The sequence below is a fragment of the Mesorhizobium sp. M0019 genome (assembly GCF_040323975.1).
Lineage (GTDB): Bacteria > Pseudomonadota > Alphaproteobacteria > Rhizobiales > Rhizobiaceae > Mesorhizobium.
In genome coordinates, this window is record NZ_JAMYVK010000018.1 from 1 (window position 1) to 114,677 (window position 114,677).

The following is a 114,677-nucleotide window of genomic DNA, read 5'->3' on the forward strand; positions in this document are numbered from 1 at the left end:
TGGCATCCCGAACCCCCTCGCGCAAAAGCGCAAAACTGTTCGCGATGTCCTCGCACATCTGTTCGCGATGTCCCCAGTCCAAACACCCCTGTGGGAGAAGGTGGATCGGCGCGCAGCGCCGAGACGGTTGAGGGGTGCTGGACGGAGTGCTGCCGGTGCCAAGCTGGAGCACCCCTCATCCGACCGAGCTTCGCTCGGCCACCTTCTCCCACAGGGGGAGAAGGGAGAGGCGCTGCTGCTGCCCCCGCTCCTCAAGCCCCCGCGCTATACGCCGCGATCGCCGCCATATTCACGATGTCGCTGTCCTTGGCATTCAGCGAGACGATCTGAACCGGCTTGTTCAGGCCGACCAGCAGCGGGCCGATGACGGTCGAGCCGCCGAGCTCCTGCAGCATCTTGGTCGAGATGGAGGCCGAGTGGAAGGCCGGCATGATCAGCACATTGGCCGGGCCGGTCAGCCTGATGAACGGGTACTGCGCCATGGCGCGGGCGTTGAGCGCCACGTCGGCGGCCATCTCGCCGTCATACTCGAAATCGACGCGGCGCTTGTCGAGGATGCGCACCGCTTCCTGGACGCGCTCGGAGCGTTCGCCCTGCGGATGGCCGAAGGTCGAATAGGCGAGCATGGCGAGCCTCGGCTCGTAGCCCATGCGGCGGGCGAAGCCGGCGGCCTCCTCGGCGATGTCGGCGATCTCGACGGCATCAGGCATGTCGTGCACCGCGGTGTCGGCAACGAGGACGGTGCGACCCCGCGCGAGCACGATCGACACGCCGATGACGCAGTGGCCGGGCCTTGCGTCGATGACGCGGCGGATGTCGTCGAGCGCCGTCGAATAGTTACGGGTAACGCCGGTGACGATGCCGTCGGCATCGCCCAGCGCCACCATGCAGGCGGCGAAATGGTTGCGGTCGTTGTTGATCAGCCGCTGGCAGTCGCGGAACAGAAAGCCTTTGCGCTGCATGCGCTCGTAGAGATAGTCGGTGTAGACCGAGTTGCGCCGCGACAGCCGCGCATTGATGATCTCGATGCCTTGCTTGCCGAGATCGATGCCGGCATTCCTGGCGTTTTCCTTGATGATGTCGTCGCGGCCGAGCAGGATGGCGGTGCCGAGCCGCTGGTTCACATAGGAGACGGCGGCGCGCATCACCTGCTCCTCCTCGCCCTCGGCAAAGACGATGCGCTTGGGCTGGCGGCGGACGCGGTCGTAGATGCGCTGCAGCGTCGAGGCGATCGGGTCGCGGCGGGCGGAAAGCTCCTGCGCGTAGCGGTCGAGATCGAGGATCGGCTTGCGCGCGACGCCGGAGTCCATCGCCGCTTTGGCCACCGCGATCGGAATGGCCGAGATCAGGCGCGGGTCGAACGGCACCGGGATGATGTAGTTGGGGCCGAATTTCGGCCGCATGCCCTGATAGGCGGCGGCGACGTCGTCGGGCACGTCCTGGCGCGCCAGTTCGGCGAGCGCTTTGGCCGCGGCGATCTTCATGTCGTCATTGATGGTGGTCGCCCGCACATCGAGCGCGCCGCGGAAGATGTAGGGGAAGCCAAGCACGTTGTTGACCTGGTTGGGATAGTCGGACCGTCCCGTCGCCATGATGGCGTCGGTGCGGATCTCGGCGACCTCCTCAGGCGTGATCTCGGGGTCGGGATTGGCCATGGCGAAGATGATCGGGTTCTTGGCCATCGACTGCACCATTTTGGTGGTCAGCGTGCCCTTGGCCGAGAGGCCGAGGAACACGTCGGCGCCGTCCAGCGCCTCGGCCAGCGAGCGCGCGCCGGTTTTCACGGCATGCGCCGATTTCCACTGGTTCATGCCTTCGGTGCGGCCCTGGAAGACGACGCCCTTGGTGTCGCACAGGATGATATTTTCTGGCGCAAAGCCCATCGCCTTCATCAATTCGATGCAGGCGATGCCGGCAGCACCGGCGCCGTTGCAGACCATTTTCGTGGTCTTCATGTCGCGGCCGGTGATTTCCAGCGCGTTGATCAGGCCGGCGGCCGAGATGATGGCGGTGCCGTGCTGGTCGTCATGGAAGACCGGGATGTCCATCAGCTCGCGCAGCCGCTGCTCGATGATGAAGCACTCCGGCGCCTTGATGTCCTCGAGGTTGATGCCGCCGAAGGAGGGGCCGAGAAAGCGCACGCAGTTGATGAATTCGTCGGCATCCTCGGTATCGACCTCGAGGTCGATGGAATCGACATCGGCGAAGCGCTTGAACAGCACCGCCTTGCCTTCCATCACCGGCTTCGAGGCCAGCGCGCCGAGATTGCCGAGGCCGAGGATAGCGGTGCCGTTGGAGATGACGGCGACCATGTTGCCGCGAACCGTGTAGTCGAAGGCGCGGCTCGGGTCCTCGGCGATGGCGAGAACCGGAACCGCGACGCCCGGCGAATAGGCGAGGCTGAGATCGCGCTGCGTCGCCATCGGTTTTGTGGCGACGATCTCCAGCTTGCCCGGACGCCCCATGGCGTGGAATTCCAGCGCCTCCTGGGCGCTGACGGAGGGCCCGTTGCTCTCGGTTTTCTTGGCCATGGTACTTTTGGTTTCCTCGCCCGTACGGCACCGCTTGAGATGGGTGCGCATGCTTTCTTTTGTGGAAGGTTCGGGATTAAGGCTACACTTCGCCGCTGTAAACCGCCAAGCATGGCTTGGAAAATTTTGGAAGCAGCTTCTTGAACGACGAGACGCCCATTCGAAGCGACAACGCCACGCCGGCCTTCGCGCCGGCGACGCCGATGATGGAGCAGTATATCGAGATCAAGGCGGCGAACCCGGATTCGCTGCTGTTCTACCGCATGGGCGATTTCTACGAACTGTTCTTCGACGATGCCGAGAAGGCAAGCCGGGCGCTCGGCATCGTGCTGACCAAGCGCGGCAGGCACCAGGGGCTCGACATCCCGATGTGCGGCGTACCGGTGCATGCCGCCGACGATTATCTGCAGAAGCTGATCGGCCAGGGGTTCCGCGTCGCTGTCTGCGAGCAGATCGAGGATCCGGCGGAGGCCAAGAAGCGCGGCGGCAAATCGGTGGTGCGCCGCGACGTGGTGCGGCTGGTAACGCCCGGCACCATCACCGAAGACAAATTGCTGGCGCCGTCGGAATCGAGTTTTCTGATGGCGCTCGGACGGGTCAAGGGCGGCAGCAGCGATACAAGAGGCGGGGAGCGCGGAAGCGCGACAGGGAACCAAGGAAGTTTCGCCCTAGCCTGGATCGAGATCTCGACCGGTGTCTTCCGCGTCGCCGAGACAACCGCCGACCGGCTGCTCGCCGATGTCTTCCGCGTCGATCCGCGCGAGCTGATCGTCGCCGAACCGGTGTTTTACGACCCGGAGCTGAAACCGGTCTTCGACGTGCTCGGCCGTGTCGCCAGCCCGCAGCCGCCGTCGCTGTTCGATTCGGCTTCGGCCGCCGGCCGCATCGCCCGCTTTTTCGAGGTGGCAACGCCGGATAGTTTCGGCACGTTTTCGCGCGCCGAACTGTCGGCGATCTCAGGCGTCATCGCCTATGTCGAGAAGACGCAGAAGGCCGAGCGGCCGCCGCTGTCGCGGCCGCAGCGCGAGGAGCAGGGTTCGACGCTGTTCATCGACCCGGCGACGCGCGCCAATCTGGAGCTGCTGCGCACGCTGTCCGGCAGCCGCGACGGGTCGCTGTTCAAGGCGATCGACCGCACGGTGACCGGCGGCGGCGCAAGGCTGCTCGCCGACCGCTTGATGGCGCCGCTGACCGACCCGGCGGCCATCGCCGCAAGGCTGGACTCGGTGTCGTTCTTCCGCTCCGAAACGCGCCTCTGCCAGGCGGTGCGGGCAAGCCTGAAGAGCGTCGCCGACATGCCGCGGGCACTGTCCAGGCTGGCGCTCAACCGCGGCGGTCCGCGCGACCTCGGCGCGCTGCGCGCCGGTTTCGAAGCGGCCGGCGCCATCGCCGAACTGTTCGGCCAAACCGCCTTGCCGGGCGAACTGGCCGCGGCGTTGGGAGCTATCAAGGCACTGCCCAGTGAACTGGCGACGCATCTGGCACAGGCGCTCAGCGACGAGCTGCCGTTGCTCAGGCGCGACGGCGGCTTCGTCCGCGGCGGCTACCACGCCGAACTCGACGAGATGCGGGCACTGCGCGACGAGTCGCGAAAGGTGATCGCCGGGCTGGAGCGTTCGCTGATCGACGAGACCGGCATCCGCTCGCTGAAGATCAGGCACAACAATGTGCTGGGCTATTATATCGAAGTCACCGCTAACCACCATGCGCTGATGACCGGCAGCGACGGCGCCAAGGCGCGCTTCATCCATCGCCAGACCATGGCCAACGCCATGCGCTTCACCACCACGGAACTCGCCGAACTGGAAACCAAGATCGCCAACGCCGCCGACCGGGCGCTGGCGATCGAGCTTGCCGCTTTCGAGGCGCTGACGGCGGAAGTGGTCGGCCAGGCCGACACGATCCGTGCCGGCGCCGAAGCGCTCGCCGTGCTCGACGTTTCGGCCGCACTTGCCTTGCTTTCCGAGAGCGAGGCCTGGTGCCGGCCGCTGGTCGATGCGAGCCTTGCCTTCGAGATTTCGGGTGGACGTCATCCGGTGGTCGAACAGGCGCTGCGGCGTTCCGGCGAAGGCCCGTTCGTCGCCAATGATTGCGATCTGTCGCCGCAAGGCGATGCCAAGGCCGGCGCGATCTGGCTGCTGACCGGCCCCAATATGGGCGGCAAATCGACCTTCCTCAGGCAAAACGCGCTGATCGCCATCCTCGCCCAGACCGGCTCCTTCGTGCCGGCGGCATCAGCCCATATCGGCGTCGTCGACCGGCTGTTTTCGCGGGTCGGCGCCTCCGACGATCTGGCGCGCGGCCGCTCCACCTTCATGGTCGAGATGGTCGAGACGGCGGCGATCCTCAACCAGGCAGGCGAACGAGCACTGGTCATCCTCGACGAGATCGGCCGCGGCACCGCCACTTTCGACGGCCTGTCGATTGCCTGGGCGGCGGTCGAATATTTGCACGAGAAAAACCGCTGCCGCGCGATCTTCGCCACGCATTTCCACGAGATGACGGCGCTGGCCGGAAAATTGCCGCGGCTCTCCAACGTCACCATGCGGGTCAAGGAATGGGAGGGCGACGTGGTCTTCCTGCACGAGGTCGGCAAGGGTGCGGCCGACCGTTCCTACGGCGTCCAAGTAGCGCGGCTGGCCGGCCTGCCAGAGGCCGTCGTCGGCCGGGCCAAGGAAGTGCTGCACCAGCTTGAAGCAGGCGAGGTCTCGGGCAAGGCCAACCGTCTGGTCGACGACCTGCCGCTGTTTTCCGTGGCAGCGAAGCGGGAGGCGTCGAAGCCGGTGAAGAGTGATGGGCTGGGTTTGGCGCTAGCGGAGATCAATCCCGACGAGATGACGCCAAGGGAAGCGCTGGAGGCGCTGTACCGGCTGAAGGGGATGGTTGGGAAGTAGTGCTCGTCCGATAGCGCTCTACGGCACCCCCCTCTGTCCTGCCGGACAGAGGGGGTGTGACGGAACGCTGCTTTGGCTTGCCTTCCGCCCCACCCCTCAAATCATCGCCAGGCCCGACTTCCGCCTCGGCGGTGGGAAGGCGCGGTCAATTTCGGCGAAATCTTCGCTCGTGAGCTCAATCTCCAACGCCGCGACATTCTGCCGGATATGCTCCGGGCGGCTGGCCTTCGGAATGGCGATCACGCCCTCCTGCGCCATCACCAATGCAAGTGCGATCTGCGCCGGCGTCGCACCGTGGCGGGCGGCGATGGCATCTAACCTGGCGTTGCGCGCCAATACCCCCTGATCGACCGGCGAATAGGCCATCAGCGGCATGCCGCGTTGCCGGCTCCACGGGGCGAGGTCGAACTCGACGCCGCGCTGCGACAGATTGTAGAGCACCTGGTTGGTCTGGACGTTGCCGCCGGCCGGCAACCGGACCAGCTCCTCCATCTCGCCGGTATCGAAATTGCTGACGCCCCAATGGCGGATCTTGCCGGCCGCCTTCAACGCTTCGAACGCCTCTACCGTTTCCATCAAAGGCACGCTGCCCGGCCAATGCAAGAGATAGAGATCAATGCGGTCGGTGGCGAGATGCCTCAGGCTGTTCTCGCAGGCCCGTTTCACGCCGGCGCGTGAGGCATTGGACGGCAGCACCTTGGAGACCAGGAAAACCTCGTCGCGGCGCCCGGCGATGGCCTCCGCCACCACCTCCTCGGCGCCGCCGCTGGCATACATTTCGGCGGTGTCGATCAGCGTCATGCCGAGATCCAGCCCGAGCTTCAGGGCATTGGCCTCGTCGCCACGGCGGCGAGCGTCTTCGCCCATCTTCCAGGTGCCCTGGCCGAGCACCGGCACAGCTTCGCCGCAGGGCAGGGAGGTCGTTCTTATCGTCGATGGCATGGCATGCTCCAGTCCGAGGCCCGGATAGCACCATAGCCGCCAAGGGAAATCCAGGCGAAGCAGAAATCCAGGTGAAGCCTCTCGCCCGGATTCCCCGGCAGCGTGACGCCTACTTCGCCGGATGGGAGGCAAGCCAGTCCTGCATCTGCTTGATCTCGGCTTGCTGCGCGGCGATCACCGCTTCCGCCAGCTTGCGGATTTCCGGATCCTTGCCATTGGCGAGCTCGATCTTGGCCATGTCGATGGCCGCCTGGTGATGCGGGATCATGCCGCGGGCGAAATCGACATCGGCATTGCCGGAATATTCGATTGCCATCATGTCGGTATGCATCTTGTCCATCGCCGCCTTGTAGCCCTCGCTCGAGGGGCTCTGCGCGCCCATTGCGCCCATCTCGTGCTTCATCTCCTCGGCTTGTGCCGGAACACTTTCGAGGAAAACGGCAAGCAGCATTCCCGCCGCCATCATCAGCAGCACGATCTTCTTGGCCAAGGTCATTCATCGTCTCCTTTTTTGAACAGGGTCTATCTGGAAGTTTTACTCAGAGTTTCAACGTCCTGAGCCGCAATGCGTTGGCGATCACCGAAACCGAAGACAGGCTCATCGCCGCCGCCGCGAGCATCGGCGACAGCAGCGTGCCGGTGAGCGGATAAAGCACGCCGGCAGCAACCGGCACGCCGAGCACATTGTAGAGGAAAGCGAAAAACAGGTTCTGGCGGATGTTGCGGATCGTCGCGCGGGCGAGCGTCCTCGCCCTGACGATGCCGTTGAGATCGCCCTTGACCAGCGTAATTCCCGCACTTTCGACCGCAACATCGGCGCCTGTGCCCATCGCGATGCCGACATCGGCGGCGGCAAGTGCGGGCGCATCGTTGACGCCGTCGCCGGCCATGGCAACGCCGGCACCGCCGGCGCGCAATTCCTCGACCAGCGCGTTCTTCTGTTCGGGCAAGAGCCCGGCACGCACCTCGTCGATGCCAAGCTTGGCTGCGATGGCCTTGGCAGTACGCTCGTTGTCGCCGGTCGCCATGACGATCTTCAGCCCGCTGTAATGCAGTGCCTTGATCGCCTCGGCGGTGGTCGCCTTGATCGGGTCGGCGACGGCGACGAGGCCGGCGAGCCGGTTGCCGACAGCAACGAACATCGCGGTCTTGCCGTCGGCCTGCAGCGCCTCGGCGCGGGCCAGGACCGCCGCCGTGTCGATGCCGAGATCGGCCATCATCGCGGCATTGCCGAGCGCCACCTTCTGCCCCGAGACCGTGCCGGAAACGCCCTTGCCGGTGACGGCCTCGAAACCGCTCGCGTCGGGGACCTTCACGCCGCGTTCGCGGGCGCCGTCGACGATCGCCTCGGCCAGCGAATGCTCCGAGCCTTTTTCCAGCCCGGCGGCGAGCGCCAGCAGATCGTCTTGCGCCATGCCTTCGACCGCGATGACGTCGGTCAGCCGCGGCCGGCCTTCGGTCAGCGTTCCCGTCTTGTCGACGATCAGCGTGTCGACCGAGGCAAAGCGTTCGAGCGCCGCCGCTTCCTTGATCAGCACGCCGGCATGCGCGCCGCGCCCGGTGGCGGTCATGATCGACATTGGCGTGGCAAGGCCGAGCGCACACGGACAGGCGATGATCAGCACCGAGACCGCCGAGACGATGGCAAACACCAGGCTGGGTTCCGGTCCGACGATCGCCCAGGCGACGAACGCTATGATTGCGACCAGCACGACGGCCGGGACGAAGTAGAACGAGACGCGGTCGGCCAACCCCTGGATCGGCGCGCGCGAACGCTGCGCCTTGGCGACCAGCTCGACGATGCGCGCCAGCGTCGTCTCGGCACCGATCCTTTCGGCGCGCATGATCAGCGAACCGTTCCTGTTCAGCGTGCCGCCGGTGAGGTTGTCGCCTTCGGTCTTCTCGACCGGCAGCGGCTCGCCTGTGATCATCGATTCATCGATGGAAGAGCGTCCTTCGAGCACAATGCCGTCGACCGGCACGGCGTCACCGGGGCGGATGCGCAAGCGGTCGCCGGCCTTGACCGTATCGAGCGGCACGTCGTTTTCAGAACCGTCCGCACCGATCAGCCGCGCCGTCTTCGGCGCCAGGTCGAGCAGCGCACGGATCGCCGACCCGGTTTTCTCGCGGGCGCGCAATTCCAGCACCTGGCCGAGGAACACCAGCGCAACGATCACCGCCGCCGCCTCGAAATAGACCGGCACGGTGCCGTCATGGCCGCGGAACTGGTGCGGAAAGAGGCCTGGAAACAGCGTGGCGACGACGCTGTAGAGATAGGCGGCACCGACGCCGAGCGAAATCAGCGTCCACATATTGGGGCTGCGGTTGAGGACCGAGTCCCAGCCGCGGTGGAAGAACGGGAATGCCGCCCACAGCACCACCGGGCTGGCCAGCGCCAGCTCCAGCCAGACCTTCGCGCGGTCGTCGATGAAGGCCTGAAACGTCAGGCCGAGCATCGGCGCCATGGCGATGAGCAGCAACGGCACGGACAGCACCGCGCTCACCCAAAAGCGCCTGGTGAAGTCGACCAGTTCCGGGTTAGGTCCCTCGTCGCCGGTCGGCACGCCCATCGGCTCCAGCGCCATGCCGCAGATCGGGCAGGAGCCGGGCTTGTCGCGGATGATTTCCGGATGCATCGGGCAAGTGTATTGCGTGCCCTTGGGCATCGGCTGCGGCGCCGGCCTGTCGCCGAGATATTTTGCCGGCTCGGCTTCGAATTTCGCCTGGCAAGCGGCCGAGCAGAAATAGAAGCCCCGGCCCTCGTGCCGCAAAAAGTGCTTGGCCGTGGCGCGATCGACGCTCATGCCGCAGACGGGATCGGTTGCGGTCAGGTATTTTTCCGGCTCGGCGACGAATTTCGCGCGGCAGCTCTCGCTGCAGAAATGATAGCGATGGCCGTCATGCTCGGCCATCGGCTTGCCGGCAGCCGGATCGACGGTCATGCCGCAGACCGGATCGCGGACGACGGCGTCCGCAGCAGAGGAGACGCCCTTTGCCGAGCAGCAGCTGCCATGGGCGTGATGATGGTGATCGGAATGCGTCATGCCGAAAGCCCCTGTAGTTCGGTGTTGCGGCGGAGGTAGTGCTTCCAGTAACTGGAAGGTCAAGGGCTGTTTCGATTTTTCGCGCCTAAGCCCTAACCGAACCGGCCGCGGGCGCGAGATGATCGTCCTGTCGGCGGCCGTGGAGAACGCGTCCGTCCGCCCCATACCCAGCGCCGCGAAAACGCGCTATAGACGCCGCCGAAACGGCGAGGCCGAACGGCATTTATGGCAAGAATATCCCTGAAGCTCGAGGAACTGATCGACGGCGAAGCCTTGCGCCGCGAGATGACCGAACTGACCGAGGCGTCGGCAGGCGACGGCTCCGGCAAGGCCGCGCGCAGCGGCGTTCTCAAGCTTCTCAAAAGCCGGCTCGCCGACGGCCGCACGGTCGCCGAACGCATGCTGATGGACGATGGCAGCGGTACCGCCTGCGCCGCCCGGCTGTCGCATCTGATGGATGAGATCATCCGCGCGCTCTACGACTTCGCCGCCACCCATGTCTATCGCGTCAAAAACCCGTCATCGGCCGAGCGCATGGCGGTCGTGGCCGTCGGCGGCTATGGCCGTGGCACGCTGGCGCCCGGGTCCGACATCGACCTGCTGTTCCTGCTGCCCTACAAGCAGACGCCATGGGGCGAGCAGATCGTCGAATACATGCTCTACATGCTGTGGGACCTCGGGCTGAAGGTCGGCCACGCCACCCGCAACATCGACGAGTGCCTCAGGCTGTCGCGCACCGACATCACCATCCGCACCTCGATCCTGGAGGCGCGCTTCCTGTGGGGCGAGCAAAAGCTCTATGACGAGCTTTTGCAGCGCTTCGACCACGAGGTGGTGCGCACCACCGGCCCCGAATATGTCCAGGCCAAGCTCGCCGAACGCGACGAGCGCCACGCCAAGGCCGGCGAGAGCCGTTACCTGGTCGAACCCAACGTCAAGGACGGCAAGGGCGGCCTGCGCGACCTGCAGACGCTGTTCTGGATCGCCAAATATTTCTACCGCGTGCGCACCGGCGAGGAACTGGTCGACAAGGGCGTCTTCACCGACGCCGAATACAGGGAATTCCAGAAGGCCGAGGATTTCCTGTGGGCGGTGCGCTGCCATATGCATTTCCTCACCGGCAAGGCCGAGGAGCGGCTGCATTTCGACATCCAGCGCGACATTGCCGAGCGGCTGGGTTACACCACCCATCCCGGCCTGTCGGCGGTCGAACGCTTCATGAAGCACTACTTCCTCGTCGCCAAGGATGTCGGCGACCTAACCCGCATTTTCTGCGCCGCGCTGGAAGAAGAGCAGGCCAAGCATGTGCCGGGCTTCAACCGCATCTTCCTCACCTTTTCGCGCCGCAAGCGCAAGCTCGCCGGCACGGCCGATTTCATCGTCGACAACCACCGCATCAACATTGCCGACGACGAGGTGTTCGAGCGCGATCCGGTCAACCTGCTCAGGCTGTTCTGGTTTGCCGACAAGCATGGCCTGGAATTCCACCCCGATGCGCTGAAGCTGTTGACCCGTTCGCTCGGCCTCGTCGGCAAGGCGCTCAGGCGCGACGAGGAGGCCAACCGGCTGTTCCTCGATATCTTGACCTCGGACCGCAATGCCGAGCTCAATCTGCGGCGCATGAACGAGGCCGGACTGCTGGCAAAGCTGATCCCGGACTTCGGCAAGATCGTCGCCATGATGCAGTTCTCGATGTACCACCACTACACCGTGGACGAGCATTTGATCCGCTGCATCGGGGTGCTGGCCGAGATCGAGCGCGGCGACGGGGAAAAGATCCATCCACTCGCCCACTCGCTGATGCCGGGGCTGAAGAAGAGCCGCGAGGCGCTCTATGTCGCCGTGCTGCTGCACGACATCGCCAAGGGCAGGCCGGAGGACCATTCGCAAGCCGGCGCCAGGATCGCCCGGCGCATCTGCCCGCATATGGGGCTCTCGCCGGCCGACACCGAAACGGTCGCCTGGCTGGTCGAGAACCACCTCGTCATGTCTATGACGGCGCAGACCCGCGATCTCAACGACCGCAAGACGATCGAGGATTTTGCCGCCATCGTGCAGTCGGTCGAACGGCTGAAGATGCTGCTTGTGCTTACCGTCTGCGATATCCGCGGCGTCGGGCCCGGGGTCTGGAACGGCTGGAAGGGCCAGTTGCTGCGTACGCTCTATTACGAGACCGAGCTTTTGTTGACCGGCGGGTTTTCGGAGGTGTCGCGCGCCAAACGGACGGCGGCGGCGCGCGAACAACTGGCCGAGGCGCTTGCCGACTGGCCGGAAAAGGCCCGCAAGCGTTATGTCGGCCAGCACTACGAGAACTATCTGCTGGCGGTCGATCTTCCCGACCAACTCCGCCATGCCGAATTCATCCGCGAGGCCGATCACGCCGGCAAGAAGCTCGCCACCATGGTGAAAACCCACCAGTTCGAGGCAGTGACCGAGATCACGGTACTTGCGCAGGACCATCCGCGCCTGCTTTCGGTGATTGCCGGCGCCTGTGCCGCGGCCGGCGGCAACATCGTCGACGCGCAGATCTTCACCACCTCGGATGGTCGGGCGCTCGACACCATCCTGATCTCGAGGGAGTTCGACCTCGACGAGGACGAGCGCCGCCGTGCCGAGCGCGTCGGCCGGCTGATCGAGGACGTGCTATCGGGCAAGAGCTGGCTGCCCGAAATGATCGAGAAGCGGACCAAGCCGCGGCGCGGCGCCAAGGTTTTCCGTATTCCGCCACGCGCCGAGATCCGCAACACGCTGTCGAACCGTTTCTCGGTGATCGAGGTCGAGGGGCTGGACAGGCCGGGCCTTCTGTCGGAGATCACCGGCATGTTGTCGGACCTGTCGCTCGACATCGCCTCGGCCCACATCACCACCTTCGGCGAAAAGGTCATCGACACGTTCTACGTCACCGATCTCACCGGCCAGAAGATCGACAGCCCGTCGCGTACGGCGACCATCCGCAACAGGCTGATCGCGGTGCTCGAGGGCACGGCGTCCGAGCGCGGCAAGACCAAAACGGCCGCCGAGTGACTGTTACCTTCCATTTGCCCCAATCGCACAGGCAGTCTTCAAGCGCATGAGCCTTGTCAAGAAATTCGCCACGGTCGCTTCCGGCACGCTGATGAGCCGCGCCCTCGGTTTCGGCCGCGAGATGCTGATGGCTGCCGCACTCGGCACCGGGCCGATCGCCGACGCTTTCAACGCCGCCTTCCAGTTTCCCAACACCTTTCGCCGGCTGTTCGCCGAAGGCGCCTTCAATGCCGCCTTCGTGCCGCTGTTCGCCAAGGAGATCGAGACGCACGGCACCGACGGCGCCAAGCGCTTTTCCGAAGAGGTGTTCGGCGTCTTGTTCACGGCGCTTCTGGCGCTGACCATCGCCATGGAACTGGCGATGCCGCTGATCGTGCGCTACCTGGTGGCGCCGGGCTTTGCCGACACGCCGGGAAAATTCGAGACGACGGTGGCGCTGGCGACCGTCATGTTCCCCTACCTGATCTGCATGTCGCTCGGCGCCATGATGGCCGGCATGCTGAATTCGCTGCGCCGCTATTTCGCCGCTGCGGTGGCGCCGGTGTTCCTCAACGTCATCCTTATCGCCGTGCTTGCCTATGCCTGGTACAAGGGTTCGGACGCCCGCACCGTTGGTTTCGGCCTGGCCTGGGGCGTGCTGGCGGCCGGCCTGGTGCAGCTGGCGATCGTCTGGGCGGCGGTGCGCCATGCCGGCATTTCGATCGGCTTCCGGCGGCCGAAGATGACGCCGAACGTCAAGCGGCTGCTGATCCTGGCGCTGCCGGCGGCGATCACCGGCGGCATCACCCAGATCAACCAGCTGATCGGCACGGCGATCGCGTCGGCGCAGGACAGCGCGGTGTCGTCGCTGGCCTATGCCGACCGCGTCTACCAGCTGCCGCTGGGCGTCGTCGGCGTCGCCGTCGCCATCGTGCTTTTGCCGGAACTGTCGCGGGCGCTGAAATCAGGCAATCTGGTCGAGGCCGCCAATCTGCAGAACCGCTCGGTCGAGTTTACCCTGTTCATGACCTTGCCGGCGGCGGCCGCGCTGCTGGTCATGTCCGAGCCGATCGTGCGGCTGGTCTATGAGCGCGGCGCCTTTGCCGCCAACAATTCGACGCCGACGGTCGCGGCAATCCTGGCGATCTTCGGCCTCGGCCTGCCGGCCTTCGTGCTGATCAAGGCGTTCACCCCAGGCTATTTCGCCCGCGAGGACACGCGCACGCCAATGATTTTTGCCGCCATCTCGGTGGCGGTTAACATTACGACGGCGCTGACGCTGTTTCCGACCATGGGCGCGCCCGGCATTGCCGTTGCCTCCGCTGTCGCAGGCTGGGTCAATGCGGCGATGCTGCTCGCCGTGCTGATCCGGCGCGGCCATTGGGGCCGCGACGTGCCGCTCATGAAACGCATCCCGCGGCTGGTGCTGTCGGCGGCGGTGATGGCCGCGGCGCTCTATCTTGCCGAACACTGGTTCGCCGCAAGGCTCGGCTCCGGCTCGCCGCTGGTGATCAAGGCGGTAACGCTGCTTGCGCTCGTCGCCGGCGGGGCGCTGCTCTACTTCGTTACTGCCTTCGCCACCGGCGGCGCCGATTTCGGCATGATCCGCCGCAATATCGGGCGCAAGGGCTCCCAGCCGGTCAAGCAACAGTCTCCAGATCCGTGAAGCGGAATTCGTCCGCCGTCGAAAGCATCGGAACGGCATAGTAGCGCGCACAGGCGTAGTGGAAACAGTCGGCCATGTTCAGGCGGCCAGCGTTGTTGCGAAACCGCGATGCAGCCTCGACTGACAGAGATGCCGCGTCAGAGGCAGGCGGAAGCTCCCGCAAGGTGATTCCACGCTCTTCGAGAAAACGGCTGACTATCTTGAAGCTTGTGGCGACCGGGACGGCTAGCTTTTCCGATCGCGAAAGCGCCATCACGGCTTCCCAAACCGCGATAGCCGACGTGAACGGAGCCGACGCCTTCATGACCGCCTGCGCGCAGCGCGGGGCTTCGGTCTCGTTGCTCAGTATTGCAACGATAGCGGCTGCATCGATGAACATCAGTCTTCGCCGGACAATTCGTCGTAGACCGAGCGCGGCAGCGGCTTGCGCGCCTGCTCGCTCAGCTCAATCCCGAACTCGGCCCGGAGCCGTGCCGCCGTTTCCAGCGGCGTCTCGCGATTGCGTCGGCGCTCCAGAGCTTCGCGCATGGCGATCACGATTGCCTCGGTGATCCCGACACCTTCAAGCCTGGCAAAAGCCCGCGTCAGGCTGTCCGCTTCCTTGTTGTTGATGTTGATCGTCATTGTTTTGCTTCCGCTGTGTAGCAAATATTATGTAGCTATCTACATCAGTCGGTCAATGTGGCCCTAAGCCAAATCGAAGCGATTGCCGAGGTGAGCTATTTTGTTCTTGCCTTGTGCCGGCAGCTATGCTACCAATTTCGGTATGGTGCTGATTGGCGCCGAAGACCCGCCGCAAGGCGGGTTTTTGTTTCTGGTCGGCGCCATCCCCCTCAAACAGCCCCTGCGGCGTCTTAGTCGGCCGAAGCGCAAAGCCTGCGCGCCCAGTCAATACCCCTCTTGATCGCCTCCTCGCTCTCGTCCATAAGCGCGCCGTCGCAAGACTTTCGCCGCGCGCGAAACGGCCCTCCACAAGCCAGGGAAACACTATGACCGACCTCAACCAGCCCGCCTTCAAGCCGCTCGTCTTTTCCGGCGTCCAGCCAACCGGCAATCTGCATCTCGGCAATTATCTCGGCGCCATCAAGAAATTTGTCGCCCTGCAGGACACCTCCGACTGCATCTATTGCGTCGTCGACCTGCATTCGCTGACCGCACAGCTCGTCTATGAGGATCTTCAGGACCAGACGCGTTCGATCACCGCGGCGTTTCTCGCCTCCGGCATCGACCCGACCAAGCACATCGTCTTCAACCAGTCGCGGGTGATGCAGCACGCCGAGCTTGCCTGGATCTTCAACTGCGTGGCGCGCATCGGTTGGATGAACCGCATGACGCAGTTCAAGGACAAGGCCGGCAAGGACCGCGAGAACGCCTCGCTCGGCCTGCTTGCCTATCCCTCCCTGATGGCCGCCGACATCCTTGTCTACCGCGCCACCCACGTGCCGGTCGGCGACGACCAGAAGCAGCATCTGGAACTGACCCGCGACATTGCGCAGAAATTCAACAACGACTTTTCAGACCGCATCGCAGCGCTTGGCGTCGGCGTCGAGATGCAGGTCGGCGAGGAGACGGTGAACGGCTATTTCCCGCTGACCGAGCCGGTCATCGGCGGCCCGGCGGCGCGCATCATGTCGCTGCGCGACGGTTCGAAAAAGATGTCGAAGTCGGACCCGTCGGACCTGTCGCGCATCAACCTGACCGACGACGCCGATGCCATCTCGAAGAAGATCCGCAAGGCCAAGACCGACCCGGAGGATTTGCCCGGCGAACTGGACGGGCTTGCCGGCCGGCCGGAAGCGGAAAACCTCGTCGGCATCTATGCCGGCCTCGCCGAAATCTCGAAAGAGGCCGTCCTGAAGGAATTCGGCGGCCAGCAGTTTTCGGTGTTCAAGCCGGCGCTGGCCGATCTCGCCGTGGAAAAGCTGGCGCCGATCGCCGGCGAGATGCGCCGCATCTCCGCTGACGGCGCCTATGTCGACGCGGTGCTGCGGGATGGCGGCGAGCGTGCCGGCACATTGGCCGAAGCGACCATGAAGACCGTGCGCGACATTATCGGCCTGCTGCAAGGCTAATGCATGTCGCGCAAAAGTGTGCAGCGGTTTTGCGATAACGACATGCATAAAACAAGAACCTGAAGCGCGTCGCTGGTCGAACGCGACGCGCTTTAAGCTGCACCAACATTGCCACAGCCGCCGGTCGCTTGCGGGCGGGCTGTGGCGGTGGCAGATTGCGACCGAAACCATCGAACAGGGTGAATATGGTCTCCAAACGCCTCAGCCGCGAAGCCGGTCATCGCCGCAAGTTCCTGGCGATCATCGACGACACGCCCGAATGCGAGCGCGCCGTCGCCTACGCCTCGAAGCGGGCGCAAAGCACGGGCGGCGTACTGGTGCTGCTCTATGTCATCGAGCCGGATGATTTCCAGCACTGGCTGGGCGTCGAGAAGATCATGCGCGAGGAGGCGACCGCCACGGCGCGCGCGGCACTGGACAGCTACGCCAACAAGGTGCGCCAGAAGCTCGGCATCGAGCCGGAACTGGTGGTGCGCGAAGGCAAGCCGACCGAAGAGATCCACAAGCTGATCGAGGAAGACCAGGACATCGCCATCCTGGTGCTGGCGGCAGGCGCCGGCAAGGAAGGGCCTGGGCCGCTGGTCGGCGCGGTCGCCGGCAAGGGCGCCGCCTTTCCGATTCCCGTCACGGTGGTGCCGCAGAACCTGTCCGACGAAGAGATCGACAGCCTCGCCTGAGCGCGCCTCGCTCAAGGCAGGGGTAAAACATTCCGCCTGCCGCTACCGCCGGCGATGCCTTTCGCTTGAATGTCGGGCGGATAAAGCCTAATTAGAATAATTCCAAACTAGCTGCCCCAAACGGGCACGGAGACGGCCATGTTCATCCAGACCGAGTCGACGCCAAATCCGGCGACGCTGAAATTCCTGCCCGGCAAGGAAGTGCTGCAAGAAGGCACCGCCGATTTCCGCGATGCCGACAGTGCCGCGACGGCTTCGCCGCTCGCCGGCCGGCTGTTCGAAATCCCCGGCGTCACCGGCGTCTTCTTCGGCTATGATTTCATCACCGTGACCAAGGACGGCCCCGACTGGCAGCATCTGAAGCCGGCTATCCTCGGCGCCATCATGGAGCACTTCATGTCAGGCGCCCCGGTGATGGCCAAGGCCGGCCCCGCCGCCGAGACCAGCCAGACCGGCGAATTCTACGACAAGGCCGACGAGGAGCTGGTCGTCACCATCAAGGAGCTGCTCGACACGCGGGTGCGCCCGGCGGTGGCCCAGGACGGCGGCGACATCACCTTCCGCGGCTTCGAGAACGGCACCGTGTTCCTGCACATGAAGGGCGCCTGCGCCGGCTGCCCGTCGTCGACCGCGACGCTGAAGCACGGCATCCAGAACCTGCTCCGGCACTTTGTGCCGGAAGTGCAGCACGTCGAACAGGTCTCCTGACGCGCCGTTCCATCGTCAACGTCGATAGACAACAAAAAACCGGGCCAAAGTGCCCGGTTTTCTGTTTGCGACGTCTGTGTTGTTGCCTAGACGGTCCGCGTATAAGGGTTTTATATCACAATGACCTTGGCGCCGACCGAGGTGCGGTCGTAGAGGTCGATAATGTCCTGGTTCATCAGCCGGATGCAGCCCGACGACATCGCCTTGCCGATCGAATTCCATTCCGGGCTGCCATGCAGGCGATAACCCATGTCGCCGCCCTTGTTGAACAGGTACATAGCGCGCGCGCCGAGCGGGTTCTTCAACCCCGGGTCCATGCCACCGGCAAACTTGGCCAACTCCGGCTGCCGCTTGATCATCTGCGAAGGCGGTGTCCAGGTCGGCCATTCGCGCTTCAGCGCGATATGGGCGGTGCCGTGCCATTCGAAACCCTCACGGCCGACGCCGATGCCGTAGCGCATCGCCTCGCCGTCGCCCATGACGAGGTAGAGGAACTTGTTCTGCGTATCGACGATGATGGTGCCCGGCTTTTCCTTGGTGTCGTAGTCGACGATCTGCCGGCGGTATTTGAACGGCACCTTTTCGATCGGAACGCGCGGCAGGTGATAGCCGGCGTCGGTCACCGCGCCGTAGTTGTTGGTGAAGATCTGCGAGCCGATGGTGCTGCAACCGGCGACAGCCGTCGACAGCGCCAGGGCCGCGACGATTGCAAGTGACTTCATGCGCATGAAAAGGTCCGATGCCTACCCAAACAACAGCGGCTCGAGTCGGCCGCTTTTTTCATCTTCATTCATGCTGGCATTTGCTTTGCTTGCCAAGCGGGCGATGCCTATATCCTTGGGCTTGCGTGCTGGTAAACCTGCGACTATGGCATTTCGGCAACAGCCCCCGCAGGATTATGTTGCAAAATCAATGGGCCAGGAACAAGGACCAGGAGACGAAGAAATCACCCATGATGTCGGTGACGCTGCCCGGCGTTCTGGCCTGCGGCCAAGACCATCCGTTGCAACGAGGAGATCGGCCTGAGACGCGGCCGCCGCAGGGGAAAGTCCAGACGGGCCGGGTTCAATAAAGGACGCCGCGAAGCACGGTCCAAGCCAGAAGCCCGAACGTGCCGATCACCACCAATGCACCAAGGACCGTGCCGATCGTTTCAGGCAGTCCATCGGGGCGACCAGGATCGTCGGCCATTCAACTATCGATCATGACGTAGGCCGCACCAAACACGGCAAAGATAATTGCCCCAAGCACCGCCCAGCCTCTGATGGCCGGGCGGATTTCCTCCGGCGTCGCTGATTTCCGGTCGTCATCTTCCGTCATCTAATGCTCCTCGTAAAACACCGTAGCCGACATTGAAAGCGCACGCTGCCGGCGCTGCCAAGAGCCGCAGTGGACTCTTTTGCGCAAAAGTTTAGGAACGTGCGCAGTTCGCGAGCAAGCGTTACCAGCCTTCGACACTCCGCAAAGCGCGGGCGGCGGTCACGATCCCGGTGGGCGATACCGGATCGACTTGGCTTTCCCAAGGGCTTCCATCGTCTCTTCGACACTTAGCAGCACGGTGGTCTCGTAAGAGCTGAGCGCGCCTCCCGCACCGATGGCGAGCATGACGGATGCCATCGACACGTTGTCCGGCGCCTCCCATAGGTTCCAGCCATCGTACTCTCCGAAGGCATACCAGAACCCGTGCAGCTTTCCGCCGACCGACTCGATGTAGGAACGGGCAGCCTCACGTCTATCCTCGGGATTATCCATCAAGCGCGCCCAGGTTTCGGGCCTGTAGCTGAATCGCGTGAGATACATCGGCATGGTTCGTCTCCTCCCAGAGCTGCCCCCACCAAGACAGTTAAGCGCCCCAATCCGGGAGAACGCGAGTCGTTTCCGAGGCGTAGTACCGCTGGCTTAGTTGCGGGGCCGCTAATAGACCTGTTTCAATTGCCTTTCCCAAGGGGAGTAAGGTCAATGGCCGCATATCTCATTGCGGATGTAGACATAACCGACGCCGCCGTTTTCGAGGAATACCGCCGGGACGTGCCGGCAACCGAAGCCCGCTACGGGGGGAGGTACATCGCTCGCGGCGGGGCCACCAAAGTGCTGGAGGGCGATTGGGAACCTCATCGCCTCGTCATTGTCGAATTCCCGGACATGGCGTCCCTCCTGGCATGGTACGACTCTCCAGAATACGGCCGCCTCAAAGCCATCCGCGAACGCTGCGCAAAGACGAGAATTATTGCTCTGGAGGGCATGATGCCGGTTAGCTGAGGGCCGGGTCGATGACAATGGCAAATCTGAGTTGCCATATCTGGTGCGGCCCGGCGACGGGACAGGAGCATTCTGATATGAATCAGCAAGCTTTAAACTTGCGGGCGGGAAATGACGGCCAATGATGGGAGGATGACGCCGGAAGCACTCATTGACGGGACCTACAAATCAATATGACCCAACACCAGATCGGCAGGCGGTGTTGCAGCGTGACCTAGGGTTGTGTCATGGCATTGAAAATGCCGGCGCCAACTATCGCACATAAGGCTGCGGCCCCAAGCCCTCCCACAATGATGCACCACCAGGCGCGGCCATTTCCCCGAAGCACGGGATTCATTTTTATCATCCGTCGCGCCAGAAGCCCCTGGTAGAGTGCATAAGAAGACCCGAAACCGGCGAGCCAAATGACGGAAAATACGACGCCCCGCGTGAGCATCCTATTGAGCCTAGTCTGCTCGACCGTCAAACTTGCATTCTCAGTAACCATGCTTCGCCACCTTTTTGATTATGCTGCGACCACTATCGGGCCTGCAGCGGTGAATATTAGATCAACCGCGACGCCTCGCGAAAACATAGCTCCCCTCACCAGTAGGAAACGCATTCATAACGCGAGCGGCCCGCCTTGTGGAAGGGCGGGCCTTGTAGCGCCCGCTCCACAGTATTTTGCAGATTAGGTTTGTCAGCCAGATAATCGCCGCGACCGGGTTCAAACCGTGAACAAATCTGGCATGGTGCGGTAATGCCGATCATCTCACCTCTACCCCTCAATCCGCTCATCGACGGCCGCCAGTCGGAGCGCGCCATGCTGGTCAGGCGCGGCGTGCAGCGGCTGCTCAGGCAGATGGGCGCGCATGTCTTGCCCGAACTGTCGCTGGCCACCGGGCGCCGCGCCGATCTCGTGGCGCTGACCCGCCACGGCGACATCTGGATCATCGAGATCAAGTCCTCGGTCGAGGATTTCAGGGTCGACCGCAAATGGCCGGACTACCGGCTGCATTCCGATCGCTTCTTCTTCGCCACCCATCCCGGCGTGCCCCAGGAGATTTTTCCGCAGGAGTGCGGCTTCATTCTCTCCGACGGTTACGGCGCCGAGATTTTGCGCGATGCGCCCGAGCACCGCATGGCGGCGGCAACGCGCAAGGCGCTGATGCTGCGGATCGCACGCGCCGGTGCCTCGCGGCTGCTGGCGGCCGAGCTTGCCGGCGTGTCGGTGCCGGCGCTGGAGGGTGAGAGCGAGTAGGGGCGTTTCGCTCGTCGTAATTTTGGACGTCGCGCTGCCCCTCATCCGGCTGCCGCCACCTTCTCCCCGTATAGTGACGGGGAGAAGGGAGTAAGCCGGACAGCTATTCCACGATGCGGTAGATGTTCCACAGGCTAGGTGCCCGACACAACGTAGGGCTCGATCTCCTTGCCCCATTTGGCGTGCGCGTCGATCTTGCCGATCCTGGCGAAGAACGCCTCCAACTGGGCGAGGCTCTCGACCTGGTGGTGTGCCTCGACCGTCGCTTCGCGCGCGCCGATCGATCCGGTCATGATCTGGAACTTGAGGTCGTCGAGGCCGACCTCTGAGCCGATCTCGCGTTCTCATTCTTTAACAGTTCGAGCACGGTCTGCTTGTGCCCGAATTTTGCGTCGATCTACCACCTGGCACTGAACATCGCCGCCTCCTCACTCGTCCCACGCCTGCACGACGGTCTGCCGCGCGATCTGGCCGTTCTTCAGCTCCAGCATCGCCGCGCAGAACACCTTGGTCCCGTCCGGATAGGCGCACGCCTGGGTGAAGGCGAGATTATTGCCGTCGGCGATGGTGGTGTCGACCTTGTGGGTCATCGCCCGGCTGCAGATGTCGTCCCAGAACGTGGTGATCGCAGCGCGCCCGCGGATTTCGCGCGGCTTGCTCGGCGGGTTGTTGCGGTCGATCACCCGCACCAATGCGTCGTCGGCATAGAAGCTCGCCAGCAATTTTCCATCACGGCCCTCAATCGCCTTCTTGATCGCAGCCCCGTCTATCGTCTGTGTCTTGGTCAGCATTTTTTCCTCCATGGGCCCGTCTTCTCGGATCGGGTGGTTGCTTGATCAGGCACTGCCCGGCGCTCGCCGCCGGGCAGTGGCTTCTTCACTGCGACTTCGCCTTGACGGCCGCGAACACCTCGTCGGACTGCTTCTTGAAAGTGGCGAGATCGATCTGGCTGCCGTTGAGCATCGTCGACCAGTGGCGCACGATCGCCGCCATCGCCACCGCCTCCTTGATCTCCTCGTCGCTGGCGCCATTGAGCTTGGCCGCCTGCGTGTGGAAATAGATGCAGTACTGGCAGGGGATCTGCGAGGCGACGGCGAGGCCCATCAATTCCTTGGTCTTGCCGTCGAGCGCGGTGTTCGGGTTGAGCTGCACGCCCTTGATCTCGGCCCAGGCGCCGGCAACGGCGACGTCCGGCAGCGTCTTGAACATGTCCGGTACCGAGCCGAGCGTTGCCTGGATGTCCTTGTAGGCAGCGGTCGCCGAGGCATCCTCGGCCTTGGCAGGAACGATCGCCAACAGCGCGCCAACGCCTGCCGCCAGCACCAGTGATTTGAGTGTCGACTTCAGCATTTTATTCCTCCCTTCGCAGCGCCTTTCCCGGCGACATCCGCCTGGCCTGCATGGGACGAAGTGATAGCGCTTACGCATGCCCGGCCGCTTCGCCCGAAAGCGCCATGGCTCCTATGGCCCGTGCGGGCCAGCGTGCCGGGCCGAGAACGCCGCCGCCGCCGCCCGCGACGGCAGGTCCAGCTTGAGCAGAATATTGGCGACGTGGCGCTTGACGGTGTGTTCGCTCAGCTCGAGTTCGGCGGCGATCGCGGCATTGCTCTTGCCATCGGCGATGAGGTTCACCACCTCGCTTTCGCGCGCCGTCAGTGCGGCCGGCTCGGCAGCCTTGGCCTTCGGCCGGCAGGCCGGCTCCAGATGCTGTTCCGAGGTCGCCTGCACCAGCGCCAGCGGCTCATCCAGCTCGTCAAGCGCGATGCGCCCGGCGTCATTGAAATGAAGGCCTGAACCGGCGGCGAGGTCGGCGACCAGCCGCGAAGCGAGGATGTCGCCGCGCCCGGCATGCGCGGCAAGCTGCATCGTCACGCGCGCCGTCAACCCCGTCGGCGGCCCACGCAACTCGACCTCGCCGACATGCACGCCCTGCGCGCTGGCGACGCCCATCTCCTGCGCCGCATCGCGCAGCGCTGCCGCGCAGCGTACGGCCCGCGCCGGGCCGTCGAAGCGCACCATCATCAGCTCGCCATGCGTGCCGGCCGGGCGGCCGCCATGGCGCCCGACCAGCAGCCGCCATGTTTCCTGGAAACGCTGGCTGCGCTCGCTCCACATGCGGTCGCCAAGCCGCGCCGTGTCGTAGATCCGGGTGACCAGCAGTGCAGCCAGCACGCGCTCGGCCTCGGCAACGGCGCGCGCTCCGGTCAGGAATTCCTCGATCAGATCGGCCACCCGGTCGACATCGCCGGTCCAGATCGGGTGGTCGCGCCCGGCCACCTCGATCAGCCGCGAATTCGGGATATTCCTTGCCAGGAAGCGGCTGGCCTCCGGGTCGACGCGCGCATCGTTGCGGCGATGGACCAGCAGCGTCGGTGCGCTGATCGCCGCCAGCACGCCGCGCACGTCGATAGCTGCATTCATGCGGGCCAGGGCGATTGCCGCGGTCGGGCTCGCCGACAGCCGCTCGAAGCGCGCCCACCATGTGGCGAAACGCGGATCGTCGACGCGGCCGGGCGCGAAATGCGACAGGGTGGCGCCGGTGCCCCATGCGGTCTCCGCCGTCGCGATGAACGCCTCAAGGCGTTCCGGCGGCATCACCCATTTGTGGAAATGCGCATAGCCGCCATAAAGCGCCAGCGCCCGCGTCCGCTCCGGGTAGGTGGCGGCGAACAGCATTGCCATCGGCGCGCCTTCCGAAGCGCCGAGCAAGGCGGCGCGGCCGCTGCCGGTCGCATCCATCACCGCGCGTACATCGTCCATGCGGGTTTCGAGGCTGGGCAGGTGGTGGACATCGACGCGGTCGGACAGACCGGTGCCGCGCTTGTCGAACAGGATCAGCCGTGAGAACGCGGAAAGCCGCTTCAACAGCCGGGTGTAGCCCTCGTCTTCCCAGTGCAGGTCGAGATTGGAAATGAAACCCGGCACGAAGACGAGATCGAGCGATCCCTGGCCGACCACCTGATAGGCGATCCGCACGTCGCCACTGAGCGCGTATCGAGTTTCGATCGGCCTCACGAGTTGTCCGCCCGACCCGACGATTTCTTATCGCCGGATCATAGCAGAGGCGCGCGGATTGCGGCAGATGAAACTTTAGAGAGCGTGAATGTGGGCCCGCGGCGCCTACTTCTGTGACGCGGCGGTCGTCTCGGTGTTCGCTCCGCCGACGCTAAAACCTGCGCCCTCCGGCGCGCCCGGCCGCTTGATGTGTGGCGCGGCCGCGACGACAAGCTCGTTGAACCCCTCGCCACCGCTGTCCAGCATCTCGAACAATTGCCGGCGCATCCTCGGCTCCCAGAACTTGTTGATGTGCTCGGCGACGCCGGCAATGCCTTGCTCGCGCGGCTTGGAGTGGAAAAAGGCGGCGATCTGGTTGGCCATGCGAACCAGCTTTTCGCTGGTGCTCATGAGGTGGCCCTCGTCATGCGACATGCTTGGCAACTCCGGAAACCACTCGGTCAGGATGGGTGAAAATATCGAAATCGTCGCCGCGCACCAGCGCCACCAGCGTCATGCCGGAATCGTCCGCGGTGCGGATGGCAAGTGCGGTCGGCGCCGAGACGGCAATGATGACGGCCGAGCCGATCGCCGCGGTCTTCTGCACCATCTCGACCGAAACGCGCGACGTGACGACGACGGCCCCCGACCTGCCGTCGATACCGGCTTTGGCCAGCGCGCCAGCCAGCTTGTCCAGCGCGTTGTGGCGGCCGACATCCTCACGCGCCATGACGATGCCCTTGCCGGGGAGGTAAAAACCGGCGGCGTGGACGGCACCGGTCTCGGCGTGCAGCGGCTGCAGCTTCGACAAAAGCTTGACCGAGCGGACGATGTCATTGGCCTGAAGTGTAAGTTGCGACGCACTAACAGGCTCGACCGAGCGCATTGCCTCTTCGATGGATTCGATGCCGCACAGCCCGCAGCCGACCGGCCCAGCGAGCCTGCGCCGCCGCGCTTCGAAGCGGGTGTTGGCCTGGTCCTTCAGCCGGATCTGGATATCGATGCCGGCGCCGTGATCCTCGACCTCGATCGCTTCGATTTCGTCCGGCGAGGCAATGATGCCTTCGGTCAGCGAGAAGCCGAGCGCGAAATCCTCGAAATCAGCCGGGCTTGCCATCATCACCGCATGCGTGGTGCCGGCAAAGGAGAACGCCACCGGCGTCTCTTCCGGCACCATGCGGTTGGCGGCCGCAGTACCGCCGGCGCGGCGCGCCAGGCGGCTGATCTGTGTGACAGCACGACGTTTGGGCATCACGCGGCATCCCCCTCTGGCCTGCCCTCTTTGTCATCATTTGGCATCTCCCCCTCAAGGGGGGAGATCGGCAGTTCAGGCGTCGCAGCGCACCTTTCGACTTTGGTGATTGGCGAAAGTCGAGATGACATCCAATCTCCCCCCCTGAGGGGGAGATGGCCGGCAGGCCAGAGGGGGGTACTCCGGCACGAAACCAAAACCGCTACTCCGCTGCTTGCAGCGGGGCGATGCGGCGGCTTTGCTTTGCCTGCTCGTCATAGTCGCGCTGCCATTCCGACGGGCCGTTGGATGCACCCACCTGCACCGCGGTCACCTTGTATTCCGGGCAGTTGGTCGCCCAGTCGGAGAAGTCGGTGGTAATGACGTTGGCCTGGGTGTCGGGATGGTGGAAGGTCGTATAGACGACGCCCGGCGACACCCGCTCGGTGATCAGCGCGCGCAGCGTCGTCTCGCCGGAGCGGCTGGTCAGCCGCACCCAGTCGCCGTCGCGCAGGCCGCGATTTTCGGCATCGTGCGGATGGATCTCCAGCCGGTCCTCGCTATGCCAGACCACATTGTCGGTGCGCCGGGTCTGCGCGCCGACATTGTATTGCGACAGGATGCGGCCGGTGGTCAGCAGCAGCGGGAAGCGCGGTCCGGTCCTTTCGTCGGTCGCCACATATTCGGTGCGGATGAACTTGCCCTTGCCGCGCACGAAGCCGCCGATATGCATGATCGGCGTGCCTTCCGGCGACTTCTCGTTGCAGGGCCACTGCACCGAGCCCACCCGGTCGAGAAGGTCGAAGGAAACGCCGGCGAAACTTGGGGTTGTCTTGGCGATCTCGTCCATGATCTGGGACGGATGCGTGTAGTTCCAGCCGAGGCCGAGCGCCTTGGCGAGCTCCTGCGTCGTTTCCCAGTCGGCATAGCCGCATTTCGGCTCCATCACCTTGCGCACCATGTTGATGCGGCGCTCGGCATTGGTGAAGGTGCCGTCCTTCTCGAGGAACGTCGAGCCGGGCAGGAACACATGCGCGTAGTTGGCCGTCTCGTTGAGGAAGAGGTCGTGCACGACGACGCATTCCATCGCGGCGAGACCGGCGGCGACATGCTTGGTGTCGGGATCCGACTGCAGGATGTCCTCGCCCTGCACATAGAGCCCCTTGAACGAGCCGTCGACGGCCGCATCCAGCATATTGGGGATGCGCAGGCCGGGCTCGTCGTCGAGCTTGACGCCCCACAGGCTCTCATAGATGGCGCGCACCGCGTCGCCTGAAATATGGCGATAGCCGGGAAGCTCGTGCGGGAACGAGCCCATGTCGCAGGAGCCCTGCACATTGTTCTGGCCGCGCAGCGGATTCACGCCGACGCCCGGCCGGCCGATATTGCCGGTCGCCATGGCGAGGTTGGCAATGGCGATGACGGTGGTCGAGCCCTGGCTGTGCTCGGTCACGCCGAGGCCGTAATAGATCGCGCCGTTACCGCCGCGGGCGTAGAGCCGCGCCGCGCCGCGTATGTCGTCGGGATCGACATTTGCAAGCTGGCCGACCACTTCCGGGCTATTTTCCGGCAGCGCCACGAACGATGCCCAGTCCTGGAACTCGTCCCAGTCGCAGCGCTCGCGGATGAAGGCCTCGTCGAACAGGCCCTCGGTGACGATGACATGGGCAAGTGCGGTCAGCATGGCGACGTTGGTGCCCGGCTTCAGCGGCAGATGGAACTGCGCCTCGACGTGGGCCGAGCGCACGATGTCGGTGCGGCGCGGATCGAGCACGATCAGCTTGGCGCCCTCGCGCATGCGCTTCTTCATGCGCGAGGCGAACACCGGATGCGCATCGGTCGGATTGGCGCCGATCAGCAGGATCACGTCCGTCTGCTCGATCGAATCGAAGTCCTGCGTGCCGGCGGAGGTGCCGAAGGTCTGGCCGAGACCATAGCCGGTCGGCGAATGGCAGACGCGGGCGCAGGTATCGACATTGTTGTTGCGGAAGCCCTGCCGGACAAGCTTCTGGACGAGGTAGGTCTCCTCGTTGGTGCAGCGCGAGGAGGTGATGCCGCCGATCGAGGTGCGGCCGTACTGGTATTGGATGCGGCGGAATTCATTCGCCGTATGGGTGAGCGCCTCTTCCCACGACACTTCGCGCCACGGATCGCTGACCTTCTCGCGGATCATTGGTTTCAGGACACGGTCCTTGTGCGTCGCGTAGCCATAGGCGAAGCGGCCCTTGACGCAGGAGTGGCCGTGGTTGGCCTTGCCTGCCTTGTAGGGCATCATGCGGATGACCTCGTCGCCCTTGACCTCGGCCTTGAACGAGCAGCCGACGCCGCAATAGGCGCAGGTGGTGACGGTCGAGCGCTCGGGAAGGCCTTTCGCCAGCACGGTCTTTTCCCTCAGCGCATCGGTCGGGCAGGCCTGCACGCAGGCCCCGCACGACACGCATTCGGAATCGACGAACGCCTCGTGCATGCCGGCCGAGACCCTGGATTCGAAGCCGCGGCCCTCGATGGTCAGCGCGAACGTGCCCTGCACCTCCTCACAGGCTCGCACGCAGCGCGAGCAGACGATGCACTGCGTCGGATCGTAGGTGAAATACGGGTTCGATTCATCGCGGGCGATGTAATCGATGGTCAGCGAGCCATGGCCGGGCGCCACGCCGTTTTCCTGCTTGACGTGGTTGCGGCCGTCCACGCCATAGCGGTTCTCGGTCAGGCCGACCGTCCTGACGACCTTGTCGAACTCGCTGGCGCCAGTGCCGGCCTTCTCGCCCCACGCGGCAGGATGGTCGGAGACGTAGAGTTCCATCACGCCGCGGCGAATGGCGTCTAGCCGGTGGCTCTGCGTATGCACGACCATGCCTTCGCCGACCGGCGTCGTACACGAGGCCGGCGTGCCGCCGCGCCCGTCGATCTCGACGAGGCAGACCCGGCAGGAGCCGAACGAGTCCAGCATGTCGGTGGCGCAGAGTTTCGGGATTTCGACGCCCGCTTCCATCGAAGCGCGCATGATCGAGGTCCCCGCCGGCACCGTCACCGACTTGCCGTCGACCGTCAGCGTTACCTTTTGTTCCGCTTCAGAGGCGGGTGTGCCGTAGTCGATTTCCTGGACCAGCGATTTGATGTCGAATGCCGCGTTCATACCTGTCCGCTCCTATTCCGCTGCTTCGGCGACTGGCGTCGGCCGAAAGTCGTCCGGGAAATGGTTGAGTGCACTCATCACTGGATATGGGGTGAAGCCGCCGAGAGCGCAAAGCGAGCCGAACTTCATCGTGTTGCAAAGGTCGGTGACCAGCGCGATCTGCTTTTCCGGTTCGACGTTCTGGGCGAGCCGGTCCAGCACCTCGACACCGCGCGTCGAGCCGATGCGGCACGGCGTGCACTTGCCGCAGCTCTCGATGGCGCAGAATTCCATGGCAAAGCGTGCCTGCTTCAGCATGTCGGCGCTGTCGTCGAAAACGACGATGCCGGCATGGCCGATCAGCCCGTCCTTGGCGGCAAACGCTTCGTAGTCGAACGGCGTGTCGAACAGCGCGCGCGGGAAATAGGCGCCGAGCGGGCCACCCACCTGCACCGCTTTGACCGGGCGTCCCGTCGCCGTGCCGCCGCCGATATCGTCGACGATCTCGCCCAGCGTCATGCCGAACGCCGCCTCGTAGAGACCGGGATACTTGACGTTGCCGGCAATCTGGATCGGGATGGTGCCGCGCGAACGGCCCATGCCGAAATCCTTGTAGAAGGCAGCGCCCTTGTCCATGATCACCGGCACCGAGGCCAGCGAGATGACGTTGTTGATCACTGTCGGCTTGCCGAACAGGCCCTTGTGCGCCGGCAGCGGCGGCTTGGCCCGCACCTGTCCGCGCTTGCCTTCGAGGCTGTCGAGCAGGGCGGTTTCCTCGCCGCAGACATAGGCGCCGGCGCCGACGCGCACTTCCATGTCGAATGAATTGGCCGAGCCGAGCACATTGACGCCGAGCACGCCGGCCTTGCGGGCGATCTCGACGGCCTTCTGCATAACCGCCACCGCGTGCGGATATTCGGAGCGGATATAGATAAAGCCCTTGGTCGCGCCGGTGGCGATGCCGGCGATCGCCATGCCTTCGATCAGCACGAAGGGGTCGCCTTCCATGATCATGCGGTCGGCGAACGTGCCGGAATCGCCTTCATCGGCATTGCAGACGATGTATTTGCGGTCGGCCGACGTATCGAGCACAGTTTTCCATTTGATGCCGGTCGGGAAGCCGGCGCCGCCACGACCGCGCAGCCCGGACTCGGTCACCTGCTTGACGACCTCGGCCGGCGTCATCGCCACTGCATTCTGCAGGCCCTTCAGCCCGCCATGCGCCTTGTAGTGATCGAGCGACAGCGGATCGGTGACGCCGCAGCGCGCAAAGGTCAGCCGCGTCTGCCTGGCAAGGAACGGGATCTTGTCCGGTGCGCCCAGCCAGCGCTTGTGGTGGCCGCCGGTGAGGAAGCCGCAGTCGAACAGGCCTTTGACGTCGGAGGGCTTCACCGGCCCATAGGCGACGCGGCCATTAGCTGTTGCCACTTCGACCATCGGCTCGAGGAAATAGGCGCCCCGCGAGCCGTTGCGCACGATCTTGGCCTCGATGCCGCGCTCGGCCAGTTCCGCCCGAATCGCCTTGGCGACCTTTTCCGCACCGAGCGCCAGCGCGCCGGAATCGCCGGGAATATAGATACGCGGGATCATGAGCGCACCTCGGCAACGATCTCGTTGAGCTTTTCGTCGTCGAGCCGACCGATCACCTCCCCGTCCAGCATCGCCGACGGCGAGCAGGCGCAAAGGCCGAGGCAATAGACCGGCTCCAGCGTCACCGAACCGTCACGGGTTGTCTCGTGGAAGCCTATGCCCAGCAATGATTTGAGCTTGGCGGCGATCGCATCCGAACCCATCGACTGGCAGGCTTCCGCCTGGCAGAGCTTCAGCACATGGCGGCCAGCCGGCTGGCTGCGATAATCGTGATAGAAGGTCACGACGCCGTGCACCTCGGCCCTGGAAATGTTCAGCGCCTCGGCGATGACCGGCAGCGCGTCCTGCGGCACATAACCGAACTCTTCCTGGATACCGTGCAGGATCGGCAGCAGCGGGCCTTCGAGGCCTTTCAGCTCGTGGATGATCGCCGCGGTGCGCGATGCGATCTCGGTACTTGCAGGCTGCATCGTCATGCAGCGCCCTCCCTGGTCGTGGCGGTCTTCCGCTAAGTGGTTAGGAAATCAGAGGAAACCCGCTAAATCAATAAAGCCGATCCGTTGCTCGATAGAAATTTTCTATCGTTCGCGGTCACCAGCCTTGTCTAGCCTAGCGGCGGGCGCGGAAATCGTCCGCCAGCGCCATTGCCTCGTCCAACAGCGCCGAGACCAGTGGCGTGTGCGGTTCGCGCCGTGCCGCCACCAGCCCGACGGTGTGGCTGGCATCCGGCTCGACGATCGGGATAGCCCGGATCGGCTCGGAAAAGCCGAACGTTTCCGCAAGGTTAAGCGGCATGATGGACGACCATTTGCCGGTGCGGATATGCGAAAACAGCACGATCATCGAGTTGGATTCCAATGTCGGCCGCACCTGCACGCCGGCTTCGGCCAGATGCTGGTCGATGATGCGGCGGTTCTGCATGTCGGGCGTCAGCAGGCAGAGCGGCAGCTGACTGAGTTCCGCCCATGTCACTTTGTCGCGGTCGAAATAGGGGTTCCCGACGGCGGTGATCAGCTGGTAGCGCTCGTCGTAGAGCGGCACGCTGGTGACGCGTCCGAGCGGCTCGTTGTCGAGATAGGTGATACCGGCGTCGATGTCGAAATTGCCGAGCAGCGACAGCACCTCGATCGAGGTCCGCGACAGCACCGAGAAGGTGACGCCGGGATGCTTTGCCCGAAACGGCGTCGTCAATCGCGCCACCATGGCGAGCGCCGTCGGGATCGCCGCGATGCGGATGCGCCCCGACAGGCCGTGGCGCGCCGCCCGCATCTCCTCGCGCATGGTCCTGCTGTCGCCGACGATGCGGCGGGCCCACACCAACACCTGCTTGCCTTCCGGAGTCAATCCCTGGAAGCGCGAGCCGCGCAGCACCAGCATCACGCCGAGCTGGCCTTCCAGCTGCTTGATGCCGGCCGAAAGCGTCGGTTGGGTGACGCCGCACACCTCCGCCGCCCGGCCGAAATGTTCTTCCCTGGCAAGTGCTATGAAGAATTCCAGCTTATCGATCATGCCGTCGGGAGCCTGTCACGGACGCTGTGTCCGATTGTAGCGCGCAACGTCGTGGAAATCGCCTTCGGCCGCAAGCCGCGTGTGTAAATCGTCCGCATCCACATCTTTCAGCCGGCTTACTGTTTCCCGCGATGGAATGCGGCGCTATGTGAATGAGACGGGGTCGTGGACTGGACACGACGGGAGACCGAACATGCTGGGCTGGTTCCGCAAGCTGCTGCCGCGCGAAGATCGCTTCTTCGACCTGTTCGAGCGGCATTCCCGCACCGTGGTCGGCGGCGCCGAGGCACTGCAGCAGCTTTTGCAGGGCAACGACATCGACCGCTGGTGTCAGACGATCATCGATCTCGAGGACGAAGCCGATCAGATCACCGCGGAAGTGCTGCTGGCCGTGCGCCGCTCCTTCATCACGCCCTTCGACCGCGGCGACATCAAGGACCTGATCCAGTCGATGGATGATGCCATCGATATGATGCACAAGACCGTCAAGACGGTAAAGCTGTTCGAAAAGAAGGAATTCGATCCGCTGATGCAGGAAATGGGGGGCGTCATCGTCGAGGCCGCCAAGTTGGTGGCCGAGGCGATCCCGCTGCTCGGCAAGGTCGGGGCGCATACGGTGCGCCTCAACGCCATCGCCGAGGAAGTCATGCGCGCCGAAGGCCGGGCCGACGACCTGCACGAACAGGGCCTGAAGGACCTGTTCAAGCGGCACGGCCGCAGCGATCCTATGGCCTATCTGATCGGCAGCGAGATCTACGGCCAGCTGGAAAAGGTGGTCGACCGCTTCGAGGACGTCGCCAACGAAATCAGCGGCATCGTCATCGAGAACGTATAGTGGAAGCCGCGATAGCCTTTCCGGTGCTGGTCGGCCTTGTCGTCGTCGCGCTGTTCTTCGATTTCCTCAACGGCCTGCACGATGCCGCCAACTCTATCGCCACCATCGTCTCCACCCGGGTGCTGCGGCCGCATTATGCGGTGTTCTGGGCGGCCTTCTTCAATTTCATCGCCTTCATGTTCTTCGGTCTCCACGTAGCGGAGACGCTCGGAACCGGCATCATCGACGCCAGCATCGTCACGCCGGCAGTGGTCTTCGCAGCACTTGTCGGCGCCATCGTCTGGAATATCGTCACCTGGCTCGTCGGAATTCCGTCCAGCAGCTCGCACGCTCTGATCGGCGGTTTGGTCGGCGCCGGCGTTGCCAAGGCAGGCACCGGTGCCATCGTCTGGACCGGGTTGGGCAAAACGACGGCGGCCATCGTGCTATCGCCGGCGGCAGGTTTTCTGCTGGCGCTCGTCCTGATCCTCGCGGTCTCCTGGCTGTTCGTGCGGCGGACGCCGTTCGCCGTCGACAGCACCTTCCGCGTCATGCAGTTCTTTTCCGCCTCGCTCTATTCGCTCGGCCATGGCGGCAACGACGCGCAGAAGACTATGGGCATCATCGCCGTGCTGCTCTATTCGCAAGGCATGCTCGGCGCGAATTTTTACGTGCCGCTGTGGGTCGTCATCACCTGTCAGTCGGCGCTGGCGCTGGGCACGTTGCTCGGCGGCTGGCGCATCGTCCACACCATGGGCTCGAAGATCACCCGGCTGAACCCGATGCAGGGTTTCTGCGCCGAGACCGGCGGAGCGGTCACCCTGTTCGCCGCCACCTGGCTCGGTATTCCTGTATCGACCACGCACACGATCACCGGCGCCATCATCGGCGTCGGCGCCGCCCGCCGCGTCTCCGCCGTTCGCTGGGGCATTGCCGGTAACATCGTGGTGGCATGGATCGTCACCCTGCCGGCAACCGCGGCGATCGCGGCTCTCACCTACCTCGCGGTCGGCCTGGCATGGTGACAGCACCGTAGCACTGCGCGGCAGGCGATGCGCCGTATCTACCTATCCACAAGGTTCAGGATGTTGCCGTCCGGATCCTTGAACCATGCGACCTTCATGCCCTGACCGACATGAACATCGCCCTCCAGCGTCAGGCCTGGCATGTCGTAATGCTCGAAGGTCACGCCCTTCGATTTCAATGCCTCAACGATCTTGCCGAGTTCGTCGCCGACCGTCCATGTCACAGCCGTCGCCTTGTTGGTCCCAGCGAAGTTCGAACGGTAGACGTTGATGCTGGTGTCGCCGCTTTTATAGACGATCAGTTCGCCACCTTCATTGTGCACCTCTTTCAGGCCAAGGACCCCTTCGTAGAATGCCTTGGCCTTGGCCAGGTCCTTCACGGCGAGATTGGCCGTCGCGTTGCTGTTTGCGAGCATGATTCGTCTCCTTCCCTGGCTGTCATTCCATGCTCATGAAATAGGCTGCGTTGACGATTTGGCGACGGCTGCTCCCACTGGAAATGCCGTCATATGCTCGCTGCCTCCCCGATACGCCGCTGCAATTGGTGGTCCATCGCTTGGTTCTGTTCCGGAACTGCATTATCTGGAGCGGAAAAGTAGAGGAAAAACTCATGCCCGCCGCCAATGAAAACGTGACCAAGGAAATCGTTATCGAGCGCCTGAAGACGGTCAATGGGCCGGATTTCACCGGCAATATCGTCGACCTCGGCCTGGTTTCCGAGATTTTCATTGCCGATGCCAAGGTGTTCTTTTCGATCACCGTTCCCGCTGCCCGTGCCCAGGAGATGGAACCGCTGCGTGCGGCGGCCGAACGTGTCGTCAAGGCGATCCCCGGTGTTGCCGGCGCCGTGGTCGCGCTGACGGCGGAAAAGAAGGGCGGTGGCATGGAGGCGCCGGTTCCGCAAAGACCGGCTCAGAGGCCCGCTCCGCCGGCCGCACCTGCGCGTCCCGCGCCGCAGGCGCCCGCCTCGCACAGCCAGGGCAAGCGCGGCGTACCCGGCATCGAAGCGATCATCGCCGTCGCTTCCGGCAAGGGCGGCGTCGGCAAGTCGACCACCGCCGTCAATATCGCCCTTGGGCTTGCCGCCAACGGGCTGCGGGTCGGGGTGCTCGATGCCGACATTTATGGCCCTTCCATGCCGCGTCTGCTCAACATTCGTGGCAGGCCTCAGACCGTCGACGGCAAGATCCTGAAGCCGATGCAGAATTATGGCCTCAAGGTCATGTCGATGGGCTTCCTCGTCGATGAGGAGACGCCGATGATCTGGCGCGGGCCGATGGTGATGTCGGCATTGACGCAGATGCTGCGCGAGGTCGAATGGGGACCGCTTGATGTGCTCGTCGTCGACATGCCGCCCGGCACCGGCGATGCCCAGCTGACCATGGCCCAACAGGTGCCGCTGGCCGGCGCCGTCATCGTCTCGACGCCACAGGACCTGGCCCTGATCGATGCGCGCAAAGGCCTCAACATGTTCAGAAAGGTCGACGTGCCGCTATTGGGTATCGTCGAAAACATGAGCTATTTTCTCGCCCCCGATACGGGAAAACGCTACGACATCTTCGGCCATGGCGGCGCCCGCCGCGAGGCCGAGCGTCTCGGCGTCACCTTCCTTGGCGAAGTGCCGCTCGAGATGGGCATCCGCGAAAGCTCCGATGCCGGCACGCCAGTGGTGGTCTCCAAGCCGGATGGCGCTGAGGCGAAAATCTATCGCGACATCGCCGCCAAGGTCTGGGACCGCGTCAATGAAGAGCGCGGCGCGGCCGAGGCTGCAGTGCCGAGCATCGTGTTCGAGTGATGCGGATGTCCCTCCCCAAGTGGGCCCCTTGAGGGGGAGGGTGGCCGGAAGGGTCAGGTAGGGTCCGCGGCGACGCGCTCCAACTTTTCCGGGATAGCGGGCTGACAAACCACGATCCCGTCTAGCGCGGAGGCAGATGTATGTCTTTCGTACCAAAGAGCGGATTCGGATGGCGCGTGCCCCTTGCCTGCTCCCGCGCGTTGTCATATCGATTTGTCATACAAATACGGAGACCACGATGGCAGGCGCCCCCACCCACAAGAAAAAATTTCGCTCGCAGGAGTGGTTCGACAATCCCGACAATCCGGGCATGACGGCACTCTATCTGGAGCGCTACCTGAATTACGGGCTGACGCGGGCCGAACTGATGTCCGGCAAGCCGCTGATCGGCATCGCCCAGACCGGCTCCGACCTGTCGCCCTGCAACCGCCATCACATCGAACTGGCCAAGCGCGTGCGCGAAGGCATCGTCTCGATGGGTGGCATCCCTTTCGAGTTCCCTTGCCACCCGATCCAGGAGACCGGCAAGCGGCCGACTGCTGCACTTGACCGCAACCTTGCCTATCTCAGCCTGGTAGAGGTGCTCTACGGCTATCCGCTCGACGGCGTGGTGCTCACCATCGGCTGCGACAAGACGACGCCGGCCATGCTGATGGCCGCGGCCACCGTCAACATTCCGGCTATCGCGCTTTCGGTCGGCCCGATGCTCAACGGCTGGCACAAGGGCAAGCGCACCGGCTCCGGCACCATCGTCTGGGAATCGCGCCAGCGCCTGTCGGCCGGCGAGATTGGCTATGACGAGTTCATGGATATCGTTGCCTCCTCGGCGCCGTCGACCGGCTATTGCAACACGATGGGTACCGCCACCACGATGAATTCGCTGGCCGAGGCGCTCGGCATGCAATTGCCGGGCTCGGCCGCTATCCCCGCCCCCTATCGCGAGCGCGGCCAGATCGCCTACGAGACCGGAAAGCGCATCGTCGACATGGTGCATGAGGATCTGAAGCCCTCCGACATCATGACCCGTAAGGCCTTCGAGAACGCCATCGTCGTCAACTCGGCGATCGGCGGCTCGACCAATGCGCCGATCCACCTCAACGCCATCGCCCGCCATCTCGGCGTGCCGCTCGACAATGACGATTGGCAGAAGGTCGGCCTCAACATACCGCTCATCGTCAATCTGCAGCCGACGGGCGAATATCTCGGCGAGGACTATCACCATGCCGGCGGCGTGCCGGCCGTGGTCGCCGAACTGATGAAGGGCGGCCTGCTGCCCTATCCGGAAGCCATGACAGCTAACGGCAAGACCATCGGCGACAATTGCAGCGGCGCCGTCAACGAGAACCTCGACGTCATCCGCACGGTTGCCGAGCCGCTGAAAGCCAATGCCGGCTTCATCAATCTCAAGGGCAATCTGTTCGATTCGGCGATCATGAAGACCAGCGGCATCTCGCCCGAATTCCGCGAGCGCTATCTGTCGAACCCGAAGGACCCCGAAGCCTTCGAGGGCAACGCCATGGTCTTCGACGGCCCCGAGGACTATCACGCCCGCATCGACGACCCGGCACAGGGAATTGACGAGCACACCATCCTGTTCATGCGCGGAGCCGGCCCGATCGGCTATCCCGGCGGCGCCGAAGTCGTCAACATGCAGCCGCCTGCCTATCTGATCAAAAAGGGCATCCACGCGCTGGCCTGTATCGGCGACGGTCGCCAGTCGGGCACGTCGGGCTCGCCGTCGATCCTCAACGCCTCGCCGGAAGCCGCCATCGGCGGCGGCCTGGCGCTGCTGAAGACCGGCGACCGCGTCCGCATCGACCTGCGCAAGGGCACCGCCGACATCCTCGTCAGCGACGACGAGATCACGCGGCGCCGCGCCGAGCTGCAAAACAATGGCGGCTATCAGTATCCGAAGCACCAGACGCCCTGGCAGGAAATCCAGCGCGGCATGGTCGACCAGTTTTCCGAAGGCATGGTGCTGAAGCCGGCGGTGAAATACCAGGATGTGGCTCATACAAGCGGCGTGCCGAGGGACAATCACTGACCAGGGTCCGTCGCACGAGCCAGCCGCCGGTGCAGGCAATTTGCCGAGGTCAGCGCCAGGAGGGGTAGGGGTGGGGGTACATCGTAGAGCGAAAGCCTCGGCTTTCCACCTGCGATAGCCTGCCGTTAATGGGCAGAAATGCCCGGCACAGGGTTGGACGCGGTCATTTGTCAACAGCGATTGCTCCCGCGAGAACGGCAATGCTTGACAAGCGGGCGTGACAAATCCACGATCATCACAAGGGGTGCATCGCGACGACCCCGTGAGGCGTCAGCCCAACGTTCGCGTCCAAGCTTCTCTTTCAAGGAGGTGGACGCCATGCCGTCAACAACCGCTATCACTGTATCGCAACTGTCCCGTCTGATTGGGCTGCCGGGTGCACCCGCAATCATCGACGTCCGCATCGACGATGACTACAACGCCGATCCGCGCCTGCTGCCGGGGTCGGATCGTCGTGATTTCAGGAGTGTCTCGAACTGGGCTGCCGACTTCGTCGGCAGGCAAGTGACAGTCGTCTGCCAACAGGGAAAAAAGCTCTCGCAAGGCGTGGCCGCATGGCTACGGCAGGAGGGCGTTGCCGCCGAATCGCTCGATGGCGGGTTTGAAGCATGGCGCGATGCCAAGGGCCTTCTCGTTCACGCCGATAAGATACCGCCCGCCGATGCCAAGGGCCGCACCGTTTGGGTCACGCGTACGCGCCCGAAGGTCGATCGCATCGCCTGCCCCTGGCTGATCCGGCGCTTCATCGATCCTCACGCGGTCTTTCTCTTCGTCGAGCCGGCCGAAGTGGCGGCCGTCGCCGATCGCTTTCAGGCCATCCCTTTCGACATCGAGAACGTGTTCTGGAGCCACCGCGGCGAACGCTGCACCTTCGACACCATGATCGAGGAGTTCGGGCTCAAATCCGAAGCGCTCGATCGCCTGGCCACGATCATACGCGCTGCCGATACTGCGAGCCTCGATCTTGTTCCACAGGCGGCCGGGTTCCTGGCCGCCTCGCTTGGCCTGTCACGGATGTTTCGCGACGATCTGGAGCAGCTCGAGGCCGGCATGCTGCTTTACGATGCGTTCTTCCGCTGGTGCCGCGATGCCACCGAGGAGACGCATAACTGGCCGGTCGCCGGCGCAGTCAGTCTCGGCGCAGGCAAACCATCGTGAGCGCCGTCTTTTCGAAAAAGCCGGCGGAGATCCAGGAGCCCGCTGTGCCGAGCTTCCGGCAGGCCGTGAAGGTCTGGGCGAAAATCGGCGTGCTCAGCTTTGGCGGCCCGGCCGGGCAGATCGCGCTCATGCACAAGGAACTGGTCGAGGAACGGCGCTGGATCGGGGAACAGCGCTTTCTGCATGCGTTGAACTACTGCATGCTGCTGCCCGGCCCCGAGGCTCAGCAGCTTGCCATCTATATCGGCTGGCTGCTGCACAAAACAGTCGGCGGCCTTGTTGCCGGCATTCTCTTCGTTGTGCCGGGCGCGCTTGTTATGCTCGTCTTGAGCAGCCTCTATGCGCTCTACGGCGACATACCCTTCGTCGAGGCGCTGTTTTTCGGGGTCAAAGCGACGGTGCTCGCCATTGTCATCGAGGCGGTGATCCGGATCGGGCGACGTGCGCTGAAGAACCGGATCATGGTGTCGATCGCACTCGCCGCCTTCATCGCCATCTACGCGCTAAACGTGCCGTTCCCGCTGATCGTCCTGCTTGCCGGCCTGACAGGCTGGATCGGCAACCGCATTGCACCGGCATTTTTTTCCGGCACATCGCAGGGCAAAGGCGATGTTCCCGACATTAAGGGCGCGGTCGATCTGATGTTCGAGCGCGGCGAACTGACCCACGTCAAGCCGACGCGATGGCATGCGCCGCGCATTTTGGCGATCTGGCTGCCGATCTGGCTCGGGCCTGTTCTGCTGATCTGGGCTTTCACCGGCTCGGCCAGCGTGTGGACACAAATCGGTGGGTTCTTCAGTCTCATGGCGGTCGTCACCTTTGGTGGCGCCTATGCCGTGCTTGCCTATGTCGCGCAGGCAGCGGTCGAGTCCTTCGGCTGGCTCGCACCCGGTGAAATGGTCGACGGCCTTGGGCTGGCCGAAACCACGCCGGGCCCGCTGATCCTGGTCTTGCAGTTCGTCGGTTACATTGCCGCCTTCCGCCACTCCGGCGCGCTCGCCCCGCTGCTTGCCGGCGCGCTTGGGGCACTGCTCACACTGTGGGTGACGTTTACGCCGTGCTTCTTGTGGATATTCCTCGGCGCGCCCTACATCGAAGCGCTGCGCGGCAACAGGGCGCTGTCGGCGGCGCTCGGCGCGATCACCGCTGCGGTCGTCGGCGTCATCATGAACCTCGCGCTTTGGTTCGGCTTACACGTCATCTTCGGCGAAGTGCGCAATGTCGGGCTTGGAATGGACGTGCCGGTGCTTTCATCGATAGACTGGCGCGCGGCGCTGCTTTCCTGTGCCGCCATGATCGCCATTCTGAAGCTGAAAATCGGCATGCTGCCGACGCTTGCCGGATCGGCGCTGGCCGGTGTGTTGTTGCTGGCGGTGAGCGGGTAGAGCCTCAACCGCCCATGCCGCTGCGCGGCAGCTTGATCATATCGCCGAAGCGGGCGCGCAATTTGTCGTCGACCGGCTTTGGCACATGGCGCGGGAAGCGTTCGGCAAGCACGCGTTTCTTCTCGATGATCGCCCGCTGCAGGATATCGGGCCTGCCTTTCTCATTCCATTCCTTCGGCGAAAAGCGGTCGCCGACGGCCGGATAGAAATATTCGGTCTGCATCAGCCGCAGCGTCTGCTCGTTGCCGAGATAATGGCCCGGGCCCTTCAGGCAGACATCGGCAATCGTGTCGATCGACAGCGACTCGTCCGTCACTTCGATGCCGCGCACGCAGCGCAGGCAGTGGCCGAGCATGTCGTTGTCGATGATCAGGCTCTCAAGGCAAAAGCCGAGCAGCGAGGCGTGCATGCCGGCCGATTCGTAAACCAGGTTGAGGCCGGCAAGACCGGCCATCACGTCGGTTATGCCCTTTTCGTAGCCGGACTGAATATCAGGCAGTTTCGAATCTGTCATGCCGGCGGCCGAACCGCCCGGCAGGTCGTAAAATTGCGCCATCTGCGCGCAGGCCGCGGTCAGCACCGCCTGCTCGGCCGAACCGCCCGACATGGCGCCGGTCCGGAGATCCGAGACAAACGGCCAGGTACCGAAAATCGCCGGATGGCCTGGCTTGATGGCGTTGACGTAGATGAGGCCGACGAGGACTTCGGCGACCGCCTGCACCACGGCGCCGGCAATCGCCGCCGGTGCCGTCGCACCCGCCTGTCCTGCCGACAGCAGCAGGATCGGAATGCCGCCCTCGACGCAGGCTTCGAGAACGCCACAGGCGTCCTCGGCAAACTTCATCGGCGGCACGACGAAGCAGTTCGAATTGGAGACGAAAGGCCGCGCGCGAAAATTCTCTTCGCCGCCCGCGATCGCATAGAGCATGTCGAGCGCCGGCTTGACGTTCTCACGCACGGTAAACGAGGTGCCGACATGCTTCGACGTGCCCATGACGCAGGCGTAGAGCGTGTTGAAATCCATATCGAGCGGGTCGGGAATGTCGCGCGGCACCATCGGCCGCTGGAAGAAATGGATGTTGTCGAGCCCTTCGACCAGGCGCGCGGCATCGTAAATGTCCTGCAGCAGCGACTCGCGATACTCACGCTTTTCGACATCGACAAGATGCACCGCAGCACCGGCCGTGCCGTAGTGCACACGCTTGCCCTGGATCACCATGTCGTGCTTCGGATCCTGGCCGTGGAGGGTGAAATGCCGCGCCGCGTTCTTGATGGTGTCGAGCACAAGGCCGCGAGGAAAGCGCAGGCGGCCGTCCTCACTGAAGGTCGCGCCGGCTTTGGTCAGCGCCTCGATGCAGGAGGGGATGGCGTTGGCGAAGCCGACCGTCTCCAGAAGGGTAAGCACGGCCTCGTGGATACGTTCGCAATCGCTGCCGCTGAGCGGGCTGTAGCTTCCGCCTTCGAGGCCGGCACGCACCGGCTTGACGTCGTCGGCAAGCGGTGCCGCCCGCATGGCGCGGCGCGCCTCGCGCCCGCCGGACCGCCGCGAACGCTGGTCTGCGGACACGTCCTGCTTCTCATGGGCCATTGGCATGAAGGCACTCCAACTTTAGCTGCGGAGCGGGCGCGGCGGTTGGTCCACCATCGGCCTGCTTCGTCCCCTCTATGCAGCGACTATGCCGCCGGCATTGGCACAGCCTATGTGCCAGCCGGTCCCGTCGCATATGCCAAGGAGCTAAAGAACCGGAGCCGCACTACATGCGCCAGGCTCCGGTCGGGGAAGGGAGATCAGGCCGCTGCCGGCCTGCGTCCAGCTGCCGTCGCCAGTTCGCGGATGCCGGGTTCGATGTGCTGCAACGCGATCGAGGAAATGCCCAAGCGCATGAAACGCGATGGCTTTTCGGTACGGTCGAAGAAGCGGTCGCCAGGCTCGATGATGACGCTGCGCGAGGCCGCGGCCTCCGCCAGCCCGCGCGAATCGGTGCCGCGCGGCCCCTCGAGCCAGAGCGACGTGCCGCCGGCCGAATCGGTCGAGCGCCACTCCGGCAGGAAGGCGGAAATCGCATGGACCAGACGCTTGCGCCTCTCGTCGAAGGCGCTCGACAGCCGCCGCACCAGCGCCTCGTGATGGCCGAGCGACAGGAACAATGCGACGGCGCGCTGGTTGTTCGCCGGCGGATGGCGCAGCATGAAGCGGCGTAGCGCCCGAAGCTCGGAGATCAGCCCGGCCGAGGCGACGATGTAGCCGAGCCTGAGGCCGGGAGCCAGCGTCTTCGACATCGAGCCGACATAGACGACCCGGCCGGAGCGATCGAGGCTCTTCAGCGCCTGCTGCGGCGCCTCGTCCAGGAGCTGGCTGTCATATCCGTCCTCGATGATGATCTGGTTGTGCCGGTTGGCGCGCGCCAAAAGCTCCTGCCGCCGCTCTGCCGACAGCGGCACCATGGTCGGGCAATGGTGGCTGGGCGTGACGAAGACGAAGCCGGAATCATTGGGAATGGCCGAGGTTACGATGCCGGAGTGGTCGACCGGAACCGGCTGGATCTCGGCGCCGGCCAGCCGGAAGATCGAACGTGCATCGGGATAGCCCGGGTCCTCCATCGCCACCTTGGAGCCCTTGGTCATCAACAGCGTCGCCAGCATGTAAAGCGCGTTCTGCGCGCCCAACGTCACGATGATCTCGTCCGGATTGGCGAAGATGCCGCGTCGCGGCAGCAGCCGTGCCTGGATCTGCTCGATCAGGAGCGGATCGTCGCGATCGACCATGTCGGATGCCCAGTTGCGGATTTCGAGCACCGCCAACGCCATGCGGTTGCACTCGCGCCATTCGGCGGTCGGGAACAGCGCCGGGTCGAATTGGCCATAGACGAAGGGGTATGACGACTTGATCCAGTTGTCGTGCTTGGCCGGCGGCGGCATGTCGCTCGCCGCGATCTGCCGACGCGCCTTCCAGTCGATCTCGTTGGCCTGGTCGGGCGCCTTCTGATGCGGCTTGGCCGGCGTCGCCAGCACTTCGGGATTGACGAAATGGCCGCGGCGCTCGCGCGCCACCAGGAAGCCCTGATCGACCAACTGCTGGAAGGCCAGCACCACGGTGCCGCGCGCCACGCCGAGTTTTTCGGCAAGAATCCGGCAGGACGGAAGCGGCATGGAAGCCGCGATCTGCCGGTCGAGGATGGCGGCGACGATCGCCTGGCGGATCTGCGCCTGCAGGGTCTGACCGGATTCCGCCGAAATCCGGAACAGGCCGGACCATATGGCCGTGTCGTTTCGCTGTGGCATGGGAGATGTTCCTCGATGGCCAGCTTTTTCACTTGGCTGGACCAGTCGAATGTACCGGTGGCACAAGGTGTTGCGCCAATCAATTTTTCTGATCGCTGGGATTTATGCCAGTGATCCTTTGAGCCGGCCCACGCTGCGCTGCGGCATCGCTGCGCATTGAAACAGATGGAATTCGACCCGATAGTTTGCCGCGACGACACGCGCCGGAAACATCCGGCCTGATAAGATGCATCTCAAGAGACCGGAGCGAAGCAGTGGATCAATCGTCCTTTCAAAAGCAGCTCGACGCATTGCGCGATCACCGTGCGGCCAAATCGGGCTCGATGCGCGAGGCTTTCGCTGCCGATCCGCAGCGCTTCGAGAAATTCTCCGCCAGTGACGGCGACCTGCTGCTCGACTGGTCGAAATGCGCGGTCGATGCGCGGACTATGGAGTTGCTGGAGAAACTGGCTGAGGCCGCTGACCTCGAAGGCCGGCGCGACGCGATGTTTGCCGGCAAGAAGATCAACGTCACTGAAGGCCGTGCCGTGCTGCACACGGCGCTGCGCAACCTGACCGGCAAGGGCATCGTGCTCGACGGCCAGGACGTGAAGGCGGACGTCCTTGCCGTACTCGACGCGATGGGTGCCTTCGCCGACGCGGTGCGTTCCGGCAAGGCGGCCGGCGCGACCGGCAAGAAAATCACCGACATCGTCAACATCGGCATCGGCGGCTCCGATCTCGGCCCGGCCATGGCGACGCTGGCGCTGGCGCCCTATCATGACGGGCCGCGCGCGCATTACGTATCCAATATCGACGGTGCCCATATCCACGACACGCTGAAGGGTCTTTCCGCCGAAACCACCCTGTTCATCATCGCCTCCAAGACCTTCACCACGGTCGAGACGATGACCAATGCCGAAACCGCGCGCAGATGGGTCGAGAAGGCGCTCGGCAAGGAAGCGGTCGGCAAGCATTTCGCCGCCGTCTCGACGGCGCTCGACCTGGTCGCCAAATTCGGCATCGCGCCCGATCGCGTCTTCGGCTTCTGGGACTGGGTCGGCGGCCGCTATTCCGTCTGGGGTGCGATCGGTCTGCCAGTGATGATCGCCATCGGCCCGAAGGATTTTCGCGCCTTTCTCGACGGCGCCCATGAGATGGACGAGCATTTCCGCACCGCGCCGCTGGCGAAGAACCTGCCGGCGCTGATGGGGCTGATTGGCTGGTGGCACCGCGTGATCTGCAAATACCCCGCTCGCGCCGTCATCCCCTACGATCAGCGTCTGTCCAGGCTGCCGGCCTATCTGCAGCAGCTCGACATGGAATCGAACGGCAAGAGCGTCACCCTGGAAGGCGGCGCTGTAACGACGCCGACCGGCCCGCTGGTCTGGGGCGAGCCCGGCACCAATGGCCAGCATGCCTTCTTCCAACTTCTGCATCAGGGCACCGATTTCATTCCGGTCGAATTCCTTGCCGCTGCCGTCGGCCACGAGCCGGAACTGAAGCATCACCACGACCTTCTGCTTGCCAATTGCCTGGCGCAGTCGGAAGCCTTCATGAAGGGCCGCACGCTTGAGGAAGCCCGAGCGCAGATGCTGGCGAAAGGCATGAAGCCCGCCGATGTCGACAGGATTGCTCCGCACCGCGTCTTCTCCGGCGACCGCCCCTCGGTGACGATTCTCTACAGAAAGCTCGACCCGCATACATTCGGACGGCTGATTGCGCTTTACGAACACCGCGTCTTTGTCGAAGGCACGCTGTTCAACATCAACTCCTTCGACCAATGGGGCGTCGAACTCGGCAAGGAACTGGCGACCGGGCTGCTGCCCGTCGTTGAAGGCAAGGAGAACGCCGCAAAGCGGGATGCCTCGACTGCCGGACTGGTGGAATACATCCACCGCTTGCGCGGCCCGGAGTGAAAAGCTTGGCGGACATTAAGGGAATATTGTTCGACAAGGACGGCACGCTCGTGGATTTCAACGCGACATGGCTGGGCATCGCCGACTTCATGGCAATGGATGCGGCCGAAGGCGATCGGTGGAAAGCAGACAGGCTGCTTGCGGCGGCGGGCTTCGACTTCGCCACCAAGCGCTTCAAGCCGGATTCGATTTTTGCCTCCGGTACCAACATGGACGTCGTCGAGCTGTGGTTTCCACGGCTGTCCGACGAGGACCAGATGCTTGCCGTCGCCCGCTTCAACGCCATCACTTCGGCGCAAGGATCGGCAATGGCGGTGGCGCTGCCGGGTGTGGTCGAGACGCTTGGGCTGCTTCACAGAAAATCCTACCGGCTTGGCGTCGCCACCAACGACTCGACCAGCGGCGCGGAAAAAACCTTGGTCACGCTGGGCGTCGCGCAGCTTTTCGACGCCGCCTATGGTTACGATGCGGTGGCCAATCCAAAACCGGCGCCGGATACGATCCTTGCCTTCTCGGACCTGACAGGGCTCAGGCCGGCGGCGATCGCAATGGTCGGCGACAATCGCCACGATCTGGAAATGGCGCGCGCCGGCGGCTGTGGCCTGGCGATTGGCGTGCTGTCCGGCACCGGCACACGTGAATCGCTGTCGCAGATAGCCGACGTCATTCTGGATTCGGTGGCCGACCTGCCTGATTTTCTTTCGGCGCGAGTGACGGAGACAGCCTGACGGCCGAGGCCATCTCTTCCTTGCATAGGACTTCTTCCGGAGCCTAATCGACCATCAGATGGGTACAGTTGATGGTCGTATTCTCGATGGCCGTCAGTTTGGCCAGCAGGTCCAAGCGGATCATCTCGACAGTCCGGCTCGGTAGAACCCCTTCCACTGTCAGCTGAATATCATACCAGTCCTCGACATAGCGCACGGTGACGCCTTCGACGCAGAGGCGATAGACACGATGCTCGTCCGTGATTTCAGGCATCTTCGAGTGAGGCACGTCGGGCGTGTACAATGTTTCGAGCAAGTCTATTCGAGGATTGGGGCCGAGATGGCGAAGATGTTTGGCTCGAAAGCCGTCGCTGTCCTCTGGTCTGCCACTGGCGCGATCTGAAAGGCGGCGGCGAAGCCAAAAGATATGATTTTGACAGCCATCATCTCGAACGAATGCAAATCGCGGCCAGAGCCGCCTGGTAAGGCGCTCCCAGCGCCTGTATGGAGGTCCAGGCGCCAATCGTCGATGTTCTCGACCACTCCAGGCCATCGCGGCCCGATCAGGCGCCCGCCGCGAACCAGGAGTGCGCCACCATCTTCCACGAGTTCCGAAGAGTGCTTGTATATCCATGGCGGCGTTTCGCCGGTCGTATCGAAGCGGCCAACACCAAAGTTTGTTATGTCTAAAACGAGCACCTGGGCCTTGTGACCGCGAACATTCGGATAAGATAGGTTGCCTACTATAAATATTCGGTCGTCGACAAGATTTGCCGTATGAAAGTCGGTCGGTGGAAAAACCTCATCCGAGTAGCCCAAAATCTCGGTGCCGCTCCCAGGATGACTCACGATCACATCGTTGTAGATATAGAAATCTGCATCATAGTGATCTTCATACTCGCCGCCGATCCTGACAAGGCGGCCGTCTGGCAGCACCGTTTCAGTGCGCCCGTACCGGCTGAAGCTCCAGCACGGCCCGACATCCTTTGAAGGCGGGCCGTGGAACGCTTTGTTCAGGGAGTAACCGGTGAGACGGTGCTCAATTGCCCATACCCAGACAGGGTTGGTCATAGGTTCCGGATTGCCAGAACCTCGACTGGGCGAACGAAACTGTAAAAACAGGTCTTGGTCTATGTTCGCGGGCGGTATGATCAAGTTCAAGCGGGGCTAGCAAGGCTGCTACATCGAAGGACGAGCCGATACCCCATCGCTGGATTATAGCCTCCATAGAATCGTCTGCAAGGGGTCGAACTCAGTCATTCGAATGATTTGGTTTTGAGCCGATGATCCAGTATTGATCAACTGCAACATCAAACTGCGACCGCGCGCTTCTGCGGGGATGATCTACAGCGAACTGAGTGGCCCTCAAACTCCAATCACATGGGAGGAAGCGGGCGTACTGATTGGTATGGCGAGCCTGCCGGGCAATTCTCCGTCTTGGCGGTTGCAATGGCTTGCAATGATGAAGGAAGCGGTTGCCAATAAAGGTTCGGCTAAGCGCACTTCAGGTGAGCAACGCTAGCTACTGCTTGGTACGCAACGGGTCGAAGTCGGCCGTTCATAGCGATTTGATTTTGATCCTGGCGCTAGCGATCGTCCTGCTCGAAGGAAAAGACGCCGCTCGGCCTGGTCACACCCTTCGCGTCGCCGAAATCCGGCACTTGGTATTCGGCGAGCAGCCGAAGCCGGGACAGCGGCAGGTCCGTGCGGCGGGGGTCGCCGACCAGCACCTTGATGCCGGCTGCTAGGCAGCGGTCGAGGAATGGGATAACCCGTAGAGCAACCTCGCGACCGTAGAACACGTCGCCGGCAACCACGACGTCGACCCGTGGTGGCGGACCGGTGGTGATATCCTTGTCGACGATATTGATCGTGACACTATTGGCCGCGGCGTTGAGGCCGATCGCGGCAACGGCGTTGTGATCGATCTCGGCCGCGATCACCGCGCTTGCGCCGGCCTTCTCGGCGGCGATACCTACAAGGCCGGAGCCGGCGCCGAGGTCGAGTACGCGACGGCCGGCCACGGTCTCCGGCCGGTCGAATATGTAGCGGGCGAGCACCGCGCCGCCGGCCCAGACATAGGCCCAGTACGGTGGCTCCGGTTCAGGTCCGTCTTCTTCGGTCGCATGTTGGTTCCATTCAAGAAGCCGCCTGAGCCCGCTTCCCGGATGGGCGGTGTAAAGCCGAATTTCGGGAAGCGCGGGCACGGGGGCGATCCGCATGTTCGCCCGGATGAACTCTGCCGGGTCCGGGCGCGAACCTATACTCACGGCGTTGGCGCCGGCGATGCAATCGCTCAAGCTGCGCCTAGCCCCGCAACGCCCGTCGCAGGATCTTGCCGACCGGTGTCTTCGGCAGCTCGGTGCGGAACTCAATATACCTGGGACGCTTGTAGCCGGTCAGGTTCTCGCGGCAATAAGCCGTCAGCATGTCGGCGGTCAGTGCCGGGTCCTTCTTGACGACGAACAGCTTCGGCACTTCACCCGAATGCTCGTCCGGCACGCCGATCGCCGCCACTTCGAGTACGCCTGGATGCTGCGCCACCACTTCCTCGAGTTCGTTCGGATAGACGTTGAAGCCGGAAACCAGGATCATGTCCTTCTTGCGGTCGACGATCTTGGTGTAGCCAAGCTCGTCCATGAAGCCCATGTCGCCCGATTTGAAGAAGCCGTCCTCGGTCATCACCTTGGCGGTCTCGTCCGGCCGGTTCCAGTAGCCGGCCATCACCTGCGGTCCGCGGATGCAGATTTCGCCGACTTCGCCGAGCGGCAAATTGTTGCCGTCGTCGTCGCGGATGGCGATCTCGGTCGAGGGCAGCGGCAGGCCGATCGTGCCGGTGTAAACGCCGTCGCTGAATTTGTTGATGGTTGTCCCCGGCGAGGTCTCGGTGAGCCCGTAGGCCTCGCTGATCGGGCAGCCGGTCAGCGCCTTCCATCGTTCGGCGATGGCCCTCTGCACCGGCATGCCGCCACCCAGCGTCAGGATCAGCGGCTTGAAATCGAGCTTGCGAAAATCCTCATTATTGAGCAGCGCATTGAACAGCGTGTTGAGGCCCGGAAAGATGTGGATCGGGTATTTCTGCAGCTCCTTGACGAAGCCGGGAATGTCGCGCGGATTGGGGATGAGGACATTCTGCGCGCCTTGCTGCATGCCTACCAGCACGTTCGCCGTCAGCGCAAAAATGTGATAGAGCGGCAGCGCGCAGAGGAAGTTCAGATGCGCCGGCTTCGGCTTGACGGTAAAAGCGTCTTCGGCCCACAGCGCGTTCTGCGCGACGTTCGCCAAAATGTTGCTGTGCAAAAGCATCGCGCCCTTGGAGATGCCGGTCGTGCCGCCCGTGTATTGCAGGAAGGCGATGTCGTCGGCCGCGACCTTTGCGGGCCTGAAGGCCATGCCGGTGCCGGCCTTCAGCGCGGCGTTGAACTTGACATGGCCGGGCAGCGACCATGCCGGCACCATCTTCTTGATGCGGCGTACAACGAAGTTGACGATCGTTCCCTTGAGCCCGCCGAGCATGTCGCCCATCGAGGCGACCACTACATGCTTGACCGCGGTCCTGGCGATCACCGCCTGCAAGGTGCAGGCAAAATTTTCGAGGATGACAATGGCTTGAGCGCCGGAATCCTTGAGCTGGTGCTCCAGCTCGCGCGGCGTGTAGAGCGGATTGATGTTGACCACGACATAGCCGGCGCGAAGCACTGCCATAATCGCCACCGGATATTGCAGCACATTCGGCATCATCAGCGCGACGCGCGCGCCCTTCTGCAGCCCCGTTGATTGCAGATAGGCGCCGAAGGCGGCCGACTGTCGCTCGAGGTCGGCATAGGTGATCGATTTGCCCATGCAGACGAAGGCCGGCCGATTCGCAAACTGCTTGCACACGGCAACGAGAAAGTCGCCGATCGAGCTGGAGGGCAGGTCGCCAATCTCGGCCGGCACGATTTTTGGGTAACTCTGGAGCCACGGTTTTTCAGGCAGGCCAGCGGCCAGTGCGGTGATCGCCTTCGGTAATCTATTGGCCGGACCTGCCGGCGGTCGTGGCGCTGTCGGCACTGCCTTCGCCGCCGGCTTGGCGGCAGATTTTGCAGCAGGCGCAGTCTTGCCGGTTGCCGGTTTAGCAGCCGTTCCAGCCGTGGTCTTCGCCGCCGGCTTCGCGCTTGCCTTCGCGGTAGCCGTCGGCTTGGCGGCGGCCGCTTTTGACTTGACCGCTTTCGATGTTGCCTCGGCCTTTGCTTTCGCCGCGTTGGTTGTCTTTGCCGGTTTTGCCACCTGTCGCTCCCTCAATCGTTCTTATTGTTTCGGCATGCTTGCGCGCCACCACCGCCCTGATCAACAAAGATATCCCACGCTTGCCGCAATGTCCGGAACCTGGGAAAATCCGGCACGCTGCCCATCTATCTATGTATTGCCACAAGCGGCCGTGCAAGCCTCGCTACCTGGAGTGCGGTAAGACTTGCCGTCAAACCTCTTGGCCGGGACCGGTTTTCGGACGCGCATCGCTTGAACCGGACGGCTCGATTCCCCGATTGGCGGCATTACCGATCAACAAAAAATTGAAGTCGCTAATAATGTCGTGATCTGCGGATTCGGCTGGTTTTTTCCACAATTCGCCGCATGCCGGAATTTTTTTCTGCTTCCCGTGGGTTAGGCAAACAAGCAGTTCCAAAGCTAGAAAAACGGTGCTTATATGCGGCCTTCGCGAGCCTGACAGAGGGGCTTGGAAGAACATCAGGGAGTGCTCAATGAAAAAGAAACTGACTTTTGCAGCCGCGTTGCTGGCTGCAAGCGTCCTCGGCGGCGTGGCCAATGCAAAACAACTGGTCTATTGCTCGGAGGCATCGCCGGCCGGCTTCGACCCGTCGCCATGGAGCGGCGGCAACGACTTCGATGCCTCGTCGCGCACCATCTATTCGCGCCTGGTCGAGTTCGAGCATGGCAAGACCACCATCTCGCCCGGCCTGGCCGAGAGCTGGACGGTTTCCGATGACGGTCTCGAATACACCTTCAAGCTTCGCCCGGGTGTGAAATTCCAGACGACCGATTATTTCACGCCGACGCGCGACCTCAACGCCGACGACGTGATCTTTTCCTTCGAACGCCAGTGGAAGAAAGAAAGCCCGTGGTACAGCTATCTGGAAGGCACCGGCTGGGAATATTTCACCGGCATGGGCTTCCCCGATCTCCTGAAGGAAATCGTCAAGGTCGACGACCTGACGGTGAAATTCGTGCTGAACAAGCCTGAAGTCGCCTTCCTGCCGGACCTCGGCATGGATTTCGCCTCGATCGTTTCCAAGGAATATGCCGACCAGCTCGACAAGGCCGGCACCAGGCAGCAGTTCACCCAGAAGCCGGTCGGCACTGGTCCGTTCCAGTTCGTCGACTATCAGGTCGATGCGGTCGTGCGCTATGCAGCATGGGACGGCTACTATGGCGGCCGCCAGAAGATCGATGATCTGATCTTCGCCATCACGCCCGACCCCGCCGTGCGCGCGCAGAAGCTGAAGGCGGGCGAATGCGATATCATGTCATACCCGGCGCCGGCCGACATTGCCGGACTGCAGGCCGACGCGAACCTCAAGGTCGACGAGCAGGAAGGCCTGAACATCGGCTACATGGCTTACAACACGACGCAGCCGCCCTTCGACAAGGTCGAGGTCCGCAAGGCCCTCAACATGGCGGTAAACAAGAAGGCGATCATCGACGCGGTCTATCAGGGCGCCGGTGCGCCGGCCATCAACCCGATCCCGCCGACCATGTGGTCCTATAACAAGGACATCAAGGACGATCCCTATGATCCGGAGGCGGCCAAGAAGATGCTGGCCGATGCAGGCGTCAAGGATCTGTCGATGAAGATTTGGGCTATGCCGGTCAGCCGCCCCTACAACCCGAACGCCCAGCGCGTCGCCGAGTTGATCCAGGCCGATTATGCCGCCGTCGGGGTCAAGGCGGAGATCGTCAGTTACGAATGGACCGAGTATCGCCAGCGCGGCAAGGCTAAGGATCGCGACGGCGCCTTCCAACTGGGCTGGACCGGTGACAATGGCGATCCGGACAACTTCTTTTTCCTGCTCGGTTGCGATGCCATCGGCCAGTCCAATTATGCGATCTGGTGCAACCAGGAATTCGAAGCCCTGCTGAAAAAAGGCAAGGCAACGACGGACGTCGCCGAGCGCACCAAGATCTACGAGGAAGCTCAGGTGGTGTTCAAGCGTGAGGCTCCGTGGCTGACCATCGCCCACTCCAAGGTCTTCATGCCGATGAACAAGAAGGTGTCGGGCTTCGTTATGGACCCGCTCGGCATTCATCGGTTTGACGGCGTCGACGTCACCGAATAAGTCCTGAGAAATTGAACGGCGGCGCTGGACTTCCCGCGCCGCCGTTCTATGAAGCAAGATGCTCCGTTATCTCCTCCACAAGCTCGCTTTGATCATCCCGACCGTGTTCGGCATATCGCTGGCGGCGTTTGCTTTCGTCCGGCTTCTGCCCGGCGATCCTATCCTGGCCCTGGCGGGCGAGCGCGGCGTCAGCCCCGAGCGCTACGCCCAGCTCATCGAGCAGTTTGGCTACAACCGGCCCTATGTCATCCAATACCTGGAATATATCGGCAGGGTCCTGACCGGCGATTTCGGCATATCTATTGCCACCAAGCGGCCAGTGCTCGGCGAATTCCAGGCGCTGTTTCCAGCCACGCTGGAACTGGCGACAGTGGCGTTGATCATCGCCGTCCTGCTCGGCATTCCTGCCGGTATCTTCGCCGCGGTCAAGCGCGGCTCGTGGTTCGACCAGGCGACGATGGGTGTCGCGCTGACCGGCTATTCGATGCCGATCTTCTGGTGGGGGTTGCTGCTCATTATCTTCTTCTCCGGCTATCTCGGCTGGACGCCGGTTTCCGGCCGCATCGGCCTGCAGTATTTCTTCAGGCCGACGACCGGGTTCATGCTCATCGACAGTCTGATCTCCGGCAGGAGCGGCGCTTTCAAATCTGCCGTCAGCCATTTGATCCTGCCGTCGATCGTGCTGGCGACGATCCCGCTTGCCGTCATAGCGCGCCAGACGCGCTCGGCGATGCTCGAGGTGCTGGGCGAGGACTATGTCCGCACCGCGCGCGCCAAGGGCCTGGCGCCGCGCCGCGTCATCGGTCTGCACGCTTTTCGCAACGCGCTGATCCCGGTGGTCACCACCATTGGACTGCAGGTCGGCACCTTGATGGCGGGCGCCATTCTGACCGAGACCATTTTTTCCTGGCCGGGCATCGGCAAATGGATGATCGATGCCATCGGCAAGCGCGACTATGTCGTCGTCCAGAGCGGATTGCTGATCATCGCGCTGATCGTCATGGCGGTGAACCTGATCGTCGACGTGCTCTACGCCGTCATCAATCCGCGCATCCGGGTGCAGTGAGATGACCGACGAATCCGCCGCCGAAGCTACCGCCGCCTCCATCCCGACAGGCGGCAGGCAACGGGCTTTCGCCGAGTTCTGGCACTACTTCTCGATGAACACCGGCGCGGTCATCGGCCTTGTCGTGTTTTCGGCGCTGGTGCTGGTGGCGATCTTTGCGCCGTTCGTCGCCCCACATTCGCCCGACGAGCAGTTTCGCGATGCGCTGCTGGCACCCCCTGCCTGGCAGGAAGGCGGCAAATCGATGTTCCTGCTCGGCACCGACGCGGTCGGCCGCGACATGCTTTCACGGTTGATCTTCGGGGCGCGTTTCTCGCTGTTCATCGGCCTGGTGGTCGTTGTCTTCTCGCTCACCAGCGGCATCGTGCTTGGCGTGCTCGCCGGCTATTTCCGCGGCTGGGTCGACACGCTGATCATGCGCATCATGGATATCATCCTGGCCTTCCCGTCGCTGCTTCTGGCGCTGGTGCTGGTGGCGATCCTTGGCCCCGGCCTTTTCAATGCCATGCTGGCGATCGCGCTGGTGCTGCAGCCGCATTTTGCGCGCCTCACCCGCGCCGCCGTGATGGCCGAAAAGAACCGCGAATATGTCATCTCCGCCAAGGTGGCTGGTGCCGGTCATCTTCGCTTGATGGTGAGGACGATCCTGCCGAACTGCCTGGCACCGCTGATCGTGCAGGCGACGTTGTCCTTCTCCAACGCTATTCTCGAGGCTGCGGCGCTCGGCTTCCTCGGTGTCGGTGCGCAGCCGCCGACGCCGGAATGGGGCACGATGCTCGCCTCGGCGCGCGAGTTCATCCTGCGCGCGCCTTGGGTGGTGACCTTCCCCGGACTTGCCATCCTGATTACTGTGCTTGCAATTAATCTGATCGGCGACGGCCTGCGCGATGCCTTCGACCCCAAGCTGAAGAGGTCATAATTCAATGCCTCTTCTCGAGATCAAGAACCTGACCGTTTCCTTCGACACCGCCGCTGGACCATTCATGGCGGTACAAGGCATCGACCTGTCGGTCGAACCGCGCGAGGTGCTGGCGATCGTCGGCGAATCCGGTTCGGGCAAGTCGGTGGCTATGCTGGCGGTGATGGGGCTTTTGCCCAACACCGCGACGGTGAGGGCCGACCGCATGGCCTTCGACGGCATCGACCTGCTCAAGCTCGGCCCATCCGAGCGGCGCAAGATCGTCGGCAAGGATATTTCGATGATCTTCCAGGAGCCGGTCGCCAGCCTCAACCCGTGCTTCACCGTCGGCTTCCAGATCGAGGAGGTGCTGCGCTTCCATATGGGCATGGACCGCGCCCAGCGCCGGGCGCGTGCCATCGAATTGATGAAGTTGGTCGGCATCGCCGACCCCGAGGAACGGCTGGGCTCCTTCCCGCACCAGATGTCGGGTGGTCAGTGTCAGCGCGTCATGATCGCCATCGCCATCGCCTGCAATCCCAAGCTTTTGATCGCCGACGAGCCAACCACGGCGCTCGACGTCACCATCCAGAAGCAGATCCTCGATCTGCTGGTCGGCCTGCAGGCCAAATATGGCATGGGCCTGATCATGATCACCCACAATATGGGGGTGGTTGCCGAGACCGCCGACCGTGTCATCGTCCAGTACAAGGGCCGCAAGATGGAAGAGGCCGACGTGCTGTCGCTGTTCGAGTCCCCCAAGAGCAACTACACGCGCGCGCTCCTGTCGGCGCTGCCCGAAAACGCCGTCGGCGACCGGTTGCCTACTGTTTCCGACATGCTGTTTGAGCCGGCCCCATCTGTAGTCGCAGCCCGGTCCGCAGGAGGAACCGCCTCATGAGCGTGACGGTAGTCGAAGGCAAGAACATCGTGCGCGACTATCATGTCGGTGGCGGGCTTTTCCGCCCCTCCCGTACGGTTCATGCGGTCAAGGGTGTTTCGTTCAGCGTCGACAAGGGCAAGACGCTGGCCATCGTCGGCGAGAGCGGCTGCGGCAAGTCAACACTCGCCCGCATCATCACCCTGATCGACCCGGCGACCTCCGGCGAGCTTTTCATCGACGGCAAGAAGGTAGACATCGGCAGGAACGGCCTGTCGAAGGAAATGCGCCGCAAGGTCCAGATCGTCTTCCAGAACCCTTATGGTTCGCTCAATCCACGCCAGAAGATCGGCGACGTGCTTGGCGAGCCGCTGCTCATCAACACCGACAGCACGACCGATGAGCGGCGCGATCTTGCCATGAAGATGCTAAAGAAGGTCGGTCTCGGCCCCGAGCACTTTAATCGCTACCCGCATATGTTTTCGGGCGGCCAGCGCCAGCGGATCGCCATCGCCCGCGCGCTGATGCTCAACCCCAGCCTTCTGGTGCTGGACGAGCCGGTCTCGGCACTTGATCTTTCGGTGCAGGCGCAGGTGCTGAACCTGCTCGCCGACCTGCAGGACGAGTTTCAGCTAACCTATGTTTTCATCAGCCACGACCTGTCGGTGGTGCGCTACATCGCCGACGACGTGATGGTAATGTACTTCGGCGAAGCGGTCGAATACGGCTCGCGCGACGAGGTCTTCGCCGACCCCAAGCACAGCTACACCAGGACGCTGTTCGCGGCGACGCCGCGTGCCGACGTTGCCAGCATCAAGGCACGGTTGGCCAAGAAGAAGGCCGCCTGATCCGGCGAGGTTTGCCGGCCGGTTACCGCTTCTCGATCCCCGGAATGCCGGAGATCTGCTCGGCGAGAAAGTCGACCAGCAGCCGCACCCGGGCAATGCCCGCACGCTCCGGAACGATCAGCATGCTCAGCGGGACGGGAGGCGGAAAATAGCCCGGCAGGACCACTTCCAGCCGGTCGGCCGCCAGAAGATCGTCGACAAGCCAGTGGTGGGCGGGTGCGATGCCGCGTCCGGCGACAAGGGCTTCGCGCGCAGCAAGCCCATGGTCGACCAGAAATCTGCCGCCAAAGGGCACCGCAAAGGTCTCGCCGCCCGGCCCCTGCAAGGTGAGCGTGTCGCTTCCCGCGATGTTCGACATCCGGATGCCTTCATGGCCAGGCAGATCCTGCGGGACAGCCGGTCTGCCCCGCGCCGCCAGATAGGCCGGCGCCGCCACCAGCAGACGCCGGGATTGCCCGAGCGCCCGCAGTTTCATTGAGCTGTCGGTGAGCGGGCCGAGGCGAAGCGCGATGTCGACGCCCTCCCGCACAAGGTTGATGCGCTCGTCGGTAAGGCTGAGATCGATGCCGATGTAGGGATAGCGGTCCTGAAAGGCGAAGATCAGCCGGCTGACATGTAAGACCCCGAGCGCCGCCGTGCAGGATATCCGGATCGTGCCGGCCGACGCGCCGCGCGTGCCCCGCGCCTCATCGCCGGCCTGCTCGACGAGGCGCAGGATCTGGACGCTGTCGGCATAGTAACGGCTGCCTTCATCGGTCATCGTGACGCGCCGGGTGGTCCTGCTGAGCAAGGGCACTCCGACGGCCTCCTCGAGTTCTCGCAAATGCCGTGTGACCGTCGACTGCCCAACTCCGAGCTCGCGCGCCACCGCCGAGAGGCTGCCGCGCTCGGCGACGCGAACGAAGGTGCGCATGCGCTCAAGGGTGACGTCCGATCTATCCATTATTCGGCATTATCTTATACATTTCCTACATATAGTGGATCAGCCCACAGCTGGCTACCTTTGGTGTCTATCGTCCTTCTTCGGAGTAGACCCATGAAAGTCCTGCTTGTTTTTGCTCATCCTGAACCGCGTTCGCTCAACGGCGCACTGCGTGACGTCGCCATCGGGGAACTTGAGGCCCAAGGCCATGAGGTGCGGGTGTCTGACCTCTACGCCGATGGCTGGAAAGCCGAGGTAGACCGTGCCGACTTTCCGTCGTGGCCGCCTGAAGCACGCTTCCTGCCGGCCGGCGCCTCCAAAAAAGCTTTTGCGAGCGGCACTCTGACCGAAGACGTCAAAGTGGAGATCGACAAGCTGCTATGGGCCGATACCCTGATCCTCCAGTTCCCGCTGTGGTGGTACGCCATGCCGGCGATCCTCAAGGGCTGGGTCGATCGCGTGTACGCCTACGGCTTCGCCTATGGCGTTGGCGAGCACAGCGACAAGCGGTGGGGTGACCGCTTTGGTGAGGGAACGCTCGCCGGCAAGCGCGCAATGCTGATCGTGACCACCGGCGGCTGGGAGGAGCATTATTCCGCCCGCGGCGTCAACGGCCCGATCGACGACCTGCTGTTCCCGATCAATCACGGGATTCTATACTATCCGGGCTACGACGTGCTTCCGCCGTTCGTGGTTTACAGGGTGGACCGTTTCGGGGAGGCGGATTTCGAGCCTGTCGCGGAGCGACTGCGCGAAAGGATGCGAACGCTCGAGACAATCCGGCCCATTCGTTATCGGCAGCAGAATGGCGGCGATTACTTGATCCCAAGCATGCAATTGCGCCCCGGCTTGGAGAACCCGGGTGCGACCGCCTTTGCGCTTCACGAGGATCGCGCCGGCGCCGCCGCCCAGTCCGATCAGGACAGCCGGGCGATGATGGTGCGCAGCGCCTCGCCGAAGCGCCGGACTTCCTCGATCGTATTGTAATGCACCAGCGAGGCGCGCACGGCGCCGCTGTCCATGCTGAGGTTGAGCCGCTTCATCAGACGCGGCGCATACATGTGGCCGTCGCGAACGCCGATCTGCATCTCGGCCATTTCCTCGACGATCCTCTGCGGCGACAGCGTGCCGACATTGAAGCAGAAGGTCGGCACGCGCTCGCTGAGGCGTGCCTCTTCGGCCACGCCGTAGATCGTCGCGCCGCAATCTTTGAGCACCGCCAGCATTTCGCGCGCCAGCACCTGTTCGTAGTCGCGGATGGCATTCATGCCGGCGACGATGTTGTCGCGGCGCGACCGGTTATTCTCTGACAAGAAATTGCGGCCGATCGATTCGAGGTAGCGCACCGCGGCATCCATGCCGGAGACGTTCTCGTAAATGAAGGTACCGGCCTCGATTTTGTAGGGCGGCTCGTCGGGGATGAAATCTTCGCGGAAGGTCGGCAGGCGCTTCAGAGTTTCGAAGCGGCCCCACAGGAAGCCCATATGCGGCGAGAAATTCTTGTAGCCGGAGCAGACCAGATAGTCGCAATCCCAGGCCTGCACATCGATCAGCCCGTGCGGCCCGTAATGCACGCAGTCGAGGAACACTTCGGCGCCTGCCGCATGCGCAATCCCAGCCACGGAGGCAACGTCGACAATCGAGCCGATCGAATGCGCCGTTACCGTGCAGGCGACGAGCCGGGTGTGCTCTGAGACCAGCGGGCGCAAATCGTCGACATGCAGATTGCCGTCCTCGCGCATCCGCCACCATTTGAACTTGGCGCCGGCGGGCGCCAGCGCCAGCCACGTCGCGATATTGGCATCGTGATCCATGTCGGTGATGACGATCTCGTCACGCTCCCCGTTTGGGCGCTCGGAAAGCATCTGGCCGATGCCGAGGCTGACCAGGCGGATGAACGAAGTGGCGTTCATGCCGAAACAGATCTCCGCCGGGTCGGTGGCGTTGATCAGCAAGGCCACGCTTTCGCGAGCGCCGGCGACGGCTTGGTCGACGGTGACGCTGCGGCCATAGCGGCCGCCGCGCTGCACATTATGCGCGACCAAATGGTTGGTGACCGCATCGAGCACGCTTTGCGGGATCTGCGCGCCGGCGGCATTGTCCATGAAGACGAAGTCCCCGGCTTGCTGCAAGGCGGGAAACATGGCGCGGATCGTCTCGACCGGGAAAGCTGCGGCATCGCCGGTTTTCGAAATCTGATGCTGGTTCAAGGTCGTCTCCTGCGAGGTGCGCTGACAGATTCAGCGGGTCTTTTCGGTTTGAAAGCGGCGTTCAAGGAGGCTGACGAGACGGACCATCGGCCAGAGAAAGATGAGATAGACCAGCGCCGCGCCGATCAGCGGTGAAGGATTGGCATAGAGCGATTGCGCGTTGGTCGCTTCCTTCAGCAGTTCGGGCAGCGCCACGGTGGAAGCGAGCGAAGTATCCTTGAACATCGAAACGCAATTGCTGGTCATTGGCGGAATGACGACGCGGATCGCCTGCGGCAGCACTACCTTGCGCAAGGTCAGCAAGAACGGCAGGCCGAGCGCCTGCGCCGCCTCGAACTGGCCGCGCGGAATGCTCTCTATACCGGAGCGGAACACCTCGGCCGAATAGGCCGCCATGATGATGGCGAAGGCCATCACCGCGGACGTCCACGATGACAGGCGAATACCGAGGAACGGCAGCGCATAGTAGATCAGGATCAGCACGACCAGCACCGGCATCGCCCGGAAAATGTCAATGTAGCCGACAGCCAGCAGCCGAAGCGGCTTTGGCGCATAGAGCCGCACCAGGCTGATCGCGAGGCCGACGGGAATACCGATGCCGATGCTCATGATTCCGAGCAGCAGGGTGTTCAGGAAACCGCGCAGCAGCGCCGGCAGGCTGGAGACCATGACGTCGGCGTTGAAGAAGGTGTCCAGCAGCGACATCGCAGCATTTCCGAAACGTTTGGCGTCCCGCGACGCTCGAGCCCGAGCCCGAAATCCGAAATCGTGCCGGCATCGAAAGCCGGCACGACATTTAAGCGCGAACTGCCGCTCAGGCCTTCGGCATAGGCATTTCCTTGACGGTCGAGGAATCGGCAGGTGCGTCGCTGCCGAACCACTTCTTGTGGATCGCGGCCAGCGTGCCGTCCTTCTTCATCGCGGTCAGCGCGTCGTTCAGCTTGCCGAGCAGCGGGTGGTCTTTGGTCATCATCAGACCGTACTGCTCGCCGGTCTTGATGCGCTCTTTTACGGCGAGATCCTTCATCCTGGTGAAAGAATATTCCAGGCCCGGAATATCGCTGACCGCCGCATCGACGCGGCCGGAGCTGAGATCGAGCAGCAAATTCTGCTGCGTGTCGTAGCCCTTGACGTCACTGAACCCGTCCGCTTCCTGGTGGGCCGTGACCCAGGCTTCGCCGGTCGAGCCGGACAGCACGCCGACGATCTTGCCCTTGAGGTCGGCCTCGGCCTTGATCGGGCTGTCGGCCTTCGCGGCGATGCCCATGTCGGAATCATAGTAGGGCTGCGTGAACGACTGAGACTTCAGCCGCTCCGGCGTGATGGTGATCGACGAGATGGCGACGTCGATGCGCTTCGAGGTGGTGGCGGCGAACAGCGCCTGGAAACCGAGATCGGCGATATCAGTGGTCATGCCGATACGCTTTGCCGCCTCATTGATGATGTCGACTTCGAAACCCTCGAACGTGCCGCTCTCGTTCTTGTATTCAAAAGGCGGATTGGTCGGATAGGCGCCGACATTCAGCGTGCCTTCGGCGTAGGCCGGGCCGCCAGCGATGCCGATGGCAGCAGCAAGAAGCAGCAGGTTGCGACGGGTGAAGTTCATTTTCGTTCCCTCTGGTTGTGATCGGACGGGTTTGGCCCCGCACGGTTTTGATGCGCCAAGTGACGGGACTGCCGGAAAGCCCTCCCGGCACGGCAGTCGCAAGACATTGGATGCTATCCAAAGTACCGCGCTTTTCAAGGCGAAAGTTTTAAGCTTAAAAAATTGCCACGTGTTGCCGTCACTCCGGAATAACCGCCGTGGCCTGGATCTCAACCTTGGCGCGATCCTCGACCAGCGCCATCACCTGCATGGCGGCCATCGCCGGGAAATGCCGGCCGATCACCTCGCGATAGACCTCTCCGATCCCCTTGAGATTGGCCAAATATTCCGCCTTGTCGGTAAAGTACCAGGTCATCGAGGTGATATGTTCCGGCTTGGCGTCGGCCTCGGCGAGCACAGCAACAATATTGGCCAGCGTCTGCCGCACCTGGCCGACAAGATCATCGGTCTCGAAGCGGCCCTGTCCGTTCCAGCCGACCTGCCCGCCGACGAAGACAAGCTGCCCACGCGCGGCGACGCCATTGGCGTAGCCGACGGGTTTCGCCCAGCCTTCCGGCTGCAGGATGGTGTGCATGTCAAAACCTCCCAATGCTCAAATCCGGTCGCTCAAAACTCGAAGACAATAATTTTCACGCAAACTCCTGTCTCAGGCCGCTCCCATCACTTGCCGTGCAATCACCACCTTCTGCACGTCGGACGCTCCCTCGTAGATGCGCAGCGCCCGGATCTCGCGATACAGGCTTTCGACGATATGGCCCTTGCGAACGCCGTCGCCGCCATGCAGCTGCACAGCCTTGTCGATCACCTCCTGCGCTTTGTCGGTAGCGAACAGCTTGGCCATGGCGGCTTCGCGGGTAACCCGAGCCGCGCCCATGTCCTTGGTCCAGGCGGCACGATAGACCAGCAACGCGGCGGCATCGACATCCAGCGCCATGTCGGCGATGTGGCCCTGCACCATCTGCAGCTCGGCCATCGGCGCACCGAACAGCCTGCGCTCGGCCACTCTTGTGATGCTTTCGTCCAGCGCGCGCCGGGCAAAGCCGAGCGCCGCTGCGCCGACGGTCGAACGGAACACGTCGAGCACGGACATGGCGATGCGAAAACCGTCACCGGGTTTGCCGATCAGCGCCGAGGCTGGAATGCGTGCATTGTCGAAGGACAGCCGGGCGAGCGGGTGCGGCGCGATCACCTCCAGCCGCTCGGCAACGATCAGCCCCTCGGTTTCGGAAGGCACGACAAAGGCGGAAAGCCCCTTGGCGCCGGGCGCTTCGCCGGTGCGGGCAAAGACAGCATAAAAGTCAGCGATACCGCCGTTGGAGATCCAGGTCTTTTCGCCGGACAAGAGATAGCTGTCGCGGTCACGCGTGGCCGTCATTTCCATATTGGCGACGTCCGAGCCCGAGCGCGGCTCCGACAGCGCGAAAGCCGAAATCGCCTTGCCGGCCCGTGTCTTCGCCAGCCAGTGCTGCTGGTCGGGCGTGCCGAACAGGCTGAGTGCGCCGGTGCCGAGCCCTTGCATGGCGAAGGCGAAATCGGCCAGCCCGTCATGCCGGGCCAGCGTCTCGCGCGTGAGGCAGAGCGTGCGCACGTCGAGTGCTGCAGGGCTGTCAGTATCGAGCGCCGTCGGCTTCAGCCAGCCGTCCTGGCCGAGCTTGGCCACCAGCTCGCGGCAGGCCGCGTCGACATCGTCATGCGCGACCGGCAGGTTCTTGGCGCACCATGCCTCCAGCCGCTCCGCCAGATCGCGGTGGCGATCCTCGAAGAACGGCCAGGAGAGGAAGGAACGGTCAGGCATTGCTGCCTCCACAATTCTCCGGCCCTGGCGCTCCACGGCGCCCCCCTCTGTCCTGCTGGACATCTCCCCCTCTAGGGGGGAGATTGGCGGCTTCGCTGCCACGGCTCTCCCTGCGATATTGGAGATTGGCGAAAGCGGGCCTGATATCCAATCTCCCCCCTTGAGGGGGAGATGGCCGGCAGGCCAGAGGGGGGTGCTGTCCCGCCAGCGTGGAAGCGATCATCTCAATTTCCCTCGAACACCGGCTTCTCCTTGGCCACGAAAGCCGTGTACGCCCGCTCGAAATCGCGGGTCTGCATGCAGATCGCCTGCGCCTGCGCTTCCGCTTCGATCGCCTGGTCGAGACCCATCGACCATTCCTGGTTCAGCTGCGTCTTGGTCATGCCATGGGCGAAGGTCGGGCCGGAAACGATCCGCGCGGCCATGTCGAGCGCGTCGGCCTCAAGCGTTGCGGTATCGACCAGCCGGTTGTAGAAGCCCCAGCGCTCGCCTTCCTCGGCACTCATCGTGCGGCCGGTATAGAGCAGCTCGGCGGCGCGGCCCTGGCCAATGATGCGCGGCAGGATCGCGCAGGCCCCCATGTCGCAGCCGGCAAGGCCGACGCGGGTGAACAGGAATGCTGTCTTGGCCTGGGGCGTGGCGATGCGGATATCGGAGGCCATGGCGATAATCGCGCCGGCGCCGACCGCCACGCCATCGACCGCCGCAATAATCGGCTTGCCGCAATTCAGCATCGCCTTGACGAAATCGCCCGTCATGCGGGTGAAGGCGAGCAGCGCCTTCATGTCCATCTTGACCAGTGGGCCGATGATTTCGTGGACATCGCCGCCCGAGCAGAAATTGCCGCCATTGGGCAGGACCACCACAGCATCGACATCATCGGCGTAGACAAGGTCGCGAAATATGTCGCGCAATTCGGCATAGCTGTCGAAGGTCAGCGGGTTCTTGCGCTCCGGTCGATCGAGCCGGATCTTTGCGATCTTGCCTTCGACCTGCCAGAGGAAATGCTTCGGCTTGCGGCCGGCCAGCTTCGTCATTCCCGTCCCTCCCAATTGCTGCGGAAAGAGGTCAGCATGCCGGTCAGCCGGCGCGCCTCATCCTCGCTCACATTGCCCAGCAACTCGCCGACCCATTTCTCATGCGCGGCGGCGATCACGGCGAAAATCTTCGATCCCTCTTCCGTCAGCCGTACCATCGAGGTACGGCGGTCGCCATTGCGTCGGGCCCGCATCACCAACCCTTCCGAGACCAGCCGGTCGATGATGCCGGTGACATTACCGTTGGACACCAGCAGGAAGCGCGAAAGATCGCTCATCAGCATGCCCTCCGGCGCGCGGTAGAGCGCGGCCATCACGTCGAAGCGTGGCAGCGTTGTGTTGAACTCTTGCCGCAGTCGTTCGCGCAGCTCGGCCTCGATGGTGCGCGAGGCGCGCAGCAGGCGTATCCACAGCCGCAGGCGGTCCTTGCCGGGTCCGGACGGGGCGGGCAGGGGACCGGCTACCATGTCTCACCTCCGGAGATCGAAATCGTCTGCCCGGTAATCGACCGGGCGGCGTCGCCACACAGATAAAGTACCGCGGCCGCAATTTCTTCCGGCTGGATGAAGCGGCCTTGCGGGTTGGTCGCGGCTAGGCTTGTCCGTGCCTGCTCGGACGAGCGGCCGGTCGTTTGGACGATGCGCTGGACGGTGCTCTCCAGCATCTCGGTTTCGACAAACCCTGGGCACACGGCATTCACTGTTATGCCGGACTTGGCGGTCTCGACGGCGAGTGCCCGCATCAGGCCGACGACGCCATGCTTGGCGGCAACGTAAGCTGCGACATAGGGATAGCCTTTCAGTCCGGCGGTGGAAGCGACGAAGATGATACGGCCAGTCTTGCGCACTGCCATGCCGGCCAACGCCGGCTTCACCGTCAGGAACGTACCGGTCAAGTTGACGTCGAGCGTGCGCTGCCAGTCTGCCAGCGAGGTCCGCTGCGCCGGGGCACTGCCGGACATGCCGGCATTGGCAACGACGATGTCGAACGCTCCGCGTGCCGCTTCCGCGGCCTCGTAGAGCGACGCCATCGACGTCTCGTCGGTGACGTCGGCGGCAATGGCGAAGATGGACTTGTTCTCCGCGGCGACCTCGGCAAGCGGCTCCACGCGCCGGCCGCAGATGGTCACGTCAACGCCCGCGCCGGCCAGCGCCAGCGCGATCGCGCGGCCGACGCCGGAGCCGCCGCCGGTGACCAGCGCATGACGCCGCGAAATCGTCGCCGCGGCACTCATACTTTCAACCCCGCTGCCGCTTCGCGTTCGGCCAGCCGGTAGAGCTGGTCGCGGCCGGGCAGATAGGGATCCGGCCATTTGACGCCGCGATCGCCAAGCATGACGGCCGCGTGCAGCGTCCAATACGGATCGGCAAGATGCGGCCTAGCCAGTGCGACGAGATCGGCGCGGCCCGCCATCAGGATCGAGTTGACGTGGTCCGGCTCATAGATATTGCCGACCGCCATCGTCGCCATGCCGACCTCGTTGCGGATGCGATCGGAAAACGGCGTCTGGAACATGCGGCCATAGACCGGTCTTGCCACGGCCGAAGTCTGGCCGGCCGATACGTCGCAGATGTCTACGCCGGCCTCATGCAGCAGCCGCGCGATCTCTACGGCATCGGCCGGCGCCACGCCTTCGATGCCCAGCCAGTCATTGGCGGAGATGCGCATCGAGATCGGCTTCTCGGCCGGCCACGCGGCGCGCACCGCATGAAAGATTTCCAAGGGGTAGCGCATGCGGTTTTCCAGCGAGCCGCCATAGGAGTCGGTGCGCCGGTTGGTCAAGGGCGTGATGAAGGAGGACAGGAGATAGCCGTGCGCGGCGTGGATTTCGAGCATGTCGAAGCCGCAGCGCGCCACCATCTCGGCCGAAGCGACAAACTGGTCGCGCACCATATCCATGTCGGCGCGGTCCATCGCCTTCGGCACCTGGTTTTCCCGCGACCACGGCACGGAAGACGCGGCCATGACGGGCCAATTGCCTGAGGGCAGCGGCACGTCGGTTCCCTGCCAGCCGAGCCTGGTCGACCCCTTGGCACCGGAATGGCCGATCTGGGCGCAGATCTTGGCCTCGGTTTCGGCATGGACGAACTCGACCAGCCGCTTCCAGGCGACCTCATGCTCGGGCGCATAGAAACCGGGGCAGCCAGGCGTGATGCGGCCCTCCGCGCTGACGCAGGTCATCTCGATGTAGAGGAGACCGGCGCCGCCCTTGGCCCGTTCGGCGTAATGGGCGAAATGCCAATCGGTCGGACAGCCGTCGACCGCTTTGTACTGCGCCATCGGCGAGACGACGACGCGGTTCTGCAGCGCCATGCCGCGCAGCCGGAACGGCGCGAACATCGGCGCGCGACGCAGATTGTTGCCCCCGGCGCCGGCCTGGCGCTGGAACCACTCCTCGGCGCCGGCCAGCCATTCGGCATCGCGCAGCCGCAAATTCTCGTGACTGATGCGTTGCGAACGCGTCAGCAGCGAATAGTTGAACTGCACCGGATCGAGGCCGAGATAGCGCTCGACCTCCTCGAACCATTCGAGCGAATTGCGCGCCGCCGACTGCAGCTTCAGCACTTCGGTGCGGCGGGCGTCCTCATATTTGCTAAAGGCGGCCTCGAGGTCTGGCTCGGACTCGAGATAGTCGGCCAGCGCCACCGCGCTTTCCAGCGCCAGCTTGGTGCCGGAACCGATCGAGAAATGCGCGCTCGCCGCCGCGTCGCCCATCAGCGCCAGGTTCTTGTAGGACCAGCGTTCGCACAAGACGCGCGGGAAATTGATCCACGCCGAGCCGCGGATATGATTGGCGTTGGTCATCAGCGCGTGGCCGCCGAGATGACGGGCAAAGATGCGCTCGCAGACGGCAATCGATTCCTGCTGCGACATCGCGCCGAAGCCGAAGCGCTGCCATGTCTGCTCGCTGCATTCGACGATGAAGGTCGCGGTATCGCTGTCGAACTGGTAGGCATGCGCCCACACCCAGCCATGCTCGGTCTTTTCGAAGATGAAGGTGAAGGCGTCGTCGAATTTCTGGTGGGTGCCGAGCCAGACGAACTTGCATCTACGAATGTCGATATCGGGCTTGAACACGTCGACGAAGGCGCTCCGCGCTTTCGAGTTCAACCCGTCGGCGGCGACAACCAGGTCGTGCGTCTCCATATATGGCTTGGGATCGGCGATGTCGGTTTCGAAGACCAGCTTGACGCCGAGTTCGCGCGCGCGCCGCTGCAGCAACGTGAGCAGCCGCTTGCGGCCAATGCCGCAAAAGCCGTGACCGGTCGAGACCGTGCGCACGCCGTCATGGATGACGGCGATATCGTCCCAATAGGCGAAATGCTTGCGGATCCAGACGGCGCTGACCGGGTCGTTTTTGGTCAGGTTCTCCAGCGTTTCGGCCGACAGCACGACGCCCCAGCCAAACGTGTCATCGGCACGGTTGCGCTCGAACACCGTGACCTCATGCGCGGCATCCCTGAGCTTCAGCGAGATTGCAAAGTAGAGCCCGGCTGGTCCGCCGCCGAGAACCGCAACTTTCATCGTGCGATCTCCTCTTCGCTTCTGTTTGTCGAGTTTACGCCTGAGACGGATTAATTCAAGCTTGAAGTTTCAGGATTGAAACAATCCGCCCCAGAAACCCAGCTTGCCGGCAGTCGGCTTGCGCAGGCCAGGGACGCCCCGGGCTATTTTTCCGGGTTCTTCGGGCTCCACAGCACCGTCTCCGCATCTTTTTCATAGGCCATGCCCTTGGGATAGCTGATCGCTTCCAACTGCAAGCCCCAGGGCGCCTGGAAGTAGAGGATGGTCTGGCCGGCGGCCGGGCCTTCGGTAACCGGCAGCGGTCCCATCCGCGTCTTGACGCCCTTGCCGTCAAGATAGGCTTTTGCGGCGGCGATGTCGTCGACATAGAAGGCGATATGGAAGCCGCCTATGTCGCTGTTGCGAGGCGTCAGGTCCTTCTGGTCCGGCGCGGTGTATTTGAACAGCTCGATGTTCGACCCGTGTCCGCAGCGGATCAGGGTGATCTCCTCGATCACCGCCTTGGGATCGACGCCCAGCAGATCCTGCATGAATGTGCCCTTGTCGTCGGCGAACGGGCCGAACGACATCGCCTTCTTGCAGCCAACCACTTCTGTGAAGAAATCGACCGCCTGCTGCATGTCGGGGACGGTGACGCCGGTGTGGTCGTGGCCACGCACGCCGGGAATGGAACTGGCGTAAGCGGTGCCGATGCTTCCCAGCACGGTGGCGATGAGCACTGCGTAGCGGATTGCATTCTTCATGTCAGTCATCCTCCATCGCGGGACATTTTGCCGGCCGCACGCCCGAGGCCCGCTCTTTAGCGTGCGAATAGGATTGTGTTTCATGCCGGCGCCTTTGCGGCGGGAAGTAGCCAGGCATCATCGATCTCGGGCAGCGGAATGGCGGCGAGCAGATCGCGCGTGTAGGGCTGCTGCGGCTGCTCGAACAAAGCGTCGGTCGCGCTGGCTTCGACGATCGCGCCTTCGCGCATGACGATCACTTGCCGGCAGAGCCGCCGGATCACCGACAGGTCATGGCTGATGAAGGCAACGGTCAGGCCCATTTCGGCGGCGAGTTTTTCCAGCAGCGTCAGGATCTGTGCCTGCGTCGACACGTCGAGGCCTGAGACGATTTCGTCGGCCAGCACGAATTTCGGCGACAGCGCCAGCGCGCGGGCAATGCCGACGCGCTGGCGCTGGCCGCCCGACAATTCATGACGATAGCGGCTGGCGAAGCCTTGCGGCAGGCCGACGCGCTGAAGCGCCTCCGCGACACGATCCCTGAGGTTGTCGCCAAGCCCGTTCTGCTTGAGCGGTGCTGCGATGATGCTGAAGATGGTGCGGCGCGGGTTGAGCGACGACATCGGATCCTGGAAGATCATCTGCAGATTGCGGCGCAGCGGCCGGAGCTCGGCCTCAGGCAGATGTGTGATGTCGCGGCCGTCGAAGATGACCTTGCCGGCGCTCGGCTCCAGAAGCCGCACTAAGGCGCGGCCAAGCGTCGATTTGCCGGAGCCGGATTCGCCGACGATGCCGGTCACCGATCCCTTTGGCAGGTCGAAATCCAGCCCTTTCAGGATCTCGGCCAAGGGCGCGCGGCCGATCAGCGGCTTGCGCGTCATGTCGGGCAGCGCGACCTTCAGCCCACGCACGGAAAACAGCGGCTCAGCCATGCGGGCGCCTCCAGGCCTGATCGGCGGCGGCGATCTCCGAAGCAAGCCCGGCCAGCACCGCCTCGTCCACCGGCTTCAGCGAGGCGAAGGGATCGGTGTAGCGTGGCGTCGCGGCCATCAGAGCTCGCGTGTAGGGGTGCTGCGGAGCGGCGAAGAGAGCGGCCGTTTCGGCCTCCTCGACCACCTTGCCAGCATAGAGCACCGAGACCTTCTGGCTGATCTTGGCGACGACGCCGAGATCATGGGTAACGAACAGGATCGCCGTGCCGTGCTCGCGCTGCAGTTGCGCGATCAGCCGCAGGATCTGCTTCTGCACAGTCACGTCGAGCGCCGTGGTCGGCTCGTCGGCGACGATCAGCCTTGGTTCGGCAGCAAACGCCGCGGCGATCAGCACGCGCTGGCGCATGCCGCCGGACAGCTCGTGCGGATAGCATTTGAGGACACGCTCGGGGTCGCGGATTTGCACCTCGTCCAGCAATTGGCGGATGCGTGCATCGGCCTTCTCGCCGCTCCAGCCGAGGATGCGCACCAGCCGGTCGGTCATCTGCGGGCCGATGCGGCGTGACGGGTTGAGTGCGGTCAGCGGATCCTGCGGGATCAGCGCCGTGCGCGCGCCGATCAGGGTGCGCCGTGCCTTGGCCTGCAGTTTGCCGAGGTCCTCGCCCTCAAGCAGCATGTCGCCTTCGACGATGCGCACGCTCGAAGGCAGCACGCCAAGCACCGCCTTGCCGATCATCGTCTTGCCGGCGCCGCTCTCGCCGACCAGCGCGCGCACCTCGCCGGGCTCGACGGCGAGCGACACCGAGCGCAGCACGCGCAAGCCATTAGGCAGCACCGCGCTAAGGCTGCGTATGTCGAGGCAGGGTTTCGCCAGCGCGTTCATCGCAGCACCGGATCGAAACGTGCCCTGAGGCCCTCGCCAAACTGGCTGAACGACAGCACCGTCAGGATCAGCGTGACCAGCGGGAACACCAGCACCCACCAAGCCTGATGGATCGACAGGCGGCCCTCGGCGATGATGCCGCCCCAGGTCGGGTCGTCGGTCGAGATCGACAGATTGACGAAGGACAGGATCGCCTCGACGATGACGGCAATGCCCATCTCCAGCGACAGCAGCGCGACGATCGATGGCACCACATTGGGCAGCACCTCGCACAGCATGATGCCGATGCGGCCGTAGCCGGCGATGCGGGCGTTCTCGACATAATCCATGCGCGACTGGCCCATGGTCTCGGCGCGGATCACCCGGCAGAAGCGCGTCCAGTCGATGACGGCAATGGCAATGATGACCGAGCTCAAGCCGGTGCCGAGCACGGCGACCAAAAGGATGGCAAACAGCACCGGCGGAAACGCCATCCAGACATCGACAACGCGCGAGATGATGCGGTCGGCCCAGCCGCCGAAATAACCAACGATCAGGCCGAGCGTCGAGCCGACCAGGCAGGCCGCGATGGCGGCGGCGAAGGCGACGATGAAGGCGATGCGGGCGCCGAAGATCAGCCGTGACAGGAGATCGCGGCCGAGACTATCGGTGCCGAGCCAGTAGCCGGGCTCGGCTCCATCGAGCCAGAACGGCGGCAGGCGCTCCAGCATCAAATCCTGCGCCAGCGGGTCCTGCGGTGCGACCAGCGGCGCAAAAATTGCGGCCAGCAGCGCAATCAGCAGCCAGCCGCCGGCCAGCCACAGGCGTGCCCGCGAGCCATGTCTCGAAATGCGGGCCTCATCCATGGCGCAGCCTCGGATTGAGCAGGGCGTACATCATGTCGACGGCAAGGTTGATCAGCACAAACAGCAGCGCGAAGACCAGCACGATGCCCTGGATCAGCGGCAGGTCGCGGTTGATGACGGCATCGATCGCCATGTTGCCGAGACCTTCATAGGAAAACAGTCGTTCGACGATGACCGTGCCGCCGATCAGGAAGGTGAACTGCACGCCGACCAGCGTCAGCGTCGGCAGGGCCGCGTTCTTCAGCGCCTCGCGCAGGATGACCTGCGTTTCCGAAAAGCCCTTTACCCGCGCCAGCACGACGTAGTCGAGGTCGAGCACTTCCTTCAGCGACTGTTTCAGCAGCTGCGAGATGATCGCGGCCAGTGGCAGCGCCAGCGCAATCGCCGGCATCAGCATGTGTGCCAGCAGGTCCCTGGTCAGGTCGAAGCGCAGCCGTACGATGCTTTCGAACAGATAGAATTGCGTGGCGAAGGGCAGGTCGAGCTGCGGCGACACCCGGCCAGAAATGTCGAAGATAGGCACCAGCACGCCGAACAGAAGGATCAGCACCAGGCCCCACAGGAAATCGGGAATCGAGAGTGCCGCACCGCTGGCAATGTCGATGCCGGCTTCGACCGCGGTGCCGCGTTCGCGCGCGCCGAGGATCGCCGTCGTGCCGCCGATCGCCAGCGCCATCACAAGCGCGACGATGGCGAGTTCCAGCGTGGCCGGGAGGCGATTGAAGACCAGCCCAAGCACGTCCTGCCGCAGTGAGATCGACGTGCCGAAATCGCCCCTGACGACACCGGCCAGCCAGATGAAGAATTGCTGGACGATGGTCTTGTCCAGCCCGTAAAGCGCGCGCAGCCGAGCGATGTCGGCATCGGTCGCGCCGGGCGGCAGCATCATCGCGATCGGGTCGCCCGGCGCGACACGGATGACGATAAAGACGACGACGGCCACGCCGAACAGCGTGATCGCCATCGTCAGAAGACGGATCAGGAATCTTTGCAGCAGCATGGTCGCCCGTGGCGGAAAATGCGCGCCGTCATTCCGGACGGCGCGCGGCAAGCCGAAGACTGTCTCAGGCCGGGCTCATCAGCGCCGGCAGAAGTGCGCCCGACACATGCTGCACCACATTGACGCCCTTGGCATGCACGATCGGCTGCGCATACTGGATCAGCGGCAGCACATAGGCCTGTTCGGCGATGTATTTGTCGACGGCCTTCCAGCCGGCAATGCGCTTGGCCTCGTCCTTCTCGCCCCATAGTGGATTGATCATGTCGATCAGGTCCTGGCTGTCCCATACCGAATGCGGGCTTGGGCCATACATGGCAAAGCCGGTCGACGTGGTGGGATCGCCGATGGCATTGCCCCAATTGTAGAAGGCCGCCGGCGCCAGCTTGTCGGCGGCGCGCAGCTCGTAGTGCTTGGCGATCTCGTAGACCTCGATCGTTGCCTCGATGCCGACCTTGCGCCACATGCCGACGATCGCCTGGATCATCTCGTAGTCCTTGGGCTTGAAGCCCTTGGTCGTCTGTATCGTGAACTTGACCGGCTTTTCCGGCGAATAGCCGGAGGCGGCCAGCAGTTCCTTGGCCTTGTCCGGATTGTGCTCCACCTTGATCGACGCATCGTAGGCCTCGTATTCCGGCGTCTCCAGCGTATCGATGGGCTGGCCGTAACCGCGCAGCAGCCGGTCGACCAAAAGCTTTTTGTCGACCGCCATCACCGCCGCCTGGCGCACGTTCTTGTCCAGCATCACGTCGATGTCGTTGAAGAAGATCATGCCGATGTCGGAGACGTTCTTGCATGAGCCGGCAAGTCCATCCTTGGCGATCAGGCGGTCATATTCCTCATAGGGGATTTCCAGCGTCACCTGCGAGGAACCGGACTCGATCTCGGCGACGCGGCTCGCCGCATCGGTGACGAACTTGATGGTTACGTTTTCGAAGGCCGGCTTGCCGCCCCAGTAGTTCGGGTTGGCCTTGAGCCGCAGGAAGGCGTTGGGCTCGAATTTGTCGACCATATAGGGCCCGGTGCCGATCGGGGCTTTCTCAAAACCCTCGGCGCCGACCTTTTCGTAATAGGCCTTCGGCATGATGTAGCCGGTCAGGAACGACATCCACTTGAAATACACCGGGTCGAATTGCACGACGTCGCCGGTGATCTTGTTGCCGTCGATCTTGAAGTTGTTGACGTTCTTCCAGACGAACTGGATCGGGTTGCCGGTCTTTTCATCGCCCGCCCGCTGCAGCGACCAGACCACGTCTTCGGCCGTGAATGGCGAGCCGTCATGCCAGGTGACGCCCTCGCGCACCGTCATCATGATCTTGCTGCGATCCTCGTTCCAGCCCCATTCGGTGAGCAGGCCGGGCGCGAAAGAGAGATCCGGCTTCTGCGGGATGAACTGGTCGAACACCGACTGGTAGAGACCCTGGATGGTCGGGTTGACCGCCGAAGGCCCGGTGGTCGGGTCCCAGGACGGCAAATTGACATTGTAGGCGATGGTCAGTTCGCCGGCAGCCTTGGCGATTTGCGGCAGGCCGAGCGCCGTGGCGCCAAGTGCGGCCGCGCCATATCCGAGCAATTCTCGTCTGTTGATTGTCATGGTCGTTCCCCTGTTGCTTTTATGCGCGGTGTCGTTGTCAATCGGTGGGTTCAGGCTCCTTGGGCAACCGCGCCTTGTCCTCCTTCACCCTAGATGAAAAATGGAGCCTACCTCCCGCCAAGTTGTTGCGCGAGCATGTAGCCCGACGCCGCCCCGGTGCCGGCGCCGGGCCATGTTGCCGCCCCGGTCAGATGCAGATTGCCGACCGGCGTGTTCCAGCCGGCGTAACCGCGCACCGGCCGGAACAGGAAATTCTGCGCCAGATGATGGCTGCCGCAGATCTGGTCGCCGCCGACAAGGTTCGGGTTCTCGCGTTCGAGGTCGATGGGCGAGAACACGGCGCGGCCGAGGATCTTCCGACGAAGGCCGGGCGCATAGCGCTCGATAATGTCGAGGACGCGCTCGGCGTAGTGCTCCCTAGCCTCGTCCCAGTGAGCCGCCGCGATCGTGCCCGCTGCATCGCCTGCAATCTCGGCTGGCAGCATGCGCACCTGCACCCAAAGTATGTGCTTGCCGTCCGGCGCGCGCGAGGGATCGACGGCCGTCGGCTGGCCGACGACCAGCACCGGTTCATCCGGCAGCATGCCTGCCATCGCCTGCTGATAGGTCAGCGACATGGCGTCGAGCGACGGCGAAAGGTGCACATAGGCGAACTGCCGAAGCTCGGCGCCGGCGCGCCAGTCCGGCAGATCGTCGAGCGCCAGATGGATCATCAACGTCCCCGGCGCGTGGCGGAATTTTTTCACGGCCGTGTCGAAGCCGGTGTCGCCCGATCCGTTAGGCAAAAGTTTCCCGGTCAGCGCCTTGGGCGCGACACCGGCGATGACGGCCTTGGTGGCTGTGTGGGTCTCGCCGGAAGCGAGCCGCACGCCGGTCGCTTTGCCGGCCGAAACCGTGATCTCGGCGACATCAGCCCCGGTGACGATCTTGCCGTCGGCGGCCGTGAGCATGCCCGACAGAGCGCGGATGATGGTGTCGGCGCCGCCTCTGCCGAGCACCATGCCGAAGCGCTGGTTGGCCATGGATTCGAGGTAAGGGAACACCGCGCCGCCGGCGATATCGGGAGCGAAGTCGAGATGCATGCCCCAGGTGGCGAGCGTCGCCCTGACATGCAGTGACTGGAAAGTCTCCTCGAGCCAGGCGCGGGGTGACGAAAGCAGCAACCGACCAGTATCGAGCGCGCCGGCAAAACCCTTCTTGCGCCAGAGGTTCCAGGCGGTGCCGGCGAGCGCACGGCCGCTCATCGGCGAGCCCAGCAGCCGGAACAGATGCTCGGCCTCCGCCGGGAAGGCCGCAACCAGACGGCGCCATGTCTGTGCGTCGGCGTCGGAAAAAGCGGCCATGCGCGAGGCGGTCTTTTCCAGGTCGCTGCTGACGCCGAACCAGCGACCGTCGGGGAAGGCGCTGGCAAAACAGTCGGCCATCGGCACGAATTCCAGCCCGTGGGTTTTCAATTCATTTGCATATTTCTTGTGAAAGGCCGAGCCGGCGAACAGGCTGAGATTCATCGCGCCGAAATCGTGCCGGAAGCCCGGAAGCGTCAATTCGCGCGTCTGGACGGCGCCGCCGATCGTTGCATTACGCTCGAAAACTGCCGTTTTCCAGCCTTTGAGCGCCAGATGCGCGGCGCATGCCAGACTGTTGTGGCCTGCCCCGACAAATATGGCGTCGAACTCGCTCACGCCCCGCCCCATTTGCTTTATGCTTAAAGATAATTGCAGATGCATATGTTTTCGTCTAGTAGGATATTAAGGGCCGCGAGAGCCTTCAGCACCATCGAGAAAGAGGGAACAGAGACCATGGACACACAACAACTTCTAGGCGAAGTCGCCGGCCAGCTGCTTTCAGGCGCCATCCAGGTGGTCGACCTGACGGCGCCGCTCGGGCCCAACACGCCACTGATCAAGCTGCCGCCGGAACTGGCGGTCGACACGCCGAAGATCGAGATCCACGCCATCTCCGCCTATGACAAGAATGGCCCGTGGTGGGCGTGGAACTGGCTCAAGCTCGGCGAGCATTCGGGCACCCATTTCGACGCACCCAACCACTGGATCACCGGCAAGGATTATCCGGACGGCGCCACCGACACCATTCCGGCGCAGAACTTCGTCGGCCCGGTCAACGTCATCGACTGTTCGAAGCAAGCGGCAGCCGATCACGATTTCCTGCTCACCGTCGATCACATCAAGGCATGGGAAGCCGAACATGGCGCTATCAACCCCGGCGAGTGGGTGGTGATGCGCACCGACTGGTATAAGCGCAACGGCTCGGAAGCCGAGTTCCTCAACGCCAATGAGACCGGACCGCACACGCCTGGCCCGACCGCCGAAGCCATCCAGTATCTGATTAGCAAGGACATCAAGGGCTGGGGCAGCGAGACGATCGGCACGGATGCTGGAAAAGCAGGGGGAATGGAGCCGCCGTTTCCGGCGCACAGCCTGATGCACAAGGCCAACCGCTACGGCCTCGCCAGCCTCTGCAACCTCGACCGGCTGCCGCCGAAAGGCGCGATCCTCATCGCGGCGCCGCTCAAGATCGAGCACGGCACCGGCAGCCCGATCCGCGCGTTGGCGTTGGTGCCAAGGCAATAGGGTAGCTGCGGTCTTCGGGAGAAGATCATGTGCGGAAGTGGCACTGTGGTGACGGACTGGGAGCGGCAGCCTTGCAAAGCTGCGGCTCTACGGCGCCCCCCTCTGTCCTGCCGGACATCTCCCCCACTTGGGGGGAGATCGGCCGTCACCGCGGCTTTCGCCAATCTTCAACGATGCAGGAATGAGCGGGGCGCCGAAGCTGCCAATCTCTCCCCTTGTGGGGGAGATGTCCGGCAGGACAGAGGGGGGCGCGAAGGAACGCGATCCTGCACGATTGAAACTCAGTTCCCGAGGACGGGGAGCAACCCTCGATGAGCGCTCCCGATCACATCGTCGTCGGCAGCGGCATCAACGCGCTGGTCTGCTCGGCGATGCTTGGCGGCAAGGGGGCGAAGGTGCTGGTGCTCGAGCGCAACGACCGCATCGGCGGCTGCATGCGCACCGAAGAAATCACCGCGCCCGGCTTCATCCACGACGTGATGGCGACGACCTTTGTCCTGTTCATCACCTCGCCGGCCTATGCGGCGCTGGGCAAGGATCTGGCGCGGCACGGCCTGGAGTTTTGCAACACCTCCACGCCGACCGGCGTGCTGCGCCCGGACGGCAGCCATGCCGTCCTGCGCACCGATCGTATCGCCAATGTAGCGGCGATCAATGCGCTTGCCGCGGGCGACGGCGACCGGCACGCAAACGATGTCGGCGAGATCGAGCGCAACGCCGGTCTGCTGTTCGGACTGCTCGGTGGCAGCCTGTGGTCCTACCCGACGGCCAGGCTGCTGGCGGGTGAGGCCTGGCGGCGCGGCCCGCGTGGCCTTGCCGCCTTTCTCGGCAGCGCGCTGGTGCCGGCGCGCGGTTGGCTGGAAAGCACCTACCAGTCGGAAACCATGCGCGCGCTGTGGGCGCCCTGGGTGCTGCATGCCGGCCTCGGGCCTGAGGACGCGTTCTCCGGCCAGATCGCCAAGGTCATTGCCTTCGCGCTTGAGGCGGCCGGCGCGCCGATCGTCAAGGGCGGTGCCGGGAATCTGCTGGCCGCCTTCCAAGCCCTGATCAGGGAACGTGGCGGCGAAATCCGCACCGGCGCCGACGTCGCGGCTATTGTCCAAAGCGGAGGCCGCGCCGCCGGCGTGCGGCTGGCTTCGGGCGAAACGATCAACGTGAACAAGAGCGTCATCTGCTCGGTCACGCCGACGCAGCTCTACGAGCGGCTCCTCGGCGACGCGGCGCCGAAAGCCGACGTCGAGGCAGCGCAAAAATACCGCTACGGCAAGGGCAATTTCCAGATCCACTATGCCTTGGACAAGCCGCCAGCATGGCGCGGCGAGGGCCTGGACAAGGTCGCGCTGCTGCATCTGACGCCGGGGCTCGACGGCGTCTCGAAGGCCTGCAACGAAGCCGTGCGCGGCATGCTGCCGGAGGTGCCGACCATGTGCGTCGGCCAGCCGCACGCGCTCGACCCATCGCGCTGCCCGGACGGCAAGGCGGTCCTGTGGCTGCAACTGCCCGAGGCGCCACGGCATATCAAGGGCGATGCCGCCGGCAAACTGCAAACACCGGCAGACGGTCGCTGGACCGAGGCGCTGCGCGAAGCCTATGCCGACCGTGCCGAAGCGATCCTCGCCAGCCATATCGATGGGTTCAAGGACAGCGTCATCGCACGCCGCGCCTGTTCGCCGGCCGACCTGGAAGCGATGAACATCAATCTGGTCGGCGGCGACCCCTATGGCGGTTCCTCGGCTATCGACCAGTCGTTTCTGTGGCGGCCGTTCAAGACGAGCCGCAATCACGCCACCGGGGTCAGGGGTCTCTACCACATCGGTGCCTCGACCCATCCGGGTGCTGGCTTGGGCGGCGGCTCCGGCTTTCTCCTGGCGGGGAGGCTGTGATGGAACAGAAGGTTGAAAAGCGCCAGCGCATCTCGACTTTGGGCCAGATCGGCCTGCAGCAATTCGCGCCCTATCTGATGAACCGCATCATGGGCCGCTACAACGCCACCTTGCGCGACAATTTCCGCAGGCAGGGCCTGACCATTCCGCAGGTGCGCACGCTGGCCGTGCTGTCGGTCACCGATGGCGTCACCGTCAACGATCTCTCGGTCTATACCGTCATCGAGCAGTCGACCTTGAGCCGGACGCTCGACACGCTGGAGGGGCAAGGGTTTGTGCGGCGCGAGCAGGGGGTCACCGACAGCCGTATCCGCCATGTGTTCCTGACCGACGATGGCCGCGCCGAATTCGCGCGCGCCTGGCCGGCCATGCACGACGCTTTCGAGGCAATGTTCGACGATGTCGACGATGCCGAATACGCGGCGCTGATCGCGACATTGCAGAAGATGCTGAAGAACATTCGCAAGCACGACATCTGATCTTACGCGCCGCCATCGGGGCGGTAACGGAAGGAGCCCAAAATGGCCGAACGGTCTTTTGCCAAGGAAGTCGAAAAGCTCAGGCTCGGCGCCGGCGAGGAGTTTTCCGGCGAAGGCATTCTCGCCATCACCAAGGCGCTGCTGCAATGCGGCGTCGGCTATGTCGGCGGCTATCAGGGCGCGCCGATCAGCCATTTGATGGACGTGCTGGCCGACGCGCAGGATATCCTGGGCGAGCTCGGCGTGCATTTCGAGGCGAGCGCCTCGGAAGCGACCGCCACCGCCATGCTGGCGGCATCGGTGCACTATCCGATCCGTGGCGCGGCCACCTTCAAGTCTACGGTCGGCACCAATGTCGCGTCCGACGCGCTCGCCAATCTCGCTTCCGGCGGCGTCACCGGCGGTGCATTGATCATCGTCGGCGAGGATTACGGCGAAGGCTCCTCCATCATGCAGGAGCGCAGCCACGCCTTTGCCATGAAGAGCCAGGTCTGGCTGTTCGACCCGCGACCGAACCTGCCGTCGATCGTCAAGGCGGTGGAGGACGGCTTCGAGCTGTCCGAGGTTTCCAACACGCCGGTCATGCTGCAAGTCCGCATCCGCTGCTGCCATGTCCACGGCCATTTCATCGCCAAAGACAACAAGCGCCCGGCAATGACTGTGGCCGATGCGCTCGAGGCGCCGCGCCGCGACACCGGCCGCATCGTGCTGCCGCCCGCGTCCTTCCTGCACGAGAAGGAAAAGGTGCAGAAACGCTGGCCGGCGGCGGTGGATTTCATCCGCACCAACAAGATCAACGAGTTTTTCGGCCCGGAGCACGGCTCGGTCGGCATCGTCATGCAGGGCGGCATGTACAATTCGGTCATCCGGGCGCTGCAGCGGCTTGGCCTCGCCGACACTTATGGCGACACCGACGTGCCGCTCTATGTGCTCAACGCCGTCTATCCCTTAGTCGACGACGAGTTCCTGTCTTTCTGCGAAGGCAAGGACGCCGTCCTCGTCGTCGAGGAAGGCCAGCCCAACTACATCGAACAGGCCTTTGCCGCGATGCTGCACAAGGCCGGCCGCGGCACCAGGCTCGTCGGCAAGGAACATCTGCCTATGGCCGGCGAATATACCGGCCAGGTGATGCTCGACGGCATCGGATCGTTCCTGCGCGCCACCATCCCGCATCTGCTGCCAAGCGAGGTCCGCGCGCCGAACAAGATCGGCGACGGGCTCGACACCGCCGACCTGATCAACGTCGTCCCGGGCCGGCCGCCCGGCTTCTGCGTCGGCTGCCCGGAGCGGCCGATCTTCGCCGCCACCAAGCTGGTCGAGCAGGAGCTGGGCAAGCACCACATCGCCTCCGACATTGGCTGCCATCTGTTCTCGATCATGCCGCCTTTCGAGCTAGGTGCCACTACCATGGGCTACGGGCTGGGGCCGGCCTCGGCTTCGGCGTTCAATTCGCCCGATGCCAAGCGCCGCTCGATCTCCTTCGTCGGCGACGGCGGCTTCTGGCACAACGGTCTGACCTCGTCGATCGGCAATGCCGTGTTCAACAAGAACGACGGCGTCATCGTCATCGTCGACAATTTCTATTCGGCCGCCACCGGCGGCCAGGACATCCTGTCGTCCCGCGCCGGCAACAAGACCAAGTCGACCAAGCACCCGATCACCGAGGCGGTGAAGGGCATGGGCGTCAAATGGCTGCGCCACATCGACCGCACCTACGACGTAACCAAGATGCAAGACACGCTGCGCGAGGCGCTGACGACGGACGAAAAGGGCCCGAAAGTCATTGTCGCCTCGTCCGAATGCATGCTCAACCGGCAGCGCCGCGAAAAGCCGCTGGTCGACAAGGCGATCAAGGGCGGGACGCGCATAGTCAAGCCGAAATTCGGCGTCGACGAAGATATCTGCACCGGCGACCATGCCTGCATGCGGCTTTCCGGCTGCCCGTCGCTGTCGGTGAAGTCGCTGGACGACCCCCTGCGCGACGATCCGGTGGCGCATATCGACCAAAGCTGCGTCGGTTGCGGCAATTGCGGCGAGGTCGCCGATGCGGCGGTGCTCTGCCCATCCTTCTACCGCGCCGATGTCGTGCACAATCCGAGCCGCTGGGACCGTTTCCTTGAAGCCGCTCGCCGCGCCATGATCGGTCTCTTGCAGCGGCGCCGTGAAAGCCGGCGCCTGATATTCGCCGATGCTTGACGCCGTGCCCTCATCGCGCTCGAAAGCCGGCGCCCCCGAAGACGAGCGCGTCATCAAGCTTGCCGTGCTGGCGGTCGGTGGCCAGGGCGGTGGCGTGCTGGCCGACTGGATCACCGACGTCGCCGAGCGCAACGGCTACGTCGCGCAATCGACCTCGGTCGCCGGCGTCGCCCAGCGCACCGGCGCCACCATCTATTATGTCGAAATGTGCCGCGACACCGGCCGCCTGCCGGTCTTCGCGCTGTCGCCGTCGCAGGGCGACGTCGACATCCTGATTGCCGCCGAACTGATGGAGGCCGGCCGCGCCATCATCCGCGGCTTCGTCACGCCCGAGCGCACCACGCTGATCGCCTCGTCGCACCGCATCGCCGCGGTCTCGGAGAAGATCGAGCCCGGCGATGGCCTCGCTTCGTCCTCGAAGGTGCATGCCACGGCGGAAGCCGCGGCCAAGCGCTTCATTGCCTTCGACATGGAGAAGATCGCCGCCGACAATGGCTCGATGATCTCGGCCAGCCTGCTCGGCGCGCTGGCCGGCTCCGACGCCTTGCCGTTCAGTCGCGAAAGCTATGAGCAGGCGGTCAGTGCCGGCGGCCGTGGTGTCAAGGCCAGCCTCGCCGCCTTCGGCGCCGCCTACGATCGGGCGCGCGGCATCGCGAGTGCGCCTTCGGGCGACAAGACTGCACAGCCGGCGGCCGCTGAAACCCGCTCGGGCGCGGCGACAAAAGTCAGCGGCCCGGAAAGCCTGTTGAAGGGCTGGCAACAACTGGCGGCGCGCGTCGCCGCGTTGCCGGCACCTGTGCACGACATGGCGCTTCGCGGCCTGAAAAAAGTCGTCGACTACCAGGACATCGCCTATGGCGGCGAGTATCTCGACCGGCTGGACCGGGCGGTCGTCCTGGACAATGCCGAACACGCCTACGCGCTGTCGATCGCCGCCGCCAAGCATCTGGCCAACGCGATGTGCTACGACGACATGATCCGCGTCGCCGATCTGAAGACACGCTCGACGCGCGACCAGCGCGTACGCCGTGAGGTTGGTGTCAAGCAAGGCTCAGTCCTGCAGGTGACCGAATATTTCCATCCGCGCATCGAGGAATTCTGCGGCACGCTGCCGGCCGGGCTCGGCAGCTACCTCGAGGCGCGGCCGAAGCTCGCCGCCTTCCTCGACCGCCGCATCAACCGCGGCCGCCATATCCGCACCGACAGTTTTGCCGGCTTTGCCGCATTGTGGTTCATCGGCGGCCTGCGCCGCTGGCGCCGCCGGCTGCTGCGCCACAAGATCGAGACCGCGCATCTCGAGCGCTGGTATGCGCTGGCGCTGGGCCAAGTCGGCGAGGACTACGCGCTTGGCACGGAGATCCTCAACTGCCGCCGGCTGATCAAGGGCTACAGCGACACCCACGCCCGCGCGCAGTCGAAATTCGACCGGGTGCTGTCGGCGCTCGACCTGGTCAAGGGCCGCCCGGACGCCGCAGACTGGATCCGGCGCCTGCGCGAAGCCGCGCTGAAGGACGAGAAGGGCGACATGCTCGACGGCGCGCTGAAGACCGTGGCGTCGCTGGGCGACGGCGACGTTCCATCAAGTTGATCTGTGAAATGGTCCCGTTTAATTCATCGAGAATTTTGGTGCCGCTTAGGTGACTCGAACACCTGACCCCATCATTACGAATGATGTGCTCTACCAACTGAGCTAAAGCGGCCCGGGAAGCCGAGCTTCCAGGATGGGCTGGGTGATAGACGCAACCGGCCGCGAATTCAAGATGGCAGTCGCGATTTCAGGACGAGGCAATTCGTGCCGCCTCCGGCCGGGCGCAAGGGCCGCCGCCGCGCGGATCTACCATTGGCCGCGTGATGCCGCGTCGGCACGCCGCGCGACCGCCACGTTGGCCGTGACCGGAAAATTAGCGAAAAATGTTGATTCCTTTACCGAAAATCACCGAAATGAGCTTTGTGCCCCTCGGCAAGGCAGAATGCGGCCGCTCGCTTGTTGATTGATTGGTCGCCTGCGGCTAACGATCATGGCAATGTGAATGAAATTGCAGAGGGAATTCGCTTGGACGCGATCGAAAAAGCGATCCGCAATGCCTTCGAGAAAGGCAATGCCGACGACCGGGCGTTTCGCGAGCGGGTCTATCGATCGGCTTTCGCGGCACTCGACCGTGCCCTGCAGGCCAATCCAAACGTCACCGTGGAAGTCGCCATCAAGCGCCGCAAGGCGGTCCAGGCGAAGATCACCGAAATCGAATCGGAATTCCTGCCGGCGGTTGCCGACGTCGCCGCGCCGACCGACAGTTTGCAGGCAGCACCGGCGGTGGAGTCTCCGGCTGAAACTGAAACCGAAGCCGAGCCCACGCCCGATGTCGTCGTTGAGGGTCCGGCGAAGCCGCCCGAAGCCGATGCGCCCCGGTCGCGCGTCTTGCCGGTCGTCCCCGACATCATGCCCGACGCGCCTGTTGCCGAGGCGCCGGTGATCGACATGGGGGCCTCGGTTCCGACCGAAGCCGACGTCGAAACCGACGACGCGGAAGTGACGCCCGACCGCGACGACCGGCGGGCGAGGCGGCGGCGCCTGCCCTTGACCGCCATCTTCTTCGGTGTGACGCTGCTCGCAGCCGCCGGAATCGGCCTTTATTTCGCCAACCAGACCGGCGTCTTCAAATCGGCGACCGAGCTCGACACAGCGCCACCGGAAGCGCCGCCAACGGTCGATGGCGAAGATTTCACGCCGGACGACACCGCTTCGCCGCCAAAGCAGGGCGAGGAGGACCAGGCGCGCGACTGGATCAACGTTTTTTCGCCGGGTGACCCGACGCAGGTCAATGCACCGTCGGACGCCAAGGCCGACGTTATCCAGGACGAAAGCGGTTCCTTCCTGCGCATCCGCTCGGGGGCATCCGGCTCGGCCATCAGCTTCGACGTCGGACAAGGCGTGTTGGAAAAACTAGCCGGCAAGCATGCCACATTCGACATCATCGCGCGCTCCGAGGAGGGCCAGGAGACGCAGATTTCCGTCGATTGCAATTTCGGCGAACTCGGCGACTGCGGCCGCAAGCGCTATGCCGTCGGTCGCGAGCGCAATGAATATCTGTTCGACGTGCGCTTTCCCGACAAGCGTCCGGGTGCTGCCGGCACCATCGCCATCAATTCCGACTTCGACAAGCAGGGCAAGTCGGTCGACATCTACGAGATCCGCGTTTCAGTCGTTCCCTAAAGCACGTCGCGTTCGGACCGGCCTCATGCGACGCACTTCAGGTTCTTGTTTTGATGCATGTCGTTACCGCAAAACCGCTGCACACTTTTTGCGCGACATGCATTAACTATCGAGCAGCGCCTGCAGCGTCTCGATGCGGTCGGCTTCGGCCGCCGGCTTGTCCCAGCGCAGCCGCGAAATGCGCGGAAAGCGCATGGCAACGCCGGATTTGTGCCGCGTCGAGCGGTTGAGCCCTTCGAAGGCTACCTCAAGCACCAGCCCGTTCCTGCGGTCGGCACGCACCGAGCGGACCGGGCCAAAGCGCTCGATCGTATTGTCGCGGACATATTTGTCGATCTGCCTCAGTTCCTCGTCGGTGAAGCCGAAATAGGCCTTTCCCACCGGCACCAGCTCCTCCGATCCGTCCGGCCCGGACCAGACGCCGAATGTGTAGTCGGAATAGAAGCTCGAACGTTTGCCGTGGCCGCGCTGGGCGTACATCAGCACGGCGTCGACCGTGTGCGGATCGCGCTTCCATTTGAACCACGGGCCCTTCGGCCGCCCGGCCACATAGGGCGAATCCCAGCGCTTCAGCATGACGCCTTCGATGACCGGATGCAGCGGCTTGCGGCGCAATTCCTCGAGTGCCTGCCAGTTGGTGAATTCGACCAGCGGCGACAGATCGAAGCGGCCCGGATAGAGCGTCCTGACGAAGGCCTCGAGCCGGCCGCGCCGTTCGCGGAAGGGAAGTCCGCGCAAATCGTCGTCACCAATCTGCAGCGCATCGTAGCAGCGCATGAAGGCGGGGTATTGCTGCTGGATCTTGGGTGACACGCTCTTGCGGTTCAGCCGCTGCTGCAGGTCCGAGAACGTGCCCGTCGCCTGCCTGGGGTCACCGACCAGAAGCTCGCCGTCGAGGGCGCCTGAAAAATCCATCGCCTCCGCAAGATCCGGAAAAGCGCCGGAGACATCGTCACCGGTGCGCGAATAGAGCCGGCGAATGCCGCCTTCGCAAACCGCCTGGACGCGGATACCGTCCCATTTCCATTCGGCCGCGTAGTCGGCCGGGTCGAGCTTTTCGAGGTCGCCGTCGCCGACGGCGTTCGACAGCATCACTGGCCTGAACAGCGCCAGCGCCGTTTTCCTGGGTTTTTCCGCTTTGCCCTCCAGCCAGGCGAACAGCCCGATATAGGGCGGCGTCAGCCCGTGCCAGAGTTCCTCGATCTCGGCGATATCGACCTTGCCGAAATCGGCCAGCGCCTGCTTGGCCAGCCGCGCCGAGACGCCGATGCGCAGGCCGCCGGTGACCAGCTTTATGATGGCGAAGCGCGCCGACGTGCTGGCGCTGTCGAGCAGCCGGGCCAGCACCTGCGGCCCGTCGGAGCGGCTCGCCGCCTGCAGCTTGGCCACCACCTCGGCCAGCGTCGGCGCGTGGTTCGCAATGTCGACAGGCGATTGCGGCCAGACCAGCGACACGGTCTCGGCCAGGTCGCCGACATAGTCGTAGGAATAGCCGAACAGCACCGGATCCATGCGCTCGACGACCAGCGTGCGCAGCATTGCCGGCTTGACCGCGGCGATGGACAGATCGCCGGTGATGGCCGCCAGCGCCAGCCCGCGATCCGGATCCTCGACGCTGCGGAAATAGTCGGTCAAAAGCGTCAGCTTGCCGTTGCGCGACGGCGTCAGCACCAGCCGGTCGAGAAGCTCGGCGAAGCGGTTCATCGGAGGAGCGACGCCAATGGGAAAAGCTTGCGTTCTGTCGCGCCCCCCTCTGTCCTGCCGGACATCTCCCCCTCAAGGGGGGAGATTTGCTGTCGCGACTGCTTTCGCCAATTTCCAACGTTGCAGGATGAGCGGCAAAACCAAAGCTGCCGATCTCCCCCCTTGAGGGGGAGATGTCCGGCAGGACAGAGGGGGGCGCCGTAGAGCTCTGCGCAGGTGACCATCGAACCTCGCATTCTCAATCGCCCTCGTCCTCATAACCAACCAGATGCAGCGGCCTGGCGGCGATGCCTTCGAGTTCGCACCAGCGCACCAGCGCCTCCTCGCGCCCATGCGTTACCCAGATTTCTTCGGCGCCGGTCTCCTTGATCGTTGCTGTCAGCTCGTCCCAGTCGGAGTGATCGGAGATGATCAGCGGCAGCTCGACGCCGCCCTGCTTGGCGCGCTGGCGGATGCGCATCCAGCCTGAGGCGAAGCACGACATCGGATCGGGAAAACGCCGCGCCCAGCGATCGGCGAAGGCGGATGGCGGGCCGACGACGATGGCACCGGCAAAGTCGCTTTTTTGGCCGGTCTCGACGGTCGCCGGTTCCAATGTGCCGAGATCGATATTCTGGCTCTGGTAATACTCGCTGAGCTTGGCCAGCGCGCCGTGGATGTAGATCGGCTTTTCGTAGCCGGCATCGCGCAGCAGCCGCATGACGCGCTGCGCCTTGCCCAGCGCATAGGCGCCGACCAGATGCGTTCGCTCGGGAAACTGCTCGGTCGATTTCAGCAGCCGGGCGATCTCTTCGGTATCGGGCGGATGCCGAAACACCGGCAGACCGAACGTCGCCTCGGTGATGAAGACGTCGCATTTGAGCGGCTCGAACGGCTCGCAGGTCGCGTCCTTCTGGCGTTTATAGTCGCCGGACGCGACGATGCATGTGCCCTGATGCGCGACCTTGATCTGGGCCGAGCCAAGCACATGACCAGCCGGGTGAAAGCTGACGGCCACACCGCCAAGCGCAATCGTCTCGCCGAGCACGGCGGCTTTCGTCGTTCCGGCAAAACTGTCGCCGTAGCGCAGCCCCATGATGTCGAGCGTCTGCTGCGTCGCCATCACCGAGCGGTGGCCGGAGCGGGCATGGTCGGAATGGCCATGTGTGATCAGCGCCCGGTTGACCGGCCGCACCGGGTCGATGAAGAAATCGCCGGGCGGGCAATACAGCCCTTCCGGCCGGGGATGAAGCAGGTCGCTGGCGCGCATGGCCCCAAGATAGGCGCTAATTCCGGCGCGGGAAGCCTGTTGTATGTCACTGCTGACTCCAGCATAGAGCGCAAGCCGGCTGCAAACACCCGGCGGAACCCGATCGCATGAAACCGCTCCAGACCTCGTCCGGCGATTTGACCGCCGACCGCCGCGCCGACTATGCCGAAATGCTCTATGCATCCGGCGATCATGCGGCAGCGGCGGAATTGCTGCTCGGCGCGCTCGAACTGGCGCCGCAATGGCCAGCCGGCTGGTTCCGCCTCGGCGAGATGCAGGAAGCGGCGGGCGCGCGCGATCGTGCCGCGCAGGCCTGGATGACGGCACTGCGGCTCGACCCGGCGGACAGGCTCGGCGCGGTGCTCAAGCTGCAATTGATCGGCAGGGCAGCGGCGGCCCAGGCGCCGCCCAGCGCCTTTGTCGAGACGCTGTACGACCACTATGCCGGGAGTTTCGAGGCTGAACTGGTCGACAGGCTCGGCTATCGTCTGCCCGAATGTCTCGACCGCAGTATCCGGGCGGCACGGCCGGGCCGGTTTTCGCTGGTGCTCGATCTCGGCTGCGGCACCGGCCTCATGGGCCAGAAGCTGCGGCCGATCGCCGACCGGCTGGAGGGTTACGACATCTCGGCCGCCATGCTGAGGCAGGCGCGCGCCAAAGGCGTCTACGATCTGCTCGTCAAGACGGACCTGCAGGATTTTTGCTATTCTGGCCCGAAAGCCGATCTGGTGACGGCGGCCGATGTGTTCATCTATGTCGGCGCACTCGAAAAGGTGGTGAACAAGATTGCCGGAATGCTTGCCGGCGGCGGTCTGTTTGCGTTCTCCGTCGAGACGCTCCCGGGCGGAGAATCGTCTGACAGCGCCGGCTTCGCCCTGCTGCCGTCCCGCCGCTACGCGCATTCCCAAAGCTATGTAGAGCGGGTTCTGGACGCCGACGGCTTTTCAGTCCTGTCGCTGCAGGCAACGATCATCCGGCAGGATCGCCGCCAACCGGTCGAAGGGCTGGCCGTAGTGGCAAGCTTGCTTTCCGGCAGCGTAAAATCTGGCTAAGACTTCTGCCGCTGCGCATGAGAAGCCGCAGCTGCGAACGACAAGGAGCACGTTCATGCGCTGGAACATGACGGTCTTGGCATCTTGCCTGGCGATGGCCGGCTGCGTCGGCATTTCGATGTCCGAACGGCAGGACGAAAACGTCCAGTCCTCGCTGCAATATGACAAGGTGCCTTGCGATCAATTGCTGGCGCAACGAAACGGCCTGGCGCAGCAATATCATCTGCCGGTGGACGCCAAGCCGTCCTTCTCCAACCCGGCGACGGGCTTTGGCCCGTTCACGCCGGATATGCGCTCGAAAGCCAAGCGCGATGCCGACCAGGCAAGCGGCAAGATCGACGCCATGAACCGGTCGATTGCCCGCCGCGAATGCGGCAAGCCGGCCAAGCAGAACAAGCTCGGCCTGACCTGACCGGATCCTAATCCGCCACCTTCCACTGCTCGCGCGAGGCGCTGGCGGGATAGACGCCGAGAATGCGCATTTCGCGCGAGAAAAAGCGCAACTCGTCGAGTGCCAGCTTCACCAGCGGATCGTCGGGATGGCCCTCTATGTCGGCGTAGAACAGCGTCGCCGTAAACGCGCCGAGCTGGTAGCTTTCCAGCTTGGTCATGTTGATGCCGTTGGTGGCAAACCCGCCCATCGCCTTGTAGAGCGCCGCCGGCACGTTGCGGACGCGGAAGATGAAGGTCGTCATCATCCTGGCGTCGGCCGAGGGGCGCTCGGCCCATTGCTTGTTCTTGGTCAGCACGACGAAGCGGGTGACGTTGCTGTCGGTGTCCTCGACATTCTCCTCGATGATGTCGAGTCCGTAGAGGGTCGAGGCCAGCGCCGGCGCCAGCGCGGCCATGGTGCGGTCCTTCATCGCGGCGACCATCTTGGCGGCGCCCGCGGTGTCGCCGGCAACCGTCGCCTTCCAGCCGTTCTTGCGGATGTATTTGCGGCATTGGCCGAGCGCGTGGATGTGGCTGTGCACGGTCCTGATCTCGTCGCGCCTGACGCCGCGCAGCACCATCAGCTGGAAGTGGATCGGCAGAAAGTATTCGCCGATGATGTGCAGCTTCGATTCCGGCAAGAGGTGATGAATGTCGGCGACGCGGCCGGCAATGGTGTTCTCGATCGGGATCATCGCCAGATCGGCCTTGCCGGTCTCGACGGCGTTGAAGGCGTCCTCGAAGGTCGGGCACGGCAACGGCTCCATCGACGGGAACATGTTGCGGCAGGCGGTGTCGGAATTGGCGCCCGGCTCGCCCTGGAAGGATATTTTGTTGGTCTTTTCAGGCATGCGCAGAGTCTCGGGAATTGGGGGAAGAATTTCTTAGTTGGAAAGGAGCGCCCTGGCGCGTTCGAGATCGTCCGGCGTATCGACGCCAAGCGGCACCGACTGGACGATCTCCGCATCGATGCGCATGCCGGCCTCCAGCGCCCGCAACTGCTCCAGCCGCTCGCGGCGCTCCAGCGGCGACGGCCTTAGCGCAACGAAGCGTTCGAGTGCGGCGCGGCGATAGGCATAGAGGCCGATATGATGGTAGAGCGGGCCTTCGCCCCAAGGGGCGGTGGCGCGGGTGAAATAGAGCGCCCTGAGCCGCGTCGTCGAGAGTGGCGAGCCGACCAGCTTGACGACGTTCGGATTGGTCTTTTCCTCGTCGCGTACGATCTCGACGCAGAGCGTGGCGATGTCGACCGCTGCGTTCTCGAAAGGCTTCAGCGCGGCGCCGATAACAAGGGGGTCGATGGTCGGCAGATCGCCCTGCACATTGACGATGGTCTCGACGCTGTTGCCAGGGTCGAGAATGGTCAGCGCTTCGAAGATGCGGTCGGAACCGGTTTCGTGGTCCGCCCGCGTCATCACCGCCTCGAAACCATGCGCGCGCACCGCCTCCGCAACGCCTTGCGTATCGGTGGCGACGACGACCCGGCCGAGCCCGGCCTCGGCAGCGCGGCGGGCGACGTGGACGATCATTGGAGTGCCGGCAATGTCGGCGAGCGGCTTGCCCGGCAGGCGGGTCGAGGCCATGCGGGCCGGGATCAGGATGAGGGTGGACATGAGGCGGGCAGGGGCTCGAAAAAGAGGAGGACAAAAGTGGCAAAAGGTCTCACTGGCAGCGCCCTTATAGGTGTTGCAACGCCGGAGCAAAAGACCTAGTTTCCGCGCGATTTGACCGCCTCGCAGGGTGGTTCACGATACCGACGGACGGAGTGGACGGATCGGTCCGCCGGAAAGGGAGCCTGGGGCGTATGGATTCCAACGAAGTCAACAAGCTGCTCGCCGGTCTCCTCGGCACCGTGTTCATCGTCTTTTCCGTTGGCATCGTGTCCGACGCGCTGTTTGCCTCGCCGGCGCCGGAAAAGCCCGGCTTCGCCATCGAGGCGACCGAGCCCGCCGAAGGCGGCCCGGCCGCTCCCGCCGCGGCCGTGAAGCCGATTGCCGAGCTGCTGACCACTGCCAACGCCGAAGCGGGCGCCGCCATCTTCAAGAAATGCCAGGCTTGCCACTCCGGCGAAAAGGGTGGCCCCAACAAGGTCGGCCCCGATCTCTGGGACATCATCGACCGTCCGGTCGCCGAGCATGAGGGCTTTGCCTATTCGGCCGGCATGAAGGAGTTCTCCAAGGGTGGCAGCGAGAAGTGGACCTACGACAATCTAAACCACTTCATCACCTCGCCGAAGAAGTTCGTAAAGGGCACCGCGATGGGCTTCGCCGGTCTGCCGAAGGATGAGGACCGCGCCAACGTCATCGCCTATCTGCGCACGCTGTCGGACAATCCGAAGCCGCTGCCGGCGCCCGGCGCCTCGGCCGAAAATGAGGCCGCCAAGCCGCCCGAAGGTGCGGCCCCTGCCAAGCCGGCAGAAAGCGCGGCGCCAGCCGCTCCGGCGCCGGCTGCGCCCGCAAAATAACAAAACTGTAATGGCATAATCCTTGAAAAAGCCGGGTTCAGCCCGGCTTTTTCGTTAGGAAAAATGCATATGCGACGACAAAGCCGCTCGGTTGCGGTTTTCAGCGCCGCCAAATGATCTAGATTGGGCCCAGACGCTATGGTGACGGCGCTATATCGCGAAGAGGAGAACGCATGACGGTTGGCCGAGCGCGGACGCTTCTGAAATCAGTGCTGATGCTGGCCGCTTTTGCCGGCGGATTGCAGGCGGCCTTCGCGGACGAATGGCGTACGACCTCCTCGCTGATCGGCGAATCCAAATACGGCGACAACTTCCAGCACTACGACTACGTCAATCCGGATGCGCCGAAGGGCGGCACAGTGAACTCAGTGGTGCTCGGCACGTTCGACAGCTTCAACCCCTATATCGTGCAGGGTTCGCCGGCCGCCGGCTTCGCGCAGTTCGGCGGCGGCCTGCTCTACGACACGTTGATGGAGCAGGCGACCGACGAGGGCAGCACCAGCCATCCGCTGATCGCCGACGCCTACAAATATCCGGCCGACTATTCCTCGGCGACCTACCGGCTCGATCCGCGGGCGAAATGGCATGACGGCCAGCCGATCACCACCGAGGACGTGATCTGGTCGTTCCAGGTGCTGAAGGCCAACAGCCCGATGTACAGCCGCTATTTCGAAAACGTCACCGACTCCGTCGCGGTGTCCGACCGCGAGGTCGAATTCCACTTCAGCCAGAAGGGCAACCGGGAGCTACCGAAGATCATCGGCGATCTCGTTGTGCTGCCCAAGCACTGGTGGGAAGGCACCGACGCCAACGGCAAGAAGCGCGACGTCACAAAGCCGACGCAGGAGCCGCCGCTCGGCTCCGCCGCCTACAAGATCGCCAGCTTCAAGCCTGGCTCCGAAATCATCTGGCAGCGCGTGCCCGATTACTGGGCGGCCAAGCTGCCCGTAAAAATCGGCCGCGAGAATTTCGACAGGCAGCGTTTCACCTATTTTCTCGACGACAATGCCGCCTGGCAGGCCTTTACCAAGGGCGGGCTGGACGACATCAAGCCGGAGAACAGTTCGAGGCGCTGGAACACGGCCTATAATTTCCCGGCAGTTCAGGCCGGCGACGTCATCAAGAAGGAATTCAAGACCGCGTCGCCCGAACCGATGCAGGCCTTCATGCTCAACACCAGGCGCCCGCTGTTCCAGGATCGCCTGGTGCGCGCCGCGTTGATGTATCCGTTCGATTTCGAGACGATGAACCGGACCCTGTTCTTCGGTTCCAACACCCGCACCAGCAGCTATTTCCAGGGCACCGAACTGGCGTCGAGTGGCCTGCCGCAGGGCAAGGAACTCGAAATCCTCGAGCAGTACCGTGACAAGCTGCCGCCTGAAGTCTTTACCCAGGAATTCAAGCTGCCGGTCTACGACAACCCGCAGGCTGAGCGCAAATACCTGAAGACCGCGGTCGATCTGTTCGCCAAGGCAGGCTGGATCATCAAGGGCGGCAAGATGGTCAACGCCAAGACCGGCGAACCGTTCAAATTCGAGATCCTCGGTTGGAACGACACCGACCAGGTCATCGCCAGCCCGTATATCGCCAATCTGCGCAAAATCGGCGTCGACGCAACGCTGCGCCTGATCGACCAAACCCAGTATATCAACCGAGTCACCCACTTCGACTTTGACGTGGTCACTTCGATACTCGGGCAGTCGGACTCTCCCGGCAATGAACAGCGCGATTTCTGGAGTTCCAAGGCCGCCGATTCGCCGGGATCGCGCAATTACGCCGGCATCAAGAATCCGGTCGTCGATGCGCTGGTCGACCGCATCATCTTTGCCACCGACCGCGACGATCTGGTTGCCGCCACCCATGCGCTCGACCGGGTGCTGCTGTGGAACTACTATGTCGTGCCGCAATATTACCGCGCCGTGGTTTGGCTGGCCTACTGGAACAAGTTCGGTATGCCGGAGAAACAGCCCGCCTATAGCGGCGTCGACCAGAATTCCTGGTGGATCGACCCGGACAAGGAAAAAGCGCTGGCCGCCAAATATAAGAGTGGCAATTGATGGCTGCGCTGCCCCGTCGCGATTTCCTCGCCCTTGGCGGTGCGGCCGCCGCTGCAGCGCTGCTGCCCGGCCGGGCTTTCGCCGCCATCCCGACCGGCGTGAAACTGCACGGGCTGTCTGCCTTCGGCGATCTCAAATATCCTCCGGATTTCACGCATTTCGACTATGTCAATCCAGACGCTCCCAAGGGCGGCCGGATGAATTTCGGCCCGCCGAACTCCACCCTCAATCAGAGCTTTCTGACTTTCAACACGTTGAACTCGCTGGTGTTGAAGGGGGATTCGCCGCCGCGCACCGAGCTCTGTTTCGATTCGCTGATGGCAAGGGCGCTCGATGAGCCGGATGCGGTCTACGGCGTGCTTGCCGAATTCGTTACCTTGTCGCAGGACCGCAACGGCTTCCGCTTCAGCCTGCGGCCACAAGCGCGCTTCCATGACGGCTCGCCGCTGACGGCTGAGGACGTTGCCTTCGCCTTGAACCTCTACAAAGACCGGGGACACCCGAACCTTTCCCAAGCGCTGCGGCATATGACGGATGCGGTCGCAATCGATCCGCTTACTGTCAGCCTTACCTTCAACGGCAAACAGTCGGCGCAGAATATCCTCGCGATCGCCGTAATGCCGATCGTGTCCAAAGCCTTCTATACGGCCAATGATTTCGACGCCTCGACGATGACCCCGCCGCTCAGCTCCGGGCCGTACAAGATGGGACGGGTCGTGGCCGGGCAGACTATCGAATATGAACGCGTCGCCGATTATTGGGGGCGCGATCTCGCCGTGAACCGCGGGCTTAATAATTTCGACCGTATCCGTATCGATTTCTACCTTGATCGCCAGGCAGCGTTTGAAGCGTTCAAGAAAGGCGATACGCATTTTCGCGAGGAGTTCACCGCGCGCGTATGGGCGACCGGCTACGACTTTCCAGCGCTGAAGGATGGCAGGGTCGTCAAACGCGAATTTCCCGGCGAGAAATCGCCCGACATGCAGGCTGTCGCGCTGAACCAGCGCCGGCCGCAATTCCGCGATGTGCGCGTGAGACAGGCGATCGCCTATTGCTTCGATTTCGAATGGACCAAGCGGGTACTGTTTTTCGGCTCCTACGAGCGCTCGCAATCGAACTTCGAACGATCGGACTACAAGGCCGAGGGCCCGCCCTCGCCCCAGGAATTGAAACTGCTGGAGCCGTTTCGAGCCGAGTTGCCGCCGGAAACCTTCGGCGAACCGGTGGTGCAACCCGTCTCGGACGGTTCCGGTCACGACCGTAAGGTGCTGCGCGAAGCTTCGAGACTGCTTGCCGAAGCCGGCTGGAAGCGAGCGGGCAATTTCGTCGTCAATGAGAAGGGCGAGCGACTGCGGGTGGAAATGCTGGCCGAGGACGAGGGTCTCGTTCGCATTTTCGCGCCGTGGTCCGAGAATATGAAGGCGATTGGCATCGACGCTTCGATCCGGCAGGTCGATTCGACGCAATTTGAAGCGCGGCAAAGCAACTACGATTTCGATTTCAACATGCTACATTGGTTGATCGGGGCGACGCCTACTGCCGACGGCCTGGAAATCCTCTACAATTCCCGGATGGCGAAAACGCCGGGGATGCGCAATTATCCGGGTACGGAAAGCAAAGCCATCGACGCGCTGATCGAGGCAGCCGGCAAGGCGCAGAGCCGGATCGAACTCGTCACCGCGCTCAACGCGCTCGATCGGGTCTTGCGCGCGCGGCTAGACTGGATTCCAACATATCATCTGGCGAATCACCGGGCTGCCTTCTGGGATATGTTCGGCTTTCCCGCTCAAAAGCCGGATTACGACTTTCCGGTCGAGACGCTGTGGTGGTTCGACAAAGACAAGGCGGCAAAAATTGGCAAAGCCTGAGATTTTCGCACAAGCGAGGCAGAGAGCCTGATGGGCGCCTATATACTGCGCCGTATCCTGCTGATGATCCCGACCCTGTTCGGCATCATGGCGGTGTCGTTCGCCGTCATCCAGTTCGCGCCGGGCGGGCCGGTCGAGCAGGTCATCGCCAGGCTGACCAACCAGGGCGGCAGCGATCGCCTCGGCGGCGGCGGCGGTGATGCTGGCGGCGCCAATTTCGACGTCGCCGGCGACGTCGGCTCGAAATACCGCGGCGCGCAAGGGCTCGACCCGGAATTCATCAAGAAGCTGGAGAAGCAGTTCGGTTTCGACAAGCCGCCGCTCGAGCGCTTCGGCATGATGCTGTGGAACTATCTCCGCTTCGATTTCGGCGACAGCTATTTCCGCGACATATCGGTGCTCGACCTGATCCTGGAAAAGATGCCGGTGTCGATCTCGATCGGGCTGTGGATCACGCTTTTGTCCTATCTGATCTCGATCCCGCTCGGCATCCGCAAGGCGGTCAAGGACGGCTCCACCTTCGACGTCTGGACCAGCGGCGTCGTCATCGTCGGCTACGCCATTCCCGGGTTTCTGTTCGGCATATTGCTGATGGTGCTGTTTGCCGGCGGCTCGTTCTGGGACTGGTTTCCGCTGCGCGGCATCACCTCCGACAATTGGGACCAGCTGTCGTGGCCGGCGCGGATCGTCGACTATTTCTGGCATATGACCTTGCCGCTGACCGCGCTGGTATTGTCGGCCTTCGCCACGACGACGCTTTTGACCAAGAATTCCTTCCTCGAGGAAATCCGCAAGCAATATGTGGTCACAGCCCGCGCCAAGGGCCTGTCGGAGCGGCAGGTGCTTTATGGCCACGTCTTCCGCAACGCCATGCTGATCGTCATCGCCGGTTTTCCCGGTGCTTTCATCTCGGCCTTCTTCACCGGCTCGCTGCTGATCGAGAACATATTTTCGCTCGACGGCCTCGGCCTGCTCGGCTTCAACTCGGTGGTGCAGCGCGACTATCCGGTGGTGTTCGCCAATCTCTTCATCTTCTCGCTGCTTGGCCTGTTCGTCGGGCTTTTGTCCGATCTGATCTATACCTGGGTCGATCCACGCATCGATTTCGAGCGGAGAGACGTCTGATGGCGCAGGCCACAGCCGAAACGGCGCCGGCACGGATCGCGCGGCCCTTTCTGTCGCCGCTCAACCAGCGGCGCCTGCAGAACTTCAAGTCCAACCGGCGCGGCTACTGGTCGTTGTGGATATTCCTGTTCCTGTTCGTGCTGTCGCTGGTTTCGGAATTGGTCGCCAACGACAAGCCGATCATCGCCTCCTACAAGGGCGAGATCCTGTTTCCGGTCCTGGTCGCTTATCCCGAGGAGAAGTTCGGCGGCTTCTATGCGGTCACCGACTACCGCGACCCGGTGATCCAGGACGAGATCAACGCCAATGGCTGGATGGTCTGGCCGCCGGTGCGCTACTCCTACCAGACCGTCAACAACGCTATTCCCGAAGCAGCACCGACCAAGCCGTCCTGGCTCTACGACAAGAAGACGCGCTGCAACCAGTATCCGAAAGGCGAGGCAGACCCCAATTGCAACGTCGGCAACTGGAACTGGCTGGGCACCGACGACCAGGCCCGCGACGTGCTGGCGCGCGTCATCTACGGCTTCAGGATATCGGTGCTGTTCGGCCTGATCCTGACCGCCGGCTCGGCGCTGATCGGCGTGGCGGCCGGCGCTCTGCAGGGCTATTTCGGCGGCTGGACCGACCTCCTGTTCCAGCGTTTCATCGAGATCTGGTCGGCGATCCCGGTGCTGTATCTGCTCTTGATCGTCGCCGCCATCCTGCCGCCCGGCTTCTTCATCCTGCTCGGATTGATGCTGCTGTTCTCCTGGGTGGCACTGGTCGGCGTGGTGCGGGCCGAGTTCCTGCGCGCCCGCAATTTCGAATATGTCAACGCGGCGCGCGCGCTCGGCGTATCCAATGTCACCATTATGTTCCGGCATCTGCTGCCCAACGCCATGGTGGCGACGCTGACCTTCCTGCCCTTCCTGCTCAGCGGCTCGATTTCGACGCTGACCTCGCTCGACTATCTCGGCTTCGGCCTGCCGCCCGGCGCCGCCTCGCTGGGTGAGTTGCTGAAGCAGGCACAGCGCAATCTCAACGCGCCCTGGCTCGGCATTTCCGGCTTCGTCGTCATCTCGCTGATGCTGTCGCTGCTGGTCTTCGTCGGCGAGGCCACCCGCGACGCCTTCGATCCGCGCAAGACGTTCAGATGAGCGACACCCCGCTGCTCTCGGTCCAGGATCTCAGCGTCGCCTTCACGCAAGGCGGCGACCAGTCGATCGCCGTCGACCATATTTCCTTCGACCTCGCCAGGGGCGAGACGGTGGCGCTGGTCGGCGAATCCGGCTCCGGCAAGTCGGTCACCGCGCTGTCGGTTCTGAAGCTGCTGCCCTATCCGACCGCCAGCCACCCGTCGGGAAAGATCCTGTTCCTCGGCGCCGACCTGCTTGCCGCCGACGAGAGAGACCTGCGCCGCGTGCGCGGCAACAAGATCACCATGATCTTCCAGGAGCCGATGACCTCGCTCAACCCGCTGCACACGATAGAGCAGCAGATCGTCGAGGTATTGAAGCTGCATCAGGGCCTGGGCGATCGCAAAGCCAAGGCGCGCACGCTGGAACTTCTGCACGAGGTCGGCATCCGCGAACCGGAAAAACGGCTCGACGCCTATCCGCATCAGCTTTCCGGCGGCCAGCGCCAGCGCGTCATGATCGCCATGTCGCTGGCCAACGAGCCTGAACTTTTGATCGCCGACGAGCCGACGACGGCGCTCGACGTCACCGTCCAGGCGCAGATCCTCGAGCTGCTCGCCGGCCTGAAAAGCCGCAAGAACATGTCGATGCTGTTCATCACCCACGATCTCGGCATCGTCAGGAAGATCGCCGACCGGGTCTGCGTGATGACCAAGGGCAAGATCGTCGAGACCGGCCCGACCAAGGAGATATTCGCCAATCCGCAGCACGCCTACACGCGGCATCTGCTTGCCGCCGAGCCGAAAGGCAAGCCGCCGGCGGCCAACCAGGCCGCCAAGCCGGTGATGGTCGGCAAGGACGTCAAGGTCTGGTTTCCGATCAAGAAGGGCTTCTTCCGGCGCACCGTCGACAATGTGAAGGCGGTCGACGGCATTGACGTCACCGTGCGGGCCGGCCAGACGCTTGGCGTCGTCGGCGAATCCGGCTCAGGCAAGACGACGCTCGGCCTGGCGCTGGCCAGGATGATCTCGTCGACCGGAAACATCCAGTTCGACGGACGCGGCATCGATCAGCTGTCCTTCAACGAAATGCGGCCGTTGCGGCGCGAGTTGCAGATCGTCTTCCAGGATCCGTTCGGTTCGCTCAGTCCGCGCATGTCGGTCGCCGAGATCATCGAGGAAGGGTTGAAGATCCATGAGCCGAAGCTGTCTCCTGATGCGCGCGACGAGCGTATCGTCGACGTGCTCGGGGAAGTCGGCCTCGATCCGGCGACGCGCAACCGCTATCCGCACGAATTCTCCGGCGGCCAGCGCCAGCGCGTCGCCATCGCGCGCGCAATGGTGCTCAACCCGCGTTTCGTCATGCTGGACGAGCCGACCTCGGCGCTCGACATGAGCGTGCAGGCGCAGGTCGTCGACCTCTTGCGCAGCCTGCAGGCCAAGCACGACCTCGCCTACCTCTTCATCAGCCACGATCTGAGGGTCATCCGCGCGCTCGCCAACGAAGTCATCGTCATGCGCAACGGCAGGATCGTCGAGGCCGGTCCTTCCGAACAGATTTTCGGCAACCCGCGGACCGACTATACAAAGGCGTTGATCTCGGCCGCCTTCAAGATCGAAACGGCGCCGGTCGGCATCGTCAGCGAGTAGATTTTCGCCAGAGATCATGCACAAAATCAAAACGCTGCCGCGCCTTGCGCGTCGGAACGCGAACGCTGTTGGTAAAAAGGGAAAAACAATCCGCAATGGAAAAAGGCCGCATCCTGCTTGCCCTCACCGGTATTCATCCGCTGCGCTGGCGCGAACTGCTGTCGGCGGAGCGCGAGGTGGTGCTCGAGCCGAATGGCGCCGGCGATCCCTCGATTACCTATGCTGTGGTGTGGAAACAGCGGCCGAACCTGTTGTCGTCGCTGCCCAATCTGCGCGCCATCTTCTCGATCGGCGCCGGCGTCGACCACATCTTCGCCGATCCCACCTTGCCCGACGTACCGGTCGTCAAGGTGGTGGCCGACAACCTGACCCAGTACATGACCGAATACGTCGTCTGGCGGGTGCTCGACCACCATCGCCAAGGCATGCTCTACCGCGCCCAGCAGCAGAAGAAGATCTGGCATGAACCGCAGCAGCGGCCGGCCAGCGACATCTCGGTCGGCATTATGGGGCTCGGCACGCTTGGCCGCGCGGCGGCATCGGTGCTGTTGTCGCTCGGCTTTCCCGTCAATGGCTGGTCGCGCAGCGATCGGCCGATGCAAGGTGTCTCGACTTACGCGGGCGAGGCCGGCCTGATCCCGTTCCTAAACGCCACCGACATCCTGGTGGTGCTGCTGCCGCTGACGCCGCAGACGCACGGTATCATCAACCACGGCGTGCTGAAGGAGCTGCGGAAGCGCAACGGCCTCGGCGGCTCGGTGCTGATCAATGCCGGGCGCGGCAGGCTGCAGAAGGACGCCGACATTTTGCGCGCGCTGGACGACGGCACGCTGAAGGAAGCCAGCCTCGACGTTTTCGAGGTCGAGCCGTTGCCGAAGACGAGCCCGCTATGGAGCCACCCCAAAGTGTTCGTGACGCCGCACGCGGCGGCAACCTCCGATCCGGTCCACCTGGCGCCGATCATGCTGCGTCAGATGGATGCTTTCGAGCGCGGCGAAGCGCTGGAAAATGTGGTGGATCGCGACGCCGGGTATTAATTTGTTGGAGCGCCGCTTTCCAGTCTCAGCCCCAGCCGAGCGGCACGTAGTCGATCTCCATAAACGCCTCGACTTCCGGAATCCAGCGGTCGCGGACGAAGGCGACGTGGTCGGGATGGTCGTTGTAGCCGGAATAGGCCCGCTGATCGGCGAACTCCATCGAGAAGCCGAAGCGGTAGTCGTTCTTGGGACTGACCTGCCGCAACTGCTCGAAATGCGTGACGCCCTTTATCGCCGTGAGAATCCTCTTGGCGTCGGCGAGGAACCGTTTTTCCTCGAGCGAATGCGGCGGGTGTTTCAGCGTGAACACGACGGTGTGACGGATCATTTTTTGCTCCTGCGATGTCTTCGTGTCACGCGCTGTCAGCCCACGCGCGGATCAGGTTATAGGCGATCGCCCCTTTCGGCGGCGTCACCAGGCCGCCCGGATGCTCGCGGGCCAGCATCGAGAGCACCTCGTCGTGAAAGAACCAGCGGCAATCTTCCAGCTCGTTGAGGTCGGGGTGGATATCGTCGTTGAGCGGTTCGCCGAAGCAGCCGATCATCAGCGAATAGGGAAACGGCCAGGGCTGGCTCGCGTGGTAGACGACGCGGCCGAGCCGGATGCCGGCTTCCTCCAGCGTTTCGCGGCGCACCGCCGCCTCGATCGTCTCGCCCGGCTCGATGAAACCGGCGAGCGCCGAATACATGCCGGGCCCGAAATGCCGGCCGCGGCCGAGCAGGCATTTTTCGCGTGTTGCCGTCAGCATGATCGCCACCGGGTCGGTGCGCGGAAAGTGCTCCGTACCGCAGGCCGGGCAATGCCGCTTGTAACCGCCCGCCCGCATCTCGGCTTCGGTGCCGCATTTGCTGCAGAAGCGATGGCTGGCATGCCAGGCGAGCAGCGCCGCCCCTTGCGCCAGCGCGCCGGCCGCCGCTTCGTCGATCAGCCCCTGCATATATACCGAGCGATAGTCGATCGCCTTGATCGTCTCGGGAAGCTGCTCGGGCTCGACCCCGGCCGGCACCGCCAGCACCGGGCCGCTTTCGGAAAAACCGAGCAGGACGCCGTTTTCGAGCGATGCTTCGAGCGGCCGGCATTCGGCCACCCCGAACCAGGGGTCGAATGCGCCTTGCGCAAGCTTCAAATAGAGCCGGCCGCCACGCATCAGCAAAAGCCGCGCCGAGGGATCGGCGAGTGCCTTTTCGACGGAATCGTCGGCGCGGTTTTCGGACTGCCGGTCGATAATGTTGCCGGCGAAGCCGACGAACTGGCTCGGCTCGCGCAAGGGCGCGTCAAACAGGCGAAAGCTCATGCAGACTCGGGAAGGTTCAAGGTGGACACGGGAGAGGCTTATAGCGCTGCCTTGATCTTTTCCGCAAACTTGCGAAGGTCGGAGCGCTGATAGGGCTCGCGCAGGCCGTGCCCCCACACCGGGCCGGGCCAGCCGGGATCGCCTTCCGAGCGCGCAATGACGTGTACATGCAACTGGCGCACGATGTTGCCGAGTGCGCCGGTGTTGATCTTGGTGCAGCCGGTCACCCGCTTCAGCGCCAGCGCCACCATGTTGGTCTCGAAGGTCAGCATCGCCTGGTCCAGCGGCGTCATGTCGTGGATTTCCTCGATGCCCGGCCGCTGGGGCACCAGCAGCAGCCATGGCCAGCGGCGGTCGTTCATGACGCGCAATTCGCACAGGCCGAGCCACATCAGCTGTTCGCTGTCGGCTTCCAACTGGGCGTCAAGCGTGAATCCGGCCTTGAGGCCCGGCAGCATCGGCGTTTCCCTCACTTTTTGACGTTTTTTGAACTCCATCGACGCTAGAGCGGCTTCCGAAGGGCCGCAAGGGGCAGCAAGCAACATTGGCCGCCGCGGCGCTGATTGTGCGCGAAGAAGTGAGGGCCCGGGCAAATTGCATCAGGTTGGCGCTGCCCCGCCGAGGTCGCGGCCACATTTTGTTCTTGCTTTGTGCCGGCAGCTATGCTACTAACCTCGCTATGGTGATTATTCGCACCAACGACCCGCCCGCCGAGGCGGGTTTTTGGTTTCAGCTTTCGCCGTCGCTCAAGGCCCCTATCATCCGCACTTGCATTTCATCGCCGGATTGCCGATATGGAGGCTGGGAGGTTGGTGGTGGACGGTCCACTCGCCAACCGGGTCAGGTCCGGAAGGAAGCAGCCCTAACGAGCCCGGAACGGGTCATTGTTCCAGCCTCCCGCCTCTTCGCCTTTTGCCCCGACATTGACGGCGCCAAGCCGTGCGGGCGAAACTATGCGCAGGAATCGGCCGCCTCCAGTGGCAGCCCTTGGAGCTTAACGGGCGAATGAGCGAAGCCGGAAACGAGGCCGGGAAATTGGACAAGCCTGCCGCCTACCGCGTGCTGGCGCGCAAATACCGACCGTCGAATTTCTCCGAACTGATCGGCCAGGAGCCGATGGTCCGCACCTTGACCAATGCCTTTGCCACCGGCCGCATCGCCCAGGCCTGGATGCTGACCGGCGTGCGTGGCGTCGGCAAGACGACGACCGCGCGCATACTCGCGCGGGCCCTGAACTACAAAACATCGACCGTCGACCAGCCGTCCGTCGACCTTGCCGTGCTCGGCGAGCATTGCCAGGCGATCATGGAAGGCCGGCATGTCGACGTCATCGAGATGGACGCCGCCTCGCATACCGGCATCGACGACATCAGGGACATCATCGAGCGTGTGCGCTACGCCCCGGTGTCGGCGCGCTACAAGGTCTACATCATCGACGAAGTGCACATGCTTTCCAACCAGGCCTTCAACGGCCTGCTGAAGACGCTGGAAGAGCCGCCGCCGCACGTCAAGTTCATCTTCGCCACCACCGAAATCCGCAAGGTGCCGATCACCGTCCTGTCGCGCTGCCAGCGTTTCGACCTCAGGCGCATCGATGCGGCAATGATCAAGGCCGACCTTGCCAGGATAGCCGGTCTGGAGGGCATCGAAGTCGAAGACGATGCGCTGGCGATGATCGCGCGCGCGGCCGAAGGCTCGATGCGCGATGCGCAGTCGATCCTCGACCAGGCGATCGCCCATGGCGGCGGCGCGGTCAGCGCCGAAGCGGTGCGTGCTATGCTCGGCCTTGCCGACCGTGCCCGCATCGTCGACCTGTTCGAACATGTCATGAAGGGCGACGTCGCCGCCGCACTTGCTGAATTCCGTGCCCAGTACGATACCGGCGCCGATCCTGCCGCGGTGCTGACCGACCTTGCCGAGTTCAACCATCTGGTCACCCGTCTGCGTTTCGTGCCGGCTGCCATCGACGACGCCTCGCTGTCCGAGGACGAGCGCCGGCGCGGCGCCGATTTCGCCAGCATGCTGTCGGTCAAGGTGCTGTCGCGGACGTGGCAGATGCTCTTGAAAGGTATTCCCGAGGTGCAGACCTCCAACCGCCCGGTCAGCGCCGCCGAGATGGTGCTGATCCGGCTGGCCCATGCCGCCGACCTGCCGACGCTGGACGAGGCGCTGAAATCGCTGGAGAACGGCGGTACCCTGCCGGGCACTGCGCCGCGCGTGAATGGCACGCCGGCAAGCCCCGGCCCCGCAAACCATGCGCCTGCAAGCGGTGGTGCCGGCGCCGTGGCGCAGGCGCGGATGCCGATGGCCAATGGCGGCGCCCAGACAATGCGTCTGGTCGAGGCCGAGCCGGTGCCGACCAACTTCGTTGCTCCGCCGGAGCCGGCGGTCGAGGCGCCGCCGGTGCCGGTGAAATCGCTGGCCGACATTGTCGCCCTTGCCGACGCCCAGCGCGACATGGCCTTCAAGGTGTTGGTGAAGCGTTGCGTGCGCCTGGTGCGCGTCGAGCCCGGTCGTATCGACGTCAGCCTGACCGACGATGCGCCGAAGATGTTGCTCAACGATTTGACCGCCAAGCTGCGCGCCTGGACCGGCCGCAACTGGCTGGTGTCGCTGTCGAAGGAAGAGGGCGGCCAGACCTTGGCCGAGCTGGAATCGACAAAGCGCGAAAACGCCTTCCTCGATGCCAAGAGCGACCCGACGGTCGCCGCCATCCTGGCGCGCTTTCCCGGCGCCAAGATCATCGACGTGCGCATTCCCGACGCGCCGGAAGCCGACGAGGCCGACGTGCCGGTCGAGCCGCCGGCCGACGACGACGAAACCTGAAACAACCAGCACCAGCTGCAAAGGACCGTGCGATGAAAGACCTTCTCGGCATGATGGGCAAGGCAAAGGAAATGCAGGCCAAGTTCCAGGCCATGCAGGATGAGATCGCCACGCTGGAAGCCACCGGGCAGGCCGGCGGCGGCCTGGTCAGCGTCACGCTGACCGGCAAATTCGAGATGAAGTCGCTGAAGATCGACCCGTCGCTGTTCAAGGAAGACGAGGTCGAGATTCTCGAGGACCTGCTTCTCGCTGCCCACAACGACGCCAGGACCAAGGTCGAGCAGATCATGCAGGAGAAGACCAGGGCGCTGACCGCGGGCCTACCGATCCCGCCGGGAATGAAACTGCCGTTCTAAGGCTAGTGCATGTCGCGCAAAAGTGTGCAGCGGTTTTGCGATAACGACATGCATCAAAACAAGAACCTAAAGCGCGTCGCATGAGGCCGGTCGAACGCGACGCGCTAGTCAATCGGTATGCCGTTACAGTGGCCGAAGAGTGCAGCGGCCCAGTGCTCGCTCTACCGCCAGCTGTGTCTATTAGGCAACTCCCCACACTTAATAACGCTTTAGCCATCTTTTTGCCTGAAAGTGTCTCATTCTTGCCGCAACCAGAGGCGGGCTGGCAGCAGAATTGAGGGGACACCTGTTGATCTCTACCCGATGGAAGACGCCGTTGCGGCTCGGCGTCGTTATCTCGCCGCTGTTTTTGGCCGCTTGCAGTCAGACCGCCTCGCACGGCATGTCCAGCCTGACCGATGCTATTACGCCGAGTTTCCTGAGCTCGCGCTCCTACAATTCCACGCCGAAGGAAAAGGAGTGCCTGGAGCGGGCAATGTTCTTCGAGTCCAACCGGTCGAGCCGTGACGGCATGATTGCGGTCGGCACGGTGGTGATGAACCGGCTGCGGTCCGGCAATCACGGCAACACCATCTGCCAGGTCGTCGGCGAGCGCGGGCAGTTCGCGCCGGGCGTCATGACACGGCCGATGAATTCGAAGGCGATGCCCGACGTCGAGGAAGCCGCCGAGGCGGTGCTCAAGGGCGAGCGCAAAGCCAAGCTGAAGAACACCATGTTCTTCCACACCGCCGGCCTGCGCTTCCCCTACAAGAACATGCACTACACCATGGTCGCCGGCGGCAATGCCTTCTATGAAAAGCGCGGCCGCAACTGGCAGCCGCTGCCGGACGAACCGGTGGTCGCCATGGCCCAGGCCAAGCCGCAAGCGCCTGCCGCTCAGGCCATACTTGTCGCCTCGGCGGAGCCGGCACGCAGCGCCAAGCCGACATTCGCCAAAGCGACCTATGTGACCGCCGCGGCATCGCTGCCGGCAAAGCAGACAAGGGTGACTGCCGGGATGGCAACCGCGGCGAGGGCGACACCGGAGAAGCCGATGCTTGTGGCGCTGCAGGAACCAATGCAGGAGCCGGATGCGGCCCGTTTTGGCGGAACCGTGAGCGAGCGGCCTGTCACCTCCTTCCAGGCCGCGCCGGCAGAGCCGACAATGTCGTTCGAGGCGACGCCCGAGAACACCGACGCCATCGGCGCGATGATCGCCGGCCAGACCCGGCCACTGGAAGAAAACTGAGGGCGGCAGCACTGGCCGCGACGTCGGCCTTCCCTTCTCCCCTTGTGGGAGAAGGTGGCCTCGCGAAGCGAGGTCGGATGAGGGGTGCTCCAGCTTGGCATCGACGGCGCTCCGGCCAACACCCCTCAACCGTCTTGGCGCTGCGCGCCAATCCACCTTCTCCCACAAGGGGAGAAGGGAAGAGCGGAGCCCCTGGCCGCTCAACTGTTCCAAAGCGTGCGGAAAAATCCTAAACCGGTGCGATGTCTAAGCGAATCGCCGGTCCCGAGATCGAACGCCTGATCCAGCTGCTGGCCAAGGTGCCGGGGCTCGGTCCGCGTTCGGCACGCCGCGCCGCGCTCCACCTCATCAAGAAGAAGGAACAGCTGCTGGCGCCGCTCGCCGCCGCCATGGGCGAGGCGGTCGACAAGGTGCGCATCTGCTCGACCTGCGGCAATGTCGATACCTCGGATCCATGCATGATCTGCACCGACCCCCGCCGCGACCCCACTACGCTCATCGTCGTCGAGGACGTGGCCGACCTTTGGGCGCTGGAGCGGGCGACAGCCATGAACGTGCGCTACCATGTGCTCGGCGGTACGCTGTCGCCGCTCGACGGCATTGGTCCTGATGAGCTAAACATCCGTTCGCTGGTCGATCGCGTCGCCGGCGGCGAAGTCAAGGAAGTGATCCTCGCCGTCAACGCCACGGTCGAGGGCCAGACCACCGCGCACTACCTCACCGACCAGCTTTCCGGCTTCGACATCAAGGTGACGCGCCTGGCGCACGGTGTTCCGGTCGGCGGCGAACTCGATTATCTCGACGAAGGCACGCTGGCCGCCGCACTGCGCTCGCGGACGGTGTTTTGAGGCGAGTTGCGGGGAGAGTGCTTCCGAGATGATTGCGTTCCGTCGCGCCCCCCTCTGTCCTGCCGGACATCTCCCCCTCCAGGGGGGAGATCGGCAGCCTCGACATCCCCGCCAAGCTTGCGACGTTGAAGATTGGCGAAAACAGACGCGACAGCCAATCTCCCCCCAAGTGGGGGAGATGTCCGGCAGGACAGAGGGGGGCGCGACAGAACGCCGAGCTCGCACACTAGCCTGCCTCTCGTTTCTAGCAGCCCTACTTGGGTTGATCCTCGCCACCCCCGCCTCGGCGGCAAAGATCGACGACCAGTTCCGCGCCTGGCTTGGCAACGACCTCTGGCCCGAAGCCAAGGCCAAAGGCATCTCCAGGAAAACCTTCGATGCCGCCTTCGAAGGCGTCAAGCCGAACCTGAAGCTGCCCGACCTGGTGAAGCCGGGCGAGAAGGCGACGACGCCGCAGAAGCAGCATCAGGCCGAGTTCGGTTCGCCGGGCGCCTATTTCGCTGAAAAGATAATCCGAACGGTGACCGCCGGCGGCCGCACCCGCGAGGCGACCAACGCTAGGACTCTTGCCGCGATCGAGAAACGCTACGGCGCGCCTGGCGAAGTGCTGCTGGCGATCTGGGGCCGCGAGAGCGGCTTCGGCGCGGCGAAGATGCCTTATGACGCCTTCGAGGTGCTGGGCACCAAGGCGTTCATGTCGACCAAGAAGGAATTCTTCCGCACCGAGCTCTTGGCTGCGCTCGCGATCGTCGAGCGCGGGCTTGCCCCGGTCGGCGCGATGAAATCGTCTTGGGCAGGCGCGCTTGGCCAGCCGCAGTTCATGCCGACATCGTTCCTCAAGCATGCCGTCGATTTCGACGGCGACGGCCGCACCGACATCTGGAATTCGACGCCCGATATACTGGCATCGATCGCCAATTATCTCGTCCATTATGGCTGGGTCAGGGGCCGCGGCTGGGGCTTCGAGGTGACTGTGCCGGACAGCGTCTCGTGCTCGCTCGAAGGTCCGGACCAGGGCAAGAAGATTTCCCAGTGGGCTGATATGGGCATCAGGCGTGTGTCGGGTAAACCGTTCCCGGCGAGCGAACTGAAAGCCGAGGGCTTTCTTTTGATGCCGGCCGGGCGTAGCGGCCCGGCCTTCATCGTCACCCCCAATTTCTATGTGCTGAAGCAGTATAACACCAGCGATCTCTATGCCCTGTTCATCGGCCATGGCGCCGATCGCATCGCCCATGGCGACAGCAATTTCTCGGGCAATTGGGGCGCGGTCGGCGGGCTCTACCGCTCCGACATCGCCGCCCTGCAGCGGGCGCTGGAAGCTAAGGGCTACGATGTCGGCAGCGCCGACGGCCTGCCTGGCTTCAAGACGCGCCGCTCGATCGGCAAATGGCAGGCCAGCAACGGCCGTTCCGCTACCTGCTTTCCCGACGCCGACCTGGTTACCGCGCTGAAATAGCCGGATTTTCGCACCGCCGGTCTGGCCCAATCGACCGTTCTGCAAATGCTCGTTGCCGCGCTCGAAACCGCCGGATATGGTGAACCGGAACCGCACAAAAAATTGCCAAGACAACGGTCCGGGGATCACCGTTCGACGCGGCAAGAAATGCCACAACCCTGAGCCGGGAACTCAGGTCAACAAAAACAGGGAACAGTTAAAATGATGATGGAAAAGTTTGCTCTACGCTCCCGCTTCTTGCTCGCGGGCGCGGCCATGTCCGCGCTGCTTCTGGCCGTTGCGCCTGCCTTCGCGGTCACGCCCGCCGACACGCTGGTCGAGGGTTTCGCCATCGACGACATCATCACCATGGATCCGGGCGAAGCATTCGAATTGTCGACCGCAGAGGTCACCGGCAACACCTATGATCTTCTGGTACGCCTCGACCTCAGCGACACATCCAAGGTCAAGGGCGATCTCGCCGAAAGCTGGAGCGTCTCCGACGACGGCCTGACCTACACATTCAAGCTCAAGCCCGGCCTCAAATTCGCCTCCGGCAATCCGATCACGGCGGCCGACGTCGCCTATTCGTTCGAGCGCGCCATCAAGCTCGACAAGAGCCCGGCCTTTATTATCGGCCAGTTCGGTATCGATGGCGGCAACGTCACCGAGAAGGCCAAGGCCGTTGATGACACGACGTTCCAGTTCACCGTCGACAAGGCCTATGCGCCGAGCTTCGTCTTGAACTGCCTTTCGGCGACCGTCGCTTCGGTCGTCGACGCCAAGCTGGTCAAGGAGCATGTCGCTGCGGTCACCCCGAGCGCCGACTACAAATGGGACAATGATTTCGGCAACGCCTGGCTGAAGACCGGCTATGCCGGCTCCGGTGCCTTCAAAATGCGCGAATGGCGGGCCAACGAGGCCGTCGTCCTTGAGCGCAACGACAATTACTACGGCGAAAAAGCCAAGCTTGCCCGCGTTATCTATCGCAACATGAAGGAAAGCTCGGGCCAGCGCCTGGCGCTCGAAGCCGGCGATATCGACGTCGCCCGCAATCTCGAGCCGAACGACCTCGATGCCATCGCCAAGAATGCCGACCTCACCACCACCAGCGCGCCGAAGGGCACGGTCTATTACATCAGCCTCAACCAGAAGAACCCGAACCTCGCCAAGCCCGAGGTTCGCCAGGCTTTCAAATATCTGGTCGACTACGACGCCTTGAGCACGACCATCCTCAAGGGCATCGGCGAGATCCACCAGACCTTCCTGCCCAAGGGCGTGCTCGGCGAACTGGACGAGAACCCGTTCAAGTTCGACGTCGCCAAGGCCAAGGAACTGCTCGCCAAGGCCGGCCTCGCCGACGGCTTCAGCGTCACCATGGACGTGCGTACCGGGCAGCCGACGACGGGCATGGCGGAATCGATCCAGCAGACGCTGGGACAGGCCGGCATCAAGCTGGAGATCATCCCCGGCGACGGCAAGCAGACGCTGACCAAATACCGCGCCCGCAACCACGACATCTATATCGGCCAGTGGGGCCAGGATTATTTCGATCCGAACTCCAACGCCCAGACCTTCGCCAGCAACCCCGACAATTCGGATGAAGGCAAGACCAAGACGCTGGCCTGGCGCAACGCCTGGGACATCCCGGACTTGACCAAGCAGACCGAAGCCGCCCTGCTCGAGAAGGACGCGGCCAAGCGCGCCGCAATGTACCAGGATCTCGAGAAGAAGATCCGCGATACCAGCCCCTTCGTCATCATCCACCAGCAGCTGGAAGTGGCCGGCCTGCGCAAGAACCTCAAGGGTTTTGCGCTCGGCCCGAGCTTCGACACCAACTTCGTCGGCCCCGTCTCGAAAGAGTGATGCCGGGGAGTGACGCCGGCGGACGCGCCGTATGAGTGTGGCTGAAAGCGAGGTGACGGCAGGGCGCGGCGGCGCCCGCGCCGTTGCCGTGGCCTCATCTATCGCCCGGTTCCTGGTCATCGCGATAACGACCTATCTCGGTCTGCTCGCGGTGACCTTCTTCATCGGCCGCGTGATCCCGATCGACCCGGTGTTGGCGGTGCTCGGCGACCGGGCGCCGGCCAACGTCGTCGAACGAACGCGCCGCGAGATGGGCCTCGACCTGCCGCTGGTCGAGCAGTTCTACATCTATGTCAAACATGCCCTGAACGGTGATTTCGGCACCTCGGTGCTGACCACCAATCCGGTGATGACCGATATCCGCCGCGCCTTTCCGGCGACGCTCGAACTGGCGACGTTGGGAACATTGATCGGTTCGGTGATCGGCGTGCCGCTTGGCGTGCTGGCCGCCGTGCGGCGCGGCAGCGTCATCGACCAGATCGTGCGCATCATCGGCCTTGTCGGCTATTCCGTGCCGATCTTCTGGCTGGGGCTGCTGGCGCTGGTGCTGTTCTACGCCAAGCTGCAATGGGTCGCCTTTCCCGGCCGGCTCGACGTCGTCTACGAATACACCTTCACGCCGATTACCGGCTTTTACCTGCTGGATGCGCTCTGGCAGCGGCAGTGGGATGTATTTGCCGATGCCTTCCGCCACATCATCCTGCCGGCTTCGCTACTCGGCTATTTCTCGCTCGCCTACATCAGCCGCATGACGCGCTCGTTCATGCTGAACGAACTCACCCAGGAATACATCGTCGCAGCGCGCGCCAAGGGCCTGTCGGAAACGCGCATCATCTGGGGTCACGCGCTGCGCAACGCCGCGGTGCCGATGGTCACGGTGATCGCTCTGTCCTATGCCGGGCTGCTCGAAGGCTCGGTGCTGACCGAGACAGTGTTTTCGTGGCCGGGCATCGGCCTCTACATCACCAACTCGCTGCAGAACGCCGACATGAATGCCGTGCTTGGCGGCACGATCATCATCGGCTCGGTCTTCATCGCCATCAATCTATTCTCCGACCTGCTCTACCGGCTGCTCGATCCAAGGACCAAGGCAGGATGAGGACCAAGGCAGGATGAGCACGGAAGCGATTCAAACCCGCCGCGACTGGCTGCTCAGCGAGCGGCCGGCGTCGCGCGTGCAGGCGAGGCTCGGCCGCGCCTATGTGGCGTGGCGGCGCTTTTCCGCCAACCGGCTGGCGTTTGCCGGCCTGCTCATCATCGTCGCCCTACTGGTGGTCGCGGCATTCGCCGATGTGCTGGCGCCCTATTCGCCGACATTCGGCGACCTCAAGGGCTCGCGGCTCCTGGCGCCGAGTGCGGCGCACTGGTTCGGCACCGACGATCTCGGCCGCGATATCTATTCGCGCATCATCTTCGGCTCGCGCTGGACACTCTACGTCGTCATTCTGGTTGCCATTATCGCCGCGCCCATCGGCTTGCTGGTCGGCACCGTCGCCGGCTATGCCGGCGGCTGGACCGATGCGATCCTGATGCGCATCACCGACATCTTTCTCGCCTTTCCGAAGCTGATCCTGGCGCTGGCCTTTGTCGCGGCGCTCGGCCCCGGCATCGAAAACGCCGTGCTTGCCATCGCCATCACCTCGTGGCCGCCCTATGCCCGCATTGCCCGCGCCGAAACGCTGACGGTGCGCAATTCCGATTATATCAAGGCGGTGCAATTGATGGGCGCCTCGCCGTTTCGCATCGTGCTTCGCCACATCATGCCGCTCTGCATCTCCTCGCTGATCATCAGGGTGACGCTCGACATGGCCGGAATCATCCTGACCGCGGCCGGCCTCGGCTTCCTCGGCCTTGGCGCGCAGCCGCCGCTGCCCGAATGGGGCGCGATGATCGCGTCGGGCCGCCGCTTCGTGCTCGACCAGTGGTGGGTGGCGGGTGCTCCGGGCTTTGCCATCCTCATCGTCAGCCTCGGCTTCAACCTGCTCGGCGACGGACTGCGCGACGCGCTCGATCCCCGAAGTGGCGACCAATGAGTGGCGACCAATGAGCACGCTTCTCGAAGTCAACGACCTGCGCGTTACCTTCCCGACGCGCACCGGCCTGATCGAGGCGGTGCGCGGCGTCTCCTTCTCGCTCGGCCGCGAGCGGCTCGGCATTGTTGGCGAGAGCGGTTCGGGCAAGTCGCAGACCGGCCGCGCCATCATGGGCGTCACCCCGCCGCAGGCCGAGGTGACCGCGAAGACGCTCGCTTTTGACGGCATCGACCTGCTGGCCGCCTCGCCGCGCGAGCGCCGCGCGCTGCGCGGCAAGCGTATCGCCATGATCCTGCAGGATCCGAAATATTCGCTCGACCCGGTGATGAGCATCGGCCGCCAGATCGTCGAGACGCTGCGCACGCATGAGAAGGTCTCCAAGGCCGAAGCCCGCGACCGCGCGCTGGCCATGCTGGAGGCTGTGCAGATCCGCGATCCGGCCCGTGTCTTCGACCTGCATCCGCACGAGGTTTCCGGCGGCATGGGCCAGCGCGCCATGATCGCCATGATGCTGATCGCCGGGCCGGAAATGATGATCGCCGACGAGCCGACCTCGGCACTCGACGTCACTGTCCAGCTCGACGTGCTCGGCATCCTCGACCGGCTGGTCAGCGAGCGCGGCATGGGGCTGATCTTCATCTCGCACGATCTGCGCCTGGTCTCGTCCTTCTGTGATCGTGTCATCGTCATGTATGCCGGCAAGGTGGTCGAACAGCTCAAAGCCTCGGAGCTCGGCCGCGCCCAGCATCCCTATACGCGCGGCCTGCTCAACTGCATGCCCAAGATCGGCGCCGACCGTCACCCGCTGCCGGTGCTCGACCGCAAGCCGGAGTGGGCAGCATGACGGCAGCCCTTTCCGTCGACAGGCTGGAGGTGGTCTTCGACCGCTTCCGCGCGTTGAAAGGCGTGAGCCTCGAGGTCGAATCCGGTGAATCCTTCGGCCTGGTCGGCGAGTCCGGCTCCGGCAAGTCGACGTTGCTAAGGGCAATCGCCGGCCTGGCGCCGGCCGCATCAGGCACCATCGCGGTCAACGGCAAAACGCTAGGCGCGCGTCGCGACAAGGCGTTCTACCGCGAGGTGCAGATGGTCTTCCAGGACCCGTACGGTTCGCTGCACCCGCGCCAGACCGTCGACCGCCTGCTGCAGGAGCCGCTCGCCATTCACGGCTTCGCCGACGGCGAAAAGCGCATCCAGCGGGCACTCGACGAGGTCGGCCTCGGCACCGGGTTCCGTTTTCGCTATTCGCATCAATTGTCCGGCGGTCAGCGCCAGCGCGTGGCGATCGCCCGCGCCCTGATTCTGGAACCGTCGATCCTGCTGCTCGACGAGCCGACCTCGGCGCTCGACGCTTCGGTGCAGGCGGAGGTGCTGAACCTGCTGGAAGAGATCAGGCGCCGCCGCAAGCTGACCTTCCTGATGGTCAGCCACGACCTAGCCATCATCACCCACATGTGCGAACGGCTGATGGTGATGCAGAACGGCGAGGCGATGGAGAATCTGACCGCGGACGATCTTGTCGAACGCCGTGTCACCAAGGATTATACGCGCAATTTGCTGAGGGCCAGCGAGGGGTTCGTGAGGACGTAGTTTAACATTCCAGGTCGCGCTCTGTCGCGCCCCCCTCTGTCCGGCAGGACAGAGGGGGGCGCGAAGGAACTCAACTTCCGCCTTAGGCCCCGCTACCCTCCACAATGGCACTGCTATCTCCCGCCTCACCCTCCTGCCGCCTCTTTCGGCTCCTTGATCCGAAACCACGTCACATAGAGCGCTGGCAGGAACAGCAGTGTGATCGCCGTGCCGGCGATGATGCCGCCCATCATGGCATAGGCCATCGGCCCCCAGAACACTTCGCGTGCGATCGGGATCAGCGCCAGGCTCGCGGCCGCCGCCGTCAGCGCGATCGGCCGCATGCGATGCTCGGTCGCCTCGATGACGGCGGCCCAGCGGTCCTTGCCCACGTTCACAAGATCCTCGATCTGGACGATCAGGATGACAGAATTGCGGATCAGGATGCCGATCAGCGCCAGCACGCCGAGGATGGCAACGAAGCCGAGCGGTGCCCCGCTCGGCACCAGCGCGGCCACCACGCCGATCAGGCCGAGCGGCGCCACCGCCACGACCAGGAACAGGCGCTGGAAGCTCTGCAACTGCACCATCAGGATGGTCGCCATGATGAACAGCATCAGCGGCACCACGGCGGCTATCGGTCCCTGACTGTTGGCGCTTTCCTCGACCGAGCCGGCGGTGGCGATCGAATAGCCCGGTGGCAATTTGGCGATGAAGGCGTCGACCGACGGTTTCACCTCGTTGACCACGGTGGCTGGCAGCACGTCGCCGACCAGCCCGGCGCGCACGGTGATGGTCGGGATGCGGTCGCGGCGCCACACTGTCGGCTGTTCGAGCTCGTAGCGGAAGTTCGCCACAGCGGCCAGCGGGATCGCCTCGCCGGTTCCGGTTGGCAATTGCATGTTCTGCAGTGTGCCGATCGAACCCCGTTCGGCCTCGCGCGAACGGGCCACCACATTGATCAGATAGGTCGCGTCTCGCACCTGGGTGATGGTGGAGCCGCCGACCGTGCTGTTCAGCGCGCTGGCGATGTCCGAAGAAGTGATGCCGAGTTGCCGTGCCTTGTCCTGCAGCACGTCGACCCTCAGCACGCGCTCGGGCTCGTTCCAGTCGAAAGTGGGTGCGGCCAGCTGCGGATTGGCGGAAATGATGCCGGCGAATTCCTGCGCCAGTGTCCGTACCGTCTGGACGTCAGGACCGCCGACGCGGTACTGCACCGGCCGCCCGACCGGCGGCCCGAGTTCGAGCGGCTTGACGAAGGCGTCGGTGCCGACGAACTCGTCGCGCAGCAGCTTTTCGAGCGCCGGCTTGACCCGATTGCGCGCCTCGATGCTCTTGGTGACGATGACGGTCTGGCCGAAATAGGGATTGGCCGGTTGCACGTCATAGGCCAGCACGAAGCGAACCGCGCCCTGGCCGATATAGGAGCTGAAGTGGTCGATATCGGGATTGCCGACCAGCGCCCGCTGTTCGAACCGCTCCATCTGGTCCCGGGTCTCGGCAATTGAGGAGTTCTGCGGCAGATTCCAGTCGACGATCAGTTCGGGACGGTCGGATGGTGGAAAGAACTGCTGCTGGACGAGGCCAAAGCCGCCGAGCGACGCCGCGAACAACAGCACCGTGGCGATGATGGTCAGCCAGTGATGGCGCACCGATCCGACGAGGACGCGCCGGAACAGCGCGGTGAAGCGGCCGGGCTTTTCATGGTGCTGCTTCATCGTCGCCGGCAGGATGGTGACGCCGAGCAGCGGCGCAAACAGCACCGCGACGATCCATGACACCAGGAGCGACACGGCGATGACGACGAACAGCGTGAAAGTGTATTCGCCGGCGGCGCTGTTGTTGAGGCCGATCGGGATGAAGCCCGCGACCGTCACCAGCGTGCCGGTCAGCATCGGAAAGGCGGTCGAGGTATAGACATATGTCGCCGCCTTGCGCAGATTGTCACCGACCTCCAGCCGAGCCACCATCATCTCCACCGCGATCATGGCGTCATCGACCAGAAGGCCGAGCGAGATGATCAGCGCGCCGAGCGAAATGCGCTGCAGCGATATGCCGAGATAGGCCATGACCGTGAAGGTGATGGCCAGCACCAGCGGGATCGACAGCGCCACCACGAAGCCGGCGCGCATGCCGAGGCTGATGAAGGACACGGCAAGCACGATGGCGACCGCCTCGAACAGGGCGCGCGTGAAACCGGAAACCGCCTCCTCGACGATGACAGGCTGGTCGGCGACCAGATGCACGCCGACGCCGACCGGCAGGTCGGCCAGCACCTTGTTCATCTCCTCGTGCAGGGCCTCGCCGAACTCCAGCAGATTGGCGTTGGGCTTCATGCCGATGGCAAGGCCGATCGCGTCCTGCCCGTTGAAGCGGAACAAGGCCGTCGGCGGGTCGACATAGCCGCGCGAAATCGTCGCCACGTCGCTCA

At 63.7% G+C, this 114,677-nt stretch carries 102 protein-coding genes, 1 tRNA gene and 1 other RNA gene (1 of these 104 running past the window's edge); 49 read left to right on the plus strand and 55 right to left on the minus strand.

Annotated elements, in window-relative coordinates; genetic code table 11:
- Positions 1-251 precede the first annotated feature (251 nt).
- Positions 252-2,531 (minus strand): NADP-dependent malic enzyme, encoded by a 2,280-nt coding sequence (locus NKK47_RS14970; protein ID WP_352448507.1) that lies wholly within the window; start codon positions 2,529-2,531, stop codon positions 252-254.
- A gap of 203 nt (positions 2,532-2,734) precedes the next feature.
- On the opposite strand from NKK47_RS14970, the gene mutS reads away from it, so the two are divergent.
- Positions 2,735-5,425, plus strand: coding sequence for a DNA mismatch repair protein MutS (mutS, locus tag NKK47_RS14975; protein ID WP_352577513.1), 2,691 nt, complete (start codon positions 2,735-2,737; stop codon positions 5,423-5,425).
- 96 nt (positions 5,426-5,521) lie between these two features.
- Here the strand turns inward: mutS and NKK47_RS14980 are convergent, their stop codons facing one another.
- The 3 genes from NKK47_RS14980 to NKK47_RS14990 form a co-directional block, all read right to left on the minus strand.
- Positions 5,522-6,367, minus strand: coding sequence for an aldo/keto reductase (locus tag NKK47_RS14980; RefSeq protein WP_352577459.1), 846 nt, complete (start codon positions 6,365-6,367; stop codon positions 5,522-5,524).
- A 109-nt stretch (positions 6,368-6,476) separates the two neighbouring features.
- On the minus strand, positions 6,477-6,863 hold the full coding sequence (copM, locus tag NKK47_RS14985) for a CopM family metallochaperone (RefSeq protein WP_352577460.1): 387 nt from the start codon (positions 6,861-6,863) through the stop codon (positions 6,477-6,479).
- 43 nt (positions 6,864-6,906) lie between these two features.
- On the minus strand, positions 6,907-9,411 hold the full coding sequence (locus NKK47_RS14990; RefSeq protein WP_352577461.1) for a heavy metal translocating P-type ATPase: 2,505 nt from the start codon (positions 9,409-9,411) through the stop codon (positions 6,907-6,909).
- 225 nt (positions 9,412-9,636) lie between these two features.
- On the opposite strand from NKK47_RS14990, the gene NKK47_RS14995 reads away from it, so the two are divergent.
- A complete protein-coding gene (locus NKK47_RS14995) occupies positions 9,637-12,435 on the plus strand; it encodes a [protein-PII] uridylyltransferase (RefSeq protein ID WP_352577462.1) in 2,799 nt (932 codons plus the stop codon).
- Between the two features lie 46 nt (positions 12,436-12,481).
- On the plus strand, positions 12,482-14,080 hold the full coding sequence (gene murJ, locus NKK47_RS15000) for a murein biosynthesis integral membrane protein MurJ (RefSeq protein ID WP_352577463.1): 1,599 nt from the start codon (positions 12,482-12,484) through the stop codon (positions 14,078-14,080).
- Here murJ and NKK47_RS15005 read toward each other — a convergent pair.
- The gene (locus NKK47_RS15005; protein WP_352577464.1) at positions 14,055-14,459 is read right to left on the minus strand and encodes a type II toxin-antitoxin system VapC family toxin; all 405 of its coding nucleotides are present in this window, start codon (positions 14,457-14,459) and stop codon (positions 14,055-14,057) included. The two genes, murJ and NKK47_RS15005, sit on opposite strands and share 26 nt — an antisense overlap.
- The gene (locus tag NKK47_RS15010) at positions 14,459-14,704 is read right to left on the minus strand and encodes a type II toxin-antitoxin system VapB family antitoxin (RefSeq protein WP_023676383.1); all 246 of its coding nucleotides are present in this window, start codon (positions 14,702-14,704) and stop codon (positions 14,459-14,461) included. The genes NKK47_RS15005 and NKK47_RS15010 overlap by 1 nt, the downstream gene beginning before the upstream one ends.
- Before the next feature lie 365 nt (positions 14,705-15,069).
- Between NKK47_RS15010 and trpS the strand changes: the two genes are divergently transcribed.
- From trpS to NKK47_RS15025, 3 genes are all read left to right on the plus strand, one after another.
- On the plus strand, positions 15,070-16,152 hold the full coding sequence (gene trpS, locus NKK47_RS15015) for a tryptophan--tRNA ligase (RefSeq protein ID WP_352577465.1): 1,083 nt from the start codon (positions 15,070-15,072) through the stop codon (positions 16,150-16,152).
- Positions 16,153-16,337: 185 nt separating this feature from the next.
- Entirely contained in the window at positions 16,338-16,829 is a 492-nt protein-coding gene (locus tag NKK47_RS15020) for a universal stress protein (protein WP_023717912.1), read from the plus strand.
- Between the two features lie 138 nt (positions 16,830-16,967).
- Positions 16,968-17,537: a NifU family protein gene (locus tag NKK47_RS15025; RefSeq protein WP_023676386.1), complete on the plus strand. Its 570-nt coding sequence runs from the start codon at positions 16,968-16,970 to the stop codon at positions 17,535-17,537.
- A 110-nt stretch (positions 17,538-17,647) separates the two neighbouring features.
- Here the strand turns inward: NKK47_RS15025 and NKK47_RS15030 are convergent, their stop codons facing one another.
- The 4 genes from NKK47_RS15030 to NKK47_RS15045 form a co-directional block, all read right to left on the minus strand.
- A complete protein-coding gene (locus NKK47_RS15030) occupies positions 17,648-18,265 on the minus strand; it encodes a L,D-transpeptidase (protein WP_352577466.1) in 618 nt (205 codons plus the stop codon).
- Positions 18,266-18,602: 337 nt separating this feature from the next.
- Entirely contained in the window at positions 18,603-18,728 is a 126-nt protein-coding gene (locus tag NKK47_RS15035; RefSeq protein WP_352476056.1) for a hypothetical protein, read from the minus strand.
- Positions 18,729-18,857: a hypothetical protein gene (locus NKK47_RS15040; RefSeq protein WP_352577467.1), complete on the minus strand. Its 129-nt coding sequence runs from the start codon at positions 18,855-18,857 to the stop codon at positions 18,729-18,731.
- 159 nt (positions 18,858-19,016) lie between these two features.
- Positions 19,017-19,343 (minus strand): GYD domain-containing protein, encoded by a 327-nt coding sequence (locus tag NKK47_RS15045; RefSeq protein WP_352476054.1) that lies wholly within the window; start codon positions 19,341-19,343, stop codon positions 19,017-19,019.
- A 153-nt stretch (positions 19,344-19,496) separates the two neighbouring features.
- On the opposite strand from NKK47_RS15045, the gene NKK47_RS15050 reads away from it, so the two are divergent.
- Positions 19,497-19,796 carry a DUF1330 domain-containing protein gene (locus tag NKK47_RS15050; RefSeq protein WP_023717905.1) on the plus strand — a complete coding sequence of 100 codons (300 nt, stop codon included), beginning with the start codon at positions 19,497-19,499 and terminating at the stop codon, positions 19,794-19,796.
- A gap of 739 nt (positions 19,797-20,535) precedes the next feature.
- Entirely contained in the window at positions 20,536-21,036 is a 501-nt protein-coding gene (locus NKK47_RS15055; RefSeq protein WP_352577468.1) for an MmcB family DNA repair protein, read from the plus strand.
- 134 nt (positions 21,037-21,170) lie between these two features.
- Here NKK47_RS15055 and NKK47_RS15060 read toward each other — a convergent pair whose 3' ends face one another.
- The 10 genes from NKK47_RS15060 to NKK47_RS15105 form a co-directional block, all read right to left on the minus strand.
- Positions 21,171-21,329, minus strand: coding sequence for a hypothetical protein (locus NKK47_RS15060; RefSeq protein WP_352577469.1), 159 nt, complete (start codon positions 21,327-21,329; stop codon positions 21,171-21,173).
- A 135-nt stretch (positions 21,330-21,464) separates the two neighbouring features.
- A complete protein-coding gene (locus NKK47_RS15065) occupies positions 21,465-21,827 on the minus strand; it encodes a nuclear transport factor 2 family protein (protein WP_352577470.1) in 363 nt (120 codons plus the stop codon).
- 85 nt (positions 21,828-21,912) lie between these two features.
- Positions 21,913-22,386 carry a carboxymuconolactone decarboxylase family protein gene (locus NKK47_RS15070; protein ID WP_352577471.1) on the minus strand — a complete coding sequence of 158 codons (474 nt, stop codon included), beginning with the start codon at positions 22,384-22,386 and terminating at the stop codon, positions 21,913-21,915.
- Between the two features lie 111 nt (positions 22,387-22,497).
- Complete coding sequence (locus tag NKK47_RS15075; RefSeq protein ID WP_352577472.1) at positions 22,498-24,051, minus strand: alpha/beta fold hydrolase; 1,554 nt, start codon at positions 24,049-24,051, stop codon at positions 22,498-22,500.
- A gap of 105 nt (positions 24,052-24,156) precedes the next feature.
- A complete protein-coding gene (locus NKK47_RS15080; RefSeq protein WP_352467525.1) occupies positions 24,157-24,465 on the minus strand; it encodes a formate dehydrogenase subunit delta in 309 nt (102 codons plus the stop codon).
- Entirely contained in the window at positions 24,455-25,282 is an 828-nt protein-coding gene (fdhD, locus tag NKK47_RS15085) for a formate dehydrogenase accessory sulfurtransferase FdhD (protein ID WP_502905000.1), read from the minus strand. Before fdhD ends, NKK47_RS15080 begins: the two co-directional genes overlap by 11 nt.
- Positions 25,283-25,484: 202 nt before the next feature.
- Entirely contained in the window at positions 25,485-28,397 is a 2,913-nt protein-coding gene (gene fdhF, locus NKK47_RS15090; RefSeq protein ID WP_352577474.1) for a formate dehydrogenase subunit alpha, read from the minus strand.
- 12 nt (positions 28,398-28,409) lie between these two features.
- Positions 28,410-29,966 carry a formate dehydrogenase beta subunit gene (locus NKK47_RS15095; protein WP_352577475.1) on the minus strand — a complete coding sequence of 519 codons (1,557 nt, stop codon included), beginning with the start codon at positions 29,964-29,966 and terminating at the stop codon, positions 28,410-28,412.
- Positions 29,963-30,442, minus strand: a complete 480-nt coding sequence (locus NKK47_RS15100) for a formate dehydrogenase subunit gamma (RefSeq protein WP_352448523.1) — start codon at positions 30,440-30,442, stop codon at positions 29,963-29,965. The genes NKK47_RS15095 and NKK47_RS15100 overlap by 4 nt, the downstream gene beginning before the upstream one ends.
- A 133-nt stretch (positions 30,443-30,575) precedes the next feature.
- Entirely contained in the window at positions 30,576-31,475 is a 900-nt protein-coding gene (locus NKK47_RS15105) for a LysR family transcriptional regulator (RefSeq protein WP_023676806.1), read from the minus strand.
- A gap of 193 nt (positions 31,476-31,668) precedes the next feature.
- Between NKK47_RS15105 and NKK47_RS15110 the strand changes: the two genes are divergently transcribed.
- Together NKK47_RS15110 and NKK47_RS15115 are read left to right on the plus strand one after the other, a co-directional pair.
- Positions 31,669-32,310, plus strand: coding sequence for a DUF47 domain-containing protein (locus tag NKK47_RS15110; protein WP_023676807.1), 642 nt, complete (start codon positions 31,669-31,671; stop codon positions 32,308-32,310).
- Entirely contained in the window at positions 32,310-33,314 is a 1,005-nt protein-coding gene (locus tag NKK47_RS15115) for an inorganic phosphate transporter (protein ID WP_352577476.1), read from the plus strand. Before NKK47_RS15110 ends, NKK47_RS15115 begins: the two co-directional genes overlap by 1 nt.
- Before the next feature lie 38 nt (positions 33,315-33,352).
- Here the strand turns inward: NKK47_RS15115 and NKK47_RS15120 are convergent, their stop codons facing one another.
- Positions 33,353-33,730, minus strand: a complete 378-nt coding sequence (locus NKK47_RS15120) for a VOC family protein (protein WP_023676809.1) — start codon at positions 33,728-33,730, stop codon at positions 33,353-33,355.
- A 194-nt stretch (positions 33,731-33,924) separates the two neighbouring features.
- Here NKK47_RS15120 and NKK47_RS15125 point away from each other — a divergent pair, with 194 nt between their 5' ends.
- From NKK47_RS15125 to chrA, 4 genes are all read left to right on the plus strand, one after another.
- Positions 33,925-35,109, plus strand: coding sequence for an Mrp/NBP35 family ATP-binding protein (locus NKK47_RS15125; RefSeq protein ID WP_352577477.1), 1,185 nt, complete (start codon positions 33,925-33,927; stop codon positions 35,107-35,109).
- A 238-nt stretch (positions 35,110-35,347) separates the two neighbouring features.
- The gene (locus NKK47_RS15130) at positions 35,348-37,153 is read left to right on the plus strand and encodes an IlvD/Edd family dehydratase (protein ID WP_352577478.1); all 1,806 of its coding nucleotides are present in this window, start codon (positions 35,348-35,350) and stop codon (positions 37,151-37,153) included.
- Between the two features lie 318 nt (positions 37,154-37,471).
- Positions 37,472-38,311 (plus strand): chromate resistance protein ChrB domain-containing protein, encoded by an 840-nt coding sequence (locus NKK47_RS15135; protein ID WP_352577479.1) that lies wholly within the window; start codon positions 37,472-37,474, stop codon positions 38,309-38,311.
- Positions 38,308-39,696: a chromate efflux transporter gene (gene chrA, locus NKK47_RS15140; protein ID WP_023676813.1), complete on the plus strand. Its 1,389-nt coding sequence runs from the start codon at positions 38,308-38,310 to the stop codon at positions 39,694-39,696. Before NKK47_RS15135 ends, chrA begins: the two co-directional genes overlap by 4 nt.
- 4 nt (positions 39,697-39,700) lie before the next feature.
- Here the strand turns inward: chrA and NKK47_RS15145 are convergent, their stop codons facing one another.
- The gene (locus tag NKK47_RS15145; RefSeq protein ID WP_023676814.1) at positions 39,701-41,290 is read right to left on the minus strand and encodes a trimethylamine methyltransferase family protein; all 1,590 of its coding nucleotides are present in this window, start codon (positions 41,288-41,290) and stop codon (positions 39,701-39,703) included.
- A gap of 194 nt (positions 41,291-41,484) precedes the next feature.
- A complete protein-coding gene (pdxR, locus tag NKK47_RS15150; protein ID WP_023676815.1) occupies positions 41,485-42,978 on the minus strand; it encodes a MocR-like pyridoxine biosynthesis transcription factor PdxR in 1,494 nt (497 codons plus the stop codon).
- Between the two features lie 254 nt (positions 42,979-43,232).
- On the opposite strand from pdxR, the gene pgi reads away from it, so the two are divergent.
- Positions 43,233-44,876 (plus strand): glucose-6-phosphate isomerase, encoded by a 1,644-nt coding sequence (gene pgi, locus NKK47_RS15155; RefSeq protein ID WP_352577480.1) that lies wholly within the window; start codon positions 43,233-43,235, stop codon positions 44,874-44,876.
- A 5-nt stretch (positions 44,877-44,881) separates the two neighbouring features.
- Entirely contained in the window at positions 44,882-45,604 is a 723-nt protein-coding gene (locus NKK47_RS15160) for an HAD family hydrolase (RefSeq protein ID WP_352577481.1), read from the plus strand.
- Between the two features lie 43 nt (positions 45,605-45,647).
- Here NKK47_RS15160 and NKK47_RS15165 read toward each other — a convergent pair whose 3' ends face one another.
- Together NKK47_RS15165 and NKK47_RS15170 are read right to left on the minus strand one after the other, a co-directional pair.
- Positions 45,648-45,899 carry a hypothetical protein gene (locus NKK47_RS15165; protein WP_352577482.1) on the minus strand — a complete coding sequence of 84 codons (252 nt, stop codon included), beginning with the start codon at positions 45,897-45,899 and terminating at the stop codon, positions 45,648-45,650.
- A 2-nt stretch (positions 45,900-45,901) separates the two neighbouring features.
- A complete protein-coding gene (locus NKK47_RS15170) occupies positions 45,902-46,654 on the minus strand; it encodes a hypothetical protein (protein ID WP_352577483.1) in 753 nt (250 codons plus the stop codon).
- 223 nt (positions 46,655-46,877) lie between these two features.
- Here NKK47_RS15170 and NKK47_RS15175 point away from each other — a divergent pair, with 223 nt between their 5' ends.
- Positions 46,878-47,105: a hypothetical protein gene (locus NKK47_RS15175; protein WP_352577484.1), complete on the plus strand. Its 228-nt coding sequence runs from the start codon at positions 46,878-46,880 to the stop codon at positions 47,103-47,105.
- Positions 47,106-47,169: 64 nt separating this feature from the next.
- Here NKK47_RS15175 and NKK47_RS15180 read toward each other — a convergent pair whose 3' ends face one another.
- From NKK47_RS15180 to NKK47_RS15195, 4 genes are all read right to left on the minus strand, one after another.
- The gene (locus NKK47_RS15180; protein WP_352577485.1) at positions 47,170-47,805 is read right to left on the minus strand and encodes a class I SAM-dependent methyltransferase; all 636 of its coding nucleotides are present in this window, start codon (positions 47,803-47,805) and stop codon (positions 47,170-47,172) included.
- A gap of 85 nt (positions 47,806-47,890) precedes the next feature.
- Positions 47,891-49,636 (minus strand): long-chain fatty acid--CoA ligase, encoded by a 1,746-nt coding sequence (locus tag NKK47_RS15185; protein ID WP_352577486.1) that lies wholly within the window; start codon positions 49,634-49,636, stop codon positions 47,891-47,893.
- A gap of 61 nt (positions 49,637-49,697) precedes the next feature.
- Positions 49,698-49,916: a hypothetical protein gene (locus NKK47_RS15190; RefSeq protein WP_352577487.1), complete on the minus strand. Its 219-nt coding sequence runs from the start codon at positions 49,914-49,916 to the stop codon at positions 49,698-49,700.
- 126 nt (positions 49,917-50,042) lie between these two features.
- Entirely contained in the window at positions 50,043-50,312 is a 270-nt protein-coding gene (locus NKK47_RS15195) for a hypothetical protein (RefSeq protein ID WP_352570256.1), read from the minus strand.
- 13 nt (positions 50,313-50,325) lie between these two features.
- On the opposite strand from NKK47_RS15195, the gene NKK47_RS15200 reads away from it, so the two are divergent.
- From NKK47_RS15200 to NKK47_RS15220, 5 genes are read left to right on the plus strand one after another with little or no spacing between them, the layout of a single operon-like run.
- Positions 50,326-51,918: an ABC transporter substrate-binding protein gene (locus NKK47_RS15200; RefSeq protein WP_023676821.1), complete on the plus strand. Its 1,593-nt coding sequence runs from the start codon at positions 50,326-50,328 to the stop codon at positions 51,916-51,918.
- Between the two features lie 58 nt (positions 51,919-51,976).
- On the plus strand, positions 51,977-52,984 hold the full coding sequence (locus NKK47_RS15205; RefSeq protein ID WP_023676822.1) for an ABC transporter permease subunit: 1,008 nt from the start codon (positions 51,977-51,979) through the stop codon (positions 52,982-52,984).
- 1 nt (position 52,985) lies between these two features.
- On the plus strand, positions 52,986-53,903 hold the full coding sequence (locus tag NKK47_RS15210; protein ID WP_023676823.1) for an ABC transporter permease subunit: 918 nt from the start codon (positions 52,986-52,988) through the stop codon (positions 53,901-53,903).
- A 4-nt stretch (positions 53,904-53,907) separates the two neighbouring features.
- A complete protein-coding gene (locus NKK47_RS15215) occupies positions 53,908-54,783 on the plus strand; it encodes an ABC transporter ATP-binding protein (RefSeq protein WP_023676824.1) in 876 nt (291 codons plus the stop codon).
- Positions 54,780-55,610 carry a dipeptide ABC transporter ATP-binding protein gene (locus tag NKK47_RS15220; RefSeq protein WP_352577488.1) on the plus strand — a complete coding sequence of 277 codons (831 nt, stop codon included), beginning with the start codon at positions 54,780-54,782 and terminating at the stop codon, positions 55,608-55,610. Before NKK47_RS15215 ends, NKK47_RS15220 begins: the two co-directional genes overlap by 4 nt.
- 22 nt (positions 55,611-55,632) lie before the next feature.
- On the opposite strand, the gene NKK47_RS15225 is transcribed toward NKK47_RS15220, so the two are convergent.
- A complete protein-coding gene (locus NKK47_RS15225) occupies positions 55,633-56,553 on the minus strand; it encodes a LysR family transcriptional regulator (RefSeq protein ID WP_352455059.1) in 921 nt (306 codons plus the stop codon).
- A 93-nt stretch (positions 56,554-56,646) separates the two neighbouring features.
- On the opposite strand from NKK47_RS15225, the gene NKK47_RS15230 reads away from it, so the two are divergent.
- Positions 56,647-57,519: an NAD(P)H-dependent oxidoreductase gene (locus NKK47_RS15230; RefSeq protein ID WP_352570262.1), complete on the plus strand. Its 873-nt coding sequence runs from the start codon at positions 56,647-56,649 to the stop codon at positions 57,517-57,519.
- Here the strand turns inward: NKK47_RS15230 and NKK47_RS15235 are convergent.
- From NKK47_RS15235 to NKK47_RS15310, 16 genes are all read right to left on the minus strand, one after another.
- The gene (locus NKK47_RS15235; RefSeq protein ID WP_352577489.1) at positions 57,450-58,742 is read right to left on the minus strand and encodes a cysteine desulfurase-like protein; all 1,293 of its coding nucleotides are present in this window, start codon (positions 58,740-58,742) and stop codon (positions 57,450-57,452) included. The two genes, NKK47_RS15230 and NKK47_RS15235, sit on opposite strands and share 70 nt — an antisense overlap.
- A 30-nt stretch (positions 58,743-58,772) precedes the next feature.
- The gene (locus tag NKK47_RS15240; protein WP_292656040.1) at positions 58,773-59,447 is read right to left on the minus strand and encodes an amino acid ABC transporter permease; all 675 of its coding nucleotides are present in this window, start codon (positions 59,445-59,447) and stop codon (positions 58,773-58,775) included.
- 109 nt (positions 59,448-59,556) lie between these two features.
- Positions 59,557-60,348, minus strand: a complete 792-nt coding sequence (locus tag NKK47_RS15245) for an ABC transporter substrate-binding protein (protein ID WP_352570264.1) — start codon at positions 60,346-60,348, stop codon at positions 59,557-59,559.
- Between the two features lie 178 nt (positions 60,349-60,526).
- Positions 60,527-60,922, minus strand: a complete 396-nt coding sequence (locus tag NKK47_RS15250) for a RidA family protein (protein WP_023676831.1) — start codon at positions 60,920-60,922, stop codon at positions 60,527-60,529.
- Positions 60,923-60,994: 72 nt separating this feature from the next.
- Positions 60,995-62,143 carry an acyl-CoA dehydrogenase family protein gene (locus NKK47_RS15255; RefSeq protein ID WP_352577490.1) on the minus strand — a complete coding sequence of 383 codons (1,149 nt, stop codon included), beginning with the start codon at positions 62,141-62,143 and terminating at the stop codon, positions 60,995-60,997.
- Positions 62,144-62,367: 224 nt separating this feature from the next.
- Entirely contained in the window at positions 62,368-63,180 is an 813-nt protein-coding gene (locus tag NKK47_RS15260; protein WP_023676833.1) for an enoyl-CoA hydratase family protein, read from the minus strand.
- Positions 63,177-63,647: a MarR family winged helix-turn-helix transcriptional regulator gene (locus NKK47_RS15265; protein ID WP_023676834.1), complete on the minus strand. Its 471-nt coding sequence runs from the start codon at positions 63,645-63,647 to the stop codon at positions 63,177-63,179. Before NKK47_RS15265 ends, NKK47_RS15260 begins: the two co-directional genes overlap by 4 nt.
- A complete protein-coding gene (locus NKK47_RS15270; RefSeq protein ID WP_352577491.1) occupies positions 63,641-64,414 on the minus strand; it encodes an SDR family NAD(P)-dependent oxidoreductase in 774 nt (257 codons plus the stop codon). The genes NKK47_RS15265 and NKK47_RS15270 overlap by 7 nt, the downstream gene beginning before the upstream one ends.
- Complete coding sequence (locus NKK47_RS15275) at positions 64,411-66,705, minus strand: bifunctional salicylyl-CoA 5-hydroxylase/oxidoreductase (protein ID WP_352577492.1); 2,295 nt, start codon at positions 66,703-66,705, stop codon at positions 64,411-64,413. Before NKK47_RS15275 ends, NKK47_RS15270 begins: the two co-directional genes overlap by 4 nt.
- A gap of 143 nt (positions 66,706-66,848) precedes the next feature.
- Entirely contained in the window at positions 66,849-67,448 is a 600-nt protein-coding gene (locus NKK47_RS15280) for a VOC family protein (RefSeq protein WP_352577493.1), read from the minus strand.
- Positions 67,449-67,528: 80 nt separating this feature from the next.
- A complete protein-coding gene (locus NKK47_RS15285) occupies positions 67,529-68,359 on the minus strand; it encodes an ATP-binding cassette domain-containing protein (RefSeq protein ID WP_352570273.1) in 831 nt (276 codons plus the stop codon).
- Positions 68,352-69,242, minus strand: coding sequence for an ABC transporter ATP-binding protein (locus NKK47_RS15290; RefSeq protein WP_352455070.1), 891 nt, complete (start codon positions 69,240-69,242; stop codon positions 68,352-68,354). Before NKK47_RS15290 ends, NKK47_RS15285 begins: the two co-directional genes overlap by 8 nt.
- Entirely contained in the window at positions 69,239-70,087 is an 849-nt protein-coding gene (locus tag NKK47_RS15295) for an ABC transporter permease (RefSeq protein ID WP_352570275.1), read from the minus strand. Before NKK47_RS15295 ends, NKK47_RS15290 begins: the two co-directional genes overlap by 4 nt.
- Entirely contained in the window at positions 70,080-71,087 is a 1,008-nt protein-coding gene (locus tag NKK47_RS15300; protein ID WP_023676841.1) for an ABC transporter permease, read from the minus strand. Before NKK47_RS15300 ends, NKK47_RS15295 begins: the two co-directional genes overlap by 8 nt.
- Positions 71,088-71,151: 64 nt before the next feature.
- Complete coding sequence (locus NKK47_RS15305; RefSeq protein ID WP_352577494.1) at positions 71,152-72,678, minus strand: ABC transporter substrate-binding protein; 1,527 nt, start codon at positions 72,676-72,678, stop codon at positions 71,152-71,154.
- Positions 72,679-72,785: 107 nt separating this feature from the next.
- On the minus strand, positions 72,786-74,360 hold the full coding sequence (locus tag NKK47_RS15310; protein ID WP_352577495.1) for a phytoene desaturase family protein: 1,575 nt from the start codon (positions 74,358-74,360) through the stop codon (positions 72,786-72,788).
- Between the two features lie 117 nt (positions 74,361-74,477).
- On the opposite strand from NKK47_RS15310, the gene NKK47_RS15315 reads away from it, so the two are divergent.
- The 5 genes from NKK47_RS15315 (at position 74,478) to NKK47_RS15335 (ending at position 81,415) form a co-directional block, all read left to right on the plus strand.
- Positions 74,478-75,269: a cyclase family protein gene (locus tag NKK47_RS15315; RefSeq protein ID WP_023676844.1), complete on the plus strand. Its 792-nt coding sequence runs from the start codon at positions 74,478-74,480 to the stop codon at positions 75,267-75,269.
- A 311-nt stretch (positions 75,270-75,580) separates the two neighbouring features.
- Entirely contained in the window at positions 75,581-77,152 is a 1,572-nt protein-coding gene (locus NKK47_RS15320; protein ID WP_352577496.1) for a phytoene desaturase family protein, read from the plus strand.
- Complete coding sequence (locus NKK47_RS15325) at positions 77,152-77,631, plus strand: MarR family winged helix-turn-helix transcriptional regulator (protein ID WP_023676846.1); 480 nt, start codon at positions 77,152-77,154, stop codon at positions 77,629-77,631. Before NKK47_RS15320 ends, NKK47_RS15325 begins: the two co-directional genes overlap by 1 nt.
- Before the next feature lie 42 nt (positions 77,632-77,673).
- The gene (locus tag NKK47_RS15330; protein WP_352577497.1) at positions 77,674-79,827 is read left to right on the plus strand and encodes a thiamine pyrophosphate-dependent enzyme; all 2,154 of its coding nucleotides are present in this window, start codon (positions 77,674-77,676) and stop codon (positions 79,825-79,827) included.
- Positions 79,820-81,415 carry an indolepyruvate oxidoreductase subunit beta family protein gene (locus tag NKK47_RS15335; protein WP_352577498.1) on the plus strand — a complete coding sequence of 532 codons (1,596 nt, stop codon included), beginning with the start codon at positions 79,820-79,822 and terminating at the stop codon, positions 81,413-81,415. Before NKK47_RS15330 ends, NKK47_RS15335 begins: the two co-directional genes overlap by 8 nt.
- 36 nt (positions 81,416-81,451) lie before the next feature.
- Here NKK47_RS15335 and NKK47_RS15340 read toward each other — a convergent pair.
- A tRNA-Thr gene (locus NKK47_RS15340) sits at positions 81,452-81,527 on the minus strand.
- A gap of 353 nt (positions 81,528-81,880) precedes the next feature.
- On the opposite strand from NKK47_RS15340, the gene NKK47_RS15345 reads away from it, so the two are divergent.
- Complete coding sequence (locus NKK47_RS15345) at positions 81,881-83,038, plus strand: hypothetical protein (RefSeq protein ID WP_352577499.1); 1,158 nt, start codon at positions 81,881-81,883, stop codon at positions 83,036-83,038.
- Positions 83,039-83,140: 102 nt separating this feature from the next.
- On the opposite strand, the gene NKK47_RS15350 is transcribed toward NKK47_RS15345, so the two are convergent.
- Together NKK47_RS15350 and NKK47_RS15355 are read right to left on the minus strand one after the other, a co-directional pair.
- A complete protein-coding gene (locus tag NKK47_RS15350; RefSeq protein WP_352577500.1) occupies positions 83,141-84,742 on the minus strand; it encodes a cisplatin damage response ATP-dependent DNA ligase in 1,602 nt (533 codons plus the stop codon).
- Between the two features lie 238 nt (positions 84,743-84,980).
- Positions 84,981-85,991 (minus strand): ligase-associated DNA damage response exonuclease, encoded by a 1,011-nt coding sequence (locus NKK47_RS15355; RefSeq protein ID WP_352577501.1) that lies wholly within the window; start codon positions 85,989-85,991, stop codon positions 84,981-84,983.
- A gap of 107 nt (positions 85,992-86,098) precedes the next feature.
- On the opposite strand from NKK47_RS15355, the gene NKK47_RS15360 reads away from it, so the two are divergent.
- Both NKK47_RS15360 and NKK47_RS15365 read left to right on the plus strand, forming a co-directional pair.
- Entirely contained in the window at positions 86,099-87,043 is a 945-nt protein-coding gene (locus NKK47_RS15360) for a methyltransferase domain-containing protein (protein WP_352577502.1), read from the plus strand.
- Between the two features lie 55 nt (positions 87,044-87,098).
- The gene (locus NKK47_RS15365; protein ID WP_352577503.1) at positions 87,099-87,455 is read left to right on the plus strand and encodes a hypothetical protein; all 357 of its coding nucleotides are present in this window, start codon (positions 87,099-87,101) and stop codon (positions 87,453-87,455) included.
- A gap of 7 nt (positions 87,456-87,462) precedes the next feature.
- On the opposite strand, the gene NKK47_RS15370 is transcribed toward NKK47_RS15365, so the two are convergent.
- Positions 87,463-88,326, minus strand: a complete 864-nt coding sequence (locus NKK47_RS15370) for a prephenate dehydratase (protein ID WP_023676855.1) — start codon at positions 88,324-88,326, stop codon at positions 87,463-87,465.
- A 33-nt stretch (positions 88,327-88,359) separates the two neighbouring features.
- Positions 88,360-89,088 carry a 3-deoxy-manno-octulosonate cytidylyltransferase gene (locus NKK47_RS15375; protein ID WP_023676856.1) on the minus strand — a complete coding sequence of 243 codons (729 nt, stop codon included), beginning with the start codon at positions 89,086-89,088 and terminating at the stop codon, positions 88,360-88,362.
- A 191-nt stretch (positions 89,089-89,279) separates the two neighbouring features.
- Here NKK47_RS15375 and NKK47_RS15380 point away from each other — a divergent pair, with 191 nt between their 5' ends.
- The 7 genes from NKK47_RS15380 (at position 89,280) to NKK47_RS15410 (ending at position 98,793) form a co-directional block, all read left to right on the plus strand.
- On the plus strand, positions 89,280-89,939 hold the full coding sequence (locus NKK47_RS15380) for a c-type cytochrome (protein ID WP_352577504.1): 660 nt from the start codon (positions 89,280-89,282) through the stop codon (positions 89,937-89,939).
- Positions 89,940-90,112: 173 nt separating this feature from the next.
- Complete coding sequence (locus NKK47_RS15385) at positions 90,113-91,996, plus strand: extracellular solute-binding protein (protein WP_352570296.1); 1,884 nt, start codon at positions 90,113-90,115, stop codon at positions 91,994-91,996.
- A complete protein-coding gene (locus NKK47_RS15390) occupies positions 91,996-93,864 on the plus strand; it encodes an extracellular solute-binding protein (RefSeq protein WP_352577505.1) in 1,869 nt (622 codons plus the stop codon). Before NKK47_RS15385 ends, NKK47_RS15390 begins: the two co-directional genes overlap by 1 nt.
- Before the next feature lie 30 nt (positions 93,865-93,894).
- Positions 93,895-94,989, plus strand: a complete 1,095-nt coding sequence (locus NKK47_RS15395) for a microcin C ABC transporter permease YejB (RefSeq protein ID WP_352570300.1) — start codon at positions 93,895-93,897, stop codon at positions 94,987-94,989.
- Positions 94,989-96,128 carry an ABC transporter permease gene (locus tag NKK47_RS15400; protein ID WP_352570302.1) on the plus strand — a complete coding sequence of 380 codons (1,140 nt, stop codon included), beginning with the start codon at positions 94,989-94,991 and terminating at the stop codon, positions 96,126-96,128. Before NKK47_RS15395 ends, NKK47_RS15400 begins: the two co-directional genes overlap by 1 nt.
- A complete protein-coding gene (locus tag NKK47_RS15405; RefSeq protein ID WP_352577506.1) occupies positions 96,125-97,756 on the plus strand; it encodes an ABC transporter ATP-binding protein in 1,632 nt (543 codons plus the stop codon). Before NKK47_RS15400 ends, NKK47_RS15405 begins: the two co-directional genes overlap by 4 nt.
- A gap of 95 nt (positions 97,757-97,851) precedes the next feature.
- Entirely contained in the window at positions 97,852-98,793 is a 942-nt protein-coding gene (locus tag NKK47_RS15410; RefSeq protein WP_352455091.1) for a 2-hydroxyacid dehydrogenase, read from the plus strand.
- 25 nt (positions 98,794-98,818) lie between these two features.
- On the opposite strand, the gene NKK47_RS15415 is transcribed toward NKK47_RS15410, so the two are convergent.
- From NKK47_RS15415 to NKK47_RS15425, 3 genes are read right to left on the minus strand one after another with little or no spacing between them, the layout of a single operon-like run.
- Positions 98,819-99,121, minus strand: a complete 303-nt coding sequence (locus NKK47_RS15415; RefSeq protein WP_023676866.1) for a Dabb family protein — start codon at positions 99,119-99,121, stop codon at positions 98,819-98,821.
- Positions 99,122-99,146: 25 nt separating this feature from the next.
- Positions 99,147-100,088 (minus strand): NAD(+) diphosphatase, encoded by a 942-nt coding sequence (gene nudC, locus NKK47_RS15420; RefSeq protein WP_352577507.1) that lies wholly within the window; start codon positions 100,086-100,088, stop codon positions 99,147-99,149.
- A 38-nt stretch (positions 100,089-100,126) separates the two neighbouring features.
- Positions 100,127-100,546 (minus strand): HIT family protein, encoded by a 420-nt coding sequence (locus NKK47_RS15425; RefSeq protein ID WP_023676868.1) that lies wholly within the window; start codon positions 100,544-100,546, stop codon positions 100,127-100,129.
- Positions 100,547-100,892: 346 nt separating this feature from the next.
- On the opposite strand from NKK47_RS15425, the gene ffs reads away from it, so the two are divergent.
- The 11 genes from ffs to NKK47_RS15480 all read left to right on the plus strand — a co-directional run bounded on the left by ffs (position 100,893) and on the right by NKK47_RS15480 (position 112,267).
- An RNA gene (ffs, locus tag NKK47_RS15430) (signal recognition particle sRNA small type) lies at positions 100,893-100,989 on the plus strand.
- A 104-nt stretch (positions 100,990-101,093) separates the two neighbouring features.
- Positions 101,094-102,914: a DNA polymerase III subunit gamma/tau gene (locus NKK47_RS15435; protein ID WP_352577508.1), complete on the plus strand. Its 1,821-nt coding sequence runs from the start codon at positions 101,094-101,096 to the stop codon at positions 102,912-102,914.
- Between the two features lie 32 nt (positions 102,915-102,946).
- Positions 102,947-103,270: a YbaB/EbfC family nucleoid-associated protein gene (locus tag NKK47_RS15440; protein WP_023676870.1), complete on the plus strand. Its 324-nt coding sequence runs from the start codon at positions 102,947-102,949 to the stop codon at positions 103,268-103,270.
- Positions 103,271-103,559: 289 nt separating this feature from the next.
- Complete coding sequence (locus tag NKK47_RS15445) at positions 103,560-104,498, plus strand: cell wall hydrolase (RefSeq protein ID WP_352570310.1); 939 nt, start codon at positions 103,560-103,562, stop codon at positions 104,496-104,498.
- A gap of 242 nt (positions 104,499-104,740) precedes the next feature.
- Positions 104,741-105,346, plus strand: coding sequence for a recombination mediator RecR (recR, locus tag NKK47_RS15450; RefSeq protein ID WP_352448580.1), 606 nt, complete (start codon positions 104,741-104,743; stop codon positions 105,344-105,346).
- A 178-nt stretch (positions 105,347-105,524) separates the two neighbouring features.
- Positions 105,525-106,802 (plus strand): lytic murein transglycosylase, encoded by a 1,278-nt coding sequence (locus NKK47_RS15455; protein ID WP_352577509.1) that lies wholly within the window; start codon positions 105,525-105,527, stop codon positions 106,800-106,802.
- A 201-nt stretch (positions 106,803-107,003) separates the two neighbouring features.
- Positions 107,004-108,647 (plus strand): ABC transporter substrate-binding protein, encoded by a 1,644-nt coding sequence (locus tag NKK47_RS15460; protein ID WP_352577510.1) that lies wholly within the window; start codon positions 107,004-107,006, stop codon positions 108,645-108,647.
- A gap of 31 nt (positions 108,648-108,678) precedes the next feature.
- A complete protein-coding gene (locus tag NKK47_RS15465) occupies positions 108,679-109,746 on the plus strand; it encodes an ABC transporter permease (RefSeq protein WP_023676874.1) in 1,068 nt (355 codons plus the stop codon).
- A 13-nt stretch (positions 109,747-109,759) separates the two neighbouring features.
- Positions 109,760-110,680, plus strand: a complete 921-nt coding sequence (gene nikC / locus NKK47_RS15470) for a nickel transporter permease (RefSeq protein ID WP_352448584.1) — start codon at positions 109,760-109,762, stop codon at positions 110,678-110,680.
- 10 nt (positions 110,681-110,690) lie between these two features.
- Positions 110,691-111,524, plus strand: a complete 834-nt coding sequence (locus tag NKK47_RS15475; protein WP_023676876.1) for an ABC transporter ATP-binding protein — start codon at positions 110,691-110,693, stop codon at positions 111,522-111,524.
- Complete coding sequence (locus NKK47_RS15480) at positions 111,521-112,267, plus strand: ABC transporter ATP-binding protein (RefSeq protein ID WP_352455098.1); 747 nt, start codon at positions 111,521-111,523, stop codon at positions 112,265-112,267. Before NKK47_RS15475 ends, NKK47_RS15480 begins: the two co-directional genes overlap by 4 nt.
- Before the next feature lie 125 nt (positions 112,268-112,392).
- Here the strand turns inward: NKK47_RS15480 and NKK47_RS15485 are convergent, their stop codons facing one another.
- Positions 112,393-114,677, minus strand: the 3' portion of a protein-coding gene (locus NKK47_RS15485; protein WP_352577511.1) for an efflux RND transporter permease subunit. It continues 772 nt past the right edge of the window; 2,285 of the gene's 3,057 nt are visible here — the last part of the coding sequence; its start codon lies off the right edge, out of view — the gene reads right to left on this strand; it ends in the stop codon at positions 112,393-112,395.

Bases quoted from the DNA above. Each gene is read 5' to 3' on its own strand.
- NKK47_RS14970 (WP_352448507.1), bottom strand. From the start codon at position 2,531: ATGGCCAAGAAAACCGAGAGCAACGGGCCCTCCGTCAGCGCCCAGGAG.
- mutS (WP_352577513.1), top strand. From the start codon at position 2,735: ATGATGGAGCAGTATATCGAGATCAAGGCGGCGAACCCGGATTCGCTG.
- NKK47_RS14980 (WP_352577459.1), bottom strand. From the start codon at position 6,367: ATGCCATCGACGATAAGAACGACCTCCCTGCCCTGCGGCGAAGCTGTG.
- copM (WP_352577460.1), bottom strand. From the start codon at position 6,863: ATGACCTTGGCCAAGAAGATCGTGCTGCTGATGATGGCGGCGGGAATG.
- NKK47_RS14990 (WP_352577461.1), bottom strand. From the start codon at position 9,411: ATGACGCATTCCGATCACCATCATCACGCCCATGGCAGCTGCTGCTCG.
- NKK47_RS14995 (WP_352577462.1), top strand. From the start codon at position 9,637: ATGGCAAGAATATCCCTGAAGCTCGAGGAACTGATCGACGGCGAAGCC.
- murJ (WP_352577463.1), top strand. From the start codon at position 12,482: ATGAGCCTTGTCAAGAAATTCGCCACGGTCGCTTCCGGCACGCTGATG.
- NKK47_RS15005 (WP_352577464.1), bottom strand. From the start codon at position 14,459: ATGTTCATCGATGCAGCCGCTATCGTTGCAATACTGAGCAACGAGACC.
- NKK47_RS15010 (WP_023676383.1), bottom strand. From the start codon at position 14,704: ATGACGATCAACATCAACAACAAGGAAGCGGACAGCCTGACGCGGGCT.
- trpS (WP_352577465.1), top strand. From the start codon at position 15,070: ATGACCGACCTCAACCAGCCCGCCTTCAAGCCGCTCGTCTTTTCCGGC.
- NKK47_RS15020 (WP_023717912.1), top strand. From the start codon at position 16,338: ATGGTCTCCAAACGCCTCAGCCGCGAAGCCGGTCATCGCCGCAAGTTC.
- NKK47_RS15025 (WP_023676386.1), top strand. From the start codon at position 16,968: ATGTTCATCCAGACCGAGTCGACGCCAAATCCGGCGACGCTGAAATTC.
- NKK47_RS15030 (WP_352577466.1), bottom strand. From the start codon at position 18,265: ATGCGCATGAAGTCACTTGCAATCGTCGCGGCCCTGGCGCTGTCGACG.
- NKK47_RS15035 (WP_352476056.1), bottom strand. From the start codon at position 18,728: ATGGCCGACGATCCTGGTCGCCCCGATGGACTGCCTGAAACGATCGGC.
- NKK47_RS15040 (WP_352577467.1), bottom strand. From the start codon at position 18,857: ATGACGGAAGATGACGACCGGAAATCAGCGACGCCGGAGGAAATCCGC.
- NKK47_RS15045 (WP_352476054.1), bottom strand. From the start codon at position 19,343: ATGCCGATGTATCTCACGCGATTCAGCTACAGGCCCGAAACCTGGGCG.
- NKK47_RS15050 (WP_023717905.1), top strand. From the start codon at position 19,497: ATGGCCGCATATCTCATTGCGGATGTAGACATAACCGACGCCGCCGTT.
- NKK47_RS15055 (WP_352577468.1), top strand. From the start codon at position 20,536: ATGCCGATCATCTCACCTCTACCCCTCAATCCGCTCATCGACGGCCGC.
- NKK47_RS15060 (WP_352577469.1), bottom strand. From the start codon at position 21,329: ATGACCGGATCGATCGGCGCGCGCGAAGCGACGGTCGAGGCACACCAC.
- NKK47_RS15065 (WP_352577470.1), bottom strand. From the start codon at position 21,827: ATGCTGACCAAGACACAGACGATAGACGGGGCTGCGATCAAGAAGGCG.
- NKK47_RS15070 (WP_352577471.1), bottom strand. From the start codon at position 22,386: ATGCTGAAGTCGACACTCAAATCACTGGTGCTGGCGGCAGGCGTTGGC.
- NKK47_RS15080 (WP_352467525.1), bottom strand. From the start codon at position 24,465: ATGTCGCATGACGAGGGCCACCTCATGAGCACCAGCGAAAAGCTGGTT.
- fdhD (WP_502905000.1), bottom strand. From the start codon at position 25,282: ATGCCCAAACGTCGTGCTGTCACACAGATCAGCCGCCTGGCGCGCCGC.
- fdhF (WP_352577474.1), bottom strand. From the start codon at position 28,397: ATGAACGCGGCATTCGACATCAAATCGCTGGTCCAGGAAATCGACTAC.
- NKK47_RS15095 (WP_352577475.1), bottom strand. From the start codon at position 29,966: ATGATCCCGCGTATCTATATTCCCGGCGATTCCGGCGCGCTGGCGCTC.
- NKK47_RS15100 (WP_352448523.1), bottom strand. From the start codon at position 30,442: ATGACGATGCAGCCTGCAAGTACCGAGATCGCATCGCGCACCGCGGCG.
- NKK47_RS15105 (WP_023676806.1), bottom strand. From the start codon at position 31,475: ATGATCGATAAGCTGGAATTCTTCATAGCACTTGCCAGGGAAGAACAT.
- NKK47_RS15110 (WP_023676807.1), top strand. From the start codon at position 31,669: ATGCTGGGCTGGTTCCGCAAGCTGCTGCCGCGCGAAGATCGCTTCTTC.
- NKK47_RS15120 (WP_023676809.1), bottom strand. From the start codon at position 33,730: ATGCTCGCAAACAGCAACGCGACGGCCAATCTCGCCGTGAAGGACCTG.
- NKK47_RS15125 (WP_352577477.1), top strand. From the start codon at position 33,925: ATGCCCGCCGCCAATGAAAACGTGACCAAGGAAATCGTTATCGAGCGC.
- NKK47_RS15130 (WP_352577478.1), top strand. From the start codon at position 35,348: ATGGCAGGCGCCCCCACCCACAAGAAAAAATTTCGCTCGCAGGAGTGG.
- NKK47_RS15135 (WP_352577479.1), top strand. From the start codon at position 37,472: ATGCCGTCAACAACCGCTATCACTGTATCGCAACTGTCCCGTCTGATT.
- NKK47_RS15145 (WP_023676814.1), bottom strand. From the start codon at position 41,290: ATGCCAATGGCCCATGAGAAGCAGGACGTGTCCGCAGACCAGCGTTCG.
- pdxR (WP_023676815.1), bottom strand. From the start codon at position 42,978: ATGCCACAGCGAAACGACACGGCCATATGGTCCGGCCTGTTCCGGATT.
- NKK47_RS15170 (WP_352577483.1), bottom strand. From the start codon at position 46,654: ATGACCAACCCTGTCTGGGTATGGGCAATTGAGCACCGTCTCACCGGT.
- NKK47_RS15180 (WP_352577485.1), bottom strand. From the start codon at position 47,805: ATGCGGATCGCCCCCGTGCCCGCGCTTCCCGAAATTCGGCTTTACACC.
- NKK47_RS15195 (WP_352570256.1), bottom strand. From the start codon at position 50,312: ATGTTCTTCCAAGCCCCTCTGTCAGGCTCGCGAAGGCCGCATATAAGC.
- NKK47_RS15200 (WP_023676821.1), top strand. From the start codon at position 50,326: ATGAAAAAGAAACTGACTTTTGCAGCCGCGTTGCTGGCTGCAAGCGTC.
- NKK47_RS15205 (WP_023676822.1), top strand. From the start codon at position 51,977: ATGCTCCGTTATCTCCTCCACAAGCTCGCTTTGATCATCCCGACCGTG.
- NKK47_RS15210 (WP_023676823.1), top strand. From the start codon at position 52,986: ATGACCGACGAATCCGCCGCCGAAGCTACCGCCGCCTCCATCCCGACA.
- NKK47_RS15215 (WP_023676824.1), top strand. From the start codon at position 53,908: ATGCCTCTTCTCGAGATCAAGAACCTGACCGTTTCCTTCGACACCGCC.
- NKK47_RS15220 (WP_352577488.1), top strand. From the start codon at position 54,780: ATGAGCGTGACGGTAGTCGAAGGCAAGAACATCGTGCGCGACTATCAT.
- NKK47_RS15225 (WP_352455059.1), bottom strand. From the start codon at position 56,553: ATGGATAGATCGGACGTCACCCTTGAGCGCATGCGCACCTTCGTTCGC.
- NKK47_RS15230 (WP_352570262.1), top strand. From the start codon at position 56,647: ATGAAAGTCCTGCTTGTTTTTGCTCATCCTGAACCGCGTTCGCTCAAC.
- NKK47_RS15240 (WP_292656040.1), bottom strand. From the start codon at position 59,447: ATGTCGCTGCTGGACACCTTCTTCAACGCCGACGTCATGGTCTCCAGC.
- NKK47_RS15245 (WP_352570264.1), bottom strand. From the start codon at position 60,348: ATGAACTTCACCCGTCGCAACCTGCTGCTTCTTGCTGCTGCCATCGGC.
- NKK47_RS15250 (WP_023676831.1), bottom strand. From the start codon at position 60,922: ATGCACACCATCCTGCAGCCGGAAGGCTGGGCGAAACCCGTCGGCTAC.
- NKK47_RS15255 (WP_352577490.1), bottom strand. From the start codon at position 62,143: ATGCCTGACCGTTCCTTCCTCTCCTGGCCGTTCTTCGAGGATCGCCAC.
- NKK47_RS15260 (WP_023676833.1), bottom strand. From the start codon at position 63,180: ATGACGAAGCTGGCCGGCCGCAAGCCGAAGCATTTCCTCTGGCAGGTC.
- NKK47_RS15265 (WP_023676834.1), bottom strand. From the start codon at position 63,647: ATGGTAGCCGGTCCCCTGCCCGCCCCGTCCGGACCCGGCAAGGACCGC.
- NKK47_RS15270 (WP_352577491.1), bottom strand. From the start codon at position 64,414: ATGAGTGCCGCGGCGACGATTTCGCGGCGTCATGCGCTGGTCACCGGC.
- NKK47_RS15275 (WP_352577492.1), bottom strand. From the start codon at position 66,705: ATGAAAGTTGCGGTTCTCGGCGGCGGACCAGCCGGGCTCTACTTTGCA.
- NKK47_RS15280 (WP_352577493.1), bottom strand. From the start codon at position 67,448: ATGAAGAATGCAATCCGCTACGCAGTGCTCATCGCCACCGTGCTGGGA.
- NKK47_RS15285 (WP_352570273.1), bottom strand. From the start codon at position 68,359: ATGGCTGAGCCGCTGTTTTCCGTGCGTGGGCTGAAGGTCGCGCTGCCC.
- NKK47_RS15290 (WP_352455070.1), bottom strand. From the start codon at position 69,242: ATGAACGCGCTGGCGAAACCCTGCCTCGACATACGCAGCCTTAGCGCG.
- NKK47_RS15295 (WP_352570275.1), bottom strand. From the start codon at position 70,087: ATGGATGAGGCCCGCATTTCGAGACATGGCTCGCGGGCACGCCTGTGG.
- NKK47_RS15300 (WP_023676841.1), bottom strand. From the start codon at position 71,087: ATGCTGCTGCAAAGATTCCTGATCCGTCTTCTGACGATGGCGATCACG.
- NKK47_RS15305 (WP_352577494.1), bottom strand. From the start codon at position 72,678: ATGACAATCAACAGACGAGAATTGCTCGGATATGGCGCGGCCGCACTT.
- NKK47_RS15315 (WP_023676844.1), top strand. From the start codon at position 74,478: ATGGACACACAACAACTTCTAGGCGAAGTCGCCGGCCAGCTGCTTTCA.
- NKK47_RS15320 (WP_352577496.1), top strand. From the start codon at position 75,581: ATGAGCGCTCCCGATCACATCGTCGTCGGCAGCGGCATCAACGCGCTG.
- NKK47_RS15325 (WP_023676846.1), top strand. From the start codon at position 77,152: ATGGAACAGAAGGTTGAAAAGCGCCAGCGCATCTCGACTTTGGGCCAG.
- NKK47_RS15330 (WP_352577497.1), top strand. From the start codon at position 77,674: ATGGCCGAACGGTCTTTTGCCAAGGAAGTCGAAAAGCTCAGGCTCGGC.
- NKK47_RS15335 (WP_352577498.1), top strand. From the start codon at position 79,820: ATGCTTGACGCCGTGCCCTCATCGCGCTCGAAAGCCGGCGCCCCCGAA.
- NKK47_RS15350 (WP_352577500.1), bottom strand. From the start codon at position 84,742: ATGAACCGCTTCGCCGAGCTTCTCGACCGGCTGGTGCTGACGCCGTCG.
- NKK47_RS15355 (WP_352577501.1), bottom strand. From the start codon at position 85,991: ATGCGCGCCAGCGACCTGCTTCATCCCCGGCCGGAAGGGCTGTATTGC.
- NKK47_RS15360 (WP_352577502.1), top strand. From the start codon at position 86,099: ATGAAACCGCTCCAGACCTCGTCCGGCGATTTGACCGCCGACCGCCGC.
- NKK47_RS15365 (WP_352577503.1), top strand. From the start codon at position 87,099: ATGCGCTGGAACATGACGGTCTTGGCATCTTGCCTGGCGATGGCCGGC.
- NKK47_RS15370 (WP_023676855.1), bottom strand. From the start codon at position 88,326: ATGCCTGAAAAGACCAACAAAATATCCTTCCAGGGCGAGCCGGGCGCC.
- NKK47_RS15375 (WP_023676856.1), bottom strand. From the start codon at position 89,088: ATGTCCACCCTCATCCTGATCCCGGCCCGCATGGCCTCGACCCGCCTG.
- NKK47_RS15380 (WP_352577504.1), top strand. From the start codon at position 89,280: ATGGATTCCAACGAAGTCAACAAGCTGCTCGCCGGTCTCCTCGGCACC.
- NKK47_RS15385 (WP_352570296.1), top strand. From the start codon at position 90,113: ATGACGGTTGGCCGAGCGCGGACGCTTCTGAAATCAGTGCTGATGCTG.
- NKK47_RS15390 (WP_352577505.1), top strand. From the start codon at position 91,996: ATGGCTGCGCTGCCCCGTCGCGATTTCCTCGCCCTTGGCGGTGCGGCC.
- NKK47_RS15395 (WP_352570300.1), top strand. From the start codon at position 93,895: ATGGGCGCCTATATACTGCGCCGTATCCTGCTGATGATCCCGACCCTG.
- NKK47_RS15400 (WP_352570302.1), top strand. From the start codon at position 94,989: ATGGCGCAGGCCACAGCCGAAACGGCGCCGGCACGGATCGCGCGGCCC.
- NKK47_RS15405 (WP_352577506.1), top strand. From the start codon at position 96,125: ATGAGCGACACCCCGCTGCTCTCGGTCCAGGATCTCAGCGTCGCCTTC.
- NKK47_RS15410 (WP_352455091.1), top strand. From the start codon at position 97,852: ATGGAAAAAGGCCGCATCCTGCTTGCCCTCACCGGTATTCATCCGCTG.
- NKK47_RS15415 (WP_023676866.1), bottom strand. From the start codon at position 99,121: ATGATCCGTCACACCGTCGTGTTCACGCTGAAACACCCGCCGCATTCG.
- nudC (WP_352577507.1), bottom strand. From the start codon at position 100,088: ATGAGCTTTCGCCTGTTTGACGCGCCCTTGCGCGAGCCGAGCCAGTTC.
- NKK47_RS15425 (WP_023676868.1), bottom strand. From the start codon at position 100,546: ATGCTGCCGGGCCTCAAGGCCGGATTCACGCTTGACGCCCAGTTGGAA.
- NKK47_RS15435 (WP_352577508.1), top strand. From the start codon at position 101,094: ATGAGCGAAGCCGGAAACGAGGCCGGGAAATTGGACAAGCCTGCCGCC.
- NKK47_RS15440 (WP_023676870.1), top strand. From the start codon at position 102,947: ATGAAAGACCTTCTCGGCATGATGGGCAAGGCAAAGGAAATGCAGGCC.
- recR (WP_352448580.1), top strand. From the start codon at position 104,741: ATGTCTAAGCGAATCGCCGGTCCCGAGATCGAACGCCTGATCCAGCTG.
- NKK47_RS15455 (WP_352577509.1), top strand. From the start codon at position 105,525: ATGTCCGGCAGGACAGAGGGGGGCGCGACAGAACGCCGAGCTCGCACA.
- NKK47_RS15460 (WP_352577510.1), top strand. From the start codon at position 107,004: ATGATGATGGAAAAGTTTGCTCTACGCTCCCGCTTCTTGCTCGCGGGC.
- NKK47_RS15465 (WP_023676874.1), top strand. From the start codon at position 108,679: ATGAGTGTGGCTGAAAGCGAGGTGACGGCAGGGCGCGGCGGCGCCCGC.
- nikC (WP_352448584.1), top strand. From the start codon at position 109,760: ATGAGCACGGAAGCGATTCAAACCCGCCGCGACTGGCTGCTCAGCGAG.
- NKK47_RS15475 (WP_023676876.1), top strand. From the start codon at position 110,691: ATGAGCACGCTTCTCGAAGTCAACGACCTGCGCGTTACCTTCCCGACG.
- NKK47_RS15480 (WP_352455098.1), top strand. From the start codon at position 111,521: ATGACGGCAGCCCTTTCCGTCGACAGGCTGGAGGTGGTCTTCGACCGC.